This window comes from Persicirhabdus sediminis (assembly GCF_016595495.1).
GTDB classification, from domain to species: Bacteria; Verrucomicrobiota; Verrucomicrobiia; order Verrucomicrobiales; family Akkermansiaceae; genus Persicirhabdus; species Persicirhabdus sediminis.
In genome coordinates, this window is record NZ_JAENIM010000039.1 from 115,344 (window position 1) to 230,608 (window position 115,265).

86 protein-coding genes, 2 tRNA genes and 1 pseudogene (1 of these 89 only partly in view) are annotated in these 115,265 nt (G+C 49.1%); 40 read left to right on the forward strand and 49 right to left on the reverse strand.

Annotated elements, in window-relative coordinates:
- The 4 genes from JIN82_RS08060 to JIN82_RS08075 form a co-directional block, all read right to left on the reverse strand.
- Positions 1–1,520, reverse strand: the 5' portion of a protein-coding gene (locus JIN82_RS08060; RefSeq protein ID WP_200311117.1) for a Na/Pi cotransporter family protein. The gene continues 232 nt to the left of window position 1, outside the view; only the first 1,520 of its 1,752 coding nucleotides appear in the window; the start codon lies at positions 1,518–1,520; the stop codon falls past the left edge of the window.
- 735 nt (positions 1,521–2,255) lie between these two features.
- Positions 2,256–4,256, reverse strand: coding sequence for a cytochrome c biogenesis protein CcdA (locus JIN82_RS08065; RefSeq protein ID WP_200311118.1), 2,001 nt, complete (start codon positions 4,254–4,256; stop codon positions 2,256–2,258).
- A gap of 123 nt (positions 4,257–4,379) precedes the next feature.
- Positions 4,380–4,628 (reverse strand): glycine zipper domain-containing protein, encoded by a 249-nt coding sequence (locus JIN82_RS08070; protein ID WP_200311119.1) that lies wholly within the window; start codon positions 4,626–4,628, stop codon positions 4,380–4,382.
- 111 nt (positions 4,629–4,739) lie between these two features.
- On the reverse strand, positions 4,740–5,159 hold the full coding sequence (locus tag JIN82_RS08075) for a Minf_1886 family protein (RefSeq protein ID WP_200311120.1): 420 nt from the start codon (positions 5,157–5,159) through the stop codon (positions 4,740–4,742).
- Positions 5,160–5,302: 143 nt separating this feature from the next.
- Here JIN82_RS08075 and JIN82_RS17585 point away from each other — a divergent pair, with 143 nt between their 5' ends.
- Positions 5,303–6,196, forward strand: a complete 894-nt coding sequence (locus JIN82_RS17585) for a helix-turn-helix domain-containing protein (RefSeq protein ID WP_200311121.1) — start codon at positions 5,303–5,305, stop codon at positions 6,194–6,196.
- 3 nt (positions 6,197–6,199) lie between these two features.
- Here the strand turns inward: JIN82_RS17585 and JIN82_RS08085 are convergent, their stop codons facing one another.
- Both JIN82_RS08085 and JIN82_RS08090 read right to left on the reverse strand, forming a co-directional pair.
- Positions 6,200–7,888: a transglycosylase domain-containing protein gene (locus JIN82_RS08085; protein ID WP_200311122.1), complete on the reverse strand. Its 1,689-nt coding sequence runs from the start codon at positions 7,886–7,888 to the stop codon at positions 6,200–6,202.
- Between the two features lie 109 nt (positions 7,889–7,997).
- Complete coding sequence (locus JIN82_RS08090) at positions 7,998–10,295, reverse strand: transglycosylase domain-containing protein (RefSeq protein WP_200311123.1); 2,298 nt, start codon at positions 10,293–10,295, stop codon at positions 7,998–8,000.
- Between the two features lie 144 nt (positions 10,296–10,439).
- Between JIN82_RS08090 and JIN82_RS08095 the strand changes: the two genes are divergently transcribed.
- Positions 10,440–10,826: a hypothetical protein gene (locus JIN82_RS08095; RefSeq protein ID WP_200311124.1), complete on the forward strand. Its 387-nt coding sequence runs from the start codon at positions 10,440–10,442 to the stop codon at positions 10,824–10,826.
- A 68-nt stretch (positions 10,827–10,894) separates the two neighbouring features.
- Here the strand turns inward: JIN82_RS08095 and JIN82_RS08100 are convergent, their stop codons facing one another.
- The gene (locus tag JIN82_RS08100) at positions 10,895–11,674 is read right to left on the reverse strand and encodes a PEP-CTERM sorting domain-containing protein (protein ID WP_200311125.1); all 780 of its coding nucleotides are present in this window, start codon (positions 11,672–11,674) and stop codon (positions 10,895–10,897) included.
- Between the two features lie 442 nt (positions 11,675–12,116).
- Between JIN82_RS08100 and moaC the strand changes: the two genes are divergently transcribed.
- Positions 12,117–12,590 (forward strand): cyclic pyranopterin monophosphate synthase MoaC, encoded by a 474-nt coding sequence (moaC, locus tag JIN82_RS08105; RefSeq protein WP_200311126.1) that lies wholly within the window; start codon positions 12,117–12,119, stop codon positions 12,588–12,590.
- A gap of 6 nt (positions 12,591–12,596) precedes the next feature.
- On the forward strand, positions 12,597–13,583 hold the full coding sequence (locus tag JIN82_RS08110; RefSeq protein WP_200311127.1) for a COX15/CtaA family protein: 987 nt from the start codon (positions 12,597–12,599) through the stop codon (positions 13,581–13,583).
- Positions 13,584–13,736: 153 nt separating this feature from the next.
- On the opposite strand, the gene JIN82_RS08115 is transcribed toward JIN82_RS08110, so the two are convergent.
- Genes JIN82_RS08115 through JIN82_RS08130 form a run of 4 tightly spaced genes read right to left on the reverse strand, consistent with a single transcriptional unit; the run spans position 13,737 to position 20,241 of the window.
- Positions 13,737–14,948 (reverse strand): Rid family hydrolase, encoded by a 1,212-nt coding sequence (locus tag JIN82_RS08115; RefSeq protein WP_200311128.1) that lies wholly within the window; start codon positions 14,946–14,948, stop codon positions 13,737–13,739.
- Positions 14,949–14,964: 16 nt separating this feature from the next.
- On the reverse strand, positions 14,965–17,181 hold the full coding sequence (locus JIN82_RS08120; RefSeq protein WP_200311129.1) for a PPC domain-containing protein: 2,217 nt from the start codon (positions 17,179–17,181) through the stop codon (positions 14,965–14,967).
- A gap of 12 nt (positions 17,182–17,193) precedes the next feature.
- Complete coding sequence (locus JIN82_RS08125; RefSeq protein ID WP_200311130.1) at positions 17,194–18,510, reverse strand: DUF1501 domain-containing protein; 1,317 nt, start codon at positions 18,508–18,510, stop codon at positions 17,194–17,196.
- A 12-nt stretch (positions 18,511–18,522) separates the two neighbouring features.
- Positions 18,523–20,241, reverse strand: coding sequence for a DUF1553 domain-containing protein (locus tag JIN82_RS08130; RefSeq protein WP_200311131.1), 1,719 nt, complete (start codon positions 20,239–20,241; stop codon positions 18,523–18,525).
- Positions 20,242–20,440: 199 nt separating this feature from the next.
- Here JIN82_RS08130 and dapB point away from each other — a divergent pair, with 199 nt between their 5' ends.
- From dapB to JIN82_RS08160, 6 genes are all read left to right on the forward strand, one after another.
- Positions 20,441–21,181, forward strand: coding sequence for a 4-hydroxy-tetrahydrodipicolinate reductase (dapB, locus tag JIN82_RS08135; RefSeq protein ID WP_200311132.1), 741 nt, complete (start codon positions 20,441–20,443; stop codon positions 21,179–21,181).
- Between the two features lie 9 nt (positions 21,182–21,190).
- On the forward strand, positions 21,191–21,715 hold the full coding sequence (gene folK / locus JIN82_RS08140; RefSeq protein WP_200311133.1) for a 2-amino-4-hydroxy-6-hydroxymethyldihydropteridine diphosphokinase: 525 nt from the start codon (positions 21,191–21,193) through the stop codon (positions 21,713–21,715).
- A gap of 28 nt (positions 21,716–21,743) precedes the next feature.
- Positions 21,744–22,502, forward strand: coding sequence for a 3-methyl-2-oxobutanoate hydroxymethyltransferase (gene panB / locus JIN82_RS08145; RefSeq protein WP_200311134.1), 759 nt, complete (start codon positions 21,744–21,746; stop codon positions 22,500–22,502).
- A 67-nt stretch (positions 22,503–22,569) separates the two neighbouring features.
- Positions 22,570–23,829 (forward strand): Lcl C-terminal domain-containing protein, encoded by a 1,260-nt coding sequence (locus JIN82_RS08150; RefSeq protein WP_200311135.1) that lies wholly within the window; start codon positions 22,570–22,572, stop codon positions 23,827–23,829.
- Positions 23,830–23,877: 48 nt separating this feature from the next.
- Positions 23,878–24,270: a hypothetical protein gene (locus tag JIN82_RS08155; protein ID WP_200311136.1), complete on the forward strand. Its 393-nt coding sequence runs from the start codon at positions 23,878–23,880 to the stop codon at positions 24,268–24,270.
- A gap of 16 nt (positions 24,271–24,286) precedes the next feature.
- A complete protein-coding gene (locus tag JIN82_RS08160; RefSeq protein WP_200311137.1) occupies positions 24,287–24,649 on the forward strand; it encodes a cupin domain-containing protein in 363 nt (120 codons plus the stop codon).
- Positions 24,650–24,665: 16 nt separating this feature from the next.
- On the opposite strand, the gene JIN82_RS08165 is transcribed toward JIN82_RS08160, so the two are convergent.
- Entirely contained in the window at positions 24,666–25,043 is a 378-nt protein-coding gene (locus tag JIN82_RS08165; RefSeq protein ID WP_234041866.1) for a globin domain-containing protein, read from the reverse strand.
- 100 nt (positions 25,044–25,143) lie between these two features.
- Positions 25,144–27,561, reverse strand: a complete 2,418-nt coding sequence (locus JIN82_RS08170; protein WP_200311138.1) for a zinc metalloprotease — start codon at positions 27,559–27,561, stop codon at positions 25,144–25,146.
- A gap of 237 nt (positions 27,562–27,798) precedes the next feature.
- On the opposite strand from JIN82_RS08170, the gene JIN82_RS08175 reads away from it, so the two are divergent.
- The gene (locus tag JIN82_RS08175) at positions 27,799–29,139 is read left to right on the forward strand and encodes a dipeptidase (protein WP_200311139.1); all 1,341 of its coding nucleotides are present in this window, start codon (positions 27,799–27,801) and stop codon (positions 29,137–29,139) included.
- A 168-nt stretch (positions 29,140–29,307) separates the two neighbouring features.
- Positions 29,308–30,696, forward strand: coding sequence for a tetratricopeptide repeat protein (locus tag JIN82_RS08180; RefSeq protein ID WP_200311140.1), 1,389 nt, complete (start codon positions 29,308–29,310; stop codon positions 30,694–30,696).
- Between the two features lie 104 nt (positions 30,697–30,800).
- Here JIN82_RS08180 and JIN82_RS08185 read toward each other — a convergent pair whose 3' ends face one another.
- The 4 genes from JIN82_RS08185 to JIN82_RS08200 all read right to left on the reverse strand — a co-directional run bounded on the left by JIN82_RS08185 (position 30,801) and on the right by JIN82_RS08200 (position 36,565).
- Positions 30,801–33,317: a glycoside hydrolase family 95 protein gene (locus JIN82_RS08185; protein ID WP_200311141.1), complete on the reverse strand. Its 2,517-nt coding sequence runs from the start codon at positions 33,315–33,317 to the stop codon at positions 30,801–30,803.
- A gap of 59 nt (positions 33,318–33,376) precedes the next feature.
- Positions 33,377–35,002, reverse strand: coding sequence for a sulfatase family protein (locus tag JIN82_RS08190; RefSeq protein ID WP_200311142.1), 1,626 nt, complete (start codon positions 35,000–35,002; stop codon positions 33,377–33,379).
- 317 nt (positions 35,003–35,319) lie between these two features.
- Complete coding sequence (gene yihA / locus JIN82_RS08195; protein WP_200311143.1) at positions 35,320–35,916, reverse strand: ribosome biogenesis GTP-binding protein YihA/YsxC; 597 nt, start codon at positions 35,914–35,916, stop codon at positions 35,320–35,322.
- A 94-nt stretch (positions 35,917–36,010) separates the two neighbouring features.
- Positions 36,011–36,565: a YqgE/AlgH family protein gene (locus JIN82_RS08200; protein WP_200311144.1), complete on the reverse strand. Its 555-nt coding sequence runs from the start codon at positions 36,563–36,565 to the stop codon at positions 36,011–36,013.
- 113 nt (positions 36,566–36,678) lie between these two features.
- Here JIN82_RS08200 and JIN82_RS08205 point away from each other — a divergent pair, with 113 nt between their 5' ends.
- Positions 36,679–38,157, forward strand: coding sequence for an MATE family efflux transporter (locus JIN82_RS08205; protein WP_200311145.1), 1,479 nt, complete (start codon positions 36,679–36,681; stop codon positions 38,155–38,157).
- 16 nt (positions 38,158–38,173) lie between these two features.
- Here the strand turns inward: JIN82_RS08205 and JIN82_RS08210 are convergent, their stop codons facing one another.
- The 6 genes from JIN82_RS08210 to JIN82_RS08235 all read right to left on the reverse strand — a co-directional run bounded on the left by JIN82_RS08210 (position 38,174) and on the right by JIN82_RS08235 (position 43,754).
- Complete coding sequence (locus JIN82_RS08210) at positions 38,174–38,878, reverse strand: hypothetical protein (protein WP_200311146.1); 705 nt, start codon at positions 38,876–38,878, stop codon at positions 38,174–38,176.
- Between the two features lie 132 nt (positions 38,879–39,010).
- Positions 39,011–40,141 (reverse strand): MalY/PatB family protein, encoded by a 1,131-nt coding sequence (locus tag JIN82_RS08215; protein ID WP_200311147.1) that lies wholly within the window; start codon positions 40,139–40,141, stop codon positions 39,011–39,013.
- A gap of 25 nt (positions 40,142–40,166) precedes the next feature.
- Positions 40,167–41,450, reverse strand: coding sequence for an ATP-dependent Clp protease ATP-binding subunit ClpX (clpX, locus tag JIN82_RS08220; protein ID WP_200311148.1), 1,284 nt, complete (start codon positions 41,448–41,450; stop codon positions 40,167–40,169).
- 95 nt (positions 41,451–41,545) lie between these two features.
- Complete coding sequence (locus tag JIN82_RS08225) at positions 41,546–42,202, reverse strand: ATP-dependent Clp protease proteolytic subunit (protein ID WP_200311149.1); 657 nt, start codon at positions 42,200–42,202, stop codon at positions 41,546–41,548.
- On the reverse strand, positions 42,195–43,538 hold the full coding sequence (tig, locus tag JIN82_RS08230; protein WP_200311150.1) for a trigger factor: 1,344 nt from the start codon (positions 43,536–43,538) through the stop codon (positions 42,195–42,197). The genes JIN82_RS08225 and tig overlap by 8 nt, the downstream gene beginning before the upstream one ends.
- A 144-nt stretch (positions 43,539–43,682) precedes the next feature.
- A tRNA-Arg gene (locus tag JIN82_RS08235) sits at positions 43,683–43,754 on the reverse strand.
- Between the two features lie 477 nt (positions 43,755–44,231).
- Here JIN82_RS08235 and JIN82_RS08240 point away from each other — a divergent pair.
- The 5 genes from JIN82_RS08240 to JIN82_RS08260 all read left to right on the forward strand — a co-directional run bounded on the left by JIN82_RS08240 (position 44,232) and on the right by JIN82_RS08260 (position 50,290).
- Complete coding sequence (locus JIN82_RS08240) at positions 44,232–45,029, forward strand: MotA/TolQ/ExbB proton channel family protein (RefSeq protein ID WP_234041867.1); 798 nt, start codon at positions 44,232–44,234, stop codon at positions 45,027–45,029.
- 85 nt (positions 45,030–45,114) lie between these two features.
- On the forward strand, positions 45,115–45,570 hold the full coding sequence (locus tag JIN82_RS08245; protein WP_200311151.1) for an ExbD/TolR family protein: 456 nt from the start codon (positions 45,115–45,117) through the stop codon (positions 45,568–45,570).
- Between the two features lie 17 nt (positions 45,571–45,587).
- Positions 45,588–46,049, forward strand: coding sequence for an ExbD/TolR family protein (locus JIN82_RS08250; RefSeq protein ID WP_200311152.1), 462 nt, complete (start codon positions 45,588–45,590; stop codon positions 46,047–46,049).
- A 170-nt stretch (positions 46,050–46,219) separates the two neighbouring features.
- Positions 46,220–49,321, forward strand: a complete 3,102-nt coding sequence (locus JIN82_RS08255) for a tetratricopeptide repeat protein (RefSeq protein ID WP_234041868.1) — start codon at positions 46,220–46,222, stop codon at positions 49,319–49,321.
- A gap of 33 nt (positions 49,322–49,354) precedes the next feature.
- Positions 49,355–50,290 (forward strand): Mul1B family putative transporter subunit, encoded by a 936-nt coding sequence (locus JIN82_RS08260; RefSeq protein WP_200311154.1) that lies wholly within the window; start codon positions 49,355–49,357, stop codon positions 50,288–50,290.
- A gap of 58 nt (positions 50,291–50,348) precedes the next feature.
- Here the strand turns inward: JIN82_RS08260 and selA are convergent, their stop codons facing one another.
- Entirely contained in the window at positions 50,349–51,767 is a 1,419-nt protein-coding gene (gene selA, locus JIN82_RS08265; RefSeq protein WP_234041869.1) for an L-seryl-tRNA(Sec) selenium transferase, read from the reverse strand.
- A 96-nt stretch (positions 51,768–51,863) separates the two neighbouring features.
- Between selA and gcvT the strand changes: the two genes are divergently transcribed.
- The 14 genes from gcvT (at position 51,864) to JIN82_RS08335 (ending at position 73,771) form a co-directional block, all read left to right on the forward strand.
- On the forward strand, positions 51,864–52,937 hold the full coding sequence (gcvT, locus tag JIN82_RS08270) for a glycine cleavage system aminomethyltransferase GcvT (RefSeq protein ID WP_234041870.1): 1,074 nt from the start codon (positions 51,864–51,866) through the stop codon (positions 52,935–52,937).
- A 33-nt stretch (positions 52,938–52,970) separates the two neighbouring features.
- Positions 52,971–53,348, forward strand: a complete 378-nt coding sequence (gene gcvH, locus JIN82_RS08275; RefSeq protein ID WP_200311157.1) for a glycine cleavage system protein GcvH — start codon at positions 52,971–52,973, stop codon at positions 53,346–53,348.
- Between the two features lie 133 nt (positions 53,349–53,481).
- Complete coding sequence (gcvP, locus tag JIN82_RS08280; protein ID WP_200311158.1) at positions 53,482–56,316, forward strand: aminomethyl-transferring glycine dehydrogenase; 2,835 nt, start codon at positions 53,482–53,484, stop codon at positions 56,314–56,316.
- A 146-nt stretch (positions 56,317–56,462) separates the two neighbouring features.
- The gene (locus JIN82_RS08285; protein WP_200311159.1) at positions 56,463–57,119 is read left to right on the forward strand and encodes a hypothetical protein; all 657 of its coding nucleotides are present in this window, start codon (positions 56,463–56,465) and stop codon (positions 57,117–57,119) included.
- Positions 57,120–57,270: 151 nt separating this feature from the next.
- A complete protein-coding gene (locus JIN82_RS08290) occupies positions 57,271–57,906 on the forward strand; it encodes a hypothetical protein (RefSeq protein ID WP_200311160.1) in 636 nt (211 codons plus the stop codon).
- A gap of 177 nt (positions 57,907–58,083) precedes the next feature.
- Positions 58,084–58,716, forward strand: a complete 633-nt coding sequence (locus JIN82_RS08295) for a hypothetical protein (RefSeq protein ID WP_200311161.1) — start codon at positions 58,084–58,086, stop codon at positions 58,714–58,716.
- A 122-nt stretch (positions 58,717–58,838) separates the two neighbouring features.
- Positions 58,839–61,751, forward strand: a complete 2,913-nt coding sequence (locus tag JIN82_RS08300) for a redoxin domain-containing protein (RefSeq protein WP_234041871.1) — start codon at positions 58,839–58,841, stop codon at positions 61,749–61,751.
- A gap of 82 nt (positions 61,752–61,833) precedes the next feature.
- On the forward strand, positions 61,834–63,927 hold the full coding sequence (locus tag JIN82_RS08305; RefSeq protein ID WP_200311165.1) for a carboxypeptidase-like regulatory domain-containing protein: 2,094 nt from the start codon (positions 61,834–61,836) through the stop codon (positions 63,925–63,927).
- 390 nt (positions 63,928–64,317) lie between these two features.
- Entirely contained in the window at positions 64,318–66,564 is a 2,247-nt protein-coding gene (locus JIN82_RS08310; RefSeq protein ID WP_200311166.1) for a carboxy terminal-processing peptidase, read from the forward strand.
- Between the two features lie 17 nt (positions 66,565–66,581).
- Complete coding sequence (locus JIN82_RS08315; protein WP_200311167.1) at positions 66,582–67,271, forward strand: YggS family pyridoxal phosphate-dependent enzyme; 690 nt, start codon at positions 66,582–66,584, stop codon at positions 67,269–67,271.
- An 8-nt stretch (positions 67,272–67,279) separates the two neighbouring features.
- Positions 67,280–67,570, forward strand: coding sequence for a DUF971 domain-containing protein (locus JIN82_RS08320; protein WP_200311168.1), 291 nt, complete (start codon positions 67,280–67,282; stop codon positions 67,568–67,570).
- 63 nt (positions 67,571–67,633) lie between these two features.
- On the forward strand, positions 67,634–69,718 hold the full coding sequence (locus JIN82_RS08325; protein ID WP_200311169.1) for a TonB-dependent receptor: 2,085 nt from the start codon (positions 67,634–67,636) through the stop codon (positions 69,716–69,718).
- 116 nt (positions 69,719–69,834) lie between these two features.
- A complete protein-coding gene (locus JIN82_RS08330) occupies positions 69,835–71,184 on the forward strand; it encodes an NADase-type glycan-binding domain-containing protein (protein ID WP_200311170.1) in 1,350 nt (449 codons plus the stop codon).
- Positions 71,185–71,209: 25 nt separating this feature from the next.
- On the forward strand, positions 71,210–73,771 hold the full coding sequence (locus tag JIN82_RS08335) for a CapA family protein (protein ID WP_200311171.1): 2,562 nt from the start codon (positions 71,210–71,212) through the stop codon (positions 73,769–73,771).
- A gap of 777 nt (positions 73,772–74,548) precedes the next feature.
- Here JIN82_RS08335 and JIN82_RS08340 read toward each other — a convergent pair.
- The 3 genes from JIN82_RS08340 to JIN82_RS08350 form a co-directional block, all read right to left on the reverse strand.
- Positions 74,549–74,621, reverse strand: a tRNA-Lys gene (locus JIN82_RS08340).
- A 205-nt stretch (positions 74,622–74,826) separates the two neighbouring features.
- Positions 74,827–75,807, reverse strand: coding sequence for a tRNA modification radical SAM protein MnmL/YtqA (mnmL, locus tag JIN82_RS08345; protein WP_200311172.1), 981 nt, complete (start codon positions 75,805–75,807; stop codon positions 74,827–74,829).
- 76 nt (positions 75,808–75,883) lie between these two features.
- Positions 75,884–76,837, reverse strand: a complete 954-nt coding sequence (locus JIN82_RS08350; protein ID WP_200311173.1) for a LysR family transcriptional regulator — start codon at positions 76,835–76,837, stop codon at positions 75,884–75,886.
- 134 nt (positions 76,838–76,971) lie between these two features.
- Between JIN82_RS08350 and JIN82_RS08355 the strand changes: the two genes are divergently transcribed.
- Entirely contained in the window at positions 76,972–77,760 is a 789-nt protein-coding gene (locus tag JIN82_RS08355; protein WP_200311174.1) for an SDR family NAD(P)-dependent oxidoreductase, read from the forward strand.
- A 70-nt stretch (positions 77,761–77,830) separates the two neighbouring features.
- Here the strand turns inward: JIN82_RS08355 and JIN82_RS08360 are convergent, their stop codons facing one another.
- The 13 genes from JIN82_RS08360 to JIN82_RS08420 all read right to left on the reverse strand — a co-directional run bounded on the left by JIN82_RS08360 (position 77,831) and on the right by JIN82_RS08420 (position 92,529).
- Positions 77,831–78,049 (reverse strand): PLDc N-terminal domain-containing protein, encoded by a 219-nt coding sequence (locus JIN82_RS08360; protein WP_200311175.1) that lies wholly within the window; start codon positions 78,047–78,049, stop codon positions 77,831–77,833.
- 84 nt (positions 78,050–78,133) lie between these two features.
- Complete coding sequence (locus JIN82_RS08365; RefSeq protein WP_200311176.1) at positions 78,134–78,379, reverse strand: PLDc N-terminal domain-containing protein; 246 nt, start codon at positions 78,377–78,379, stop codon at positions 78,134–78,136.
- 45 nt (positions 78,380–78,424) lie between these two features.
- A complete protein-coding gene (locus JIN82_RS08370; protein ID WP_200311177.1) occupies positions 78,425–80,425 on the reverse strand; it encodes an alpha-amylase family glycosyl hydrolase in 2,001 nt (666 codons plus the stop codon).
- Between the two features lie 87 nt (positions 80,426–80,512).
- A complete protein-coding gene (argB, locus tag JIN82_RS08375; RefSeq protein WP_200311178.1) occupies positions 80,513–81,394 on the reverse strand; it encodes an acetylglutamate kinase in 882 nt (293 codons plus the stop codon).
- A 76-nt stretch (positions 81,395–81,470) separates the two neighbouring features.
- Positions 81,471–82,739 carry a hypothetical protein gene (locus tag JIN82_RS08380; RefSeq protein ID WP_200311179.1) on the reverse strand — a complete coding sequence of 423 codons (1,269 nt, stop codon included), beginning with the start codon at positions 82,737–82,739 and terminating at the stop codon, positions 81,471–81,473.
- 42 nt (positions 82,740–82,781) lie between these two features.
- A complete protein-coding gene (locus tag JIN82_RS08385; RefSeq protein ID WP_200311180.1) occupies positions 82,782–83,738 on the reverse strand; it encodes a phosphotransferase in 957 nt (318 codons plus the stop codon).
- A 206-nt stretch (positions 83,739–83,944) separates the two neighbouring features.
- The gene (locus JIN82_RS08390; RefSeq protein ID WP_200311181.1) at positions 83,945–84,808 is read right to left on the reverse strand and encodes a sugar phosphate nucleotidyltransferase; all 864 of its coding nucleotides are present in this window, start codon (positions 84,806–84,808) and stop codon (positions 83,945–83,947) included.
- Positions 84,805–85,869, reverse strand: coding sequence for an A/G-specific adenine glycosylase (locus JIN82_RS08395; RefSeq protein WP_200311182.1), 1,065 nt, complete (start codon positions 85,867–85,869; stop codon positions 84,805–84,807). Before JIN82_RS08395 ends, JIN82_RS08390 begins: the two co-directional genes overlap by 4 nt.
- A 20-nt stretch (positions 85,870–85,889) precedes the next feature.
- Positions 85,890–87,773: a 1-deoxy-D-xylulose-5-phosphate synthase gene (gene dxs / locus JIN82_RS08400; RefSeq protein WP_200311183.1), complete on the reverse strand. Its 1,884-nt coding sequence runs from the start codon at positions 87,771–87,773 to the stop codon at positions 85,890–85,892.
- The gene (xseB, locus tag JIN82_RS08405) at positions 87,754–88,041 is read right to left on the reverse strand and encodes an exodeoxyribonuclease VII small subunit (RefSeq protein ID WP_200311184.1); all 288 of its coding nucleotides are present in this window, start codon (positions 88,039–88,041) and stop codon (positions 87,754–87,756) included. The genes dxs and xseB overlap by 20 nt, the downstream gene beginning before the upstream one ends.
- Positions 88,042–88,064: 23 nt before the next feature.
- A complete protein-coding gene (locus JIN82_RS08410) occupies positions 88,065–89,879 on the reverse strand; it encodes a phospholipid carrier-dependent glycosyltransferase (protein WP_200311185.1) in 1,815 nt (604 codons plus the stop codon).
- Between the two features lie 20 nt (positions 89,880–89,899).
- Positions 89,900–91,318 carry a sigma-54-dependent transcriptional regulator gene (locus JIN82_RS08415; RefSeq protein WP_200311186.1) on the reverse strand — a complete coding sequence of 473 codons (1,419 nt, stop codon included), beginning with the start codon at positions 91,316–91,318 and terminating at the stop codon, positions 89,900–89,902.
- Complete coding sequence (locus JIN82_RS08420) at positions 91,318–92,529, reverse strand: two-component system sensor histidine kinase NtrB (RefSeq protein ID WP_200311187.1); 1,212 nt, start codon at positions 92,527–92,529, stop codon at positions 91,318–91,320. Before JIN82_RS08420 ends, JIN82_RS08415 begins: the two co-directional genes overlap by 1 nt.
- Positions 92,530–92,580: 51 nt before the next feature.
- Between JIN82_RS08420 and cutA the strand changes: the two genes are divergently transcribed.
- Positions 92,581–92,901 (forward strand): divalent-cation tolerance protein CutA, encoded by a 321-nt coding sequence (gene cutA, locus JIN82_RS08425; protein WP_200311188.1) that lies wholly within the window; start codon positions 92,581–92,583, stop codon positions 92,899–92,901.
- Positions 92,902–92,905: 4 nt separating this feature from the next.
- On the opposite strand, the gene JIN82_RS08430 is transcribed toward cutA, so the two are convergent.
- From JIN82_RS08430 to JIN82_RS08455, 6 genes are all read right to left on the reverse strand, one after another.
- A complete protein-coding gene (locus JIN82_RS08430; RefSeq protein ID WP_200311189.1) occupies positions 92,906–93,643 on the reverse strand; it encodes a phosphate ABC transporter ATP-binding protein in 738 nt (245 codons plus the stop codon).
- Positions 93,630–94,535, reverse strand: a complete 906-nt coding sequence (locus tag JIN82_RS08435; protein ID WP_200311190.1) for a PstA family ABC transporter permease — start codon at positions 94,533–94,535, stop codon at positions 93,630–93,632. Before JIN82_RS08435 ends, JIN82_RS08430 begins: the two co-directional genes overlap by 14 nt.
- A complete protein-coding gene (locus tag JIN82_RS08440) occupies positions 94,528–95,334 on the reverse strand; it encodes a PstC family ABC transporter permease (protein ID WP_200311191.1) in 807 nt (268 codons plus the stop codon). The genes JIN82_RS08435 and JIN82_RS08440 overlap by 8 nt, the downstream gene beginning before the upstream one ends.
- Positions 95,335–95,380: 46 nt before the next feature.
- Positions 95,381–96,238: a phosphate ABC transporter substrate-binding protein gene (locus JIN82_RS08445; protein WP_200311192.1), complete on the reverse strand. Its 858-nt coding sequence runs from the start codon at positions 96,236–96,238 to the stop codon at positions 95,381–95,383.
- Between the two features lie 164 nt (positions 96,239–96,402).
- On the reverse strand, positions 96,403–97,893 hold the full coding sequence (locus JIN82_RS08450; protein WP_200311193.1) for a S1C family serine protease: 1,491 nt from the start codon (positions 97,891–97,893) through the stop codon (positions 96,403–96,405).
- Positions 97,894–97,932: 39 nt separating this feature from the next.
- Positions 97,933–99,444: a S1C family serine protease gene (locus JIN82_RS08455; protein WP_200311194.1), complete on the reverse strand. Its 1,512-nt coding sequence runs from the start codon at positions 99,442–99,444 to the stop codon at positions 97,933–97,935.
- A gap of 533 nt (positions 99,445–99,977) precedes the next feature.
- Between JIN82_RS08455 and JIN82_RS08460 the strand changes: the two genes are divergently transcribed.
- The 4 genes from JIN82_RS08460 (at position 99,978) to JIN82_RS08475 (ending at position 109,490) form a co-directional block, all read left to right on the forward strand.
- Positions 99,978–105,848: a GH36-type glycosyl hydrolase domain-containing protein gene (locus tag JIN82_RS08460; RefSeq protein WP_200311195.1), complete on the forward strand. Its 5,871-nt coding sequence runs from the start codon at positions 99,978–99,980 to the stop codon at positions 105,846–105,848.
- Positions 105,849–106,024: 176 nt separating this feature from the next.
- The gene (locus JIN82_RS08465; RefSeq protein ID WP_200311196.1) at positions 106,025–106,486 is read left to right on the forward strand and encodes a hypothetical protein; all 462 of its coding nucleotides are present in this window, start codon (positions 106,025–106,027) and stop codon (positions 106,484–106,486) included.
- Positions 106,479–107,048 carry a hypothetical protein gene (locus tag JIN82_RS08470; RefSeq protein WP_200311197.1) on the forward strand — a complete coding sequence of 190 codons (570 nt, stop codon included), beginning with the start codon at positions 106,479–106,481 and terminating at the stop codon, positions 107,046–107,048. The genes JIN82_RS08465 and JIN82_RS08470 overlap by 8 nt, the downstream gene beginning before the upstream one ends.
- Positions 107,049–107,330: 282 nt before the next feature.
- Positions 107,331–109,490, forward strand: a complete 2,160-nt coding sequence (locus tag JIN82_RS08475; RefSeq protein WP_200311198.1) for a hypothetical protein — start codon at positions 107,331–107,333, stop codon at positions 109,488–109,490.
- Between the two features lie 115 nt (positions 109,491–109,605).
- On the opposite strand, the gene JIN82_RS08480 is transcribed toward JIN82_RS08475, so the two are convergent.
- The 3 genes and pseudogenes from JIN82_RS08480 to JIN82_RS17710 form a co-directional block, all read right to left on the reverse strand.
- A complete protein-coding gene (locus JIN82_RS08480) occupies positions 109,606–110,082 on the reverse strand; it encodes a hypothetical protein (RefSeq protein WP_200311199.1) in 477 nt (158 codons plus the stop codon).
- Positions 110,083–110,526: 444 nt separating this feature from the next.
- On the reverse strand, positions 110,527–111,141 hold the full coding sequence (locus JIN82_RS08485; RefSeq protein WP_234041872.1) for a hypothetical protein: 615 nt from the start codon (positions 111,139–111,141) through the stop codon (positions 110,527–110,529).
- Positions 111,142–113,042: 1,901 nt separating this feature from the next.
- Positions 113,043–113,681, reverse strand: a pseudogene (locus tag JIN82_RS17710) (DUF255 domain-containing protein); the annotation flags it as partial.
- A 320-nt stretch (positions 113,682–114,001) separates the two neighbouring features.
- On the opposite strand from JIN82_RS17710, the gene JIN82_RS08495 reads away from it, so the two are divergent.
- Positions 114,002–114,766, forward strand: coding sequence for a ParA family protein (locus tag JIN82_RS08495; protein ID WP_200311202.1), 765 nt, complete (start codon positions 114,002–114,004; stop codon positions 114,764–114,766).
- A gap of 28 nt (positions 114,767–114,794) precedes the next feature.
- A partial coding sequence (locus tag JIN82_RS08500) for a hypothetical protein (protein WP_200311203.1) occupies positions 114,795–115,265 on the forward strand: 471 nt, incomplete at its 3' end.

The window sequence follows — 115,265 nt, forward strand, 5'->3', positions numbered from 1 at the left end:
GTCTTGCTGTGCAGGATGATTTTCTCCACTGCATGCGCGAGGTCACGGATGGCGTGGATTTGGTCAGCCTTGAAGACGTGATCTTTGTTGTACATGCGCTCGGCAATCTTGATCAGGCGGTAGATGGAGTCTGAGCTTTCTTCCAGCTCAGCGGTGACACGCAGCATGTGAGTGATGCGCTCGGCATTCTGCATACCCACTTCGCGAGCTGAACAACGTACCAGGTATTCGGTGATGTCGTGCATCATGTGGTCGGCTTCATCTTCCATCTTCTTCAGCTTGGTGACGAGATCTGAGAGATCTTCATCAGGAGCTTCAAAGACGCGGATGTAACCTTTGTACATGTCGTAACAATGATCAGCCATGTTGTGGATAGCTTCTTCAGCTTCAGCGAGGTTGAGTTCGCCCATGTCAACGAGACGCTGGGAGATGTACTGAATGCGTGGTTTTTCGCCATTGCTGCCTTCGTCCTTAACCCACTTGGTCACAGTTTTAGCGATCACTGGTACAAACCATACCAGGAGGAAAATGTTGAGCATGTTGAAGACGGTGTGGAAAATCGCAGTAGCAAATGCGACTTCGCTCTTACCAAAGTCACCTTTAGCGCTCTTGAGGTTTTCAGGCAGCATGCTGGCGATTTCCCAGACCATGTTGGTCAGCGGAATGAAAAGCACCAGCGCCCATATCGAGCCAATAATATTGAATAGGAAGTGAGCTCGAGCAGCTCGTTTGGCGTGCACGTTGGCGCCAATGGAGGCGAGCCAAGCGGTGATGGTGGTACCGATGTTTTCGCCGAGTACCACAGCTGCGGACAGCTTGAAGGCATCCATGGCGTTATCGCCGAGCCAGCCGTTCATCGCACAGGTGATGGTGATGGCCATGGCGGCTGAGGATGACTGCACGGTCAGCGTGAGGATCACACCAACAATCATGAAGAGAACGTAGGATCCGTAGCCGTAACCATTGATCGCAGCAATTACACCTTGGATCATTCCAGCTACTGAGTCGTCGCCACCTTGCAGGCCACCTCTGAGGTCAGGAACGGCTCCTTTGAGCAGGTCGAGACCGAGGAAAAGAAGACCAAAACCAATCAGAGTTTCACCAAATGAACGCACCTTGTTTTTGCCAACAAAGAACATTGGCAGACCCACACCGATGATTGGCAGGGCGATCTTGGCGACACTGAATTTACCAATGTAGGCAATGATCCAGGCGGTGATGGTGGTACCGAGGTTGGCACCCATGATCAAGCTGATGGACTCAACTAAGGTGAGCAGGCCAGCATTAACAAAACTCACCACCAGAACGGTAGTGGCTGATGACGACTGCACCATGCAGGTCGTCAGGAAGCCAGTGAAAATACCGCTGGCGCGGTTTTTAGTCATGGTGGCTAGCGCGATGCGCATGCTGTCACCGGCGACTTTTTGCACCCCTTCCGACATGATTTTCATGCCGTAGAGGAAGATGCCTAAGGCACCGAGAATTTGTAAGATGGTTGCTATTGATGACCAGATATCCATGGTAGGTAGAGTTGGTGATTGGCTTAGCGGATATAAGCTTGGTGTTTATTTAATGGTTAGGAACAAATATTGTTTCTCAGGGTTAAAGTCGAGTGAAGTGTATGTTTATCAGGACTTGGTTCTTGTAATTAAATTATTGAGTGATTTTTGGATGTCTGGCTCAGCTGATCACATGAAGTTCAACCAAACGTTGGCTGCAATGTGACAAAAATGACACATTAGGCAAGCTGTAGATTGCAGTGGTGGGTGGTTTTTTTCTCAATTCATCGTTTGAATGATAATTGATGCTTATTAGGTGATGAACCTCAATTCTTTAGCCCTTGGTCGCGAATGCTTGTCAGTGGGGTGATTTTTATCCATTACTGGCATAAATTTAGCAGCGAATTGGTGTAGAAACAAAAAACGAGGCACCCGTGGGTGCCTCGTCTGGATTCAGCAGTGGATTTCGCCACTAGCTAGATAGGATGATGAATATTATTTGGCAGCCAGCTCGAGCGCCTTGAGCACATCGTCTGGGCTGATATTTTGTGGCAGCATGATCGCTGGCTTCGACGGATCCGCTGGGAAGATTAAGTTGGTTGGCAAACTACTTCGGCCCACTCTGGCGAGATCATTTTTGATCGCCTCGTTACCGTCGGTCCAGTCAGCGACGACTAGGGCGACATTAAGTTCTTCGAGTTTGGCAGTTACGGCATCTGATGAGAAGACACGCTTCTCGTTGGTTTTACAAATCAGTCACCAATCGGCGGTGTAATCCAGCCAGACAATCCTGCCTTTTGACCGGCTGAGCTCGACCACTCCGGGGTACCAGCTGTGTTCGCTAGCAGTGGTGGGCGCGCGGTAGCTGGTGGCATCTTTGGCCATCAATAAACCAGCGCTGGCGACGATGACGGGGAAACCAATGCCCCAGACGTATTTCTTGGATTTTTTGGTCACTGGAGTGCCATAGCGTCCAAATGCCCACGCGGCTAGTGACAGAATCACCAGCGCCATGATCAGCCAGAATGCGCCGTCAGTTCCTGTGATGTTGATGAAGCTGAGGTAGAAATAGGCGGCAGTGGCAAAGAGGGCAAATGCCATCAGCTGCTTGAAGGTTTCCATCCACGCGCCTGGGCGAGGTAGTTTCTGAATGAGCTTGGGCATGAATGCCAGCGCCACGTAAGGCAGGGAAATGCCGAGCGCAAAGATGGTGAATAAGAACATGCCGGTGAGCGGCGGTTCTTTTAAAGTAAATGCCAAAGCTGAGCCGAGGAAGGGTCCGCTACATGGGGTGGCAATCAGCGTGGTGAGTACGCCTGAATAAAATGAACCAGAGTAGCCTTTTTTCATCTGTAGCTGGCCGCCAGCGCTAGTCAGCGAGGTGCCAATTTCAAAAACTCCAGCCATGCTCAGACCAAACAGGAATAGCAAAATAATCATGCCCGCTAGGAATGGTGGCTGGGTGAGTTGCTCGCCCCAGTTGATGTCCTGACCGTAAAAATGGATCAGGCCAAAAATCGTGCCGGCCAGAATCCACATCGATGCCACCAGACCAGTCATGAAGACCAGCCCGTGCAGGCGGATCTTAGTGGCGTCTTCGCCAGCTTGTTGAACAAACCCCATCACCTTGAGGCCAAGCACAGGAAAGACGCAGGGCATTAGGTTGAGCAGAAATCCGCCAATGAACATGAAGATGACGGCGGTGAGAATGGTGAGTTCTTTTTCTTCTTCACCACTTAGCAAAACGTAGGGGACCTTGGCGTTGACGTCGTAAAGTTTAGCGGCAGCCGCACGGTCAGCCTCGCTAGCAATCTGGCCAGACCCGTGAGCTGAATTTCCAGCTGGCTGATCTGCTGAAGCCGTGGTGGCTGCGGTGTCATTAGTAGCTGGCTGATCTTCAGCGCCAGCGAGTGGTAAATTTACCAGCAATCCGTGTTCATCAAAGCCAGCTAGGATTTTCCCTTTGCTGGCGAGAATGCCTTCCAGTTGGCTGGCTGGACCAGCATCTACATTGCGCTCGATGGTCAAGGTGCCAGCGGCAGCGTCCCACACCTGTGCGGCGCTGGCTACGGTGAGTTTTTTGTCGTCGTAATAGTACAGAGATTCAAGAGCAGATAAATCAGCGCCAGCTAGCGTGATGATGAAATGGCTGTCACTCTGGCTAGCTGAAATCTGCAATGATTTCTGCCACTCAGCTGGCTGGATAGGTAGTTCATTTCTAGCCGTCTCAATGGTGGCTGCGTTGTCATCGTTGAGCACTGATTCGCCACCATGCTTCAGTGTGATGGAAAATTCACCACTCTGCGGCATGTCGCACGCCGAGTCGTTACATACTTGCCAGCCTAGCTTGAGGTCAATCTGGCTCTGCTCACCGACGAGCTCAGCTGGCGAGGTGATCTTAGTGAGGAAATAGTTTGTATTTTCGTAGGTATATGATGTTTCGCCAAACAAAACCGTGGTGTGTGGCACGGGCCATTCTACTGGCTCGTGGGTAAATCCAGCGGGCAACTGCCAATCAAATTCTAGCGGTAAGTTAGAGCCGCCAGGGTTCTTGTAATATGAATGCCAGCTGGCGGAATGGGAGATCTCAGTAGCGACGATGAAGCTGGAACCAGCGGAAATCTGATCGTGGTCACTGAGTAGCTTGACGGTGGTTTTTTGCGCCAGCTTATCGCCAAAGCCAAATTGGCCAAAGCTTGCTGTAGCGCTGAAAATCAGCCAGCTGAAGGTGATGGTTAGAAGTTTGAAAGCAGTCATGGTTTACAGGATGAGGATGGTATTAGCTACCCATACGAGCCTCAAGCTCAGGGTTTGTTCCCGAAAAAAAAACTCGGACAGAAAATTTCCCGTCCGAGTTGGTAAAATGATTAGCCCGATTGATTAATAACCGTAAGCATTTTGGTCGTCTTTGCGTTTGCCTACAGCAGCGCCACCAAGGCCACCTGCAGCGGCTCCAATAGCGGCTCCTGTACCAGCATTTCCTGATTGATTGCCGATAATGGCACCAATACCAGCACCTAGTAGTGCGCCAGTGGCGGCGTCAGCTTGCGCGTGGTTTTGTGGTTGGCACTGGGTGAATAAAGCACAACTAATGGCTGCCAGACTTGATAATTGCAGTGATTTTTTCATAGTATCTGTTGGTAACACTAACTTAGACTGCAGGTGCTAGCAAATTATTTTATCGATCATGAAAATTGTTCAACACGTGCAGATTCTCAATACCCAGCTAGCTGGAGAGCTCTAGAGTATCGCGTTGACTTCCACTGTTTTGCGGATGTTTTTTGGTAGAAATGGACCGCGAAACGCGTCGTCAAAATTGTAAAGTTCGATGAAATCAGCCTGATTGTCTGAATCTTGTTTGCCAAAGATCTTGGCCTCAATCAGCGCAAAAACCATCACCCCAATGTCACTGCATTTACTCACGCCCCATTCGCGCATCATCGTCGATGCCATCGGACCAAATTTCTCCAAAGCCAAATCGCGCCAGCCAAGCATCAACTCTTCCGCGCTGACGTGGCGTGCTGGTCCTTCAGATTGCTCTTGGGCTTTTTCGACCGTGTGATCCAGCGCATCCTTGAGAAACATGTAGGCACCCGGGTTAAATAACCTTTGTCTCATACATAGCTCGATGACGGCGTCTTCAAAGTGGCTCGGCTGCATGCCATGATCCTAGCCAATCATCGACAAATGAAAACCGAATTTTCTCCAGCCGCGCATATTTAGCTCAAATTTATTTCCGCACACAATCAGCACAGTGGAAAATTACACTTGCAATTGAGACTCGATATCATTAGTTGGCTTTTGTGAATGCCCTACACCGAGAACAGATAGCCAGCGATGGACCTGCTGCTGGCTGGAAATTAGTCTATTACTCTTCAGCGAGTATGCTGGACTGGAGTTCCTATTTAGAAAAAAACCAATTTCATCTGATCTGGAATACTTCTGGAGCAGGCATCATTTTTTCTGGAGACATTCGCATGAGTGTGACGGCGAGCACATTTTCTGTTTGTTTCACTGGTGAGCACATTCAGGCATCGCGGCTAGATGATAGAGATCGCCACGAGTGGACGGTTTTGAGCATTTCTAAATCATGGTTAGAACGTCACTTAGCAGATCATCTCAGCCAACTAGGGAAACAAATTCACGATTTGTTATATGACGAGCGCACTCAGCAGAAAGGCTGGTATGAAATGCGCTCGATGACATTGATAGAGAAAGATTTAGTCAGAGACCTGTTGGATCCGCCAGCTAGTAAAGTGGTTCACGACCTGTGGTACCAAGCCAAGGTGAAAGAAATTGTTTATACCCAGCTGCTTAATGACAATATGGTAAGCGAACGCGGCGCTGGGGTGGTTCATCCTAAATTAAAACAAATCAAAGTGGAACAAGCGCAGAGCTGGCTGCGGGAAAATATCACCGAGCCATTAGATCTAAACCGGCTGGCGCAGCACCTCACTTGGTCACCCTATCACTTGAGCCGAAGCTTTAAACAGCTAACAGGTAGAACGCTCAGCGAGCAGCTGCGTATCATGCGTGCTGACTACGCCGCAGAGCTACTAGAGACCGGCAGCTACAATGTTACAGAGGCAGCCATGGCGGCTGGCTACAGCAGCCTGAGCCATTTCACAAAAATCTTTGTGCGCGAAAAGGGGATTAAACCGTCTGTCTATATGCGCAAACGCGTGAGGCGGGCGTAGACATTATTCAACAATCACGGCTTTTGGTGGGCCGCTGAGGATTTTTTCTATCAATTGAGCTGTGGCTTTTTGCACGCTTGTGGCATCGCCAATTTTTTTGCTGCGGTCGTAGCCTAACCAAAGAGCTGCTGAGTAGTCGCGGCAGCTAGAAATCGCCCAGCTGTCGTGCCCTGAATTGGTCACGCCAGCTAGCGTGTGTGATTTATTTACCAATGGCAGCGAGTTTAGCGCATCTGCAGCTGCACCTTCGTGAATGGCTTGAGTGAGTGAACTAGTGCCAGTGTAAACAACCTGACCGTGCGCATTTCTAATTTCTTTGATTAGATAGGGCTTGGCGCGTTTGCCTGAGTTCTGCAGTGTTGCCGTAGCAATGGCTAACTGGTCGGTGTTGGCTGCCAGACTGCCGCGGAATAGGTCTTCAGTTTCCGGCATGTCATTTTTAAAACCGAGGCGACGGAAAATTCTAACTGCTTCGCTTGGGCCAATTTGTCTACCGGTCTGCAATGGTTTCCCTTTGATAGGTAGTTTGTTGCGCTCGCGTGCGGCGGCATGAAGGAAGGGTTCAAATAGCGGGCCAATATCGCGGCTAGTATTATAAGCGCGGTTATACTGGCTCACTTTATAATCGCGGCTGCCAATCATGCTGAGCACACTGCCGTCTTTGGGCTGCAGCACCATCAGTGAGCCCTGTAAGGCTGAGATCTCACCGCTCTCAATACCAGAAATTGGCTGGGCAAAATATTTCTCAGCGCGCAGTTGCATTTCCCCATCAAGCGTGGTGACGATGGTGAGTGCGCCATCACGAATGTCGTTGCGTTCAAGGATTGTTTCCAGCTGGCGCTGAACGGCGCGCGCAATGAATGTCTGGCTAGCTCTGTTACCTTCTGGGTCAGCTAGACCGATAGGTAGACTTGTGATAGTTGAGATATCCGCAGATTTGATGTAACCCTCGGCAACCATGCGCGCGAGCACATCATCACGTTGGTTCATCGCGCCCTCTAGATTGCGAAATGGCGAGTAGATATGCGGGCCTCTAATGATGCCAGCTAGGATAGCACATTGATTGGTGTTCAGTTGGCTAACGGATTTGCCAAAGTAAGTTTCTGATGCTTCTTCGATGCCGTGACAGCCAGCGCCAAAATAGATGCGGTTAAGGTAATGAGTGAGGATTTCATCTTTGCTATAGCGAGATTCAATGCGCAAGGTGATAGCGATTTCTAGCAGTTTCCTGTGGATCGATTTGGCGCGGATATCAAAGGTATTGCGCGCTAACTGCATGCTTAGCGTCGAGGCTCCCTGGGTGAATGATCTATCTTTGATGTTACGCAGTGTGGCTCTAGCTAGGCCTTTTACATCTACGCCCCTGTGCTGGTAAAACCTTGAGTCCTCACGTGCGACTAAGGCGTTGACCATGTCCTTGGGAATCGCCTCGCGCTCAATTAGTTGACGACGTGTGCCTGCTAGACTGCCAATTTCCTTGTTGTATCTGTCTAGCAGAACGGTGCGGGCTGGAATTTCAGCCACCTCGTCGAGGTCGTATTTCAGAGAAATGAAAAAGTAATACAGGACAATAGCCAGCCCGATGAGGGCAAAAATACAGCTCCAGCGGACCAGCCAGAGTACTGGACCGCGAAGTCTGGAGCGCTGCCAGCGGGGAAATCTTGCGGGTGTATTTTCGGGTTTTCGAGACATTTCTATCAGTGCTCAGCGAGCTGAGCTAGAGATGTAGCCAGTTTGGCGAAATTTGCCAATGAATTTATACGTCGAAAGCTACTGCTACGTACGCTCATTCAGCCATTTTTTAGCGCACGGGAATGGCTCTTGGCGCCCGCTTGTTTTCGTTAACTGGCTGCGCTTTTGAGGGATGGAATGGGCAGAACTCGTGCTGACCAGGAAGCGTATCGGCTGGTGCCTCTGTGGTATACGCGCTGCCTAACTTCTCGCATTCCTTGGTCGCTCGCTTGGCCGACCAGCGACATAGGCGAGCTTGTTTCATCGCCATTGGCGGGTTGAACGAGCCAGCTGCATAACCAACCTCATCGGCTTCTTTGATGATATCGATCCAAATTGGCAGAGCCAGTGTAGAGCCGTATCCGCGGTCAATCGTTCTCTGCGGCTGGTCCATGCCGACCCAAACTGAGCAGGTCACGGCTGTAGTGTAGCCGGCAAACCACGCGTCCTGATAGTTGTCTGTGGTGCCGGTTTTGCCAGCTGCTGGTGAGCTGAACTTTGATTTGATCGCCGCGCCAGTTCCGCGCTGGGCAACTTTTTGTAAGACCTTGTTAGTTTCCCAAGCTGCACCACGTGATGCCGCTGAGTACACCAGTTTGCTATTGCGGTAGAGTACCTGGTCGCCATTGCGGATTTCTTGGATCAAATACGGACGGTAGCGCTCGCCATTGTTAGGGAAGATGGTATAGGCGCTAGCCACTTGCCATGGTGTGGCTTCCCATGACCCAAGGTAGGCCGCTGGTGTATTGGGCAGTTTCTGGGTGAATCCAACATCGTTAGCTGTGGTATGCACGCGATCCATTCTCGCAAAATCACCGACCCTAACAGATGACGTGTTGCGCGAGCGAATCAATGCCTCCTCAGCAGTGACATACTTGTAATATTTGCCATCGCTATTGCGTGGGTTCCAACTGCGCTGCGCCCCTTTAATTTCGCCGGGGCGAAGTGGGGTGTCGCGAATCCACGTTTGCGCCTGCATGCCGTTATTAAATGCCGTTAGGTAGACAAAGGGTTTAAAAATTGAGCCTATTTGGCGTTTCGCGTATTTAGCGCGGTTGAACATAGATTCATCGGCATCGCGGCCTCCAACAACTGCGAGCACAGCACCACTGCGGTTTTCAATGACAACCGCTGCGCCTTGAATATATTTTGGTGGTTTGGTTTTTTCTGGCTGAGCTGTTTTTAGATAGTGTTGGTACTGGCTGCGAGTTTGGTGGTTGTAGCCAGGTTTGCGCTCTACCGTGCGTAGGTGTTTTTCCATCGCCCTCTCAGCTGCTTTTTGAATGTTATGGTCGATGGTGGTGATGATTGTTAGTCCGCCAATGTCGATGCGCTCGTCTTCCAAAATAAGGTCGAGGTCGCGGCGAATCGCATCCATGGCATAGGAACCTTGAGCCAAACGACGGTCTTCTGGACGAATCTGTAATTTCTCAGTTTTGGCCTGATCGGCTTCTGCTTGGGTGATGAATTGATTGTCGACCATGCGCGCCAGTGTGGTATCGCGCTCGCTGGTGGCTCGTTCGATGCTGCGGAATGGTGAGAATGAGTTAGGTCCGCGAATGATGCCAGCTAACATAGCGGCTTCACTCAGTGTTAGATCTTTGGCGGATTTCTCAAAATAGGTACGCGATGCCGCTTCGACTCCTCGCATATTGTGGCCCCAGAAGATGCGGTTCACATAATGTTTGAGGATTTCTTTTTTGCTGAAATGCGATTCGATGCGAAATGCTAGAGCGATTTCAAGCATCTTGCGGTCCAGTGATTTGAGTGCGCTCCCTTGGCCGGGTTTGGCCTGAATATCAAAGCTGTTACGCGCCAGCTGCATGGTCAGCGTAGACGCTCCCTGAGTCATTGATTTGTCTTTGATATCGCGCACGAGTGCTCGAGCTAGGCCAACTGGGTCGACGCCAAAATGGTAGTAGAATCGTGAATCTTCTCGGGCTAACAATGCACTAGTGAAGTAATCTGATACTTCATCTAGCTCGACAAGCAAGCGGTTATCACCGTGCATACGGCCAATTTCTGTGCGCCTATCACTAGCGTAGATGATAGATCTAGCTGGCATTTCTTCAACTTGCTTGAGATCGAAATGGCTGGCGCGCAAAAAGTAGAAAGTGCCAACAATGATGCCGATAGAGCTGAAGATAAAACCAAATGAAAGTACAAGTCGCAGCGGCCATTTGATAAAGAAATTCAGCCTATCAGTGAGCCTGTTGATGAGTAAAAATGGAGCCGTTAGGACCTGTGGCAGCCAGCTAGATGACTTTCTAGATTTTTTACTATTCTTCCGCTTATTTGCCGATGAGCTGGCTTTTTTTCTAGCCGATTTTTTTTTGGCAGATTTTTTGGCTGTCTTACGTGGTGGCATAATCGTCGGGAAGGTGTGCTAGGCTTGGCGCTTTGGACGAGACGAGTGTGCCGTGAATTCAAGCAATCCGCAATGAATTCCTTAGGGATTAAATTGTCGTATCATATTTTACTATTCGCGGTAGTGTCTGGTGTTTGCTAATGTATGAATATGAATACTCAGCCGCACAATGATCATAGCCGAGCTGCCCATCGGCTGGCTGGTGTGGCCGCGCTGGCTTCACTCGTCTTGGTCAGTTGTGGCGCATCACCACAATCTGCGTCTGGCCAGCAAGCTGTGCTAGATGAACCTGCCTTTATTGATAGTCATGGATTGCCCGTGGCATCTATCAATGAGAAGAGACGAGAGAATTATACTGAACAAGAAATGCAACGAGCGCGGCATGGTCGGTCTATCTACGAGCAGCCGCTCAACGAGCATAAATGGCTACCTCCCAATGGCAGCTCGATGAACCGTGTGGACGAAATTTTCACCGAAGATCAAGGAGGTTTTCGCGGCAGTGCTGGCATGACGATGGGATACTCGCGCTGAGTTGGCCGACAAAAAAACGAGTGAATCCATTAGCTGGAATCACTCGTTAGCAGTTGATAGTAATTAAATTATTTCACCTTGCGGCGTAGAACTAGGGCAAGTCCGCCAAGGGCAAACAATGCGCTTGTGCTAGGTTCAGGGGCAGCAACAGTTGCTGCGTCCACGCTGAAGTTACTCAAGCGGATGTGATCACCTGTGCTATCTGTAGTGCCTAAGAGGCCAAAACCAGTCACTTGTCCGGACAGAGTGCCGCCGACTGCAGTGGGCGCTACATCTAGCTTGCCGTCAGGGTCATCTCCTAGGTTAACATCAAGGGCGTACCAGTTAGATCCGTCGGTCCAGTCACTAAGTGTTAAAGTGTGGTCGGTGTAATCGCTTTCGTTACTTGAAAAAGTAGTGGCGTCAGAGACATACCATTGACCCGCCATCTGAATGGCATAACGAAATCCAGCACTGTTGGCTGAGTCAAACTTCGTATTGACCGTGATGTTATTCATATCAGACAGAGCGGTATTTACTGGGTTGCTAACTGAAAATAAAACCACCCCGTTAGCATTGTAATCTGTAGCTGTATTTGCCGCTGCCTTGGGGGCAAAAAAGACATAGCCTATGCCTTTAGCTGTAGCTACCGAGACAGGTGTAGGGGAGTTGCCGTTTGTGCCATTCGCAAAGGCGCCACTAGATTCATCAGTTACGATATTTGAGCTAGAGATTTGGGATGTGGCTGACCAGCCAAAGGTTGAGATAGGGGTAAGAGCGTGACCTTCGAAGCCTTGTGTGTAAATCACCGCTGCTTTTGATGCCGTGATCGATGTGATAAACACCATTGATAGAAGTATTGGTTTCATATAGTTTTTCTGTTACCGTGTTTGTTGTCGTTAGTTTTTTTACTCACTTTCGGATTTTGTAGGTGAAACATATTTACCCTAAGGTTACTAGGTCAAACGTTTTTTCTAAATCTGACGATTAGGTTAACATGGTGTTTGGTTGAGCAAATATAGTGTTTTTGGTGACGAGTTTAAGATTTCATTTTTGAAACGATTGGGTGTTCTTGGCGATTGTATATGAGTGAGTTGTTCTATGCGTTTGCTGTTATTGTTGGTAATAGACGGAGATCTTAAAATCCATTAGGATTGGGAGGATTCTCTAAGATTGATTTTTTTCTAGCTGGGTGATTAAAAATTGAGGTATCAAGGTCATTAAACTTAATGGGCTTGAGTCTATCAGAATATTCAGCTCGTTCCTTATAAGCCGCCTTGACTCTTTTGAGTGCTCGTTGAAGATGTCGGCATGAGCGAGTTCACCCACATTGACGCACAGAATCAGCCGGGCATGGTTGATGTTTCAGAGAAAAAAATCACCAAACGAACGGCGGTGGCTGAGAGCCGAATTCGCGTTGGCGAGAAGATTGGTGAGCTACTGGTTGATGGTGATTTGGTTTCTAAAAAAGGACCGGTTTTTCATACTGCTATCATTGCTGGCACAATGGCTGCCAAGAAGACGCCTGAGCTGATTCCATTCTGCCATGGTTTGGCGTTGGATGATTGTAAGTTTCACATCGAGATGGTGGACTCAGCTGAGATTGTGATTCGCTGCACGGCGGTGACTCTAGCTAGAACGGGTGTGGAGATGGAGGCTTTGACTGGAGCATCCGTAGCGGCGCTAACTATTTACGATATGTGCAAGGCGGTTGATAAGGGCATGGAAATTTTGACCACTCGGCTGATAGCGAAAACTGGTGGTAAGTCGGACTTCCAACGATAGCATAAGATGAAAATCTATCAGAAGATTGCGATTGGCGCCTTAGTTTCGCTTATTGTATTGATATTTGTTGGAGCTGTAGTGCGAGCTTCGGGTGCTGGCATGGGGTGTCCTGACTGGCCGACCTGTTGGGGATGTCTCATTCCTCCAACTGATGTTAAGGATGTTGATTTCGACCAGCTAGATATTGAAAAGTTCCAGAAGAAGGCAGAGCGCCATGGTCGTGATCCAGCTGAGATCACGGTGGAAACATTGCGTGCGGAATTCAATCCGGTACATACATGGACCGAGTACATCAACCGGCTAACATCTTTGCCCTTGGGGATTCTAACTTTGGCGACCTTTATCGGCTCATTTGCCTATAGGCGATCTAAACCATCGGTATTTCTAGCTGCTTTGTTATCTTTGATTTTGTTATTGGTAAATGCCTGGATGGGGGCGCGCATTGTCTATACTGGCCTGCAGCCAGGTGTGATCACTCTGCACATGGCGCTCGCGATCATGATGGTTTGCAGCCTTGTTTATGTAGTTTGGAAATCAGCCGACCAGCCGCGCGCATTGGGGGTAAAGTCGTCAGCTAACAAGGGGGTATATTGGACAGCGGTCGCTCTTTTTGTATTGATTTTGATCGAAGGGATCATGGGCTCGCAAGTACGTGAACTCACCGACGAGCTAAAGAAATCACATGCAGAAGCCGCGCGATCTGAATGGGTGAACCAGCTGGAAGACTCCTTGGTTTATTTGTTCCACCGTAGTTTCTCGTGGCTGATTTTGATTTTAGCTTGGGTGTATTTTTACACGACTGGCCGCTTGAAATCTGGTTTGCGTTGGATGGAATTTTCCGTATTGGCAATTGTGTTGGCGCAGATGTTTCTTGGCTTGGTTTTATCACAGGTGGGCATTTTGCCAGTCGTTCAGGTCCTGCACATCGGTTTATCGTCGATTCTCGTCGCAGTATTATTTGGCTGGTTATTAATTGGCCGCGCGGAGAAATGATGTCCCATACATACCATTCCGGCTAGTCAGCTGTGAGAATGGTATTCGCTAGCTGGCGGTAGTGATTTAGCTGCTGCTGCGCGGGCACAAAAAACCACCCAACTGTCATGGAATTCAGTTGGGTGGCCTTTTATTGTATAGGAAAAGCTAGCCTTAGTATGCTGGCAGTGACGCGTCGAACTTGCGGTGTGCAATGGCGAGGCCTTCAATTTCGATCAGCCAGCCCGGTCTGCATACTGGAGCGGTGACGATCTCGAATGGAATTTTTGGGAATCGACGGCTGATGGCTTCGCTGATCACGCCTGAGTCGTTAGCATCACGAAGATAGACGATGAATACCTGCATGTCGTTGATCGTCGCGTTAGATTCAGCTAGCAGCGCTTCGATGTTGATGATGGTACGGTCTAGCTGCTTGAGCACGTTGCCAGGGTGAACCACTTCACCTTCATCATCGATACTAGCAGTACCTGATAGGAAGATTTGTGAACGATCCTGATAGTGAACAGCAGTGGCGCGCTCAAAGGCTACACCGTAGATGTGTGTTGGGCTGAGGTAGTCGAGCGCATAGAGCTGCTGGATTTGTTCAGCTTTCACACCGCCGATGGCGTATGAGTCTAGAGTCGCCTTGGTAGCTGCATTATCGTAGTTCCCTTCGATGCCGGTGCTGGCGATGTAGTGGGTATCAGCGGTGAGGTTTTGTTTGTCAAATACCTCGTTGCGCGCCGTGACGAGTCCTGCATAGTTGCTGTCGACATTTTGCACAAAAAACCATGTGCGGATGACGTTGTCAAAAAGTGTGATCTCGTTGCGATCGAGAATTTTCTGGTAGCGGTTGAAAATGCCGTGAGTCTGGTCGTATGAGCTCTCGACGGAATCATCTGTAAGTCCGATGGACCAGAGGTGTTTGAGTTCACCGCGGTCGAGGGTCAGCGTGCGGCCAGATTTTGATTTTTTCAGCGGTGCGCTCGGATCGAAAATATGATGGGCCCACATGCCTACTTTAGCTGGTGTAGCTGGATCCTGGCCAACCCATGAGATGGCACAGGGTTCGTCTGAATCGTCTGGATTGGAAAATGGGCGCAGGCGCAGGAGATCTGATTGGTTGATCAGGTCGCTGCACATGAATCGACGCCAAATGGCGGTATCCATGTCCAAGCCGATGGATTTCACCGCTTTGGCATAGGCTTCTTCAATCCATGACAGCTGAGTAGAAAAATCAGCATATTCATTAGGGTGGATGATGATTTGAAATTCTTCGACACCGCTAGCGCCGCAGAATCTCGAGATGCGCACATCCACAGGCAGCTCATTATTTTCATCTGAGGGTAAATCGAGTTTGTCAATTTGTTGGATAACGGTAGTCATATTTGCAGTGTGAAGCTTATCGGTTTTCGGTCACCTCAATGGGGATGCTTGGCAGCATTCCATGGGAAACCAATTTTTGCTTATTATCTTTACGTTTCTGAGCATGAAAAATTTCAATGATCAGGTTGTTCTTTGTTCCCACGGTCGCGGGATCCTTTGCGCTTATGGTCAGTTCGATTGATTTGTCTTTAAGTTCCTTAGTATCAAAGGTAATGCCATCAGGTGCTTTGTGCAATGTAAGTGCCACCGACTGGGCTTTTTTCGTTGGTTCTAGCACGATCGTTTTATAACTGTTTATAGGAATCTGGACGATTTCGCCGGGCTTGAGTCCCGTTTTTCGATTAACTCCCCAGTTGCTGATATAGGCAATCAGTTGATCGCTAGGTAATAAATGGTGGCGAATGAATGCCTGCTCCATCGCTCGAGTTGGCTGGCACGGGCGCCTGATTTGTTTGCCGTCGACGATCGCTTTGCCGGTGAGATTGATGGCGGCGATGCGGTTTTTGAGAAATTTGGTATCGCTGATGGTGAAAGTTACTTCATCAGCTCCAGCTGGAATCTGGGCACCTGATAATTGGAATGTGTCTTCATCAGCTGGCAGCACGATGTCGATTGGTCCCTCAAAGCCGTCTTTGCGGATTGCTTTTACGGTGATCGCGGCAGACCCATTACTGCGCATGCTCACGCTCGCCTTTGTAGTGTAGAGTTCAAAATCGGCCATTGGTTCGCTGATGCGAAGTCGGTAAGCAAAAGCATCTCCGTAGCGGTTTTGGGTATCTTTGATGGTGATTTTGTAGCTGCCGTCAGCTGGCAGCTCGGCGCATAAATACGAATCGGCATGGTGGGTCTGCAGGCCAATATTCAGCCGGTCCATATCGTCGTTTGCGGCGATTAACTGACCATTTTCATCAGTCAGGGTGATAAATGAATCGAGTGGTGAGCCAAGTTTGCGGGCGACTACTTCGGCGACGATTGATTGGCCCGCTTTACCGCGAAATTGAAAACTGCTGGTCTGCTGATTTTGATCAATTTTTCCATTGATGATAACTGGCAAGTTCACGGGCTGACCAGCTGCTTCGTCAGCCGCCGCTGTTTTGAAAATCTCATCGAGCTCGTTGAGCATGTAAAAATGCCCAGCTGGGTGGTTCTTACCCAAGCTAATCGGAGTATTGATAGCGCCGTTACCATCTATCAATGATTGTGTTTCAGCTAGGTTGAGGCCAGCTAGTTTTACTGGAGTGGATTCTCCAACTTTGCCGCCTAGCGGAAATTGATTAGTGATGAATGGGGAATCGCTCACCGTCAGGCGATAGACAAAATCATCGCGTCCGCGGAAGATGGCATCCTGCAGCTGGATGGTATAGTTGCCGTCGGCGGGCACAGTGAAAAACATCACCGGGTCGGGGAATTGTTCGAAACGATCAGCAAAGGCAAGCTCGCTGCCATTTTCATCTAGCATGCGGATAGTTGCCTGAAACCAGCCGGGAACGGCATCGGCGATGAATGGTTTGATGACTTGCGCGTCAACTCTGATAGTGAGCTGCTGGCCAGCTGTGGCGGAAAATTGAAATTGGTCTCTATCACCAGCTTTGATTTGGCCGTTGATGGTGAATGGCACTGGCTCATTGATGATTTGCGGTGAATTGTTATTTGGTTCCTTTTCTAGAATTTCAGCATAGCTGCCAATGTAGATAGGGAAGGGTTCGGATAGACCAAAAGGTGTACTAACACGTATCTCGCGCCGGCCAGGTTTGGCGTCTGCTGCTATACGTAACTTCACCAGCGCGATCTCTTCCATCTCGCGGCTTTTCTGCATGGACTCGCGTTTTAGGTCAGTATTTCGCTGCTGCAAGTGGGCTAGCGACATCTCAGCGAGCTCGCGGAAGGCTGGGTGATCTGGCAATTTGGGTAAGTCAGATTTGGCCTCAGGAATGGGCTTTCCTTGTTCTTTCGCGTTAGCAATGCGAGTGAAATGTTTCAGGTAGTCGGCATAGGTTCTAGAGTAGTTAGAAAACGTGCTGCTCAATTCGGCTTCAACTCCATCGCCCGTGACATAGACTTCTTTTGCGCCGCGCAGCAGTCGGCCACCCAGACTGATTTCAGTCTCGCTATTTACCGCCGCGCCAGCTGGATAAGCGTAAGCGATGTTAGGATCTCCTTGAGCCCACGCTTGATGAATGCAGCTGAGTGAAAAAATCCAGCTGATGATGATAGAGTTATAGTTGAGTTTCATGGCTGCTAGGTGTCACATGAGTTCTTTAAGTAATCCTTCTCCTTGGGAATCAATGGTCAGCTGGACTTTTTCACCGCGACCATTATCGAGGTGGCTGTGTGGGTTGATGCCTAAGTTGTGATAGATGCTGCCGATAAAATCTTCCGGATACACTGGGCGCTCGGCGACTTCCATGCCGGTGGCGTTAGAGGCACCAACGACATGGCCACCGGTAAATCCACCGCCGCCAATCATGGATGAGAAGACCGCTCCATGGTGGCCACGTCCGCCATTCCATGGTTCTTCCCATTTTACTTTTGGCGTGCGACCAAATTCCCCTGAACACCAAACGATGGTTGAGTCTAGCAATCCGCGCTGGGCGAGATCTTCAAATAGCATTGCTAGGCCTTGGTCCATCTGCGGCATTTTTTGGTTCATCGAGTTGAAGTGCATCTTGTGGGTATCCCATCCTCTGGCGTTGATAGACACGTAGCGCACGCCATTTTCTACCAATCGGCGTGCCATCAGGCAGCTTTGGCCAAAGGTATTGCGGCCGTACGCATCGCGCATAGCATCTGGTTCGTCAGCTAGATTAAATACTTCGCGGGCATCACCCAAGATCATTGAATAAGCATCTTCTTCTGCCTCATCTAATTTTTTAAATGCTTGGCTGTTGGGGTGGGCATTAGCCAACGTGTCTAATGAATGAAGCAGGTCGCGGCGGCTCTGCTGTCTGGCATCAGTGATGCCTTGGGCGATGATACCTTGGACGGCAAATGGATCTTTGCTAGGGTCGCCACCAGTAGAAAATGGTTTGTAGCGAGGACCAAGAAATCCTTCCTCCGAGAAGCGACCGTGTGGCTGGGTGAGCACGATGTATGGAGGCAGCAGTCCTTTGTAGCCGGCGTCGTATCCTTTGAATTTTGATACCACAGAACCAATACACGGATAGACTTGGCCATCGCCGGGTTTGCGGCCCGTTTGCATCAGATAAGATGCGGTTTCGTGGCCGTTGATGCCATGAGTCATGCTGCGGATGATAGAAAACTTGTCCGCCTGTTTGGCCATCAATGGCAGTTTTGAGTTCAACTGCATGCCGTCCGCTACGGTATTGATCACTTCATTAAATGGACCTGTATAATCGGCACCAGCCTGTGGTTTAGGGTCGAAGGTGTCTAGATGCGACGGGCCGCCCCACATCCAGATTTCTATCACAGCCTTTGCTTTTGCTGTTGGGTGTGTCGTCTGGTTGGCACCGAGGACGGATTGTGCAAAGGGGAGTCCCATTGCCGTGGCAGCGGTCGTTTTGATAAACTGTCGTCTAGTAAATGGGGTGTTCGTACTTCTCATAGGTGCAATTTGTTAGTGGTTGTAGAGAAACTCCTTACTGTTGATGAGTGCCCACGCGATGTCTTGAATGGCGATGGCGTTAGCATTTGCAGGAGGTGCGGTCCTTCTATTGTTTTGGCGTTTTTTTTCAGCTGCCGCTGCTTGGTTTTTATTTTTGTTAGCGCGCTGCTGATTATTGGTTTTTGCAGGTAGATGTTTGGCGCGGTAGGCCATGGCAATTTGCATTTCATCCTCACTCGGGTAACGCGCTAGCAGGTTTAGATAGAGTTCGGAAATGGCCTGTTCTGGCTTGGCGGTTGCGCGTTGAGATAGTTTTCTAATCAATGGACTGGTACGCACCCTGACATGCATTTGTTGTGAGTTCAGCAGGTAGAGTCGCTGGAATTCGTTAGGTGTATGTTCACGCTCAGATAGATAGCCAGTATCGCGAGATGGACGGCCAAACATATCAAGAAACTGGCTGGTAATACTACCGTCAGCTAGCGTGATGGTGCGGTTGTCTTTGGGGATAAAGGTAAATGGTTCGGGGATGGGGCTCCAGTAGTTCTCTACGGTATTGCCAAATTCGTTGAGCGCATCAATGAGTACTTCGGCATCTAATCTGCGTAGCGCATAATGGGCAAACAGCGCGGTAGATTTGGCATCGTCAGTGCGAGCAATGCTAGATTGCTGATAGGTTCTAGAATTTAGAATTTCTCGGTAGAGTGCTTTGAGATCGTAGTCGGCATTTACCAGCTGGTTTTGCAGGTATTCTAGCAAAGCTGGGTTAGATGCTGGATTGCTTGGATGGATGTCGTCAGCTGGATGAATGATGCCCTGGCCCATGAGCCAGTACCAAATGCGGTTGCAGATACTCTGTGTGAACCATTGGTTGTCACTGTTAACTAGCCAGTTAGTAAAGGCGATGCGTGGGTCTTCACCCGCGGCTAGGCTGATTTTGCTGCCGTCGGGGAAAATGTAATCTTGTTGGGGTGTTGGTGCTGGTTGGTGAAATACAATCTCTTCTTTCCATTCCTGAGTTTGCTTGAACTTCAGCTGGCTGAAAAAGCTAGCTAGTTGGTTCACATTTTCCTCACTCCAGCGGTCGGTGCGCGACCCCATAAATGTGAGCGCTACGATCTCGGCAATGTCGGCGGGTGAGTGGCCCTGGCCAGAGCGGTAAAAGTTCACTTCTGCTTGGCGAAAATTGCTGCCGTTAGCTAGTAACAAAGCACGGGCAAATTCGTCATAGCGCAGGTTGTTTTGGATTTGTTGGCGAATCCACCTTTGATAGCTTTGCACTCCTTTGGGCCATAGGTTGATAGGAAATTCTGATTTTACCCGCAGCACGTCGCACCATTTGAGCGTCCAGTAGTCGGTGAAGTTTTCGCTGTCTAGCAGCTCGTCTATCAATCTAGCGCGTTTATCGCTAGCTGGATCTTGGAGGAATGCTTTGACCTGCTGGCCGCTGGGCATTGTTCCCGTGATGTCGATGTAGATGCGGCGGATAAATACGGCATCGTTGCACGGTTGGGCGCTGACGATGTTGTGTTTGTTGAGTTCAGCGAAGACGAGTTGATCAATTTGACTAGGAGGTGTTTTCCACTCACTATCATGGTAGATTTGGTCAACGCTCGGCGCGGGTGATGGGGCTGGCGCGTTGCTGGATATTTGTTCCTCCGCCAACAATTGGCCAAGAGATACCATTAGAGTTAGGGCCAAAGTGGCCACTTTTTGTGTACCTGCTTTCATAGGACATCAATGGGTGATTGCTGAATTAGTAATACCTATGAGTGTGATGGAAAATTACATAAATTCGATTTAATTAACTTTATTTCCGCAATTTTCTCTAGATTAGTTTGAATTTCAGTTGGTAAATGACCACAGCTGATGGGGTGTATTTTTATAATCTGCACTCGCATATCCATGCTAGCTGTGATTAAACCACGGCATGACAAAACTTCTCATAACTGGAAGCGGTGGTCGCATGGGCCAGGCATTGATCGAGGCGGGCAATTTGGACGCAGAGACTGAGGTTACAGCGACTCACGATAAAGGTGAAGATCTAGCAGCTGCCTTTTCTGATGTGAATGCGGCGATTGATTTCACCATGCACAGTTTCACCAAGCAGGTGCTTGAGCAGGCGCTGGCGACCAATACGCCACTGGTGATTGGAACCACTGGCCACAGTGACGAAGAAAAAGCGGCGATTGTAGAAGCTTCTAAAACACTGCCAATCGTATTTGCAGCTAACTACTCTATCGGTGTAAATACACTTTTCTGGCTGACTAGCAAAGCGGCACAGATTCTTGGCAATGATCGATTTGACATCGAGGTGACAGAAATGCACCACCGTCACAAGATTGATGCGCCATCTGGCACCGCTCGTCGTTTGCTAGAAATTCTCAACGAAGAAACTGGTACTAGCTACGAAGATGACGTGGCTCACGGTCGTGTGGGTAATATCGGTGCACGCCCTAAGCGTGAAATCGGCATGCACACTCTACGCGGTGGCGATGTGGTTGGTGATCATACCGTGATGTTTGCCGCTGACGGCGAGCGCGTGGAGCTCACCCATAAGGCGTCTAGCCGCATGACATTTGCCTCTGGCGCAGTGCGCGCGGCTGTGTGGTTGCAAGACCAGCCAGCTGGTCTCTACGACATGCAAGACGTACTTGGCCTCAAAGGCTAAATTTTCCTGATGAAACGGTCAGCTGAGAGCCATCGTGTAGGCATCGCATTGGGGTCGAATTTGGGCTCGCGCATTGGAAACCTGCGTGAGGCCCGCAAACGGCTTTGGGCCTTGTCTGACAATGCTGCTAGCTGCCTGCAGGCGCCGGTGTACCAATCAGCGCCGGTTGGCTGCCCTGATGACTCGCCAGATTTTTTTAATACGGTGGTGGAAATCAGCTTTGCTGGCAGTCCAGAGGAGCTGCTTCGGTTGACTCAGGCTATCGAGTTCCAGCTAGGCAGGCAGCAAAGTGAAGTGCGCAATGCACCGCGTGTGATCGACGTCGACATTTTGTATTTTGGCGATGAGATTGTGCGTTCCGACGAGCTTGAGCTGCCGCATCCACGGATGACGGACCGCTTGTTTGTGCTGCAGCCACTTGCGGAAATTTGCCCCCAGCTGATATTACCTAGAGATCAAGTGACCATTCTCGAGCACCTAGAACACCTCGATAGCGGCGAAGAGCCACTCGGGCTGGTGCAGACGAATTGGTAAACAAGCCCCCAAATTCCATCCATAGAAAATGACAGGACAAGAAAAAGCCGAGGCGATTCGCCAGTTGAAAGGCGAGCGCGACATATCAGCTCTTACCGCCTATGATTATCCTACCGCTCGCCTGCTAGATGAAGTTGGTGTCGATGTATTATTAGTTGGCGATTCTTTAGGCATGGTCGTGCTCGGCTATCCAGATACCACGCACGTGACGATGGATCACATGGTGCATCATGTCGCTGCCGTTGCTCGTGGTAGTAAAAATGCTCTGGTCATTGGTGATTTGCCAATTAACAGCTACAATACCCCTGAGCAGGCATTGGAAAATGCCCGTCGCCTGGTAGAAGCTGGCGCTGATTGCGTGAAGCTGGAAGGTGGCGTGCGCCAGGTGGATAAAGTTCGAGCCATCGTTTCCGCTGGCATTCCTGTAATCGGTCACCACGGCATGTTGCCGCAGCGTGTCCTCGAAGAGGGGGGATACCACAAAAAAGGCAAAAGTATCGAAGAGGCCAAAGCCATCACCGAAGGCGTGACGGCTCTGCAAGCAGCCGGCTGTTCTGCGGTGGTTTTGGAAAGTGTGGTACCAGCATTGGCCAAACGCATCTCCGAGGAGCTGGAAATTCCCACTATTGGCATTGGATGTGGCAAAGGAAACTGTGATGGCGAAGTGGCTGTGATCACTGATATCACAGGCGCCTATCCGTGGTTTGTTCCGCCATTTGCCTACGTGCGCGCTGATTTTGCTGGCGAGATGAAACGTGTCGCCAAAGAATATATCAACGCGATCTAGGGTCGTCAGCTAGTGGTTGCGAACTTATTTCGCAACCTATTTAATTTGGGGTGGTTACATATTTGTTATGTTTACTTCACCCTTGAGTTTTGCCGAAAAATCCATTCGCAAATTTTCTAGCTGGCCGAGCCAAAAACGTCCGCTACGCTACTTTTCCACCTCTCTTGTCGTTTGTGGTCTGAGCCAGCTGGCTTGCCCAAATGAGCTGTCAGCTGATGAGCTCAGCTACCCGATCGTCGATACTGGTGTTGAGATTTTCACTAATGACAAAGAGGTCATTGATGAGCCTACAGAAGGTCAGGCATTTTATGGTCAAGATGCCCATTTTGCCTCGTTCTATCCAAGCTACGAAGATAACGAAGACGGCACCGTCGAAGACCTCGTCACGGGGCTGATTTGGCAAAAAAATATGGGTGAGAAAATGACCTATAAAGAAGCTCTTGAGGCTGCTGAGGAATGTCAGCTCGGCGGCTACGACGACTGGCGTATTCCGTCTATCAAAGAGCTCTATTCATTGATAGATTTTCGCGGTGAAATGCGCCGTGAAGGTGATGGCGAGTTATTTATTGATACTGGATTTTTTGACCAACAGCTAGGTGATGAAGATGCTGGCGAGCGACCAATCGATGCTCAAACATGGTCGTCTACATTCTATGTAGGCAAAACGATGCGTGCTAGCCGATCTATATTTGGCGTCAATTTTATTGATGGGCGCATCAAAGCCTATCCGCTGAAAAAGCCGCGTAGCCACGATGAAAATAAAATGTACTTCCGCTTAGTTAGGGGAAATGAAGACTACGGGGTAAACAAGTTTGTTGATAACGAAGATGGCACCGTCACCGATGAAGCGACTGGCTTGATGTGGCAGATTGAGGACAGTGGAGAAGGCATGGATTGGCAGATGGCATTAGATTACGCTAACAATCTCGAGCTGGCTGGCCACAGCGACTGGAGACTTCCTAACGCCAAAGAGCTGCAGAGTATCGTCGACTATAACCGTTCTCCGCAAACGACAAGATCAGCTGCGATTGATCCGCTCTTCTTTGTTAGTGAAATCAAAGGCCCAGATAGACGCAAAAATTTCCCATATTTCTGGTCTAGCACAACTCATCAAGATGGTCGCAACCCGTACGACTCAGCAGTGTACTTTGCCTTTGGTGATGCGCTGGGGAAAATGCACGATCGTGTAATGGACGTTCATGGCGCTGGTGCTCAGCGCAGTGATCCAAAGTCTGGTGACGAATCTGATTATCCTAAATTCCACGGCCCGCAGGGAGATCTGCGCGCGGTCTTCAACTACGTGCGCTGTGTGCGCGATGTGGAATAGTAACAATAGCTTGCTGTCAGGTGGTTAGGGTGATAGAGATGGATACTTATGAAACTCAATTGGTCTCTCATTCTCCCATCTGCGATGGCTTTGACGCTCAGCCAATGTGCCGACACAACGACATCTGCAGCTGAGTTAGCCACAACGCCAGCTGCAAATGTTCAGCTGTCTAATGATCCACTTAACGTGGTATTAGGCGCGGGTGATGTCACGGTGATGGATGGCATCAAGGTGGTGTCGATATTGAAAACCTCTAAGCCTAACGTGGAACAAACAAAATTCCAACAAGGTCAAAAGCAGATTGTAGTCAAGTCGCGTGGCAGTCACGGGCCAGCCGCCATTCAGTTATTTGATACTAAATCTGGTCGCGAGCTCGGCAATGTGATGGCCTACGACGTGAAAGATGGCCAGCCGAGCTGGGCACTGGGCATGGGCGAGTAATTTTACCACTACCGTCATGTCTGATAGTCAGCCATCAAAACCAGCTGATGATTTTATTCCGGTCGCGTCTGGCTCATTGCTAGATCCATTGCCTAGTCAGCTGGGCGAGGAAGTATTCGAGATTCTAGCGCAGAGTGATGCGGTGAAGATTGAGCGCATTGTCTCGCGCGGGCATAGCTCGCCAGCTGAAGGATGGTACGACCAATCACAAAATGAATGGGTGATGGTAGTGAGCGGCGCCGGGGTGGTTGAATACGACAACGGTGAAGAATTCTACCTAGCAGCTGGCGAATTTCTACATATCCCAGCTCACCAAAAACACAAAGTGAGCTGGACTGACGCAAAACAGCCAACCGTCTGGTTGGCTGTGTTTTATTGATTCCAGCTGGCTGGAATTACATCGGGCAGTTTTTCATGAAGTTGGCCACCTGGGTGAAAAACTCTCTCAGCGCGAGCTTGTGGAACTCGCGTAGTTCGACTTCTTCCATGGCTTCGTCCATTATCTTTACCCAATGGTTAGCTTCTAGCTGGCCAATCTTGAATGGAGCATGACGCATGCGTAGACGTGGAGCGCCACGTTGCTCAAGGTAATCTTTAGGGCCCCCAAAGCGCATGATTAGAAATCCTAGCAGACGCTCTTCAGATCCTTCCCAGTCATCATCTGGGTACATTTTACCAATGATTTGGTCTGTTTTGATGCGGCTATAAAATGCGCTAACAAGCTCACGCAATTTCTCCTCACCGAGGTCTTCATACATATTGTCTACGTCCATACAAAGGTGTATATACCGACTCAGCTGGAGATCTCAATGCAGAAAAATACCACCCCGCCAGCTGGCGAGATGGTATCACAAACACAGGGATGAAGAGGTATTATTGAATCATGCTAGTTACTAGTCTGTAAAAGCGTACTGGTGAGTTGTTGTCTTCCTCAATGCAGTAGCTGGCGACGCCATTTTCGTTGGTGATTTCGTGCACCGTAGCGCTGCCTGTCCAGTTGCCGTTGCCGTCTTTTTGTGAAAGGGTAACCCAATCGTTAGGATCCATGCTTGAGCTAGCTTCTACGCTGTAGCGAACGTCATCTGGTGCACTGCTAGGCAGTGAGAGCAGCATGCCAGCGGTGTCTCCTTGGTTGATTGCTGAGCAGAATCCATTATGGCCTAACTCGGTATTATCTGAGCCGAGGGCATATTCGAGCAGGTTGTTGAGGCCGTCTGCGTCAGCGTCGCCGTTAGGGTCTTGCTGAGCGAGCAGCTGGGCTTCGTTGTAGTCGATGGTCACATTGATTTCACTGTAGCTGCTAGCGTCTTCGTTGCTGCCAGTTAGGCGGATAGTGTAGTTACCAGATGTTGGGAAAACCATTTCTGTGCTGGTTTGCGCAGGATCATCGATTTCTACGTTTACACCAGCTGGAGCGGCTACTACTGACCAGCTAGCGCTGAGTGAGCCAGTACCATTGACTTCACCTTCAAACTGCAACACGTTCTGGTCGGCAGTGACAGCTGGCTCGGTACTTGGTGAGATGATAGCTACCTGAGGAGCTGGCAATGTTGGCGGGCCAGCGATGGTGGCTGAGATGTTATAATTACCCAGGCTTGAGTAGCTGGTGAATCCAGTGCTGGCGGTCCCTTGTGAGCCAGCGATAACGTGTAGGTAGTAATCGCCCTGGTCGAGTTCCATGTTGATGCTGGCATTGAAGCTTGTGGTTGGGTTAGCGCTAGCGATGAGTGACCCAGCTGCATTGTAGAGCTCAATTTTCACATCGAGCATGCTTTTGTAGTCAGCTTGGTTCACGGTGATGTTAGTAGAGCCAGCTGCAGTGCTGAATGAGAAAACATCACGGTCGCTAGATTTGTGAATGAGTCCAGTCTGGCTGAGGTTAGTAGCTGAGTTAATGATCAACTCGCTAGCGTTAGAGTTAGTATTGCCGAAGTCATCGCTGCGGTAACCAAATCCATTGTTGGAGCCACTGATGATAGCGAGGTCATCTTGAGTATTGGTAGAGCCAGTGTATTCACCTTTGCTCCACTGAACGAGTGGATCGTAATAACCGATGCCCATGATTGGAGCCCAGTCGCCATGACCTTGATAGTAGGTGGTGGTTCCTTTACCATCGTGTGATAGGCCGAGTGTGTGACCAGATTCGTGAGTCACGGTTTCAACGATGTAGGCAGCATTATTGTACAAATGGTTAGTGAAGACAAATGTTGGGGTGTCAGATGCTGAGTAGTACGAGCTGCTGAATGAATTTACATAGGCGGTACCAGCTGCGCCACTGAGTGTGCCACCCGATCCGTAGAATGTGTTCGCTGGGGTAAGAACGACGCGGATACGGCGAGTCGCTGGAGCTGCTAGGAAAGCAGCTTCTTCGGTGGTGACGTTGACATTAAATGGAGCGTAACGAGCGGAAACACCCTTCCAGATAGAAGTGATCTGGCTGCTGCTGAGTTTGCTAGTAGCAGCGTCTACAACGATGTCATTGCCGCTGTTATACGAGCTGTTCCAGATGGTGCCTGAAACTCGCTGACCGTCGAAATCCAGATAGATACACGCGCTGGCTGTTGGCTGGCTGTTGAGCACTGGCACAATGCCCTGGGCATCTTCTGGTGATTCTGAGTCGGCTGGAGCTGTAGCATCGCTAGCTTGTTCAGCTGGCTGGGTCATGCCCAAAGTGACTATTTCTGGGTCCTCAGAGGTCTGAGCACAAAAGAGTGAAGTTGCTGCCACTGGTGTCAGCTGGTAATTTTGCTGATCGAGTTGTTCCAGCTGATAGGCGAGAGCTGAGTTTTGATTCACCAAGGTACCGGCGATCTGTTGCTCACGCTGGTTGATGTGCATGGTCAGAATGCCCTGAATGGCATTGCTCTCAGCTGTGAGGTCGATGGCGACTGTTGACCATTCTTCACCGTGTTCAGCGAGCATGGTAGTGGTGCCAGTGAGTTTCTGGCCGGTAGCTAGCTGGATGCTAGCGCTATCGCCACGTTGCAGCTGGAATAATGATTTCAGCTCATTCGCTGAGATTTCCGCTGATGCTGCGGCTTGAACGATGGGTGAGGTGTGTTGGGCACATGGGCAATCAGAAGCATGAGCAGGGCGCTTGCTAGCGGCTGCGGTGTCTGAGTTCTGAGTGCGCTGCTTTTCAGCCAATGATGCATGTGGCTGACCGACTGGTGACATCTTGCTAATCTCAGCCTTCTTGGGGGTGGAATATTCGTTTGGTTTTTCTGATGCGAAAAACCAAGCGGATGCTCCAACGAGGCCAAAACTCGCAAGGAGTTTTGCAGTATTCATTTATGTTGTGTTTGTGTTTTTGGAGGTCGTTTATTGTAAGGGGGTTACAGGGTGATGTGGGTATAATGCAATCTGTATCACAAATCGCAAATGGCGGAATTTGATCGGGTGTTTAAATTTGGCGGTGCGGCAAAACACCTGTTTTCAGTTAATTGAAATTTTTTTGTGAGCATGTCGATTCACAGATTTGCAGCTTTTAAGCTTGTGAGTTTAAGCAATCTTAAGGACTTTTTTAATATGACAGAACCACTGGAAAAGTTTTTTGAATTTTTGCGCTTCGCAAGCATCTCAACCGACCCTGAATACGCTAAAGACGTAAGAAACTGCGCGGACTGGCTGGTTTCTCATTTACAAGGCATTGGGTTGAAAACTGAGCTGCACGAGACGGCTGGGCACCCGCTAGTGGTGGCGAGAAACGAGCACGTTGAGGGCAAAAAGACGGTGCTGATTTACGGTCACTATGACGTCCAGCCAGTCGACCCGGTTGAGCTGTGGGATTCACCACCATTTGAGCCAGAAATCCGTGACGGCAAGATCTGGGCGCGTGGCTCGACTGATAACAAAGGGCAAATGTTTGCACACATCTGTGGTGTGGAAGAAATGCTCAAGCGCGACGGCGAGCTGCCAGTGAATTTGATCTTTCTCTTCGAGGGGGAAGAGGAAGTGGGTAGCCAGAATTTGAAGCCATTTTTAGAGCAGCATAAAGACGAGCTGGCCTGCGATATCATTGCCGTTTCAGATACTGGAATGGTGGCGCAAGGGGTGCCAACGATGGGCTACGGATTGCGTGGCATTGCTGCTTGTGAGGTGATTTTGAAAGGGCCAAGCGGCGACCTGCACTCAGGTGTGTATGGCGGCGCAGTGGCCAATCCAGCTACGGCGGTGGCCCAGCTGGTGGCTACTTTGCACGAAGAATATGGCAAAGTGGCGGTGGAAGGGTTTTACGATCACGTGCGCCCGCTGGAAGAGTGGGAGCGCGAAATGTGGGCGAAGGTGCCCAATACTAGCGACGATGACATTCGCCAACAAACTGGCGCGGCTGAAGTATACGGCGAAGCTGGCTACAGCTCTGCTGAGCGGCTGTGGGCGAGACCTACGGCTGAGGTCAATGGCATTGGCGGCGGCTATCAAGGTGAGGGGACAAAAACTGTGCTGCCTGCTGAAGCTTTTGCAAAACTTACATTCCGCCTCGTTCCCGACCAAGATCCAGCTGACATCATGCAGAAGGTGAAAAGCCATCTCGAGCGCCACCTGCCAGCTGGCGTGGAGATGGAGTTGGAGATCGGTCACGACGGTAAAGCCTATTATTGCGATCCTCATTCACCATACGGACAGGCGGCCCAGCGCGCGCTCAAGCAGGCCTTTGGCGCCGATCCCGTGCTCATCCGCGAGGGCGGCAGCATTCCTATCATTCAGGATATGAAAGAAATCCTCGGTGTGGATACATTGATGCTCGGGCTGGCGCTGCCAGATTGCCAAATCCACGCTCCCAACGAGAATTTCTACGTTGAGAACTTCGAGGCTGGCATACGTCTGAATCAAGAACTGCTTAGACAAATTGGCAGTAGCGAAAATTAGGCGTACAATTACGTAATGATGGGAATTTTCTTACAGGACTTTAGAAAAAATCTGCCAACTAGCTTGCCATGAGCAATCATTTAGGCATGATGCGCAATCATAATAATACGATCATAGCATGATGCTTGATCCATACATACACACCTCCTTCACATATACGACATCTCCATGACTGAACAGATTGTAGAAATCGACGAAAATGCATTGGACGCAGCCACAAAAGATTTGTGGTTAAGAGTGCTTAGCGCAGTAGAGATCAATAACCACGAGTTTGCGATCCACCTCTGCCAAGCCGTTCTTAAAGCCGCTCCAGGCTTCCTGATGGCTCGCAAAATGGCGCGCCGTACAGCAGTAGCTGCCGGTGCCGGCGCTAAGAAAAAGAAAGGTCTCTTCGGTGGCGGCGGCGTTTCCAGCATGAAAATTAATGGCTGGATTAAAAAGAACCCGCTAGAAGCTCTGGAGCTCATCGAAAAGGAGCTGGAGTCAGATCCGTATGACTCAAACCTCAACGACGGACTGTTTGAGTGTGCTTGCGTTCTCGCGATGCCTGAAACAGCTGCTTTTGCTCTGGAAACTATCCGCACAGGTGCACCAGAAAATACCAAACTCCTTCATAAACTCGCTGAATTCTACCTGTCGCGTGACGAACCAGCCAGTGCTGCAGATGTTTATACGACAATTTGCAAACAAGACCCAACTGACTCCTATGCGCTGAAGGGATCCAAGGATGCTACCGCACGCGCTTCCATGAAAAAGGATAACTGGGAGAGCAAAGATTCTCTGGCTAGCGTCAAAGAGTCTGCTCCAGGTGAAGATTCAGCTGAACTCGAGCAGGGCATGACGCGCGAGCAGATGGATGCCAAAATGGCACAACTGCTGGGTATCTACGCTCAAGATCAAAATAACCTCAAGGTGGTTAAGCAAATTGGCGACCTCTACGAGATGATGGAAGATTGGGCAAATTGTCACGCCTACTTCAGCTGGGCATACGAGCTGAGCAATAGTGACGTGGCTCTGAAAGATAAAGCCGATCACGCTAAGGATAAGTTAGTGGCCGCTCAGCTTGATCAACTCAAGCAAGCACTCGCCGCTGATCCTGACAATGCTGAGCTACAAGCTCAGTACGAGGCCGCTCAAGCTGAGAGCATTGAGGTGACACTTCGCGAAGCGCAAGCTCGTGTTGACAGCAACCCAACCGATCCACACCTGCGCTACGAGCTCGGATTAGCATTCTACAATGCTGGCGATTTCTCTGCAGCTATTCCTCACCTGCAGCAGGCGACGCGTAACCCACACATTCGTACGAAAGTGCTTCTGCTTCTGGCGAAGACATTCCGCGAAAAAGGCATGCGCGACCTCGCGATCAAGCAGCTTGAAGATGCGCTTGCTGATCTCGTGGCAATGGACAGCACCAAAAAACAAGTACTCTACGAAAAAGGCCTCATCCATGCTGATATGGAGGACGATATAAATGCGCTCGGCTGCTTCAAAGAAATTTACGAAGTGGACTACGGCTACCGTGACGTTGCTCAGCGTGTTGAGCAATCATACAGCTAATCGATCTCAGATAGGTTAAAGAAAATCACCCACAGCTCGGCTGTGGGTGATTTTTTTTATCAGCTAGCTGGCTGAACCAGCTAGCTGATGATGGAGCTGGGTGATTATTTCAGCTGGCTAAGTGCGTCGACGGCTTTACCTAACTCAGGAGTTAGTGTGGCAGTTTTCTCACCGCAGCGCAGGCTGAGTGATTGACCGCTTTGGCTGCGCACAATGAGTTTTGTCAGCTGGCCATCCTGCCAGGCAAAGTCTAACTCGTGATTTCCTTTCACCCGCATGCCGCTCACTTCACCCTGTTTTTCCCAGCCAGCTGGCATGGTAGGTAGAAGAACAACTTCGCCCTCGTGGTCATGGATCAAACATTCCGCGATGCCACGCGCGGCACCAAAGTTGCCATCGATCTGAAATGGCGGGTGGAGGTCAAACATGTTATTGGCGATGCGTTTTGGAGTCATCAGGTTGTTCATGAGTTCGGTGAAATTTTCACCATCACCCATGCGCGCCCAAACGCATAATTTCCAGCCCATCGACCAGCCAGTGGCGCCATTGCCGCGGCGCTCCATTGATCTGCGCACGGCTTCTACCAGCTCAGGTCTATCATTAGTGATTTCTTGGCCCGGGAAGTAGCCGTATAAGTGGCTGATGTGGCGGTGGGTTTTCTGGCCGTCCGCAAAGTCTTTATACCATTCTTGTAGCTGGCCTTCGCTGCCAATTTGCAGCGGCTGCAGCTTGGGAAGTTGCTGACGCACGGTGGTGACGACTTCACTATCAGGTTTTGCTAGAATCTCTGTAGCGCTGAGCAAATTGGTGAAAGTTTCGCGGATGATAGACATGTCCATCGTGCAGCCAGGGCTGAGTGTGCCACGCTTTTTGCCATCGCCGTAGATGAATTGTTGTTCTGGGCTCACCCCAAAAGGAGTCAGCAGGTAGCCATCGTCACCCTCAGTTAGCCACTGGGTGAAAAACTCAGCAGCGCCTTCGAGTGCTGGATAATAATTTGCGAGAAATTCTTTATCCCCAGAGAACTGATAGTGTTCCCAAGCATGTTGGAGGTACCAGCCCGCGCCCATTGGCCAGAAGGATGCTTTGGAATCACCATCGACCGGTGCACAGCTGCGCCAAATGCTGGTATTGTGATGCATGCACCAGCCACTGTAACCAAACATTTCTTTGGCTACTTTTTCGCCATTGGCTTGGGCTTCTAAAATCGCCCGTAAAAATGGCTCGTGGCATTCAGCTAGGTTAGCTCGCTCCATGTTCCAGTAGTTCATCTCAGCGTTGATGTTATTTGTGTAACCACCATTCCATGCAGGAATCACTCGGCGGCTCCAGATGCCTTGCAGGTTGAGCGGCTGGCTGCCTTCCCGCGATCCTGCAATGGCTAGATAGCGGCTAAATTGATAGAAGAGGCTAATTAGACCGAGATCGTTATCCTTCTTGTAGTTGGCAATACGTTGGTCAGTTGGAATGCTAGATGACTTTTCCTTTGGCTCGCCGATAGAGATAGACAGGCGGTTATACAGTGCTTGGTAGTCAGCGATGTGACGTTTTTTCAGCTCAGCGTAGTTGTATTGGCTAGCGCTAGCTAACAAGTTGGCTGTGCTAGCATTGCTATCGCGCCCTTCACGGCTTGGGCTCTTGTGGATACCATTGAAGCTGGTATCGCTGGTGAGAATTAGTGTGAGGCTGTTAGCGCCTTTAATTGTTAGCTGGTTGCCGTCAATGCCAGTAGTTCCACCTTCGGGTTGCAGTTTGATGCGTGAGCTATAAAACATCCCGCGACCGTCAACTTTGTCGGCGTAGAGGACATTTTCATTTTTGCCGTACCTCAGCTTGTAGCCGTCGTCGGATTTTTCAAAAAATGCTGGGTACTTAAACTCGTTGCCAATCGGCCCGCGAGCGCCAGATGTGCTAAGCTTGCGGCGATACGCCTCACCTGGACCTTGGCCGTGCATGAGTAGCTCTGTAGCGTCAGCTTGCCAGCTGCTCGTTGGTTCGTGCAGCGTCTGCAGGCCAAAGCTGCCCGAGATCATCGCTGGCTTGCTGGCGGTGAAACGAACGACGATTGCTTGATCTGGTGCGCTGGCGAAGTACTCACGCTGGTAGTCGACGCCATCGAGCTGGTAGCTGATTGTCACCACGCCAGTCTGCATATCTAGCTGTTTGCGGTAGTGGCTAACTTTGCTCAGATCTGCGCTGCCGTGGTCTAGCTGCATGTTAAGAGTGCCAATGCTAACATAGGGGGCATTGCTGCGGCCATTGAGCTTGCTGATGAGTTTATCGTTAGCGCCATAATCACCCTTTGCGATGTTAGCCTCAACCTCGCGGCGAGTTTCACGAATATCAGGGATGTAACACGCTGTTTCTGGCTCTAGAGCGTAAAAGGTATCGTGGTTGATCCACACGGCGTCATTGGCGACGTTGCCGTAAACCATGCCGCCGAGGCTGCCATTACCAATAGGGAAGGCGCGCAGCCAGCTGCTGTCGCCAGCTTTGTTGTTATTGATTGGGCTGGGCAGTGGGCCAGCTTCTTTGTCATGCCAAATGATGTGTTCGTTAGCATGGGTGAAGGTGCTCGCACTGACTGAGAGTAGCAGCGTGTAAAATAAGCAAGACTTCATGGTGATGTATGTGATTGTTTGGTTAGCATTGGCTGGAGTAGTAGCATAGCTGGCAATAATTATTTGGCAGGTTCGTCAGCTTTCGTTTTCTTGCCACGAGGTTTTACAAATGGTCTGCTAGCGCGCTCGTTAGAGATGGCAATAGCTTTCTGTTTGGCTGCATCATCATAGTCCCAATATTCGTTGATGATCTTATTGATAGGCAGCTTTGGATCATCATCCTTAGTAAAGGCGCGGCGCTCCTTGAGTTGTTCTTTTAGGTCAGCAACCACAGCGGCATACTCTGGGTTATCGTAGACGTTATTCATCTCGAAGGGATCTTTGCTGAGGTCGTAGAGTTCCCAAGCTGGCGGGGTGTCTGGGGTGTCGACGCCGCGGGCACCATAGAACATGATGAGTTTATGTTTTTTTGTACGAATCGCAAAATGAGCTGGATTGTAATGATGCATCATGTGGAACCAGTAATGGTAGTAGGCGCTCTTTTTCCAGTCAGCTGGCTCTTCACCAGTTTCTAAGATGTGCTTGAAGCTTTTGCCGTGCATGTATTCAGGCGTCTTGATGCCAGCAAAATCTAGCATAGTTGGCCCGTAATCGACATTTTCAACGATGGCGTCACTGCGAGTTCCAGCTTTGATAGACTTTGGATAACGGATGATAAATGGCATGCGCATGGATTCTTCGTAGGCCCATCTTTTGTCGGTATAGTCGTGCTCGCCGAGAAAGAAGCCTTGGTCCGCTGTGTAGATGATCACGGTATTATCGTAGATGTTTTCCTTTTTAAGGTAGTCTACCATGCGCTGGAAATTGTCATCGATGCCTTTCACACAACGCAAATACAGATGCATGTATTCTTGATAGGCGTTAGATGTGCGCTGGGCTTCAGGAAGTGAGGTATCACCGCCCCATTTTCTAGTGAGTGTGCCACCTGCGTGACGGCTACTAACGGATGTGCCGATTAGCGGACGCAGCTCACCATTGTGGCCAACGGTAGCTAGTGAGCCGTGATTTCCGTGATCATAGAGGCTGGCTGGCTCGGGGATTTTTACATCTTTGAGATAGTCTTTGTAACGGTCAGCTGGCTTGAAGGCTGCATGGGGGGCCTTGAAGTGGTATTTCAAAAAGAATGGTTTGGTTTTATCGCGCTGCTCTAACCACGCAATGGCTGAGTCGGTGATGCAGTCAGACGAATGACCTATCATCTGCACTTCTTCTTCCTCTTTGCCGCTCTCGTAAAAAACCGGATCGTTGTAGGATCCTTGACCTGGCAGGACTTTATAATAATCGAAGTTCTCAGGGCGAGTTTTGAGGTGCCACTTGCCGATGACTGCTGTTTGGTAACCAGCATTCTTGAATTCTTTTGATAGATAATGCCGACCACTTTTGAGCGGATGGTTCAGGCCCGTCACTCCGTTAGTGTATGAATATTGGCCAGTCATGATGCTCGCTCGGCTTGGGGTACAAATCGCATTATTGCAAAACGCATTTTCCATCACCATGCCCTGTTTGGCAAAGCTATCAATGTTAGGTGTCGGGTTGAGATCTTTCAGACGGCTTTCGTACACGCCAATGGCTCGGCTGGCGTGGTCATCTGACATAACAAAAAGGATGTTTGGCCTGTCATCAGCTGATGCAGCTACGGTGAGTGCGGTCGCCGCGAGCAGCTGTGTGATTAGTGTGCGTTTCATTATAGGTATAAGGATTTTCCTGCAGTCTTATGGTTACGTGTGTAACAGACTTTTATTTCAAATAATTTTTGTATCCAAAAAGAACTAGCGCATATGAAATTGATTCCAAGGCGAAAAGTTATTCATTAGAGAGTCATTATTGGTGGTCTATCTGCCAGCTATGAGAGCAAATGATTGGTGGCCAATGAGCTGTGAGCTGATCAGCGGTAGCTGGAAATATTATCCAGCTTCTAGCAAAAACAAAAAAAAGCCACCCAGCTGATGATGATTATCATCTGCTGGGTGGTATCGGAAAATGGGGTGATCTCAGCTGGCTGCTAACGAGCACGCGCCGCTTGATCAATAAAGTGCAGCAGTGGTCCACGCCCGCTAGCTGTTTTGGCAGATGCCTGATAGATGCGCGGCAGTCCGTCACACCATTCTGACATAGCCTCGGTGAATGCGGCGATATTTTTCTCGACGCCGCCTTTTTTGGCGCGATCAGTTTTGGTAAAGACGAGCACAAATGGGATGGAGCATTCCATCAACCATTGGCAAAATTCGAGGTCGAGTTTCTGCGGTGGAATTTTTGAGTCGATGAGCACAAATACGCAGCGCAGTTGCTCACGGCTGGTGAGGTATTCAGAAACAAACTCGTGGAATTCTTCCTGTTTGGATTTTGAAATCTTGGCAAATCCGTAGCCGGGAAGATCAACCAGTGTCCATGAATCGTTGATGAGAAATAGGTTGATCATCTGCGTGCGACCAGGTTTTGACGATACAATCGCCAGATCTTTCTGGTTGGTGAGCATGTTGATGAGTGATGATTTGCCCACGTTAGAGCGGCCGATGAAGGCAAACTCTGGGATGTCACTGTCCGGCACAGATTCGTAGTCGGGGCAGCTCGTGATAAACTCGGCAGATTTGATGTTCATTATGGTAAAATTTTTCTTTCGATAGCAGCTAAGAATTGTCGATGCAACTGTTGATACTTGGCTGAGTGTTCAGTTCAGCTGGATTGTTGCTTACTCAGTTGAGAAAGACGTCGCGAGGTGTCTCCGCGAGGATTCTGTGAAACGGGGAAATGCTACTTAATGTCTTCTTCCACAATGAGGGCTCGAATGAGGAATTTGCAAGTTCCGCGCTCGGTGGGGTGACAATCCATGTCGAGTGCTTGAGCTCATTTTCTAGCTGACCTTGTGTCCAGCTAGAGTGGCCAGCGTACGCGCAGACGACACAATTAGGATCTTGCAGGTAGCTGATGGCTTCTTCTGGGCTCAGCCTGGTCTCGATGGAGAACTTTTTATTCCAGCTGAGCGCAGCAAAAATGAGTTTGTCGCGATCAACCGGGCCGCCAATGTGCACGGGCAGGTGCCAAAGCGGGCGCAGTTCTTCATCGTCAACGAGCTCGCCCACACTGATGGTGCTGGGGTGGTTGAGGATCAACCCAGTAGCGCCACGTTTTTTTGAATGCGCAGAGATAACGATAACGCTTTTGTAAAAGGTCTCGTCATGCACTGACGGGTCAGCAATAAGTAGCTGACCTTGAAGGCGGTTAGGTTTATGAAATGCGGGGTCACGCATAAGTGAAAACCTATGCCTGATAAGGGTTATGTGCAAGTGTAGAAAGCCTGCTGCTTGACATGTGAGAATGCGAGTTGAATGATTCATTACCCGCTAGAGCGGGTGCTTTGGCCATGAGGAATAATATCAACCCAACAAGAGAAGTTGCTCCACCGCCGTCTGGCGGTAAATTAGGCGGGCGCCTTGCTGGGCTTTCCTTGGCAGAGCAGGTGGCTGTGTTGGCATTTTGGCCATTTCTGCAAAACCTGCTGAGTGTTGCGGTCGGGTTTGCTGACTTGATGATTGCGGGCCGCATGACAGATGAAAGTGCCACCCAGCACATTCTCGATATGATGGGGCTGGCCATGTACATCATCTGGCTATTGATGATTGTGCAGGGCGCTGTAGCCACTGGTGCCATGGCTGTGGTAGCTAGGGCAACCGGCGCTAATGATATAAAAACGGCAAATCACGCATTGGGGCAGTCACTTTTGTTAGGTGTTGGCTCCGGAGCCGTTTCTGGATTTGTTATTTGGTTAGCTATCCCGTCGTTGACTGCATGGTTTGGTCTCAGCCCAGAGGCAGCTGAGTATGCGGATGTGTATTTCAATGTGTTAGTCTGGACCGCGCCGCTGAGTGGAGTTTTGTTTGTAGCAAACTCGTGCCTGCGTGGCTTTGGAGATACAATGAGGCCGTTTCTCGCCATGGTGGTGGTGAATGGCGCCAATATCATCGTCAGCTACATCTTGGTATTTGGGCCTGATCCTATCGGTGGCATGGGCGTTAAAGGTCTAGCAATCGGTACTTTAGTTGGCTGGTTCTTTGGGGTGTTAGCCATTTTGTATTTCATGAAAGGTGGCTGTAAATGTAGTTCCTTAGATAAAACCTGCGACCCTGACCATGGCAAAGAACCGGTCATGGATAGGCTGGTATTACATTGCCGCAATCTCAAACCTGACGTCGCGATGATGAGGCGCATCCTGCGGGTGGGACTGCCAAGCGTGGTTGAAATTTTAGTCATGTGGGGTGTTCATGCTTTCGGATTGAAGATGATAGCGACGGCCACTGGTGATGGGATGTTAGGCGCTCACGGCATGGTGGTACGCTTGGAGTCCTTGTCATTCATGCCTGGCTTTGCCTTGGGGTCTGCAGCTGGCACGCTAGCTGGCCAGTACCTGGGAGCAGGCGACGAGGAATCTGCTAAGCGATCGGTGAGGGTATGCTGGCTAACAGCAGTTGTTTTGATGGGCGCAGCTGGATTTTTAATGGCTGCATTTGCCAAGGAATTTCTCTACCTGCTGAGCCCGAATGGCGGTGATCAGATAGAAATTGCTGTGCCTGTAGTGCAGTTAGTTGGCTGCTTCCAGTGTATCAACGCCACCGCTCTAGTGATCAAAATGTCTATGCGCGGCGCAGGTGCCACACGCCTAGTGACGATTGTCTCATTTGGCTCTATGCTCTCTATCAGAGTAGGGCTGCTGTATTTTGTTGTTAACTACATGAGCCCAAGTTTGATGTCTATCTGGATCGTACTAACCATAGACGTGGTGGTGCAGGCGCTCATATTCACCTTCATGCACTACAAACCATGGTGGATGCGTGTGGAGGTTTAGGTAAGTGATCTAGCTGCTAGAATGTGACGGCAAACCAAACACCTCCAAAAAAGGAGTCGCCGTCGGTATCGTCACTATCAAGCAAGGCTGAGCCACCAACGAACGGTGTGATAGAAACAGCTGGGTTGATATAATAAACGATTTCGGCGCGACCAAAGGCGTCATTCCAGCCATTGCGATCGTAATAATCTGACACCGCACTCACGCCACCACTGACGCGGAAGTACGAGGAGCTAGAAAGTTCATAAGACCACGCTAACTGAGCGTTTCCGTACCAACCTTCTGCGCCGTCGTTATAGTGGACTTCACCACGTAGCTCGACGTCGTTAGAAAATACCCACTGGGCGAATAATCCAGCGTCTAAGCCATTTTGAAAAAATGAATTACTGTAGTCGTGATACGATAGGTTAGCGCCAAAACTCAGTACCTCGGTGCACTCGTAGCTGAGGTCGAGAAAGCCAGCGCCTTCGGCAAAGTCGTTGCTACCTGTGCCAGTGCCGTAGGAGGCGGCAAATGAAAGTGTGGTGCGATCGTTGAGGCTCACACGTGTATCTAGCTGGGCTTCAAGCATGCTATCCGTCAGAATGAATCCGCGATTGACGTACTGGCTGCGATAGCCGGTTAGGGCTTCAATGCCGATAGGGATTTCGGAATCGATTTCAGCAGATGCAGGCAGCAATAATGCAGTGGACAGAGCTGTGAGAGATAGAAACGCTTTCATGGACAGATGTATATATGAATAAATTTCAGCTGTGGTCAAACCTACATTCCAGCTACTCATAGATAGACGGGAAATAAAAAACCACCTAGCCGTAGCTAGGTGGTTCTTGTGATTCTAGAAATAAGGATGTAGCTAGAGCGACTTGTACATTTTCTCTAACCCTTCAACGACGCGTGCGTGTGGACATCCGTAGTTGAAGCGAACAAATCCAGGAGCACCAAAAAAGGCACCCTCTGATAGATAGAGTCCTGCCATGTTTTCAAAATGGCTAGCTGGTTTGTTAAATGGTAGTTGGCGGCAGTCCATCCACGCTAGGTAAGTAGCTTCGATGTTAGGCACGATGATTTCAGGCATGTTTTTCTTAACATAGCTGACAAGCGTATCCTTGTTGTGACGCAGTACCTTGAGTAGCTCCTGACGCCATGGTTCACCGTGACGGTATGCGGCTTCAGCTGCGTAGTAGGCTAAGCAGTTGATTTCAGGAAGTGTGTGACCACGTGCAGCCATGAATTTGCGGCGCAAGTTAGAGTCTTTGATGACTGCGTAGGCGTAGCCGAGGCCAGCAATATTATAGGTTTTGCTAGGGGCTAACAGCGTGATGATGCGGCTCTGCAGCTCGTCTGGTAGAGCGGCTGCAGTGACGTGCGGAGTCTCATTATCATCGAGGATGAGATCACAGTGGATTTCATCAGAGATGAGGATGAGGTCGTGTCGCTGGCAGAATTCGACGAGTTGGTCGATTTCTTGTTTGTTGAATACGCGGCCAAGTGGGTTCTGCGGGTTGCTGAGCAAAAACAGCTTGGTGCTAGGTTCGACAGCTTTTTCCATCGCGTCCCAATCGAATGTCCAGACGCCATCGATTTCGACGTGTGGCACATTGATGCATTTCATCTGCGCATCATTGTGGATGCCGAGAAATGGCGGGTAGATAGGTGAGCAGGTCATCAACGAATCGCTAGCTGAACCAAATGCTCTAGCTGCTAGTGATAGAGCTGGAACGAGGCCGCCGAGGTGGACGATTTCGTTAGTGTCGATAGAAACTTCGTGCCTTTGTTGCATGTACTGCACGATGGCTTCGTTGAGGCCAGCGTGGGGGACTGCATATCCAAAAACTCCGTGAGAAACGCGCTCGTGCAGGGCATTAACAACTTCAGCTGGTGAGGTGAAGTCCATGTCAGCAACCCAGTATGGGTCGAGCTGGGGGAACTTATCCCACTTTAGTGAGCCAGTACCACGGCGTTCAATCTGGGTAGAAAAATCCATAATTAGATTAATTCGTTAGTATTGGTTACGCTGCGTCAGCCTTTTTTTTGCGAATGATAGGTGGTTTTTTACCTTCGACCACGGCGCGGTTGATGGTAACTGATTCCACATTATTTTCGCTAGGCACGGTGAACATCACATCGAGCATCATTTTTTCAAAAATAGAACGCAGTGCGCGAGCACCAGTACCACGTTCGATTGCTTTTTGAGCAATTGCGCTGAGGCCATCTTTGGTTACTTTGAGCTTGGCGCCGTTCATGGCGAGTAGCTTGGAGTATTGTTTGATGAGAGCATTCTTTGGTTCGGTAAGAATCTCGATGAGTTCTTTTTCTTTCAGCTCACGCAGTGATGTGATGACTGGAAGACGACCGATAAATTCTGGAATTAGGCCGAAGTGAAGTAGGTCTTCTGGTTCAACTTGTTCTAGCAGACGCTCTTTATCAATTTTGTCTTCGATATTTTCCTCGCCTTCGTGGAAGCCAAGAACGTGCTTACCTAATCGGCGGCTGATCATGTCTTCGATGCCAACAAATGCGCCACCGCAGATGAAGAGGATCTTCTCGGTATTAACCTGGATGTATTCTTGCTGTGGGTGTTTGCGACCGCCTTGTGGTGGTACGTTACACACGGTGCCTTCGAGGATTTTCAGCAGTGCCTGCTGAACGCCTTCACCTGACACATCACGGGTGATGGAAACATTGGATGTTGTGCGGCCAATTTTGTCGATTTCATCGACGTAGATGATGCCGCGCTCAGCTTTGGCTACATCAAAGTTGGCGGATTGCAGTAGGCGCAGGATGATATTTTCCACATCATCACCGACGTAACCAGCTTCTGTAAGCGTGGTGGCGTCAACGATGCAGAATGGGACATCGAGGCTTTTTGCTAGAGATTTGGCGAGCAATGTTTTGCCTGAACCAGTTGAGCCGAGCATGAGGATGTTAGCCTTTTCAATGTCGACTTCGTCAAATTGTTTGCCGAGCTTGGAGTTGTTCTGCTGCTGGCGCATGTAGTGGTTGAATACCGCTACTGAGAGCACGCGCTTGGCTGCCTCTTGGCCGATGACGTGGTCATCAAGTCGTGTGCAGATCTCAGCTGGTGTGCTTGTGGTGCTTTCAGCTGGCTTAGCTGATGCGGCGTCACTTTCATCAGGGATGCTAGTTTGGGTGAGCTCTTTCTGCATGATTGAGTAGCAGACGTCGATGCACTCGTTGCAGATGTATACAGCTGGACCAGCGATGAGTTTTTTAACTTCTGAGTGACTCTTGCCGCAGAAGGAGCACATCGTGAGATTGTTATTGCGTGCCATGGTTTTTGATAGGTGTGTTTGTCTAAAAAGACGTCGGGGCATTGCTGCCACCGACGTCTGTGAAAATTACTGGTTAGTTGTGATGTAGTTGAGTGCTACTTGTCGCTTTCCTCGTTAGGAAGCTCCTTGCGGCTCTCAAGTACTTTGTCAACGAGTCCGTATGCAGCAGCGGCTTCGCCTGACATATAGTTGTCACGATCGGCGTCTCTTTCAACTTCTTCTACTGTCTTACCAGTATGTTTTGAAAGGATGCCGTTGAGACGACTCTTGAGGTTGTACATAAACTCAACGGTACGCTCCACATCTGAAGCGGTACCTTGTGCCCCACCGGATACCTGATGGATCATCACATGTGAGTTTGGTAGGCAGAATCGCTTACCAGCTGTGCCTGCTGTGAGCAGTACAGCCCCCATGGATGCTGCGATGCCGATGCAGTAAGTATTCACATCACATGTGAGGAACTGCATGGTGTCGTAGATGGCTAAGCCAGCTGTGACTGAGCCGCCTGGGGAATTGATATAAATGTGGATGTCCTTCTTAGGATCTTGCATTTGCAAAAAGAGCAACTGCGCGATCACTGAGTTAGCAACGCCGTCATCAATACCTGTACCGATGAAGATAATACGGTCTTTTAGAAGACGCGAATAGATATCAAAGGCACGCTCACCGCGACCGTCTTGTTCGATGACGGTCGGGATGAAGTAACTATTAGATGGGCTGCTAGAGCCGGTGGGTGAGTTCGAATTATGCATCAGCTTCTGTGGTTACAACTTCAACGTCCTCTAGCTTTGCATTTTCAATGAGGAAGTCAATAGTCTTACCAACTAAGATGGAGTTGCGCAGGCTGTCAATGCGGCCTGACTGCTGCAGCTCTTTGATGTATGTTTTTACATTCTTTTTCTCCTGAGTAGCCATCTGGATGATGCGCTGAGTGAGCTCTTGGTCATCTACTTTGATGCCTTCTGCGCCAGCGATTTCTTGCAGGATGAAGTTGGTCTTCAGGTTGTTGCCAGCTTGGCTAGCAGCAGCTGTTTGAATTTCCTCTTCTTGAGCTGCGATTTGCTCTTCAGTAAGGCCGCTGCTTGCACCGCGTGCGCGCATGTCGTTAGCTGTGCTTTGCACTTCGAGGTCGAGCAGGTCTTGTGGTAGTTCAAGCTCGATGTTTTTGATGAGGTGCTCAACGACAGCGTTTACCTTAGCGTTTGAGATCTGCTCAGTTTTCTGAGAGGTGATGTGTCCCTTGATGAGGTCTTTGACGTCTTCGAGAGTTTTTTCTTCACCGAGGCCGAGTGTGTTTGCTGCGAACTCGTCGTCGATAACTGGAAGCTTTTGCTCCTTGGCTTCTTTGACTGTTACGTTGAAGGTAACTTCAACGCCGCGCAGGTCTTCCATTGGGAATTCTTCACCGATGGTGCACTTTACTTCTTTGGCGTCGTTCTTTTTCAGACCAACCAGCTGGCTGGCGAATCCTGGAAGGAACGCGTCGTCTTTGAGCATTACCCAGTAGTCATCGCGGCCTGCGAGGATGCCGGGGTCGTTGCCTGTTACTTCTTCGATTGACTTGCCGTCAATGCTTGAAGTGAAGTCGATCACAGCGATGTCGCCTTCAGCGAGGTCGCGGTCAACGTCATCGTATGACGCGTAGCGCTCAGCGAGGGCGTCGATTTCTTTCTGGATCTCTTCTTCTGTTGCTTCTGGATCCGCATTTGGGATCTCGATGCCTTTGTATTCGCAAAGTTCGATTTCTGGAGCAAGGATGATGTCCATGCTGAAGCTCAGTGCTCCGTCGTCGGAGAAGCTGAGTGATTCAGGTTTTTTGAAATTAAGTACTTTAAGTGACTCGTTTTGCTTGAGTGCTTCTGAGCAGGCTTCGTTCACGAGGCGTTGCTCGAGTTCTTCAGAGATGCCGTCTGCGAAGCGCTTCTCAACAACAGCGAGAGGCGTTTTGCCAGGGCGGAAACCTGGGATCTTTGCCTGCTTCGCAAAACCTTTAACGATGGCTTTGCGCTCGTTGTTGACTTTGTCTGCAGGAATTTCTGCACGCATGGTTGCGGTGCACTTAGCTTGCTTCTCAACGGTAATATTCATGATTTTCTGAAAAGGAAATGGCTTGGGCGCGGGAAACTAGGTATAACTAAGCACTTCGTCAAGGAGATCATTTGATCTGACGTAGGTCTTTGATTTGGCCTTGCTTAGCCCATTACATCTGTGGCGTTTCATTTGGTGGAAAAGTAGGCTCGCCAGGAGTCGAACCTGGATCTGCGGCTTCGGAAACCGCCATTCTATCCATTGAAATACGAGCCCTTTTCACCGGATGACGCGGGCGGATAGTTAAAGTTTCTCTGTTGAGACGTCAAGAAGTGAGTGGATAAATGATCATTTTTTATTCTATCTGATCAGCGGGTCGTATTTTTCATTCGTGCTTACGCGTCGTATAATAGTTTGCGCATACTGTTGGGCTTGTAGATTCATGGGTGGGGGGCGGTTGTGTGAATGGTTACTAAGTTAGGTTGTTTTACTTGGTTTATATTGTGTTATGAATACTGAATTGATTAAGTATTGTTTTTGTTAAGCTCTCTAGCTGAAGTGTTAACTTGTGACCGTTTGTGGTAGAAAATTGCGTAAATTTAATGTCAGTTTTGAGATCAGGTTCAGCAGTTATGATAGGTGTAGCGTTTTAGTGGTTTTTTTCTGAATTTCCTCCTTTACTAGATAGGCCCGCTTGTGGGTAATGCTTTGCGACATAGCTTGGAAATCAAGCTGTACTCTTTTAACCTACCTATGAAAGATATGATGAACTCACTGACTCGCTATACATCCAAAACTATTCTCGCCACTGCAGGTGTAATGGTCACTGCCACAGGCTCACTCTTTGCGCAAGATGCAGCCCCCCAGTCAAAAAACTATCTTCAACAGTATGTTACTGATGGTGGTTGGACAATGATCCTTATCGGTGCACTGGTGTTAGCATTAGTTGCTCTCAGTGTGTTTAACTTCATGAACTTGAGCAAAAACAAGTTCTGTCCAGATGATCTTAAAGCTGCGCTCATGGATCACATGGCTAACTGCCGCATCCGTTCAGCTATTGAACTCGCAGCTTCACACCCAAGCTACCTCGGCCGCATGATGGCATACGCGCTTCCTAACGTTGACGCTCGCCGCATCGAAGATCTTGGCCGTGATTACGTTGAAGATGCGATTGCTGATTTCTCAATCAACGAGAACCGCAAGAACATGACTCTGATCAACTACATCTCACTGGTTGCACAGGTTGCTCCAATGATGGGTCTCTTCGGTACCGTTCTTGGTATGGTGTCAGCGTTCGCCACACTCGCGTCTGGTGACGGATCAACTGACCCAGGTGCACTTGCGGGTGATATCTCCGTTGCGCTTTTGACTACTCTGTGGGGTCTGATTACTGCGATTCCATCAGTAACTATGTACTTCGTATTCAAGAACAAACTCAACAACCTTGTTGCTGAGTGTCACCACACAGCTGAAGAGCTTCTCAATGCTTCTATCCAGACTGTTAACGGTGAAGCACATCTTGCTAAGATTCCAGAAGGTATCGCAGTTTAATTAAGTAGGGAGTGATAATGAGCCTGTTGAATGATGATTCATCAGGCTTTCTATCCACTCGTAAAGCTAACGAATTGCTAAATCTATGGCATCTAAAAAATTAAAACGAGCTGCAGCGAATGCTGAAGAAGAGCTGAAGGTGGACATGTCACCGATGATTGACATGGTTTTCCTCCTGTTGATTTTCTTCATTGTTGCTTCAACAGTGGTGATTGTTAAGCAGGATCAAAATGTTGATCCACCAGTTGCTAAGAACTCAATCAAACAGGAAGACGGGCGTGGCCGTATTGTGATCAACGTCTATGAAGATGGTACTTTGAGAACTGAAAACGGTTTAGACCTCGCTTCCGAGAGTGATATTACCGAGTTTGTTAAAGAGCAAAAAGCTCTGCACGAAGCTAACGGAACAGTTGCTTTCATCCACCTTCGTGGTGATAAGCGTACCGCTTTCAAACACGTGCGCCGCGTGATGCGCGCTTCTGCTCAGGCTGGAGTCAAGGACGTCAACTTCTCAGTAATGGGATTCGAAATTAACAAATAATCAATCAGATATAGAATATGGCTAGAAAGAAAAATGCTGAAGTACCTGAAGATGATGAACCAGGTTTGGATATTTCGTCTCTGATTGACGTTACCTTCCTCTTGTTGATTTATTTCTTGGTAACTACTACCATTCAGCCACGTGAACAGGATTTGAAGATGGCTCTGCCAGCTGCAGCTCCTAGTGATTCACAGCCAGTATTGGCGCCAATGTTGATCTCAGTTGATCGCGCAGGTATGGTATCTGTTGGTGCAGGCAGTGGTCGTGAACCTCTTGACGCTGATGTTGAGAATCATGATCTCCCTAGACTTTCAGAGCGTCTGTCTACATACGTAACCATGGCAAAAGCCGGTGGCCAAGAGCCAGTCGTGCAGATCTTTGTTGATGGTGAGGCTATTGAGCAGCGCGTTATCGACGTACTGAATGCGCTTGCTGGTGCATCAGTCAAATCAGTGACTTTCACTGATGTAATTGACTAAATTATTTTCACGATCTATCCCAGATGACTAAGATATTCTGGGGTAGATCGTTTTATTTTTAAGAGGTTGCCTGAGTAGGGGCCTCATAACTACTGCATGTGTTGAGTAGTTAGCTTCGGCCAGGTGGCCAGCAAATTTTTAAAAACACGGATTAACCCACTTATTATACGATGCGAAAAGAACTGTCTAAGCATTTATTATCAGGAATTATTTGTTCGACGACTCTGTTGATGAGTCCTGTCGCTCTCGGTCAAGGAATTGACGCGGAAATGACAAATTCATACACGGCCATGCAGAATCAAGAGTGGGAGAAAGCCCTCTCATTACTGCAGTCCATTCATGACAACGTTGGCGAGCGTGCCTTCAAACTTTATGGCCCGCGATTTGGTACCGTTTATTTCCGCAAAGCTTATTGTGAGCTGAAGGTTGCTCAACAAGCCGCGCGTGCTGGAGATGCTGATCGTGCTGCTGAGTATTACGAAAAAGCCGCCGAATCAGCCAAGACTTGTTATACCGTTTACAAAAACGACAAAGTACAAGCTAAGGACAAAAATGATGGCGTTAACATGTTTGAGAAGCGCACCATCCACATGCATGGTGAAGCTCAGCAAGGTTTAGGAAACTACCAAGAAGCGCTGAATTTATACGACCAGTACCTGCGTGAGCGTGATAAAGATAGAGATAAGCTTTATCCAACACCGGGTGTATTTGCCCTTAACCGCGCGTACTGTTGTTTCTCATTAGAGGAGCCACAGCTAGAAAAAGGCATTGAGTTCTTTGAATCCGCACTGGTTAACAAAGAAGCATGGCGTTCAGCTAATCCATTCATCATGCGCACATTCCAAGTTTTCACTGCTGCTGTAGTGAAAAGCAAGAATGAGCAGGCAATGGTAGACTTCCTAACTAAGAACCGTAAGTACATCCTCCTCGATCCATACGAAATGTATGAATTTGTTCCTGTATTCTTGCAGTCTGGAGCAGGTCTGTTGGAAGCCAACATGTACCGCGGCGCTTACGAGTGTTATTCCTTTATTCCTGAATCAAAGGTTGTGGTAGAAGATCTTAATGCTCGTTTGGCCAGCCTTGCTGGTACTCCTGGCATCAGAGATGGTCGCAAGACAATCACAGCTGACGAGATAAATAAAACTCTCAGTCGCGTTGAAGAAAAGATCGCCTCTGGTGACCCAGTGGATACCGCTGTACTAAATGCCCTCTTGTTCTTGCACGATAAAGCCAAGAATACACGTGGTGTATACGCGATCCTCCAACAGCTTGAGAGTTTCTATAGTAATAGCGCAAAGCGTGAAGATAACTTGTTCAACCTCACTCGTGTTAGCGCCGTGCTCGGCCAGCATATGGAGACTGAGAAGTTTGGTTCACGTTTCCTAGCAGCTTACCCAGATAGCGATCATTGTGAGACCGTGCGTGGTCTGATGGTGACCAGTCTTTTCTACGGTGGTGAATACGATAAGAGCTTGGAAGTTTCCCAGCGTCTTCTCGACAGCGGCAATGTTCCGGAAGGATCTGAGCAGCACGATACCGTATTGCACGTGTTAGGTGGTAGTCACTACTACCTTGGCCACTTCGACGAAGCTCAACCGCTCCTAGATGAGCATGTTGCTAAGTACCCTGAAAGCCAGTTTGCTCAGAGTGCTATGTACTTCCAAGCATCTAACCTAACTAGACTGCAAGAGTGGGCAACAGCGGCTAAGAAATTGGATGCATTCCTTGAGAAATATCCAAAGCCAGCTGAGAACATCTACACACCATTTGCTCTGTTTGATAGAGCGAACTGCCACTACACAGAAGAGGAATACGCTCCTGCTCTCGTATGCCTCAACCGCATCGAGAAAGAATTCAATGGTGCACCAGTGATTGAGATGGTCTTCAACTTGAAGGCTAACATTCTTGAGTTTGGTAAAGAGTACAGCGAAGCCGAGAAGTACTACAAAATGGCTCTCGAGCGTGCTGAAGCCCGTGATAACCGTATGGTTGCTGGTGAAGCTCTGAACTTCCTTATTGGCCTGTTGGGCATGGAGAAAATCGACAAAGAGGACAATCCACGCATCAAAGAGGCAATTCCTTATTACGATAAGTTCATGACTAAATACAGCGATTCACCATTCAAGCCTCAGGCTGTGGTATTTGCTTATCCTGCTATGAAGCTTGTTGGACGCGCAGACGAGTCACTCGAACATCTGCAAAATGTGATCACTGAGTTAGCTAACCGTGAAGGCGCTCCATTCCTCGAGGAAAGTATCAATGCTTACACAGATAACTTCCAAGATAACGGTGGTGACCCAGAGAAACTTAAGGACCTCTACTATGACTTCCCAGGTGTTCGCCCGGATAACGTACGTGCACGAGCTCTGCTTCGTGTTGCTGTTATTGGTGTTTACGATGAACTCATTAAGAGTGTGTCTGGTGAAAATGGTAATAAAGCTCTGGAGGATAAATACCGTTCACAGGTTCGAGCCTTGTTCCGTAACCTGCGTCAGGAATTTGACCCAGCTAAGCTTGATAACCTCGTTCTGTTAACTCTCGGTGACTACCTTCGTGAGAAAACTCAAGACCGTCGTGAGTCCGTTGTTTATTACGAGCAGATTCTCAAAGGGAAAAATAACTTCGGCCAAGACCGTGCGATGTTCGGTATTGCTGATGTTCTATCAGACTCTGATCAAAAAGGCGACCTCACAAAGGCCCTGGAAATGCTCAAAAAAGTTAAAGAGCGCACCAGAGATGACCGTGAGCAGCAAGAGAAAGCGATTTATCGCATGATCACAGTTAACAGCAAGCTTGGTAACTGGAGTGATGTTAATGCGCTGGCTCGTGAGTACCTCGACGACCGTCACACCAAGAACGCAGCTCTTGTTGGATTCAACTTCGCTGAATCTTACGATAAGCTAGGTAAGCGTGAAGATGCTATTTTCAACTACGGTTCTGTTATTGGTGGAAACACCGGTTACATCCTTATTTCAGCACCATCAATGAAGCGCCTCATGGAGCTTACTTGGCAGCGAAACAAAGCTGTTGGTGATGAACTCAAGGGAGCTAATGGCTCAGTTAAGCTGACAAAATCTGACCGTCAGTCTGCATACGACGCTGGTGAAGGCTACATTAGTTCCACTCGCCGCATCATTGAGGAAAATGACAAGATCACCGACAAGGAGATTGCTCTTTGGAGAAAAGTCGAAGACCTCGTTAAGCAGTACGAAAACAGTGGTGAGATCAAAACCAAAAAAGAGCAGGACGAAGAAAAGAACAGACGCTAACCAATAGTGGTAACCAATAATTAGAGAAAAGATATGAAGATTTTAAAATCAACCATCGCGATTCATCTATTGGCTGCTTCCTTTTTGGGAGCTGCTGAACCCGCAGCTGAGCCTGCTGCTGCTGTGATCTTGAAGACCGATAAGACACGCGAAAATGTCTATGTCTACAACGTAGATGATAAAGGTGTTAAGTATAAGAATAACAAGGCGGCTATCGATACAAAAAATATGCGCAAGAGTGAAATCAAGCGTGTCTATTTCATCGAGCCATCTGAGTTTAAACAAGGGATGTTAGCATTCCGCGGTCGCCGCTACAAAGAAGCCATGGAGTTTTTTGATAAAGTGGTCGCTGAGAACGCAAGAACTTATACATTGACTGGTAATTACAGTACTCTAGCCAATTTCTACAAGTTGGAGTGTCTACGTAAGACTGAGCAGTACGAGCAAATGGAAAAGGAGCAGAAGGCCGCTATCTTTGATGCGCTGGAGCGTCCAAGCATGAAGACTCAGCTTGATCTCAACGTGCTTTGGCAGGCTACTCGCCATGAAGACTGGACTCGTCTAATGACATTGGTAAAACAATGGGATGGGCGTGACGGTCTTGATGCAAATCATCTTGCTCAGCTAGCATTCCTGCGCGGACTTGCTCATGAGAATCTAGGTAATACTGAAGGTGCGCTGAACGGTTATAACTACGCAATGACTGCCGATTACGGTTCATCATACGAGCTAGTTGTCGCCTCATTCAACCGTGCGCTTAGTGTTTATTGGAATGATCCAGACGTGCAAGTTGCCGTGAAAAACTGGGGCACTGCAGATGAAAACAAGGACACTCGCGGATACCTGCGTTTGCTAGAAGGTAACCGACTAGCTCACTTGTTTGAAATGACCATCGCTGCTAGTGGCGAAGGCCTCAGCGAAGAGAACAAGAACTTCTTCAAATATAAAGATCCTAACGCACAAGATTAATGTGTGATTAGATCATAAATTTAAAGCCCGCTTGAGCAATCAAGCGGGCTTTTTTTTATTAAACCAAAATCGATCTGAGATGGTCGGCGATGAGTTTGTCCTGCGCTGGGAAAATAGTACCTAAGTGGATGTGATAGGTGTCATCTTCAATGAAACCAACCAGTGCTGGTTTTTGTTTGCGCATCGCGTCAGCGATCTGGCTGGCGGTGGATTTGGCTGACTTAACGGCAATTCCAGCTGATGGGATTTTTGATTTTGGCATCGTTCCGCCGCCCGTGGTTGAATCAAGCTCTACAATATCTAGCTGGTTAGCAATTTCAGCTGGAAGGCAATCGATGATTGCTTGCGCGCGTATCTTCAAGTCAGCTGGTTTCTGTGAGATGAAATTGAGTACCGGAATGTCGCTGAGCTCTGGGTTTGCCTTGCTGTCTAGGTAGCTGTCGATAGATTCCTGCAGGACCGTTAGGATGAGCTTGTCGCAGCGAACTGCGCGGTAAAATGGATCGGATTTGATTCTAGCAACCATATCAGCATTGCCTGCAATAATTCCCGCTTGTGGACCACCTAGCAATTTGTCGCCGGAAAAGCACACGAGGTCGATTCCTTTGCGTAAGCATTCTTGGGCGCGAGGTTCGTGTTCGATAGGTGCAAGTTTTTCGGTGTCGAGCATGGCACCTGAACCGAGGTCTTCAACTAGGGGGATGCCTTTGGATTTTGCTAGGGCTGAAAGCTCTTCGGTATCGACTTCAGCAGTAAACCCATCGATGTAGAAATTTGATCGATGTACTTTGAGAATGATCGCGGTTTTTTCGGTGATCGCCTTGGCGTAATCTTTCAGGTGGGTTTTGTTGGTGGCTCCAACCTCTATCAGTTTTGCGCCAGAGGTTTCTAATATTTCTGGAATGCGGAACCCACCGCCAATCTCTACCAGTTCGCCGCGTGAAACTATGACTTCATTTTTATCAGCTGTCGTTAGTGTTCTCAGGATTAAAACTAGCGCGGCTGCGCAGTTGTTCACGGTGGTGGCTGACTCGGCTTCTAGCAAGCACGCTAGGGCGGTTTCTAGGTAGCTAGCACGTTTGCCTCGCTGGCCGTCGAGAAGGTTGAATTCTAGGTTGGAATAGCCCGTGGCAATTTGGTTGAGCGCGCCAGCGGCTCGGCTGCCTAATGGTGACCGTCCAAGGTTAGTATGAATCATCACACCCGTGGCATTGATTACTGGCTGCAGCCGTGACTGCGCGAAGATATCCAGCTGGCTACTTACATCAGCGGTGATTTCTTCTCGGGTGAATCTTTCGCCAGCGAGGATTTTTGCACGATAGTTAGCCAGCTGGGATTGCACAAAGTTAGTGATCAGCGCTTTGGGTAAGGGCTGTGACTTACTAAGTTGGTGGCTGAGTTTTTCAACCGCTGGAAGGTGACGTAGATCGCTAGCTGACATGATGATAGATTGTGCGGTAGATTCGGGGTAGGGCAACTTTGAATATGCAATTTTTGCGGAAAAATAGATTTGCGTATTGGCTTTGTTGACAGCTAGAGATCGGCCACACATAGTGCGCGTGTGAGCGATACAATGAAAGAAACACCCATCGCAGCTTTACATGAAGAGCTGGGAGGCAAGATGGTTCCCTTTGCGGGATGGAGAATGCCAGTGCAGTATTCTAGCATTATCAACGAGCATACTGCCGTGCGCGAACGTGTTGGCATTTTTGATATCTCTCACATGGGGCAGTTTTTCCTCAGCGGTCCAGGAGCGGCCAAGTGGCTCAACACTGTGCTGGCTAACGATGTTAATAAGTTGGGGTTGGGGGACGCTCAGTATACTTTTTTACTCAATCCATCTGGTGGCGTGATTGATGACCTAATCATCTATCGTCAGGGGGAAGATGAGATCTTTCTCGTGGTGAATGCTTCTATGATAGATGAAGACTTCGCCGCTCTATCAGCGCTGCTGCCAGCTGAGCTCACGCTGACTAATGAAAGTGCAGATTGGGCTGGTATGGCCATTCAAGGGCCCGAGTCCACTGCTATTCATGAGAAACTATTTCCGCAAGTTGAGCTGCCGACACGCAACCGCATTGTCATCTGGGAGCAAGATGGTGAGAAATTGATTATTTGCCGCACTGGTTATACCGGTGAAGATGGTTACGAATTTTTCTGTCCAGCTGGCTCTGGTTCAAAATGGTTTAAGGCCATTGTTGATGCCGGCGCTGAACCGTGTGGTCTGGGGGCGCGTGATAGCCTGCGCTTGGAAGTTTGTTATCCACTGAACGGCTCTGATCTAGCTGCTGATAAAACACCACTACAAGCTGGTCTCGGGTTTTTCTGTGCGCTGGATAAAGGTGATTTTGTTGGTCGCGACGCACTTGTCGCGCAGAAAGAAAATGGCCTTGGCGAGCGTCTTGTTGCCATCCAGTACACTGGCCGCGGAGCGCCACCACGTGCGCATTATCCAGTCTGTCTAGCTGGCGGCGAGCCTATCAGCGAGCTCTCTAGCGGAGTTCTATCACCATCTTTGAAGATCGGCATCGGCATGGCCTACCTGCCTGTCGAGCACGCCAAGATTGGCACGCAGCTTGAAATTGACGTACGAGGTCGTAGATTCCCAGCTGAGGTTGTGAAGAAACCATTTTATAAAAAAGGCTAAGCCTATCATTATTGACTAACTAACTTTTATACCATGAACGTTCCAGAAAATCTAAAATACTCAAATGACCACGAGTGGGTACTTGTGGAAGGTGATGTTGCCACTGTTGGCATTACTGATCACGCGCAGGAAGAGCTCACTGATGTGGTTTATGTCGAGCTTCCAGAAATTGGTCGCGAATGCGATGCTGCCGACCCAGTCGCTGTGGTCGAGTCAGTCAAAGCGGCGAGTGATATTTACACGCCCCTAGCTGGCGAAATCGTCGAAGGCAATGAAGCTCTTGAAGCTGACCCAGCGCTGGTCAATACCGACCCTTACGGTCAAGGTTGGATCTTTAAAATCAAGATGAAAGATCCTTCTCAGCTAGAAGACCTGATGGACGCCCAAGCCTACAGTGGTCTGCTCGGTTAAGCTCATTTGTTAGCTTGTATTAGCCCTCATTAGGCGCATCGATTGCAAGTCGATGCGCCTTTTATTTTCCTTGCTTGCTAGGGAAAACTGGGGGATTGCAATATCTCATTTCTCAGCCACATTACTTCCTTCTATGTCAGTTCACGCTAATTTTCTCAGCCGTCACGTAGGGTCCGTCGGCGATACTCGTCAATCCATGATTCAGTCGCTCGGATACGAGCGCATTGTTGATCTAATCGATGACGCAGTGCCATCCAACATCATGGGCATGGATGATCTCCAACTGCCTGATCCATTGACACAGGCGAAAGCGCTCGAGCAGTTGCGCGGCGTACTTTCGCAAAACAAAGTTCTCCATTCATACATTGGCCAAGGCTACAGCGGAACATTGGTGCCGCCAGTCATTCAGCGTAATATTTTTGAAAATCCAGGTTGGTACACTGCATACACGCCGTACCAGCCAGAGGTCTCACAGGGTCGTCTTGAGGCATTGTTAAATTTCCAGACCATGATCAGCGATCTCAGTGGGCTGGACATTGCTAACGCATCACTGCTAGATGAGGCGACTGCTTGTGCTGAGGCTATGGCATTGGCAAAAACTACCAAACCACGTGGGTCTGTTATTTTTGTTGATAGCAACTGTCATCCACAAAACATTGAAGTGGTTGAGACCCGCGCCGAGCCGCTCGGCATTGAGGTGCTGATAGGTGACTGGAAATCATTTGACCCAGCTAACTGTGAGGGACTTTTTGCCGCGCTGCTGCAGTACCCAAATACACAAGGGGCAGTTGAAGATTATGCCGATTTTTGTGATCGTGTTCACGCGCAAAAGGCGCAAGTGATCGTAGCTGCAGATATTCTCGCTCTCACCGTACTGCGTGCTCCGGGTGAGTTTGGCGCTGACATCTGCGTCGGTAACTCACAACGATTTGGTGTGCCGCTCGGTTTTGGTGGCCCTCACGCTGGTTTTATGGCTTGTTCTGATAAACTCAAGCGTAAGATGCCAGGGAGAATTGTTGGAGTCTCTATCGATGCCCATGGCAAACCAGCCTATCGCCTAGCCATGCAGACTCGTGAGCAACACATCCGCCGCGATAAAGCGACCTCTAATATCTGTACAGCACAGGTACTTCTCGCCGTGATGGCGTCGATGTATGCCGTGTGGCATGGGCCTGAAGGACTCAAGCGCATTGCTAACAATGTTAATTTTGCAGCGCGAATTATTTCTACTAGTTTGCAGAAAAATGGTTTCAAAGTCGTTCATGCTGAGTTCTTTGACTCAGTCATGGTTGAGGTTCCAGGGAAAGCAGCTGAGATTCTATCAGCTGGTGTGGAGCAAGGTGTGAACCTTCGCCAGCTAGATGAAAATCATATCATCATAGCTGCTGATGAAACCATGAGCTGTGAGCAGGGCATGCAGGTCTTGCGTGCATTTGGCATCGAAGATGCCGAGATTCCAGAGTTTGCTGATGTCACCTGGTCAGATGTTCACGCGCGTCAGTCCGACGTGCTGCAACAAGAAGTCTTCAACCGTTACCATTCTGAAACTGAGATGATGCGTTATATCGCTCGTCTTGAGAAACGCGACCTCGCGCTGAATGAAACCATGATCCCGCTAGGTTCATGCACCATGAAACTCAATGCTGCTGCCGAAATGATGCCGCTGGCGTGGCCTGAGGTGGCTAACCTGCATCCATTTGTGCCAGCTGATCAATCTATCGGATACCGGCAGATGCTTGACCAGTTAGCTGACTGGCTGGCTGAAGTGACTGGTTTTGCGGCTGTCTCGCTACAGCCAAATGCTGGTTCACAAGGTGAGTACGCTGGTTTGTTAGCGATTCGTAATTACCATCTATCCAATGACGATACTGATCGTGATGTTTGCCTGATCCCAACATCAGCTCACGGAACGAACCCAGCGAGCGCCGTAATGTGCGGTTTCAAGGTGGTTCCTGTTGCCTGTGATGATCAGGGCAATATCGATGTGGCCGATCTTACAGAAAAGTGTGAAAAGCATTCAGCTAAGTTAGGTGCGCTGATGGTAACTTATCCATCTACCCATGGTGTGTATGAATCTACCATCGTTGATATCTGTAAGCTGATTCACGACCACGGCGGTCAGGTCTATATGGATGGCGCTAACATGAATGCTCAGGTTGGCCTAACCAGCCCTGGCTTCATCGGCGCTGACGTCTGTCACCTCAACCTTCACAAAACCTTTGCTATCCCACACGGTGGTGGTGGCCCAGGTGTAGGTCCAATTGGCGTAGCTAAGCAGTTAGTTCCATTCTTGCCAGGTCACGCTGAGCTGGAAAACCAAGAGCTGGCGGTTTGTTCTGCACCATACGGCAGTGCGAGTGTGAATGTGATCTCATGGATGTACATCGCGATGTTAGGTGCTGAGGGACTTACTGAAGCTACTAAAATGGCGATCCTTAATGCCAACTACGTTGCCGCTAGACTGAAGGAATTCTATCCAATTCTCTACACCGGTAACAAAGGTCTGGTCGCTCACGAATGTATCATCGACCTGCGTCCGCTCACCGCTGAGAGTGGCATCACTGTGGAAGATGTAGCCAAGCGTCTAATGGATTACGGATACCACGCGCCTACTATGAGCTGGCCGGTAGCTGGAACCTTGATGATCGAGCCAACGGAATCTGAAAGCAAAGCTGAGTTAGATCGTTTCTGTGATGCTCTGATCTCTATCCATGCTGAAATCCAAGAGGTCGTTTCTGGTGCAGCTGACGAGACGAACAACGTTCTCAAAGGTGCGCCACACACTGCCGAGCAGGTGATCTCTGATAGCTGGGATCGCCCATACGGACGTGAAAAAGCTGCCTATCCATCAGAAATCCAGCGCCAGCACAAGTTCTGGCCAGCAGTCGGACGCATCGATAACGTCTACGGTGACCGCAACCTAGTCTGTTCATGTGTCGGCATGGAAGCATTTGCCGAATCTGAGTAATCTATCAAGTTGCTAGAATTTCCAGCTGGGCCAGCGTCATCGCTGGCCCAGCTTTTTTATGCTGAATAGACGATAGAAGTGTCTAATCATTGATTTGTTAGGTTGGGTCTTGTTATCCATTGTTGGGTGCGTTATTGAATTGACCAATGAAATCATCAAACTTGTTTGTGAAGCGGCTGAAATCTGTGGTTCTATCAGTCACTGTAGCTAGCCCCATGTTGGCCCTGGCTGAGGCGCCAAAGCTGAAAACTTGGCAGGGGAATCCAGCTTCTCTGGCTAGCGTAGGCGGCATATTAAACATTCAAGAGCTCGGCGGTAAATTCACCACGGATAAGCCGTACTCGAGTGTAACTCTACGAGCAGCATTTTTCAAAAATGGTGAGTTAGATAAGCAGAGCTCAATCGCCTGTGGAGTTAGGAGCAAGCAGAACCGTTTTGATTTTGGTGAAGTGGCTGTGAAAATTGCGGATTTAGACATCCTGCAGTTGCGCGGTGCTCCCGAAAATTCAATGAGATTCCATTACGCGGTGCAGATGGGAGACGAGGGCGTAGCGAGCGGGCTGAAAGATTTTCCCAAATCGGTATTCGATTGTTCTAAGGGGCTCAGTACCAGCCAGCAGCTTGATGGGAACCAACAATTTGAGAACATCATTTTTCACCTGACGGTATCAGATTCCGATACTTTAATTGAGTCTAGCAGTTTAGACGATCACTTGAAGTCTAATCCACAGTCTGAGCTTGTGATTTTCTATCTGACTTTCAAAGAATATTTTGTGATGCCTAGAGGCATTTGCCGAATCTGAGTAACCTATCAAGTTGCTAGAATTTTTAGCTGGGTCAGCGTCATTGCTGGCCCAGCTTTTTTTATGCCAGCTAGGTAAATGATTGTTTTGATTATCTGTCTGGCAGATTGCCTCTTGTTGTTCGGTTTTGGGCGCGTTATTTAATTATCTGATGAAATCATCAAACTTGTTTGTGAAGCGGCTGAAATCTGTAGTTCTATCAGCCATTGTGGCTAGCCCGATGTTGGTCTTAGCGGAAGCTCCTAAGCTAAAGACGTGGAAGAAGAATGATGTCGCCTTAGGTAGCTTGGCGACGGCATTGAAGATTCGTGATTACTCGGGGACTTTCACCTCTGATTCAGAATTCAGTAGCGTTAGGCTAAATGTAGCCTTTTTCAAGAATGGGGTGCTAGAAAAAAAACGCATGATCGGCTCAGCTGTATCGGCTAGTAGCAAAAAGTCTACCGAAGGCGAAATCGCAGTTCAGATCGTCGATTTGGACTATCTCAATATTAAAGATGCGCCATCGGACTCGATGAGGTTTCATATCAATTTGAGCTCTCTCGGTATGGGGAGTTCTGGGCAAGAAGATATTCCGAAGTCGGTATTCGACTGTACGAAATCTCTTAGCACCTCCAGTAGGCCTGACGACTCGTATTATAAAGGCGTCGACGGCATCGGTAATATTTTGTTTTACCTCATGAGCTCCAAAACAGGTGCATCAAAAGGGGCTAATAATTTGGAGGAATTACTTAAATCAAATCCGCATTCTGACATCGCGGTTGTTTATCTGACTTTTGAAGAATAACACTGTGCTAGATCTAGTTAGATAGAGGTGTCTATCAAAGTGCTAGAATTTTCAGCTGGGTCAGCGTCATTGCTGGCCCAGCTTTTTTTATGCCAGCTAGGTAAATGATTGTTTTGATTATCTGTCTGGCAGATTACCTCTTGTTGTCCTGTTTTGGGCGCGTTATTTAATTATCTAATGAAATCATCAAACTTGTTTGTGAAGCGGCTAAAATCTGTGGTTCTATCAGTTATTGTAGCTAGCCCGGTGTTGGCCTTAGCGGAAGCTCCTAAGCTAAAGACATGGAAGAAGAATGATGTCGCCTTTGGTAGCTTGGCGACGGCATTGAAGATTCGTGATTACTCGGGGACTTTCACTTCTGATTCAGAATTCAGTAGCGTTAGTCTGAATGTGGCCTTTTTCAAGAATGGAGTGCTAGCAAAAAACCGCACGATCGGCTCAGCTGTTTCGGATAGAAGCCAAAAGTCTAGCGAAGGCGAAATCGCAGTTCAGATCGTCGATTTGGACTATCTCAATATTAAAGAATCGCCATCGGACACGATGAGGTTTCATATCAGCTTGAGCTCTCTCGGTATGTGGGCTTCAGGGCAAAGAGATATTCCGAAGTCGGTATTCGACTGTACGGAATCTCTTTGCTCATCCGGCAGGCCTGACGGCTCGTATAAAGGCGTCGACGGCATCGGTAATATTTTGTTTTACCTCATGAGCTCCAAAACAGACTCATCAAAAGGGGCTAATAATTTGGAGGAATTACTTAAATTAAATCCGCATTCTGACATCGCGGTTGTTTATCTGACTTTTGAAGAGTAATACTGTGCTAGACCTAGTTAGATAGAGGTGTCTATCAAAGTGCTAGAATCTTCAGCTGGGACGGTGTCATCGCTGCCCAGCTTTTTTGTGTTTAGATTTGTTTGTTAGATGGGGGGTGAGGTTTGAATTTACGCACTGAAATATATTTAATCACTTGTGTGTTTAAGTCTATCAAGGATTGTGTTATTAGTGTTTCAAACGAATTGATAGTCATGCGATTTTATAGAAATATTCTCCAGTTATTTACCGCAATCATCAGTCTGCATCTGTTATTTAGCTCACTGTGTCTAGCTGAAGTGAGTCAGCCTGATAGTTATGTGATAGTAGAGGTGATTCTCCCTAATGGCGATCCTGCCGTTGGGCTAAATTTTCATAGTCAGATTTGGTTACCTGATTCTGACAGGTCCTTATTTGTTGAGGGGGTAACAGATGAAGAGGGTTGTTTCAGTATCCCTGAAGAAGGCGATTGGTATTTGAATGACTTTTATGGTGTTTTCACTTGGATTCATACAAAGGAGCTGGGGTATAATTTTTATACCTATCTTGCTGATCATCAGCCTGCAGTAAAGAAGGTGATTTTCCAGCTAAGAAAGAACGAATCCAAGTTGATGTTTCAATTATCAAAACCTGATGGATCGCCAGCTGAAGATGTCGAAATTATGCTGAATAAAGCCATAGATTTCGAGTGCTCGATAGGTGCGCGCCTGTTCAAGTTTTCTCAGGGATCAGGTGTTTGGAACGCAAAATCAGATGAGCAGGGGCTGGTCGTATTCGAAGGTTTACCTACAGCTAGATACGAGGTAAATCATAGTTCTAAAGATTATGCTGCCATCCCTTCGATAGTAGATCGCAATTATGGTTATCAAACTGGTGATGTGCATTCATTGGATTTGATCCAATCTTCCGAGATATCTGGTCGATTGATAGGCCTTGAAGGTAAGGGGATTGTCGGTCAGAAAGTCTACGCATTAGGTCTTAAAATTCCGGGGCTAGACGCCGAAGCTGCTACTACTTTAACTGATAAAAATGGTTATTACTCATTGCACAATTTGAGAGCTCAAGATTACGAAGTTGGTGTTATACTAGATCGGACACAGGCTTTATCATCAGCTGCTCCATTGTCTGTAGTGAAAGATTTGAAGCTGGGTGAAAAGAGAGCTGAACATGATATCCAGCTTGTTCGCGGCGTTACTGTTTCATGTAAGCTCATTGATAGAGAAAATAATTCAGAGCTTGATCTGAATTGTTATTCTATAGGAGTTTCTGCCAGCAAAACCAAATCATATTTGGATAGTTACAAGCTATACAAGAACGGTGATTTGTATACGGCTCAATTGCCCGCAGGTGACTACTCGTTTCGAATTATAGGGAGGCTTAAGGGGTATAATAGGGCGACTCTAACTAATATGGATGCTGTTTTGCGTGAGGGAGTTGCTGAAGAGCTGGTTTTTGAGATATCTCCAGTTGAGGTCGATGAATCTAGGATGGTTAGAGGTGCGGTGCTTGATGAGGAAGGGCAGTCTGTAGAAGGTGTTGGAGTTTATCAATTTGTCCATGGCAGGTCAATTGAGTCAGCTAAAGCAACGACAGGTGCAAAGGGGGAATTTGCCATGGATTTGGTTTCAGGTGATAAGGGTAAACTTGCCGTTTTCGCGAGCGATGGTAAATCACTGTCGGCTCTGCTAGATCTATCTGAAGGCGGAGCGTCAGTGATTAAATTCGAGCCAAAGCAGCTGATTCCGGTGAATGGGCGTATTGTAGATTCATTAGGCCTTCCTATTCAGAATTTGGGGCTGCGATATGCTCCCTATTCTTATGATCTAAATTTAAGAGAATTAGATACAATCTTTACGACTGTTACGGATGCAGATGGGCGTTTTGAATTTCCTCAGGTGTGGTCCGGGGTTCCGTTTATTATTGCGCCTGTAGCGAAGAGTTCTGTCTTTGTTAGGGGGGCGGTTGAGTTTGTAGTCAATGTTGGGGAGCCGAGTGATATTGGCTCTATCTCTTACTTGCGGAGAAATAAATCTATCGGAGGTAGAGTAGTGAATGCCGATGGTGAGCCAGTTGGGGCTGCTATTCTAGCTGGTTCTGAAAATCAACCATACGTGGATGCACTCACAGATGAAGATGGAAGCTTCTTATTAGAGGGACTGGTTTCAGGCGAGGCTGAGCTTAAAGTATATGAATATAAATACGGGTCAATGCGGCGGGTTCTCACTGAAACGCATCAGGCTGGGGCTCAAAACATAAATCTAGTTTATGATCTAGCTGAGCCTACGTTGAGTTTGTCAGGAAAGATCGTATCAGCTGACGGGGCGCCACTAGTTGGGGCAATTGTTGAGCCAGTTTGGGGACAGCCTGATGGGATAAGAGCGGTCACCGATGCGCAGGGCGATTTTGAGTTGCAGGGTTTGTTTCCTGATTGGTTCAGTATTCAGGTGCGGCCAGCAATCACGGGTAGTTGCCAACAAAAGTTTCGTGTTAAAGCTGGGAATCAAGGTGAGACGATCAGGATGGCCAGTGATGAGAGAGCTAAAAAAGTCGAAAATATGTGGGCAGAGTTCGACAGGCCGATCAATCTAGTTGGGCAAGAGTTAGTCGGTAGTGAAGCTCCAGCGATTGAAATCAGTCATTGGTATAGTGACGCTAAGCTAGAAGCAAAGGTTGAGGGGAAGGTTAGAGTCATAAATTTCTGGGGCATTGGTTGTAGGCCTTGTATAAAAAATATTCCTAACTTAGAAAATTTTTGGCAGGACAATCAAGGTCGTGGGCTGGAGCTGTTGATGATTGAAGTGGGCTCGCCTCATGCCGAAGTTAAGGAGTTTTTCTCAAGAAAATTGTACATGCCGGCGATGCCAATGGCTGGGATGGAAGATGGTGACATAGCGATCCTGAATTACATAGCCTATGGAAGGCCAACCTATGTGGTGGTTGATGAGAATAACATTATACAACATTGGAGTATAGGGGATTGGGCTAAAGCTGAGGAAAAAGCGTTGCAGTTATTGGAGAATTTAGAGCGGGGGAATTAGTTTACATAGTGATTGCATCGGCGGGTGGTTTGTCTATCTGTTGGGAATGTTGCGATTGCTAGAAATTTTCTGTTTATGGATTTTGATGATTTTGCAGCCGTGTTTGGCGGCTGGAAATGTAGCTGAGCGAGAGCTTGGCTACCGCTTGGTCGGTCTGGATGGAGAAGCTCTAGCAGGAGCCGATTGGTATCTGGATGTTGCTCATGCAGGAACAGGCAAGCTCAGCAGCCAGCGCGGAGTGAGCAATGCGGCAGGTGATGTGATCTTTAAGTTCTCGGAAGCCGAGCTAGTTGGCGGTGTGGATATGACGCTAACAACGTCGCACGCCAAGTATGGCACACAGTTTTTCAATCTCTATGAGGATGGTTCGAATGAAGAGTTTGACCGTGAGTTGCGGCATCGGATTCATAATGATCGGCTAGAAGTTAGGTTTTTGAAGCCTGATGGTCAGCCAGCTAGTAGCTTGCGCATTAATGTATCAAAGTTGAATTCTTTTGGCGATTCGCCAGCCCCTGACTACCAGATTCAAAGAGATGATAGAAAAGTCGGGCTGCTGAGTGAGGTGACTAACGAAAATGGTGTGGTTGTATTTAAAAACATCCCACGTGGCCGCTACTACCTGAGCCACAACTCTGACGAATATGCAGTTCTGGCTGGACGACGCATTCCAAGCCTACGCCTACTGACAGGCAGCGATCACACTGTGCGCTTGATAGAACCGGCTAGCATTGTGGGTAAATTGCTAGACCGTGATGGAAATGGACGCGCAGGGGTGATGGTGCGTAGCTTGCACCGCAATAATAGCTATTTTGTAGCGTCAGGCTCAGCTATCACTGATGGGCAGGGGATTTATGAGCTGAAGAAGTTGCGACCATTTAGCCACTATTTGTGGGTAGATGAGGGAAGTTCTTCACCTGCGGAGTGGAATTATAGTCCGGTGCAGATTGATTTGTTGGAAGCTGGTGAAACTCGCCTGCTCGCTGATATTGCTCCAGCTAGTTTGGTGAATTTTAGCGGCAGAGTGGTCAATTCTGTTAGCGGTGAAGTTATCGTTGATGTTCCTGTGCGCGTGCTGATAGAGAATAAGAAAGTGGGTGTTCGTGGAAACTTGCTGGTGATGTCGCTAGATGCCAATGGTGAATTTTCCGCCTTATTGCCAGCTGGTGAATACAAAGTTAGCCTGCGTGGCCAGGTGACACGCGAGGAAAGAATCTCGCGGGTTGCATCGTTTCAGGGGGGCAATCTAGCTGGCTATGATCCAGCCGTCACTAATGGGCAGCATTTTTTGTTGGAGTTAGGTAAGCCGCAGCAGGTTGAGCTGAAGCTCAGGGAGCTCGATGATGATGACTATTTGCTAGGTGAGGTGATTGATGAACATGGTCAGCCGGTGGCAGGTGCTGAAGTTCATTATCACGATGGTGGTTATCAGGTTCTCCCTGCTGACATTGCGCTTTCCGAGTTAGATGGGAGTTTTCGCCTGAAGTATCGCAAGTCGTTCAATGCTGGTGAAATTAAGCTATTTGCTTATGACGGGAAATATTGCTCTGATCTAATCATTGCTCAAGCAGGTAAGCCGGCTAGCTTAGTATTGAAACAAAGCGAGCCAGCTAGGCTTAGTGGCCGATTGGTAGATCCAGCTGGATCGCCATTGGTCAATGTTAGGATAACTTGTGATTATGGTCAGCTGGCGGGGATGATGAATAGCTCGCCACGATTCTATCAAGATGCTCAGGCTGGCATGACTGATAGTGACGGTCGATTTGAACTCATCAAGTGCTGGCCAGCGGAGAGGATGAGGATTCATCTAAAGTGCGACGGTTACGATAGTGATAGTATTGTATCGCCTGAGTTAGATGCTGGCGCAGATCACGATCTCGGTACGTGTATGTTAGTTCCTAGTGTAGGAGTCATTAGTGGGAGAGTATTAGATGTAAATGGTGACCCGCTGGCTCATGCGCTAGTTAGAGCGATGACCTACACTGAAGGAAGGGTGGTTGATGAATACCACGCGCTTAGCAATGGAGATGGTTCATTTTTGCTAGAAAATATGTCAGGCGTGAAAGTCCAACTTAAGGTGAAAGATCCTTATCAACCGCGCCGCGCGGTAAGCACAGCGAGTGCATTAATGGGGGCTGAAAATGTGGTTTTGCGTTGTGATGGCAAAATTAAAAAGTAGGCGACCATTTTTCATGATCGCATGGTGACTATTGCTAGCGATCTATTACCATCGGTCTGGCGAGGAGATAAATTTGCCTGCATGTCCAGCTGGAGGTTTATCGTTGATAATATCCAGCTAGTGGCTGGGTCAGCGGGTCTATTTTCCAGCTAGTTGATATTTCTAATGGCTTCAAAACTGGCGTTTTGTCTTGGCGCGGTGCGGTGATGTCACCTCAGTCTAGCTAGATGACACACTGGAAAGCATGATTTTCCATAGCTTTCTGGGTATTTTAAGTGACAGTTGAGTGATTCTGCCTAGTGTAAATAACTCACCAGTGCGGCTGATCATTGAATAATTGGAAATTCTTGATTTGCGAAGCACTCGGTGTGCGTATACCAAGTAATATCTATGAAGCATCTTTTCGCAAAACTGATCACTGGAGCTGTTCTTAGCTTTGCTAGTGTTTCTTGTGCAACGGCCGACAATGAAATCGCCAATACGGATTTTAATGCGGTTGGGCGCAGCATGGCTATCATGCTGCAAAATACCCACTACGAGCATGAGAATTTGCCGTTTAACCAGAAACTGGGGGAGCGCTTCTTTGATTCGTATCTGCAGTCGCTCGATCCCGGCAAGCTGTACTTTTTGAAATCCGACGTCGACAAATTGCGCGAGCAGTACGGAAATCAGATGCACTTGTTATTGGTAGCTAGTGATAGCATGGATCCAGCTAGCGAGATTTATAATGTGTTCAAACTTCGCGCTCAGCAGCGCATTACCGAAGCTCAGGAGTTTCTCAAGGCTGACGAGTTTGATTTCACCAAAGACGATTTTGTTACCCGTTCGCGCAAAGAAGCCGAGTGGCCAGCTGATGAAGCGGAGGCTAAGATGCTGTGGAAGAAGCGCCTAACGGACGCAATGCTCAGCGAAACACTGCGCCGCGAAACCATAGCTAGACTGGCTGAAGAGCAGGGCAAAGATGATCCGCTCAAGGATAAGGAATCGCCAGCTGAAATGATTTCTCTGCGCTACCAGCGCGTGCTTCACGGCATCGATGAGGCCACTTCTGAAGATGTGGCTAACTATTTCCTCAGTGCGGTAGCCAAGAGCTACGACCCGCATACGGATTATTTCTCAGCATCAGAAATGGAGCGCTTCATGTCTGGCATGCAGCATTCGCTCGTTGGCATCGGCGCACTACTGCAAGCTGAAGACGACGGCGCGACAAAAATCTCCGGCATCGTAGTCGGTGGCCCAGCTGATAAACAAGGTGAGCTGCAGCTTAACGACCGCATTGTTGGAGTGGATTCTCTAAACGATGGCGAGATGACGGACATCATGTTTATGAAGCTCGATCGCGTGGTGGACCTCATCCGCGGCAAAGAAAAAACTCAGGTTAAACTCAAGGTGGAGCCAGCTAACGGCGCCCCTGGTGAGATCAAATATATCATCATCGACCGCGCTAAGGTGGAAATGAAAGAAGAGTTAGCCAATGCGGAACTCATCCAGATGAAAGACGCTGGTGGTGTGACTCGCCGCATCGGTTGGATTTCTCTACCATCATTTTACGCTGATATGCAGGACTGGAGCACTCGTTGTTCCGTGGATGTAGAGAAGCTTGTTAAGCGCCTAGCTGAGGAGAAAGTGGAAGGCATCCTGCTAGACCTACGTGGTAACGGTGGCGGCTCGCTTGAAGAAGTTCGCCGCATGACAGGATTCTTCATCGGCAAAGGACCAGTGGTTCAAGTGAAAGATCACCGCCGTCGCATCGAAGTGAAAGACGCTCAGCAGCGTGCTATCTTCGACGGACCAATGGTTGTTCTGATCGACAAAACTTCAGCTTCCGCTAGTGAAATTCTAGCTGGCGCACTGCAAGACTACAACCGCGCTGTGATTGTTGGAGATTCCTCTACCTACGGAAAAGGTACTGTGCAGCAGCCAATCGAGATCGCTCGAATGATGCCTATCATGGCGCGTGCAGATCGCGCTGGTGTGCTCAAACCAACCATCCAGAAATTCTATCGTGTATCTGGTGGTTCCACTCAGCTCAAAGGTGTTGAGGCTGACATCGTATTGCCTTCATTGCTAGATGCCTTTGAAATTGGCGAACAGTACATGGACTATGCCATGCCATACGATAAAATCCGCCGCGCAGCTGGATTTACCCCAGAAAATCGCTCTAACCTATTCCTGCCTGTGCTCAAAGCGGGCAGCACTGAGCGAATCAATAACTCAGTAGATTTCCAATATGTGGTGGAAGATGCAAACCGCCTGAAAGAGAAACGTGAACTCAACCGCGACTCACTGAATAAAGAGATCCGCGAAGCTGAGATTGCTGAAGCGGATGCGCGTAAAAAATCACGCAACCTCGAGCAGAAGCAACGTTTTGCTGAAGTAGCCGCGGCTGATTCTGAGAAATTCAAATTCTATCGACTCAAGTTAGACGACCTTGAAGATGAGGAGCTCGAGCTGATCAACTTTGACGTGGAAAATGAAGACTTCATGCGTAAGGCTAAAGATGACGTTGCTGACCTGGATGATACTCCAGATTGGCCAAGCCGTCTTGATCCCGTCAAGCGCGAGGGCATCAACATTCTAGCGGATCTTATCGAGCAAGTGGATAAGGCAAAAACTGCTGGTGTTTATAACCGTTAATTTCTAGCTAGCCCAATATGAGCATCGCCGAGAATATTCATACGGTGAAAGAGAAGATGGCTGCCGCTGCTCAGCGTGCTGGCCGATCACTCGATGACTGCCAATTGCTGGTGGTTTCCAAAACCTGGCCAGCTGATATAGTGGCCGAAGCTGGTGCCGAGCACCCGCTGCTAGGTGAAAGCAAACTGCAGGAAGCTGAGGTGAAGATTGCCGAGCTCGATGATTCTATCAGCTGGCATTACATTGGCCACGTGCAGCGCAATAAAGTGCGCAAAATCTTGCCATTGTTTGATGTCATTCACGCCGTCGACTCGTTGAAGTTAGCTCGCTATACCAGCAATGTAGCTGGTGAGTTAGGCATCAAAGCCAAGGTGTTTATTCAGATTAACCAAGGAGCCGAAGAGAGCAAACATGGCTTCAGTGAAGGCGATCTGCGCACTCAGCTCGCGGAGCTCATGCAGCTGGAAAATCTAGATATTCAGGGGCTGATGAGCATTCCGCCAGCTAGCGAGAATGCAGAAGGTGCACGTGCTTGGTTCCGCCAGTTGCGCGAGCTTCGTGATGAACTCAACCAGCTAGATGGGGTGGCCTTGCCACTGCTCAGCATGGGCATGAGCCACGACTACGAAATTGCGATCGAGGAAGGTTCTAACATTGTCCGAGTTGGCTCTGCTATCTTTGGATCTAGACATTACCCAACTGCATAATAACAATCATGATTGAGCTGAAAAATTTTGCCGCTATAGGCAATGAGATCGCCCTTGCGTGGGAAGATGGTAGTGAGAACTACGTCACCTTAGACGAGCTGCGTAAAGCATGTCCGTGCGCTAAGTGTAAAGGTGAGCCAGATGCGATGGGGCGAATCCTTAGACCGCAGGTTTTTTACACGCCGAAGAGTTTCAACTTGGTCCGCTATCAAGTGGTTGGTGGATACGCAATTCAGTTATTCTGGGCTGACGGTCATAGCTCGGGAATTTATACTTATGATCTGCTCAGGCAGCTTTGATAATAACTTTGCAGATATTGTTATTAGTTGACTGAAATTAATCGGTCGTTAGAAGGGTCGATCATGAAACAGCTAGTTTGTATCATATCGATCCTATTAACGGCCATTTCTCTGCATGCAGATGAGGAGTTGGCCGAAACGGTCATCACCGCCAATCGTGGCGTCTCTGAATTAATGAGCACACCTTTCAGTGTTGACTATCTGAGCGATGCTGATTTGCGCCACAACATGCATTTTACCTTGTCTCAGTCGTTGGCTGAGCTTCCTGGTGTGATGAACCAGAAAACTAACGCTGGCTCTGGCTCTCCATATATCCGTGGTTTTACTGGATTTCGTAACCTGATGTTAGTTGATGGTATTCGATTCAATAACTCTGTATTTCGTGATGGCCCTAACCAGTACTGGGGTATGATCGATCAATACAGCCTATCAGGCGTTGAGTTGGTTCGTGGTTCGGGGTCGGTTCTTTACGGATCAGACTCAGTTGGTGGTACTGTGAATGCACTAACATCTAGCACTGGGGTGGATCAAGCTATCGAAGGCCAGCAATATTGGCACGGTAATGTGCACTACAACTACGACTCTGCGAGCCGCAGTAATACGGGCCGGCTGGAAACGATGTTTGGTGTTGGCAACGAGTGGGGGCTCAGACTTGGATTTACTGCTCGTGATATTGGTGATCTGCGCGCAGCTGATGTTGGGCGCATGCCATATACGGGTTACGGTGTGCAGGCATTTGACGCCAAGTTCGACTACGTGATTTCTAATCACACCCGACTAACTCTAGCGCACCAACAGCTAGAGCAAGATGGTGTTTGGCGTACTCATAAGACGATCTACGGCATCGACTGGGAGGGTACTGATCATGGCGACGAATTGCGCCGTGTGAACGATCAGGATCGCAGCCTATCTTATTTCCGCCTTGAGGGTACTGACGTTAATCAGGTATTCGACCACTGGCAGTTTACATTATCCTATCAGACATTGAACGAGGAACGCGACCGTGTGCGCTCAGATGGTCGCCGCGATCTGCAAGGATTTGGGGTAGATACTTACGGTGCTAATTTGTTGTTCCGTTCTAACTGGGTTGGTGGGACGCTCAGCTACGGACTCGATTACTATCAAGACCGGGTGGATTCCTACCGTCGCGACTATAACGCGGATGGCAGTTTTAAAGGTGATGCTGATCAGGGGCCAGTGGGGGATGATGGCAAATATGAAACTTATGGTGCCTATGCTAACAATGTTTGGGATATCAATGATCAGTGGAAGTTGACGCTCGGTGGGCGCTATTCATACATCGTGGCTGATATCGGTACGGTGTCTACCAGTGATGGCATTATTTCTATCAATGAATCTTACGATGCCTTGGTATTTAATGCGCGCCTGCTCTATCAGCAAGACGACCATTGGTCGCACTGGGCTGGTATTGCGCAAAGTTTTCGCGCACCTAACTTGTCAGATCTCTCAAGGTTAGACTCAGCCCGCTCTGATGAAATTGAAACACCATCACCTGGGCTCAAACCTGAAGATTATATTTCTTATGAGCTGGGAACGCGTTACGCCAGCGAGTGTGCCAGCGCACAATTTTCTGTTTTCTATACGGATATTTCCAACATGATTGTGCGCACGCCAACTGGCAATGTCATCGATGGCGATTACGAAGTGACCAAGAGAAATGGCGGCGACGGCTACGTCTGGGGATTTGAGCTCAGCGGCGACTGGCAGTTCTATCCACAGTGGACGGCATTTGGCCAGCTAGCGTGGATTGACGGTGAGGTGGAAACTTATCCAAGTTCTGATAACCAGCTGGTTAGTGAGCCAATGGATAGGTTGATGCCAGCCACTGCTCGTTTGGGTGTGCGCTGGACTGAGTTAGATGGTCGTTACTGGGTTGAGGGGTTTGTGGATGCCGCTGCGAAAGCGGACAAGCTGTCATCACGTGATGAAAGTGATACCAACCGCATTCCGCCCGGCGGCACTCCTGGCTATGTGGTACCAACCATTCGCGGTGGCTGGCAGGCGACTGATAGTGTGCTGCTAACGGCAACGCTGGAGAACCTCAGCGACGTCGATTATCGCATCCATGGATCTGGCCTCAACGAAGCTGGATTCAATGCAAAACTCGGCATCACCTACGCTTGGTAGACGAGAAAATATTTATTTGAAATAGCGGGTGGTGAGCTTTTCACTACCCGCTTTTTTTTGTGTTCAAGTGTTGCAATTTCGCTTGATGCTAGTCTAGCTACTTATATGTTTCTGTTATGAAGTTATTAGCTTTGCTAGCGATGATCGTTCCTTTTGCTGCTGTAGTTGATGTGCAGGCAAATGGTGGCGGCTATCATGTTGGATTAGATTTTTCAGGACAGGTGACGCCATTTACTCCAGTTGGTGTAGAGCAGGTTCAGATTCTTGATGAAACTCTCAGTATCGTTCTCAAGGCAGATTACGCAGAGGTGAATGTGCGTTATGTGATGGAGAATGTTAGCGAGAAATCGGCTAAGGTGAAATTTGGTTTTCCGGCCGAAGATGTGAAATCATCATATAATTGGATATATAGTTTTGAATCAGGTCAACAGACTAAGTTAGAACCTGTGACTGAAGTCAAATACTGCCGCAATTACCAAGTAAAGCTTAACGGCAAAGAACTAAGATCAACTTACATTCATGAGCCGTTCAATGATGCAAAGAAGGTGGCTGAGCATCCATCTATGGAGCCATTTTTGGGCATTAAGGGCTGGTTGGTTTCTGAGATGAAGGTCGCTAAAGGAGCTCAAGTGGTTTTAGAAATTAGTTACCTGTCTGAGTATGATAGTGATTATAGCTATGTAAGTGAAGATGCTCGTAAAGAAGCGCTAAGTTTCAAGTATCGTTTGTCTACCGGAGCTGTGTGGCATGGTCCGATTAAACAGGGCCGTGTGAAGCTTAGTCTGGACGGGGTTTCTCCTCAGGAGTTCAAGATTGTTAGTCCTGTGAATTGTTTTGTTCGTCACGGTGAGACGTGGGTGTGGGAGTTTGAGTCGCTTGAACCTACATTGGCTAATGATATCGAAATTCACGTCAGTGAGCCTTATAATGCCTATTGTGTTAATCTAGATGCCAATGGCTACTATAGGCAATATCGTGAAAAATTTTATAAATGGACTACGACTTATAAAGTGCAGGCAAGTTCTCAGTTAGCTGACGCTAATGGTTATTCTTATTCAGCAGATAACTTACACACGAATCAAGGGGAGAAGTCTTTTGCGTGGTCAGAGGGGGTAGATGGACATGGTATTGGGGAAGTGCTCGATTTTACTTTGAATAAAGAGATCGAGTTAGATTCTGTTCTGGTAGAAAATGGGTACACGCGTAGTGAGGAATTATTCTTGTCTAACTCTAGGGTAAAAGATGTCACCTTTGTTGTTAATGGCAAAGAGGAGTTCAAACGAACTTTGCTAGATCGACGACGTGAGCAGCGTATTGACTTGAGCGAATGCAAAACGAAGATGAAGACCATACAGCTGCGAATTGATAGTGTTTATCCAGGTAGCAAGTATGAGGATACCTGTTTATCTGATGTTTCTTTTTTAGGAAAACTTAAAGCGGCTCCAGAGCAATATGGGGCGCGTTAGAACGCAATGTGGGCGAACTCTGTGTATGGCGCTAACGTGCTTGTTGGCGTTAGTTGTCAATGCGCTGGCCGCTGAGTTGCCTATCTACCTGAGTGATTCGCACGCTGGTAGTTTTGCTTTTTTTGCTTCTGAGTTAGACTTTGATGAAGAATATACGCTGATTCTCATTGATGCGCATTCAGATGCGTCAGGAGTTTTTGCCAGTGACCGTCTGAGAACTGGCTTGCGCTCAGTGCTCTCGCTCCGCCAGCGTGCTAGTCGCGCGCGTGAATGGGTGGAGAACGGTGAAATTCAGCCATTCAGCTGGATTGAGCCATTGATGCCTGAGCCTATCCAGCGGGTGATTTGGGTGGCTGGCGAAGATCTATCAGGTGATGAGTTGGCTACAAAGCAGGCTGAGCTGGCTAAACATCTCAACTGGCAAACCCAGCTGGAACCGCGAGCCTGTGGTATGCTAGATGATCGCTTTAAAGTGGTCGACTGGCAGGGATTTGAGAAGCTTTCGCTAGCGGGCAAGTTAGTATTGAGTATCGATCTGGATTATTACGCTCAGCCGGGGTTCTCAGCGGATTGGATAGAGCGCGACTGGCGTCGCCTGAGCTCGCTGCCGGATGTTAAGGCGGCGAGTATTTCCATTTCGCGTCCGTGGCTGGCTGATGACCAGCAGGCATATCAATTTGTCGAGGCTATCTTGGATGAGGTCTTCTTGATGCAAAATGTCGATATCCAGCTAGATGCGTTTCTGCTCACCCAGCTGGATCGCTCGATGAAGGCAAAAGAATATCTATCAAAAGGATTGGAGGTGCCACGTTTGCAATGGTCTGAGTCGCCAGATTCGCTGCGACAGCTGATTTTGCAAAACCTAGATCGAATTGAGATTCCTGCTTCAGCTGATAGGTGGAAGACGATGATTTCTAGCTGGCAAGCAGAGATGACTGAACTGAAGTTAGGTTTGGCAAATTTTCAGCCAGATTTGGATGGCGTTTGGCGCTTACATCAGAGAAAACTTTCAGACCTGTGGCTAACTGGCCAAACGGGTGAGTATGAAAAGGTACGCTGGTGGCGGCTTCAACCAGCTGAGCCAGTGTATAATCTGCTACGTGATACCCGCTTAGGTAAAGGGTTCACTGGAGATGCGGGTTCGTTTGTTAGCTTGCGGCGCCAACTCGTGGCTGAGACGGATGACCTAGCTCTAGCTGCTACTAGCTGGGCGGATTTATTGCCAGCGCCGGGTGTGGCTGGAGTATTGAAGTTACAGGCTGAAGTGGTCGCTGCAAATGGGGCTAGCTGGTCAACGCCAATCGAGATTCGTGTGCGTGACCGTGATGGTATAGCGGGGTCATTGATCGAGCAGTTAGGATCTCCTTATGTATTTGGCATTGGCAAATTGATGCAAGGCCAGTCGACGGGAGCGGAAACTTTAGTGGGCAATGATTGTGCTAACTTTTTGGTCTATGCGATGCGTCGTCACGGGTACAAAATTCCGTGGTCAAATCCAGCTCAGATTAAGCGGTATTTGTTTTTACGTCAGGAAGGGGTTAGTGTGGCTGATAGATTTCAGCTGGATCAGACGCACGGACATAGTGGCTGGGTGATTCATCTAGGTTCACACGTGGCTTATTTGTGGCAGGACGTTGGTGAGTTAGGTTTTCTGGATGCGGATGATTTGGTGATTCATCACCTCAGTGGCTATCCTGAAATCATTAGTCTGGAGGAGTTGCTTAAGGGCAGGAGTCGCTTTGATATTTATGAACTTCCAGATCTAGCTGAAGATCAGGTTTTGGCATTTGGTGGTGATGTGAATCTTCAGCATTATGAGTTAGGTGATGAGTTGTTAGTTGGTGAGTTATCTCAGCAAGTGGAGGCGGCTGATTTTTTCATGGTAAATCTGGAGTGCTCACTGGGGGGAGATGAGCAGCAAGTTAGGGGTGGTAGGTTTCAATTTGTCATCGACGATGGCGACAAGCTTAGGGCGTTGGTGGATGCTGGTGTGGATGTGGTGAGTCTGGCCAATAATCATGCCATGGACGGTGGCGTAGGTGGACTCAAGTTGACTTTAGACGAGTTGCGCTCGCTTGGTGTTATAGCTGTAGGCGCAGGGGAGAATGTGGCTTTAGCTGCGACTCCTGTGGTTGAGTCTTTTGGCTCGGTGAAGGTGGCTGTTGTCGCGGTCAATGCGATTGGTGGCGAGCGTGGGGCAGCTGGAGAGGCCTCAGCAGGTGTGCTAAGCTGGCCAAAGCATAAAGACCAGCTTGCGCAATCTCTGGCGCGTGCGAATGAGCTGGCTGATTTTGTGGTGGTGATGCCGCACTGGGGCGCTGAATATACCAGTGTGATCACGCCGCTGCAGCGTGATCTAGCGCGCTGGCTGGTTGATCATGGTGCGGATGCGGTGGTTGGGAGTCATAGCCACATGGCTCAGCGGGCTGAATATTTCCGCGGTGTGCCCATTGTGTACTCATTGGGCAATTTGTATTTTCCTAATCAATCGCGGATTGGGTTTAATGATTATCAGGTTCTTTCTTTGGCTTTGGATCGCAAGCATGGGTTTTTCATCAAATGCTGGCGGGCGAATGGAGAATGGTGATTAGAGAGTGGTGAGTTTGTTGGAGGTAGCTAGCGGGTGAATGTGGAGCTCGCTGGTGAATGTGGAGCTCGCTGGTGAATGTGGAGCTCGCTGGTGAATGTGGAGCTCGCTGGTGAATGTGGAGCTGGCTGGTGAATGTGGAGCTGGCTGGTGAATGTGGTGCTGGCTGGTGAATGTGGTGCTGGCTGGTGAATGTGGAGCTAGCTGGTGAATGTGGGGTTAGCTGGTGAATGCGGAGCTGGCGGGTGAATGTGGAGCTGGCTGGTGAATGTGGAGCTGGCTGGTGAATGTGGAGCTAGCTGGTGAATGTGGAGCTAGCTGGTGAATGCGGAGCTGGCTGGTGAATGTGGAGCTGGCTGGTGAATGTGGAGCTGGCTGGTGAATGTGGAGCTGGCTGGTGAATGTGGAGCTAGCTGGTGAATGTGGCGCTAGCTGGTGAATGTGGAGCTGGCTGGTGAATGTGGAGCTAGCTGGTGAATGTGGGGCTGGCTGGTGAATGTGGAGCTAGCTGGTGAATGCGGGGCTGGCTGGTGAATGTGGAGCTGGCTGGTGAATGTGGAGCTAGCTGTGAATGTGGAGCTAGCTGGTGAATGTGGGGTTAGCTGGTGAATGTGGGGTTAGCTGGTGAATGTGGGGTTAGCTGGTGCAACCAAAGCGGAGAAGGATCTCCGCAGTCCGAAAGCCTTCGGCAGAGCTGCTGTGCGCTGGGGTGATTTATGGGTAAAAAAAATCCACACGTTCAAGAGAATCGTGTGGATTAATTAAGCAAACTAAAAGTACGCAGACTGGGACTCGAACCCAGGACCAATTGGTTAAAAGCCAACTGCTCTACCAACTGAGCTATCTGCGCCTTTAGTTGGATTTGCTTGGTGCCTCGCGGCGGCGGAAAAGTACTCAGAAATCGCGTGATGGCAAGATTGTTTTTGCTAAAAACTGAAGTTTTTTTCTGCGGGGTGTTCGAATGTGCTTAGCCTGAGTGGTTTCGCGCTACCGCTGTGAGGGGCGATTTCTCTACCTGAGCGAGCCAGCTGGCGGGTGGATTACCATTTTTGCAATTATGCCTGATATAATCGTCCTTGGTAGGTATCTCGCTTTTCCATTTCGGCTTCAATTTCCAGCATAATTTCGTGGATACGAGCGTTTCCCCAGTCCGGGGCGATGCGGATAGTCGGTGGTGACTCTGAGCTGAGCCGCTGGACTTCGAGGTCTGGGCGCAGTCGCTCGAGCACTTGGATGATGAAATTGATGTATTCATCTTTTTCAAAGAGCTCAAAGGCATCTGGATCGGCTTCGTATTGGTGTGCCATGATGGATCCTTTGACAATCTGCAGCTGGTGGAATTTTACTGAGTCGATAGGGAGCTGGTTGATTTTGTCGACTTGCTGCAGCATTTCCCAGCGGGATTCGCCAGGCAGGCCAAACATGAAATGCGCGCCGACGTGGAATCCTCTGCCAGCTGATTTTTCAATCGCCGCCACGGAGTCCTCAAAACTATGACCGCGGTGAACCAGCTGGAGCGTCGAGTTGTGGCAGCTTTCCACACCGTATTCTACCACGAGAAGTTTTTCTTTCGCCAGCTCTTCGAAATAATCTAGCAGCTCGTCATTAACACAATCTGGACGTGTACCGATGACAAGGCCGTCGATGTCTGGGTGGGCGAGAGCTTCAGCGTAGGTGGACTTGAGTTTTTCCAGCTCGCCGTAGGTATTGGTATACGCTTGGAAATAGGCTACGTATTTGGCAACGCGCGGGTAGCGGCGTTTGAGAAATTCCAGCCCGTGGTCGATCTGGTCGGTGATCTGCGGGTATTTCTTGGTATACGATGGGGTGAAACTTTCGTTATTGCAGAATGTGCAGCCGCCGTAGCCAAGCGAGCCGTCGCGGTTTGGGCAGGTGAAATCTGCCATGATAGATACCTTCTGCACGCGGCCACCAAACTGCGCCTTCATGGCATCAGCATGGGAGTAGAATCGGCGTGCATTTCCCCATGGAAATTCGCGAGTGGCTGTATCATCGGTAGAGGGCTGACTTGACATAATGTAGCCTATAGCGCTTCCGCCGCCAATTGTCGCAGGGCAACAATGATATGCGCAAAATTTCGCAGCTGACGCTCTAGCTGGGCGGTCTAGCAGGCATGCGCTGGCTGATCACCCCCATGATATGCTTGATGGTTTCTAGCTTGGGGGATTTTTTGTGGTAGGCAAAATACAGCACATTCTGCAATGGCTGGCGGCCTGCCCAGATGATTTGGGCGGATGCCAGCTGGCTGGAAGTGTTGCCATCATTGTGGTCAGCGGCTGAGCTAGCTGGCTGAGCTTGTAGTTGCGGTACAAGGAAATCTGGCACGATGGCGAGGCCGGGTGATCCAGCTAGGATGCGAAAAATCGAGTGAAAATTGGGCACGATGTAGTTTGGTCGGAAGCTAGTTTTTTGGTTGAAATTGGCCTTCCAGAACCGCTGCATGTGGTCGTTATCGCTGGCTATGCCGTACCACGTTTGTTGGTCCAGCCAGTTTTCTAGCTGGTCGAGGTCGTCGGTTTGGAAGCCCGTCAGATCTGTACCTCTGCCGGCGTAGATGACGATGGTTTCCTGTGAAAATGGCAGGTAGCTGATGCCGCGGAGCTCAGGTTTATGTGGGCTGACCACCAGATCACTGACTTGATTTTCCAGCTTCTCCAGTAGCCGACGGTATTCGGCAAATTCCAAAATCAAATTGAATGGCAGCTTGGGCACCTCTGGCTCTAGCGCCAGCTGGAAGGTTTCAAAACACATGCCCAAAGTCACCGTGATGCGCTCGGCTTGTGGGCTTTTTTGGCTTTTCACCTCAACCTCCTCGAGGCAGCTGAGCGGGTCGGCGATGCTGTTGTAGAGCTGTTTGCCGCGCTCCGTGGGGATGAGCAGTCGCGGTCTGCGCTCGAAGAGTTTGTAGCCGACGTGGTTCTCCAGCGAGCTCAGGTGCAGGCTCACTCCCGGCTGGGAAATCATCAGCGCCTCAGCCGCAGCAGTCATGCTGCCGCGTTCGTAGACTTCTTTGTAGGTGCGCAACCACTCGAGGTTAATCATCATAATTATAATAGATTCACATTAGTCGCATTATTGGAGTTATTCAAATCTCATCTTATAATGAATTCAAATCCAAGCAGAGAGGTTCATGCTGAATGTCTTTGCTGGTATTTTTCCTGAAAACAAAAACAACGATTATGAACTTAGAACTGAATAACAAAACTGCCCTCGTCACCGCATCATCAGCTGGAATCGGACTCGAAATTGCCCGCTCACTAGCTGGCGAAGGTGCCACCGTGATCATCAATGGACGTAGCGAGAAAAATGTCGACGCAGCCATTGAGGCTATTTTGAAAACTCACCCAGATGCCAAACTTGAGCCGCTGGTGGCGGATAATTCGACCGCAGCTGGTAGCCAGTTGACGGTAGAAAAATTCCCTCAAGTTGATATCCTGATCAACAACCTGGGCATCTACGAGGCGGTTGGGTTTTTTGATGAAACTGACGAAGCATGGCAGCGATTATTTGAAACGAATATCATGAGTGGTGTGCGTCTAGCTAGACATTACCTGCAGGGCATGCTTGATAGAAATCACGGACGGGTTGTTTTCCTCTCCAGTGAGTCGGGCATCAGCCCAGCTCCAGAAATGGCGCATTACAGCGCGACCAAAACCATGCAGTTAGGAATCTCGCGCTCACTAGCTGAGCTAACCAAAGGAACCAAGGTGACGGTGAATAGCGTGTTGCCTGGACCCACCCTAACCGCGAGTGTAAAAGACTTTGTCAAAGACGTCTATCCGGACCTGCCAGCTGAGCAAGCCGAACGCAAATTCATGGAAGAAAACCGCCCGAGCTCGTTGATTCAGCGATTTATCAATCCAGCTGAAATTGGTGATATTGTTACCTTTGTTAGCAGTGAGCGCGCCGCGGTGATCAACGGCAGCAATATCCGCGCAGAAGGCGGGCTCATCCGCACCGCTTTCTAATCAAAAGAAATAATGAGCCAGCTGGTAGACAAGTACCGGCTCAGCTAAGACCATAGACCCAGCTAGCTGCTCAGCTAGTTGGGTTTTCCCTTGGCAGGAAGAGGTAGATCAGGCTGCCGAGCAGGCTGAGGCAAACAATGAGCACGATGCCGATGATGCGGTTGTTATCGGAAAGGCGTTTGTTGGTGATGCAATGAACGAGTGACCAAATCCACAATGCTGTTGGAATGATGAAAAGCAGCCCGATGAAGGCTAGGATGATGATTTCTTGGCCACCGAGTGCGCTCATGAGAAAAAGGATGTAATTGTAAGAGGTGTTCCAGCTAGCTAGATTCTAGCTAGCTGGACGATTGATTTCTAACCAGCTGAAGGATTAGGCTTCGCGTGGTAGGAAAAGATAGATCAAGCTGCCTAAAAGACCAAGCAACACGATCAGTACGATACCAATAATACGATTGTTATCTGACAGTTGTTTATTTTTGATGCAGTGAATGAGCGACCATAGCCAGAGGCCAAAAAACGATATGCCAACGAGCAGCATGATGATGCCAAAGATTCCGAAGGCTGCGTCCGAGGACGCTGATTGGGCGAGGGTGAGGAGTGATGCAAATTCAAACATAGTTATCTAGTTGGTTTGTTGTTATACTTTAGTAAGATTGATTTGTTAGGTGGTTTTGGCTAGCACCATACAGGTTCTGCTAGGTAGGTAGATTTTGATTTTTGGTCGACCTTCGGATTCAACCGCTGAGAACACGGTGCGCGGCTCGACACGCTTGTGGCCGCCGTGTGGGTAGGTGTCGCTATTGAGCACGATGCGGTAGTCGTCCATCTCTGGCACTGGCAGCTCGTAGCCTTCATACGATTTGTCTACGTGGAAGTTGAAGATAAAGACGATGCCACAGCGGCGAGCGCAGAGGATTTTGTCGTCGTTGTGAACGTAGAGTAGTTCTGGGTATGGTTCGTTGAGGAACGGATAGACTTTAGCTAGATCTATCATGCTGCGGTCGAAGTTAGCGAGATGCTGGTAGCGCAGCGCTGGGTTGTCTACTAATGACCACTGTCGGCGGCAGTATTGATACGACCACTGGTTGCCTTCGCGTGGGAAGTCGACCCACTCAGGGTGGCCAAATTCGTTGCCCATAAAGTTGAGCCATGCGTCACCACCAAAGGCGAGGGTGAATAGGCGAATCATTTTGTGTAGCGCTGTTCCACGTTCGATAGTTAGGTCTCTATCATTAGTGGTCATGTGCCAGTACATTTCCTTGTCCATTAGCTGGAAGGCTAAGGTTTTATCGCCGACGAGTGCCTGATCGTGACTCTCACAGTAGGCGATAGTAGCTTCGCCGTGACGGCGGTTGAGCATGGTTTCCCACAAGCGCTCGAGGTCCCAATTTTCATCACTAACTTCTTTGAGAAGTTTGATCCAGTAGTCGGGAATGCCCATGGCGAGGCGGTGAGTGAAACCGATGCCTCCCTCACTAACTGGTCGGCAAAGTCCCGGCATGCCGCTCATGTCTTCGGCAATGAGTAGTACTTGCGGGTTGATTGCTTTGGCTAGCGTGGTAGCCAGCTGGAGGTAAAGCACGGCGTCGTTGTCTACGCCGTCCTGGAAATATTTATCGTAGTGGTCAAATGAGATGTTGCCGTGGTGGTCGTAGAGCATTGAGGTGATGCCGTCGAAACGGAATCCATCAAAGCGGAATTCTTCCAGCCAATAGCGAACGTTAGAGAGGAGGAACTGTCTGACTTCTTCTTTGCCGTAGTCAAAACATTTTGAATCCCACTGTGGGTGTTCGCCTTTACCGCCGTCGTGGAAGTATTGATAGTCGGTACCGTCGAAGCGGTTGAGTCCTTCGGCGATGTTTTTGACTGCATGTGAATGGACGATGTCTAGCAATACGGCGATGCCCATGCCGTGGGCGGTATCGATGAGGAATTTGAGATCGTCAGGTGTGCCAAAGCGGCTGCACGGGGCAAAAAATGATGAGACGTGATAACCAAATGAACCGTAGTACGGGTGCTCTTGCACTGCCATCAGCTGGATGACGTTGTAACCAGCTTTAGAGATGCGCGGGAGGATCTCGGTGGCAAACTCGCGATAGGTATGAATGCGTTCGTCCTCGCCAGCCATGCCGACGTGGGCTTCGTATATCAGCGGGCTTTTGATGTGGCTGGCGTCAAAGTCGTTGCGCCAGTAGTAATGTTCCGATGGGTTCCAAATTTCAGCTGAGTAGTCGTTGCTCAGCGTATCTTGCACGACCTTGCGGATGCATGCAGGGATGCGGTCGCGCTGGGTGTCGTCAGCGCCAACAACATGAAGTTTGGCCTTCTGCAGATGTTGTAGTGCATTACCTGGTAGAGTTAGCGACCAGATGCCTGAATTGCTAGGTTCTAGCGGATGGCTAGATTTATCCCATAAGTTGAAGTCACCGATTAGGCTAACGCTCTTTGCATTAGGTGCCCACTCGCGGATGTTCCATTGGTCCGCTTGTGGGTCGTAGTTGATGCCTAGGAAGTCGTGAGCCGATGCGTATGATTTTATCGAGCCAGTCTTGGTTAGGATGCGATCCATCTCGGCATCGTGGCGGTCGATTCGAGTTTGAATTGATTCTGCGTTAGGTGTGAGCCATGCGTCATTTTTAACCAAAACTGGGATATTACTCATGCATGGGTTTATGCATGATAAACGGTAGTTTGGCAAGAATTGCTAACCGTGAATGACACTAAAATTGGGGGTGTTTTTGTATGTCGTTTATTCTGAAATGATTTCAGTGCCGATACCCGATTTAGTAAATATTTCTAGTAACAGAGAGTGAGGAGTGCGACCGTCAATAAAGTGCACTTTTCCAACACCAGCTGATAGGGCATCTAGGGCTGAGCTGATCTTAGGAATCATGCCTCCAGAGATGGTGCCGTCGGCCATTAGTTCAGCTGCTTTTTTACGGTTGATAGACGGGATTAATGTCTCTGGTTTGCTAGGGTCTTGCATCAAACCTGGCACGTCTGATAGGTAGATGAGTTTTGTGGCGCGCAGCTCTTTAGCTAGGGCTGCGGCTGCTAGATCGGCGTTGACATTGAGTGGTTTACCGGTTCCCAGCTCGGATGCTAGAGGGGAAATAACTGGCACGATATCGGATTTGAGCGCGTCGTGCATGCGTTCTAGCTGGCAGCCTACGGCTTGGCCAACGCGACCGATGTCGACCATTTCGCCGTCGTCGTTTTTCCCTTTGATGCGCTCGCCGATGAAGACGTCGGTACCTGGCACGCCAGCGGCTTTGCCACCAAACTGGCGGATCATGTTAACGAGGCCTGGGTTGATGGTGCCTGAGAGAGTTTTTTCAACGATGTTGATGGCTTCTGGGCTGGTGACGCGGAACCCGCCGATGAATTGGGCATCGAGGCCGGATTCTTTCATGGCAGCGGAGATGGCTTTGCCGCCACCGTGGACAACGACTGGGTTGACGCCGGCGACTTCGAGGAAGACGATGTCGCGCATGACTTTTTGTACCAGCTCAGGGTTGTCCATGGCTGAACCGCCCATTTTGATGAGGAATGTGTGACCGCGAAATGATTGCAAGTAAGGAAGAGCTTCGATCAGAACAGAAGCTTTATTGGTTACGGAGTCCAGTGACATAATCACTGGGTAGTAGCGAAATTTGCCACTAATGAAAAGGGTGAATATCTGCCAGCTAGCTCGAGCTGCTAGGAATCTAGCTGGCGGGCTCGACGGTTTTCTTTGCCGATGGATTTTTAGTCAGTGCAATGGAGAGGAAGGAAACCAAAAATGTAGCTAGGATAGGGGTGACAGGAAGCCAGAATTTGAGCATCTGCATGAGCTCGAGAATCAGCAGGTAGCTGAAACTGATGATAAGCAGAACGGATAGAATGTGGGTGAAGCGCGATCTTCCTGAGAGCCAGCTGAGGAGCAGGGCTAGGTCGATGATGATGACGGCTTCTGCCCAGCTGGGAAGGCGAGTGTATTCTATCGGCTGTTTGGCTACAGGAAAGAGTTGGATCGTTGCTAGGGTGTCAGCAAGTCGTTGCTGGCTGATTTGATTGGCGAGCTGGCTTTTTTTGCCGTTAGCTATCAATAGGGGTGGGTGAGTTAGGCTCACAGTTTCGATGAATAAGGCGTCGGCGCTGGTGGTCGGCTGGGCGAGTGGATGATTGAGCGCTAGTGGTGTACGCCCCCACTGGTCGATGTTTATGATGGGGGCGTCGGCGCCAAGGGTGAGAGTTTGACCCAGATGGATGTTTAGGTCCTCAGGGGATTTGTCATAGGCCACCATGATGAGCACGAGCTCAAAGGAGGGGATGATGTGACCATCCCACATGGCGATTAGCTGGATGTGGTCGTCACTGAGTTCTTCACTCTCCAGCTGGCTGAAGCCTAGCAGTAGGTGCTTGCTAGGTTCTAGCTGGTTAGGTAGCGCAAGAGCATTGACTTGCGGTAGCAGTTTGCTGTCACCGCGGAGTTGTTTGGTGCTAATCTCGCTAGACAGAAAAATGTCAGGGATTGGTGTGCCGTTAGGTGAACGGCGAAGTGGTACACCGGCAAGCACACGATCGAATTTTTTGATCTGTTGGTTAAGCGCTGTTAGCTGAAGAGCTGGTTCGTCGTCCCAGCCCATGGTGGTGCCGGCGACGAGGGTGGTGGCGCCTTGCTCGTGGAGTTTGGCAAAAATAGTAGCGTAATCTAACGCGCTCGGTGGGGTATTTTCAAAAATGCGATCTGGGTCGTCAGTGACGGCGACGATGTCGAAGTTTTGTTTTTTGTCTGGCTGGTTACTCTGAGCCAGAGCGATGATGCTGTTATGGTCTGAATCCAGCTGAGTGAGAGCTGAGCGGCCAAGTTCTTCTTTGACCCAGCTAGAGGCTAGTGTCAGGTCCATCTGATGGAGAATGCGTAGGTCGCCCCAGTAACGAGTGGTGGCGATGCCTACGCAGAGGCAAAAGATGAATGTGAGCAGCCGGCGCATAGGTGATATAAAATACAAGTCTGCGCGCCAGCCAAGCACGGATTAGATTTTTTCTAACACGGGCATTAGAGCTGGCTCGAGATCGGTACCTTTGACGAGCTCTTTGAGAGTGGCAGCGGCAGTAGGAAGATGCTGCAGGTACCAATCGTTACGCTCTTTGATGGCGATGTTTGCGTAGGCACCCATGGCCTGCATGAGGCGCTGGATGGCACATTTTTCCAAAATTGGCATGATGGGTTCTTCTTCGGATACGTCTTCCCATAGCTCGATGAGCTTTTGGATTTCTTCCTTAGAATGGGCCATGTATGGATCGTAGATCAATGAGGCGAGGTCATATTCCTGACGTCCGCGGCGCATGCCTTGGAAATCGATGAGGAATGCTTTGCCGTCTTTGGCGATGATGTTTTGTGACTGGAAATCGCGGTGGACTAGGTTGCGTGCTGAGGCGCCGAGGTCGTTGGCCATTTGCTCCAGAGCTGGGTGTTCACGCAGTTCTTCGATCAATGCAGGGTTAAGTCCGAGGTGGTCTTCGGCGACGTGGTCGTAGAAGTAGTCTTGTTCCCAAGCGTAGAGGCTGGCGTCAAACTCCGGCTGGAGTTCGATGTCCTTTGGCACACGGGTGTAGAAAAGTTTGTCCAACTGCTGCATGGCGGACCGGTAGATCGGCTCGCGCACTTCCCACGGTTCGTCTTTTAGGGAGAGCAGGTCAGCATCGCCAAGGTCTTCGACGAGGGCGACGCGGCGGGTTGGGTTGTCGTAAATGACTTCAGGCACGTTGAATCCTGATTTGCGCAACATTTCTGCGATGGGCAGGTAGTTGGCATTGTCGGCACGGTCTAGGGTGTAGTGCACACCGATGTAGGTAGGGAATCCCTCTGGTTTGAGGCGAACAATAGTTCTGCCTGATGCGCCTTTGGTGATTGGTTCAATCACGCAAGTGTGCGTCGGTGAGAGGTCGAGGTGATGGCGAACTGCTGTGAGTAGAGTATCGGTAGGCATGATACGTGGAAGTCAATTTGTTCTCAAAAGAACAGGATTGTGCGAATAATCAACCTAAAACCGTGAAAAAGACTCAAGATGTCTGACTAAATGGAGGTGACTAGTGAATTCTGATCCGCCGCTTGTGCTGCTCAGGTCTATACCTGGGCTAGTTTCTGGCGGTTGTGGTTGATTGTGTAGGGGGAAACAAACGTTGGGTGATTTGCTTACTGCGTGATGATGGAGGAGGTGATCGTGGCACCTTTTTCCAGCTGGCAATCTGGCCAAATGATGGAATCTGTGATTTTGCAGTCTGCTGGTACTGAACTGCCAATGATGGAATTGCAGATTTCTGCTGTTGGGTGAATGTCCGCTTCTGGGTGGATGCGGGATTCGCCATCAGCTGGCTGGCTGGTGGTGTGAATTTCGCGGTAGGCGTCGACGGTGCCGATATCAAACCAATCACCGTCGTCGAGACAGCAGGCGCCGAGCTGTGATTTTTTCGCTAGCTCAAGGAAGGCGGGGATGACGGAAATTTTTTCACCAGCTGGAATGAGATCTAGGATCTTGGCCTCGGTGATGTAGATGCCGGTGAATTGGTGGCTGGATTTTTCCTCGCTGAGCTGGTTGCGCAAATCGGTGACGAGCGGGCCTTCCACGGTGATGTTTTGGATCGGACCATTGGATCTCAGCGCTAGCGTGGTGGTTAGGCCAGCGGCGAGATGGTGGTCGATGAGCTGCTGCAGAGGCAGCGTGCTGAGGATGTCGCCATTGTAAACAAGCACTGGCTCGCCGGCAAAAAATGTCTCGATGTTTTTCAGGCCACCGCCAGTTTCGAGCAATTTTTCTTCGTGAAAAAAGTGCACCGGGCAGCCGCGAAATTGTTGATCTGGGAATGCTTTTTCCCACGCGTCTGGCAGGTGGTGGGTATTGATGGCAAACTCACGGATGCCAGCTGCGTAGCATTGCTCGAGGGTGCGCATGATCATGGGCCGGTTGAATAGTGGGACCAGCGGCTTGGGTAAAAAATGCGTCAGTGGCTGGAGACGCGTGCCGAGGCCAGCGCCAAGGATAAAGGCTTTTTTGATCATAACATGAGCGAGTCAGAAAGCAGCTTGTCCAGTGCTTTGCGGTACGGGCTGGAAATTGGTAGCGCTTCGAGTTCGTCGACGGTGAACCAGCTTTCCTTAGTGCCTTTGGCTGCTTCGGGCAGTGATTCTGGGGCGCATTGGTAGACGTATAAGGTGACGCGGTGGTGGGTGATGCCGTATTTTGCCCGGTAGCACGAATGCAGGTGGGCGACAGCTTCGGCATCGCGCTCGGGTAATTTCCAGAACCCTTCGCGGCGCGCGCCACTGGCTTGTTGCTGCATCAAGACGCGGCCAAATTGATCGCGACATAAGAGGGTGAATTCATCCACCAGCACGGTTTTTTTTGCGGCTTTTTTGCTTGGTAGTAGGTCAGGGGTACGAGTGAGGCAAAACTCCCACACCGGACAGCCGTCGCAGTTTGGGTTTTTCGCCGAGCAATACGTCTGGCCGAGCTCCATGATGGCGGAGTTCCATTGACGTGCTTTTTTGCTGTGAACTAGCTGGCCAGCCCATGCCCAGATTTGTTTTTGTCCAGCTGAGCTGTCGACTTCACCGTGGAAGTCGAACAAGCGCGATAATACGCGCGCGATGTTGCCATCAACGATGGGTTCTGGCTGGTTGAATGCAAATGAAGCTACCGCGCCAGCCGTGTATGGGCCGACGCCGGGGAGGTCGAGGATTTGCCCGTGATCGGTGGGAAATTGGTTATCGTGGCTGGTGACAATCTGGCGCGCGGTATTTTGCAAATTGCGCACGCGCCGGTAATAGCCGAGCCCTTCCCAGGCCTTGAGGATTTCCTCTTCATCCGCATCGGCAATGGAGATGGGGTCGGGGAATCTGGCTAGAAAATTTGCGTAGTAGCCGCGGTCTAGCACGGTGGCTATCTGCGTCTGCTGCAGCATGATTTCTGACACCAAGATAGACCATGGATCAGTGGTCTCGCGCCATGGATACGTTTTCCCTTCGCTGGCAAACCACTTGAGTAAAGCGGTGTGCAGCTCGGGTAAATTATCGATCGGATGGCGCAATGCCAGCGGTTTGATCTTGGATGAATCAGCCATGATCTAGCGGGCTTGTGGGCCTAGAGGTTTTGCTGGATCTGCTTGAGAGCCGCTTCGACGGAAACGCCGTAGCGCTGGCGAAGTTGATCCACTTTGCCGTGGTCGACAAATTCATCTGGCCAGCCGATGCGCACCACTGGGGTGTGGATTTGCTGGTCGCTGAGTAGCTCGAGCACGCTGGTGCCAAAGCCATTGGCGATGACGTGATCTTCAAAGGTGCAAACCACTTTGGCGTTGCGCGCGTGTTCGATGATCATTTCGGCGTCGAGCGGTTTGATGAAGCGTGGGTTGATCAAGGTGACTGAGTGACCCTGAGCTTCCAGCTGGCGGCATGTTTCTTCTGCCATTTCGAACAGATTCCCTAAGCCAATCAGCGTGATGTCGCTGCCTTTTTGCACCAGCTCAGCTTTGCCGATTTCCAGCAGCTGTGGTTTCGCTTTTGGTTGTGCTCCTGTGCCAGCGCCACGTGGGTAGCGGATGGCTGATGGTAGGTCGTCGATGTGTTTCATCGTCCACAGCATGTCGACAAATTCATCTTCATCTTTAGCCTGCATGAAGACGAGGTCTGGAACGTGGCTGAGGTAGCCGATGTCAAATAATCCGTGGTGAGTTGGGCCGTCGTCGCCACTTAGGCCTGCGCGGTCCATGCACAAACGCACAGGCAATTTCTGCAAGGCCATGTCATGAATGATCATGTCGTAGGCGCGCTGCATGAATGTGGAGTAGATGGCGAGGAATGGGCGCAGCTCTTGGGTGGCGTGGCCACAGGCAAACAGGGCTGCGTGTTCTTCCGCGATGCCAACGTCAAAGTAGCGCTCGTTGACTTCATCTTTGAAGATCTCCAACTTGGTGCCGCCTGGCATGGCTGCGGTGATGGCGGTGATGGATTTGTCTTCTTTGGCAAAATCTGTCAGCGCACGACCAAAGATTTCCGAGTAAGTCGGGGTGGCTGGAGCAGCAGTCGAGCCATCTTCGATTTTGTAGGCACCCAGTCCGTGGAATTTTCCTGGATTATCCAGAGCTGGTTTGTAGCCACGACCTTTTTCAGTGATGATGTGTAAAATCACCGGCTCGTTTTGGGTCTTCAGGTACTCGAATGTCCGCACCAGTAGCGGTAAATCGTGACCGTCGATTGGGCCATAATAACGAACACCAAATTTCTCAAAGATCACATTTGGGATCAGTAGGTTTTTGGTATTGCGCTCGACTTTGTGAGCAAATTTACGTGCTGATTTTCCACCTACACGCTCGACAAAATCCGCCGCTGAGTGGCGAATTGAGGCAAATGTCGGGTGGGTCTGGATGTTGTTAAAGTATTTGGCTAGGGCGCCGACGTTTTTATCGATAGACCATTCGTTGTCATTGAGCACAATGATGAATTTCTTAGTGGTCTCTGCGATGTTATTGAGGGCTTCTAGCGTAGGGCCGCAAGTGAATGCCGCATCACCAGCAACCGCAACCACGTGGTTGTCGTCACCTTTGAGGTCGCGCGCTGATGCCATGCCCAGAGCCGCTGAAACAGCCGTGCCAGCGTGGCCAGCTCCGTAGCAGTCGTGCTCAGATTCGGTGCGCAGCAGGAAACCATTTAGCCCGTCCGGTGTGCGGATGGTGTGGATTTCTTTAGCGCGACCAGTAAGCATTTTGTGTACGTATCCTTGGTGGGAAACGTCAAAAAGAAACTTATCGGCAGGCGTATCAAAAACCTTATGCAGCGCGATGCTCAGTTCGGTCACCCCGAGGTTCGGGCCAAGGTGGCCACCGGTGACAGAGAGGCAGTTGATGAGCGTATGGCGAACTTCTTCAGCCAGCTGTTCGAGTTGCTCATCGTCCATTCCTTTTAGATCCGCCGGACTGTTGATAGTGGCGAGTAGGTCTGGAAGAGAATTAGAGGAGTCTGAGGTCATCGTTGTCTTGTTCGGCTGGTTCTCTGGTCGCAGGTGTATTTTGGGTGTCTGCGGCGACAGAGTGATCGGGATTGAGAGTGATAAGTTCGAGGCGCTTGCGGGCATCAGAGATGACTCCTTCGCAATGTGCAATCAATTTTGCACCTCTTTCGTAGTTTGTGACCAATTCATCCAATGATTGTTCACCACTTTCCATGGTGTCGACGAGCTTTTCGAGTTCGTCGAGAGCTTTCTCAAAGGGGATCTTGGTTGATTTTTTTGCTGGCATAGGCTCGCGGCTAGGTGTGCTTGTTATTTGCTAAGCACGGGAAGTTCTTTAGAATAATACATCATCAATCCTCTTCCGAGAATTGGCACTGGGTACTTGTAGCGCGCAGTTAATGTTTTGAAATCTGGGTTCGTGTCAAGGAATGACTTCGCATTACCGCCTCGTACGCCGTTTCCGTAGTTTGACCAGTAGTTGTAAACGAGTGGGAAAAGTTCACCATAGTCGCTGTTGGTAGGGTATCCATTGTTCATGATTGCAGCTGCATTGAACGAACGAGGGGTGATGAAAATTCCAGCTAGATTGAGTTGTTGTTTTTCCGCACGAGATTCAATTTGCTCAATTTGATCTTGGTTTTTTGGCAGTAAGATCGCGGTTCTATCGGCATACCAAGCGACACATTCTGGCTGATCGGAAATAATTAGGTCACTCTTTTTGCTTACTTTGGTGAGCGTTGTATTGAGGGCTAATGGGTGAGTCATTGGCCATGATGGCGCGCCGCCAGCTTTTTCGCGACGCATGCCATTACGAAATTCTTGCGGGAAAGCCAATAGGAGCGGGCCTGCGCTGATGGCAATCAAAACAAAATAATGGGCAAATTTCATCTGCGGAATGGCAACGCGACTCCACAGGATGGAAACCATAGCTACTCCGTAGGCAGACATGAGCGGCATGAAGAGAATGTGAATTTGGTTGCTGTTCATGCTGCTATTTGGGCGACCGAGGCCGAAGATAGCCATGCCGATGCAGGCAAATACCCACATAAGCAAGATGCCCCAGCGGAAATTGCGCAGGCTTTCACGCTTGAATGGGTGCAGCAGGGCTAAGAAAAAGATAGGTGCCGCAAGCACTGAGCCGAGGTTTGAGTATAGGCTTGTGATCTGCGTCAGAATGGTACGTGTGGTCTGCAGCATGAGACCTTGAACGGCTAGCTCATTATCCGTTGGGTTTAGTGAGCGTATGGTATCCATTTCGCTCATGCCGCCTCCAATGCCATTGTAGATATTGTAGAAAGCTGAGCCTACAGGGGTGCCTGTAGGTTGTATATATAACAGATACAGAGTAGGTATCGTGAAAATCGTAACGATGGCAAATACAGTTGAGGCTACCAAACCGCGCGGCTGGAAGAATATTGCTGCAAATACTAGGTAGCCAATGACGATCCAGATGGTGATCCAGTGAGTGAGTACAAGTAGAGCGAGGAATATGCCAGATAGAAACGCGGGAGCCATCACCGGTTTTTTCATCTCTGCATTTTCCATCGCCTTCCACGCGAAGAACATGGCGCAGGAAAATAACATCAGCATCAGCATCTGCGGCAGTCCTGACTGCGAGAATTCCCACATCATCTCACAGAAGAGCATCAGCAAAGCCACGACGGCGGCAATCGAAGTATCAAAAATGCGCGCAATCAGTAAGTAGTTAATACCGATAGCTATGAGGAAGAAAATAATACAAGTAGCTGCGATGATTCTATCAGGCTGATAGACTTGGCTGTTACTATCCATCATCCAGTTGTTGAATTGATCGCCACCAGTGATTTTTAGTATGGCCGCATACATGAGTGGGTTCAGTGGCGCATGATAGGTATCATTGAAGCGGTCAAGTCGCGCATCTTGGCCATTATTCTCCATCAAATAAATAGACGCGGGGCGAATGACCTGTGAGGTGTATCCATTGCCTCGGGCTATCTCACGCCCGAGCTGTGCTTGATCAATGCCTAGCGGGTCTGATAAACCACGAAACGTCACCAACAAAGTGGAAAGAGCCAAAATGGCTAACAATACAAAGAAGAGTATGCGGCGCGTTATTTTTGCGGTATCAGTTTGCATGGAGTTCATGATGGCTTTCTGGGTGATTTCTAGCTGAGCTTAAATTCTTTGATCTTACGCTGCAGTGTGCGTCGGCTGATGCCCAGAAGTTTTGCGGCTTCTGTGCGATTATTACTAGCTGCTTTGAGCGCACCTTTAATGGTTCGGATTTCTAAATTATGCAAGTTGAATTCCTTAACAGGCTCGGTGTTAGCGTGAGTCGATTTAGTGAAATTTGGTTCAGCTGAAGCAGGTTCATAGCTTGCTGCTGAATCGGCAATTCTGAGTGGAAGGTGGTCGATACCTATTTCTATATCATTGTCTCTAGCCATGATGACGCCATGTTCGATACTCGTTCTGAGCTCTCGCACATTGCCTGGCCAGCCGTATTGGTTCAGTAGTTGGACAGCCTCACCACTCAAAGGTTTGAAATTTTTGCCATTTTCTTCAGCGAATTCTTTGAGGAAGACATTGGCTAACAGTAAAATGTCATCCTCTCTATCTCGCAGTGGTGGTAAATCTAACTGAACTACATTGAGGCGAAAAAATAAATCTTCGCGAAAATCGCCATCTTCTACCATTTTTGCCAAATGGCGGTTAGTTGCGGTGATCACTCTGACATCTACCTGAATTGGCGAGTTGGATCCAACGCGCTCAATCTTGCGCTCACTCAGTGCGCGCAGCAGTTTTACTTGTGTGGTGGCGTCAATTTCACCTATTTCATCGAGGAAGAGCGTGCCGCCGTCGGCTTGCTCAAAGCGGCCAATTCTTCGTTGGGCCGCTCCGGTGAAGGCTCCTTTTTCGTGACCAAATAACTCGCTTTCTAGCAGCTGCGGGGATAGGGCGGCGCAGTTGACAGTTACTAATTTATCTTTGGGCCTATCGCTGAGTTGGTGGATTGCTTGAGCAACTAGCTCTTTACCCGTACCGCTTTCGCCTTCAATCAATACAGTGGCTTTGCTCGGCGCAATTTGTTTGATTAACTCTCCCACGCGGTGCATGGCTGGCGAGTTGCCAACTAACAATGGTAGTTTATTCTGCTGGCTGGTGACTTGTTTTTTGAGTTTTACATTCTCCTTTTCCAGCTGGACGTTAGATTGTTTCAGCTGGTGGGTATTAACGGCACGTTTGACTAACATCTCAACTTCGTCGATGTTAAGTGGTTTAGTGACAAAGTGCCATGCACCACGACGCATCGCTTCTACGGCTGTATCTACCGAGCCATAAGCGGTCATCATGATAGAAACGGGTGGAGATTTAACCTTTTTTGCTTCTTCTAGCAGATCCATCCCGCTGTCAGAGCCCATGCGCAGGTCGGTGAGCATAACGTCAACCTGTTGGCTCTTGAGGATGCGCACGGCTTCAGCTGGAGATCCAGCTACGTAGCAGTCAAATTCATCTTCCAGCGCTATACGTAGCCCGTCTCGCGTGGCTTTTTCGTCGTCGACGATGAGCAGGGTAGATTGCATTATGATGGCGAGTTAGGTTGAATTGGTTCCACTTCAATGATGGAGTCGCTAGACGATTCTAACATTCTCATGCCGGGTTCGTTTAGCGGGAAATATAATTTAACTTTCGACCCCACACCTTCTTGTGATTCGATTTCGATTTCACCGCCATGTTCGCGTAAAATTCTGCGCACAATAAGCAGGCCGAGTCCTGTGCCGCTTTCTTTTGTGCTGTGATAGGGTTCGAATATCGACCCCATCACCTCAGGTGGGATGCCGCTGCCTTCATCCTGAATCGAAAGGGTGACGTCGTAGTCGTTGAGTTGGCTGGAAATTGTAATGATACCACCGTCAGCTGGTAGAGCCTGCGCTGCATTGCGGATCAAATTATAGATAGCCTGTTGGATTTGCTCGCTGTCGAGCTCTAGCAGCGGGAGACTATCAGCCATCTCCAGCGCTACTTGCACATTGCGTTGTTTTAGCTCCGGTTCTATTACGCTGAGTGTGCTGCGTAATATCTCATGGAGCTGTTTGGGTTCGCGTTTCGGTGCAGTTGGTCGGATTGCTTGGAGGAATTCCTTGAGAATATTATCGAGTCTAGCAATTTCAGCTTGAGCGGTAACGAGATGCTCGTTGAGGCCAGCGGCTACCTCGTCTGGCAGCTTGCGGATCTTGCGCGACATCAACTGGAGGTGGATACCGAGTGAGTTCAGCGGGTTGCCAATTTCATGCGCTACGCCAGCAGCTAACAATGTGAGAGCATTCAGCTTCTCGCTCTCCATCATGGCTTCAGCTTCTTTGCTAGAGTTGGTAATGTCTCTGACTAATAATAAGAAACCGAGCGACTGGCTGCGCGATTCATCTTCGGTTTCGTGCAGAATGGGTGCAAGATAGAAATTGAGCAGCCGATGTTCAGGGTAGAAAATCTCCATGTCGCGGCTAACCACTTTTTTGGGGTCGGCTAATTTGCTCCAGCTAAGACCGCGAATGGTTGCGTCTATCTGTTGGCCGACACACTGAGTTGTATTCAGGCCAAATAAGCGTCCCGCCGAGTGGTTGATGTAGGTGATATTGCCGTCCAGATCAGTGATGAATAATCCTTCCTGCAGGGATTCAAAGACACTTTCAAAAAAGCCATTTTCACGCACCAAGCGAGTGACCAAGCTTTGTACCTCGCCTGGCTCGACACGATCTAGCCGCGCAATGAGTTTGTCTAAAAATCCCGATTTCATGTTTGTAAAATCAAGTTTGTCAAAGTCAGAGCTCTGCGTCAAGCTGTCGCTATGAATGCTTTGTTTATTGTTGTTTCTACATTTCCCAGTCGTGAGGTGGCGCGTCAGCTTGGCGCAGAAGTGGTCGAGGCTGGTCTAGCTGCCTGCGTCAATATTCTTGGCGATATAGAGTCTATCTACCCGTGGGATGGTGAGATTTGTCGTGAAAATGAAGTTTATGTGATGATGAAAACTTCAGCTGCAACTTATCCTAAGTTAGAAAGCTGGCTGGAAGAAAACCATCCATACGACAATCCTGCGATATTGGCGTTGCCGATAGAAAAAGCTGCCGCAGCCTACGCAAAGTGGGTGATAGAAAATACCAGCCAATAATTTGTCAGGTTGGCTGGCTGGCCGAGATGATGCCGTCTTCTGCTTTAATGATGAAATCCGCCAGCTTGCTGGTTTGCGCCAGCGAGTGGCTAACGGTGACAATAGTGAAACGATCTGCTAGCTGGAGGATTGTGTCCTCTATCTGCTCAGTCATTTGTGGGTCAAGTGAAGCGGTCGGTTCGTCTAGCAAGAGTATTTCTGGTTGTAGGGCTAGGGTGCGCGCTAAGCAGAGTCGTTGTTGTTGCCCTCCAGATAATTTGTCTGCAGCTAGGTGCATTCTGTCTTTCACTTCATGCCAGAGACCGGCCAGCTGTAATGCCTGTTGGGTGATCTCCTGTTCCTCAGGTTTGCTCAGTTTGTATGCAGCACGTAGTGGCAAGAGCATGTTTTTTTCTATGCTCACAGGCAGTGGGTTAGGGGATTGGAAAACCATGCCGACCTTGCGTCTTAGGTGAGGGAGCTGTGTGGGTTTTAGTTTGTCAATGGATGTCTCTTTGCCGTCAATTTGCAGGCAAATACTGCCACGAGTGCGCGCGTTAGATAGACAATCGTTGAGTCTGTTGAGAGCTCGCAAGAAAGTGCTTTTGCCTGAGCCAGATGGGCCAGTGAGCACGTGGATTTTATTTTGATAGATCTCTAGCTGGTCACACTTGATCACGACTTTATTGTCGAGGGCTACCTCCAGCTCAGAGACATTTCCAATGATTTTGTTAGCTGGCATTGATTTATTAGAATGTATCATGCTGGTTTGAGATGATTTTTCCGGCGATAGTGAAAATAGTCGTCGTAAATATCAATAAGGTTAGGGCTGCGCCAAAGACCATGTTGAGCTCCTGCTGCGATTGGTATTGCGAGCTGTAATAGTAGATAGTAAATGGCAGGGCTTCGTAGCGCTCAAGTAATCCAGCTGGCATGCCTGCATTGGCTACAGCCCCAGTTAGCATGATCACTGCGGTGTCTTCAGCTGCTCTGCCTGTGGCTAACATGATGCCGCTGATGATGGCTGTTTTGCATCGCGGTAGGTAAATTCGATAGATGGCTTGCCATTGGTTGAAGCCTAATGAGTTGGCGGTTAGTCTCAGCTGGCTGGGGATGGCTAGCAGGGCGGTACGCGTGGTACTGGCTAGATAGGGCAAAATCAGCATAGCGATGCATAGCCCAGAAAGTAGCAAGCTAGTATTAGCTGTGGGTAATGTTAGTGAGCGCAAAGTGATGATGAGGGTGAAACCAAATAGCCCCATGAGAATTGACGGAATGCCTGCTAGGATATCAATGGCGGGGCCTACGCAACGGCTCAACCATGACTTTGGGAATTCCGCTAGGTAGATGCCAGCTGCGACTCCCGGCGGGATTGCTAAGGCGAGCGAAGTGGCAACTAAGCTCAGTGTGCCCGCGCAGGCTGGCCAGATGCCATCCCAGATCGGTTGGCGCCCTAAAATTGCTGCGAGTGGTGCAGTGTCGCCAAAAAATAAGCTGGTTGATAGAGTTGGTGAGCCTCGGTAAATAATGTAGGCGAGGCAGAGTCCTACTAGGCTGGTGAAAAAGCAGGCACAGGCTAGGGCGTAAACCTGCAACCAGTGCGTTCTGCAGCTGCGTCTGGGGCTGTAGCTTGGTTTGGGCTCTTGTTTAGTCATGTGCGGCGTGGGTTTGTTCTAGTCGTCTAACGATAATGGTGACCGTCAAGCTGCTGAGTAAAAGAATGAAGCCAGCTGCAAATAAGGAATTATACTCAGGGCTACCTTTTTCCGTGGCGATGACGAGGCCAATGTGGGCAGTTAGTGTGCGTGCAGAATCTAGTAGTGAGCCGGTTGACTGGGCCGCATTTCCAGCCAGCATGAGAGGAATCATGGTATCGCCAATGGCGCGGCTAAATCCAAGAATGGCGGCGCTGGCGAGAGCTTTGCTAGATACCGGGAGGATGACTTTGCAGATTACCTGTTCATCGCTCATGCCGAGCGAGTTGGCTGTTAGCTGGTGTCGTTGGAAGCTTGGGGCTAGTTGGGTATTCAGCAGCACAATCATAGTTGGCATGATGAGTATGATCATGACAATGATCGCGCTAAGCAAACACAGTCCGGAACTAGCGGTGAATGATTGTCGAACAAGAGGTACTAGTATGAAGAGTGCGCAGACGGCGTAGACCACTGTAGGGATGCCGGCTGCTAGGCGGGTGACGACAATGACAGGTTTAGCTAATTTTGAAAATTTCGGGATGAGACAAAAACAGCTAACACCGAGAGCGATGGGGAAGGCTGCTAGGGTGGATATGACTGCCAAAATCAGCGAGCCTTTGAGCATCGCAGTGATGCCAAATTGCTGGTTTTCAGGGCGCCAGTTTGAGCTCATCAGCTCGGCTCCGCTAGACATGAAGACTGGAGCCGCGAAGCTGAAGATGAAAGCAAACAGGGCGACAATCAAGCCGAGTACAGCCAAGGTAATGGCGAACAGTACTCGTCTTGATAGCGTGTCAATGCTTGTGCTACTCAGGAGCATTGATGGCGATATAGCCTGATTTCTCAATGAAAGCAGCGCCACTTGGGCTGAAGATAAATTGAATGAAATCAGCTGTGATTCCGCTTGGTTCCCCTTGGGTGTTCATGAATAACTTGCGGGTAATCGGGTATTCACCTGATAGACAAGCCTCGTTGCTAGGTGTGACGCCATCCAGTTGAGGTGCAGAAACGGAGTCGTCGATGAAGCCGATGCTGCTGTAGCCGATGGCTGCAGGATCATTGGCAATACTAGTTTTCATAGCGCCGTTAGATGGTACGACGTTGGCTGATTTGGCGATGGGAGTCTGTTTGAGCAGCTTTTTGAAAAACACTGCACGGGTGCCGCTAGCTTCATCGCGGGTATAAAGGCTGATAGGGTTTTCGACGCCACCTAGTTGCTCCCAGTTGGTGATTTTGCCTGAGTAAATATCAATGACTTGCTGTTGAGTTAGGCTGGCGACTGGATTGGTTGGATTGAGGATGATCGCTACGCCGTCGACTGCAAATGCGTGAGAGATGAGTCCGCGGCTAGCTTCGCTTTCTTTAAGTGGGCGGCCAGTATTGCCAATCTGTACGAGCCCTTCGGCCACTTGTTGGGCGCCTACTCCTGAGCCGCCACCTGCGATGGTAATTTTGATTTGCGGGTTAAACTGCATGATCTCCTTGGCGGCTGCTTTCATCACGGGAATGTGAGCTGTGCCGCCGGCGATATCTAATTTGCCTGACTGATCAGCAAAGACTTTGAGTTCCGCCGAAGCGTTTTCGTTTTGTTTGCTTGAGCTGTCAGAACATGAGCTCAGGGCTGATAGGCAGATGACTGATCCGAGAAGAAGAGTGGATTTCATTCAGCTAACTAGCGGAAAGTGTCTTGTTAGCGCTACCCTTATAAGACTATTTGTTGGGTGGATATTGAGCCTTTGCTAGTAACTAGCTGATTTCTAGTAACAAAAAAAAAGAATGGTGCCAGCTGGTGGCACCATTCTTAATCATTCGATTGATAGAAGGTTGTTTAGAAGCGTGAGAGCTTAGGGATGCCGCGCTGAATTAGTTGGGCGTCAACTTCATCAGAATAGCTAGCGTCTAGATAGATAGTTTCAGGTCTACCGCCGAGGAATTCTATCGTGTGGATGCCGTCACTATCAGGTTTTTGAAATGCTTCAGCCAGTGATTTGAGGTCAGCAATTTTTACCCCATTGACCTTGTTGACGATGAGGTTGCGCAGGCTTTCGTAGCCAGTTGTCGCCGGTGTTGGGATTGTAGCTGATAGAATGACGATGCGATTGCGGTTTTCTTCGTAATCTTCCGGTGAATCTAGAGCGTCTAGCAAGTCGATAGGTGCTTTGTTTTGCCAATCTTTACCAAAGCCAGACAGGTAGCCTTGGGTGAGTTCTTGGAAAATGAATCCACCTTTGACGAGGTAGTTAGGCGCTTCGCCAAATGTTTCTCGTGGAATGAGCCTTTCGCTAGCCATTTTCAATTTGGCATCAACTTGCATCGGCTTGCCGTCGCGCATGATGTCGATCTTGATGGTGTCGCCAATTTTGTTTGATCCGCGGATCAGGTGGCTCCAGTACAGCTGGCCGTAGGTATCATCTTGATAGTATCCGCGGCGGCCAATTTGGTGGCCATTGATAGCGGTGATGACATCGTTCTTTTGCAGGCCTGCATTTTCAGCTGCGCTCCCTTTGAGGATGCGTGAGATGTAGAGGCCGCCGGCGTCGTCAGGAAGTTTGAGCCATTTGCGGAAGCTCGGGTCTACAGTTAGGTTGGCGGCGATACCGAGTGATGGGAAGCCGAGGTACTCGCCATCAGCTGCATCTTCGAGGAATGATTTGACGATCTCGGGCGCAATGACGTCGACGATTTGGTCTTTTGAGTTGTAGCTAGTGAGAATGCCTAGCAGTTTTCCTTCGCGTACCACGGGTAGTGAGAAGCTGCTAGATGCGCTTTGCATGGACGCCTTGGCTTCGTAGGTTAGAAAATACCCGCCCGGGGCGAAGCTTGAGACGATGTCGACTGATTGCACGTTTCCTTTGGTGATGAGAGGCATGCCATTGTCTTCAACTTGCCAGATTTCTAGCTGGTCGCCAATTTTAGCAGGTCCGTTAGTTTGTAGTGGCACGAGGTCGGCGGTGAATGATTCAGCTTCACTTCCCTCAGCTTCTAGCAGGGCTAAGTTAGCTTGATAGTCGACTGCGACTACCTTGGCTGGTACGGTGCGGGTGCCGTCGATGCTTTCCAGCTCGATGTTGACGGCGTCAGCAGCTAGCTCTGCAGTGGTTAGGATTTGTTTGCCATCGAGCACGGCGCCGAGTGCGCGAGTGGTAGACGGGGCATTTTTATCCCACGGCTGCCAGTTGTTATAGGTTTGGCTGGTGGAGTTGATGCGGATGACGGATTTCTCAGGGCTTTGTGCGCTGAGGCTCAGCGTGCTGGCGACCATAGAGATGGTGAGCGCGCTGCACAGTGTTGACTTGGTGATGATAGAGAAAATTTTCATAATAAAATACGAACGCAAAAGTTATGTAGCTCAGCTGGATTAGTGTTTGAGGTTGTGTGATTTGCTCACGCCGTAGCGGGTGAGTGTGCGCTGGCTGGCTTCAGCTGCCTCATCTCCGGGGATGATGATGGGGCGCGGGTTGCCTTCACATTTGATGATGAAAAACTCGGGCATTTCAGCTGGGTGTAGTAGCTGGTGCGCGTGCTCGATGTCTCTAACTTTCTCGCCATTGATGCTTTCTACCGCGAGGCCTGCATGGCTGCCGAGGTGGGCATTGATAGGGTCGTTGAGGATTCTTGTTAGCACGACGATGTCCTTGCGCTCTTTGAAGATCGCTTCGTCGATGTAGCGCGCGTAGAGGCGGCGTAGGCGAGCGTTGCTAAATTTGCTAGCAGCATAGAGGTTCAGGTTGAGCGGCTGGAAAACGAGGCCTGAGAAGGTGGTGAAGAGCGGCTGTTGGTCGTAGGTCGCTGCATACATTCTCGCTGGTGGGAATGGTTTGAGCACGATGGTTTTTTCCATCGCTTGACCATTGCGCAGGATGCTTAGTTTGACTTCATCACCGTCGAATTTTCGTTCGGCAATTTCGTTGAGGTTTACTTTTTCACCGCTGATGAGGATGTTGCCAGCGCTGTCAACTTGGTTGCCGTCGATGGCAACGAGGATGTCGCCAACTTCGAGGATTCCCTCACATGAGCCATCTGGGGTGACGGCGGCAACAAGTACGCCTGGGTCATCCGCTTTGAGGTTAAATTTGCGGCGCATGGCTGGGTTGTGCAATGGGAAGTCAACGAGGCCGAGCTCGACGTAATGGTCGTAGCTGCCAGTTTTGATGTCGGTTAGGAATCGTTCGATGACTGGAGTGGGGATGATGTAGCCAGTATTGTCAGCTGAGCGCAGGCCTTGAAAGGCGACGCCAACAACTTTGCCATCTTGTAGTACGGGGCCACCTGAGTTGCCTGGGTTGATGGCGGCGTCAATTTGGACGACGAGGTGTGAGTCTACCTGGCTGTGGCTGTACGGGCGGAAGTCGATACGGGAAACCACGCCACGGGTGATAGAAATGCGGTCACCGCCGACTGGGTAGCCGATGACACGCACTTGGTCTTCGAGCTTGGGCATGTCGCCAATTTCTAGATGTTGGAGGTGAGCGAATGGTTTGAAATCTTCGAGCTCTAGCAGCGCGAGGTCACAATCGTGAGCGATGTATTTGATCTTAGCTGGATGTTTTCTAGCTGACCCGTGCATGGTGACGAGTAGTCGTCTGGCGTTAGAGACGACGTGGGCGTTAGTGAGGATTTGATTTTCGCCGATGATGAATCCTGTGCCGATGCCGCCAGAGAATCTTCCTGCGCTCCACGGTGTGGTGTAGTCGGGCACTTGGGTGGCGGCTTCGATTCTAACGACTGAGCTGTAGATGTTCTTTGGGTCGCTTTTGACGAGCGGCGTGATAGGTGCGTTAGGTTCGGCTGGTGGGGCGATAAGCTGAGCGACAAGCGGCGATGCGCTGAGTGTGAGAGCTGCAGCAATTTTGATGAAAATTTCTGACATAGACAGGATGAAGTTAGTTAGTTTGAGGTGTGATTAAAGGTTAAAAGTTGTTTTTGTTACCTGCGCTGTGATGCTTGTTAGTGATCGGTTTAGTTGCCTTGGAATAAGCTGTGGTGCAGATATTGTGGGGGAATTGCTTACGAATTCGGCTGGCTGGTGAATTTGTCAACTGAGAGAATGAGATGGCGGTGTTTTTGTAAACGAATACAAAGTGACGGATTTATCACGAGGTGGGGTAGCGGTTTTACTGTGGAAACAGGTGAAGATGGGTCTTGGTAGTTGTTTATGAATGAGTTGAGTTCAATCACTTGACTGTGCGTAGATTGATTAAAATTGACGGTATCATGTTTGTGCATGTAGGGGCTGCAAAAGTGTGCATATTTCCAGATCTCCATGTATTCGCGAGCGGAATTTATCGGTCAGATTGAGATGATTTGTACCATCTCGGCTTGACCGTGAACTGTTTAGCTGATCAAAGGAAGCCATCACTCATTGCCTATGAGCAAAATCGTGAGTGATAAACCAAAGAGCAAATGAAAGTACTGAAATATGTATGGATGTTGGCGTTGCTGACTGTGGGCTGTTTACAGGCCGACACAGTCGCTTCGATTCACTTTGTAGAAGCTGCCCAGCGCGGCTCCTTCAATAGTGATGACAGAGCACAGGCGACGGTTGAATCTGTATTCAACGATGACTTACAGCGCGAAGTGCTGAAGGTTGGATACACCATTGCTGGCGATGCATTCGCTGGTGTATGGAGTAAGGACTACCCTGAAGGGTTAACTCAAGATAGCAAAGACCGCTTCAATGCGCGTGTGGATTCAGCTGACACTGAGCCAGCTAGTGTTCGCGCTAGTTTCGAGCTGAAGGGTACAAGCGGTATACAACTCGTAGACGCTAAGATCGGCGAAGACGTAGCTGCGGCTATCGACTGGGCATTGATCGGCGAGCTCGAAGAAGTCGTCCTCTTGATCCATCGTGTAGGTGAGTCTGAAGAGACTGCCGGCACATTGCAGGTGGATGTGTTCTTCGATTCCCTGTCTCCTATGGAGAAAATGATGCAAAGCCGTCTGTTCCAGATGGGTACTGTATTGGCTGCCTCACTGTTGGCGCTGGTACTGGCATTCATTCCTTCACTTAAGCTGAAGGGCATCGCACGCGACATCACTATGGGTGTGGCGACGACTCTTTTGGTTGCTGTGATTTTTGCAATCTACCGCGAAGCTTGTCAGCCAATGTACTTGGCGCTTGCAGGTGCTGCGATTGCGACTCTTTACAAACTGGCTCTGGCTGGTAAGTCACTGACACTCGGCGAGGCATTCCGCGCTGCTGCTGTGACTGGTTTCTTTGCGGTTGCTTCTACAACCTCTCAGCTTTGGGTAGCTCCAGCATCACTCGGCGGATTCTTCGTTCTGAGTAAATTTGGCGCAGCATTGTTTGCAGCCATTTTCCACGTTGCTGGCATCTTCCGCATGTCTGTGTACAAGAAGCACATTGGCTGGATTGGTTCTATCGTTTGCGCGCTGGCTCCAGTTTCCTTCGGCCTCCTGCTTGCTGTTCAGACAGCTGATACTATCTGGTTGCAGATGATTTATGTGCTTATTTTTGCACAATTTGTCACCAACTCAGCTAACCTGGTAGCGCGTCAGAAATTCGTTCTCGACGGACGCATCCACGGTGTACTTGCACTTTTCTCAGCTGCTGTAGTAGTGGCGCCAATGATTGCTGACTGGGGATCAGCTGGAATGAGCGATGCGCTCAACCCAGTGATTGCGGTTGTAGCAACTATGGTTTCACAAGCTCCACTTTGGGGTTTGGTATTTGTTCTCACAGGAATGGCTGTCGACGCAATGCGCGGCGGTGCTCCTACCTTCGGCTCAGTATGGGCAACTGCTAAGAGCGGCGCGATTAAAGGTGCTGTCTTCAGTGGTGTGCTTATGGGTCTTCTGCAGATCGCTGCTCTCGTGGGCAAGACTGGTCTGGTCGGTAGCTCAATCAGCTTGGTTGTTCTTGGCCTCTTGGTTTTCCCACTGGCTAAAACTATCATCGAGACCTTCGACGGTTCTCAATCATTCTTCGGTCGTGCGCTGAATTCCTATAAAGACCCTGTGCTTTACGTACGTGGTCTGGTTGTTGGTCTGGCATTTGCCATCGGCCTCAACATGGAACTTCCTACGCTTTGCACCAGCACACGCATTCTGTTTGGCGCAGGCTTTGGTTTTGCCGCCTTCGGTGGTGTGAGCATGGTTCGCGACATCCTCTACGGCTTCAAGTCATGGAGATACTACCTCGTAGAAGGCCTTCTTGGTGCCTTCATCGGTGCAGGCCTTGGCTTCTACTTTGATGCCTCACAGATGCCAATCATCGCTACTAAATTCCAGTTCTACACCAGCTTTGGCATGAACTTGGATGATGTTGTGAATGCTTGTAATACTGTAACAACAGCTCGTCCTGACGAGTTCAACGCAATCATCAGTAACTGGGGTCAGGTTAAGCTGTTCTCTGGTGAAACTATTGGCGGCTCACGCATCCTCTTCAACGAAGCGCTCATGGGTGTTATCGGTTGGGGTATTGCTGCTCCATTGTTTGCGATCAACAAAGCTTTCCTTGCAGCGATCCTCAATAAGGACGCAGCTAGCATTAAGCGCATCTTCACTAAAGATGGTTTCGTAGAAATCACTGAAGGTACTGTACACGTTCTCCGTTGGGGTCTGTGGATGGCACCAATCATCTTCACATTCCTCCGCCCAATGGCTGAGCCAACTTGGTACAACCAAGATGGTCTGATCCGTACGGTATTCGCTACCGTGCATAGCTTCGGTGACGGATTTGGCGCGTGGAGCATCGGTGTATTCACTATGATCATCGGTTACTCATGGTTCCGTATCATCATCTTCCTCGACCACATGCTGCTGCGCGTAGCTACTCTGGTTAACTTGTCATTCCTCGGCATGGACAAGCTGGATGAAAAATGTGCGACATTCGTAGGCAAAGACGCCACTGCACGATTCATTCCTGAAGGTGTGAAGCGCTTCACTACTTGGGCACCATTGCTCATTCCATTCTACCTGCCAACTAAGCCAGCTGAAGTCTGGGAGCAAATCCTAGCTGACGGCACTGCAATGCAGGCTAACGCTCAAACATTCACTATCGACATGCTTGCTTACGCTATCGTCTTTGTAGTGGCTACCGCGATCTTCGCATTCTTCCGTAGCCGTTCTGACCGCAATGCGGCAACAGCTGAGAAGACATTCCGCCTCGCCAACAACGAGTACAGCGTTGAGCTGAAATCTACTGGTGAGATCAACTCCACACTTACATCTAAGGGATACGGACTGACCCGCCCAGCATTTGAAAATGTTGAGCCAGCTGGTCGTGTGCTCTACGTAGTGGATGCAGATAAGAAAGAAGGGTGGCCAGTTCTGGGTAACTTCCCAGAAGAGCTGTTCAAGCAATCTGACTACAGCCAAGACGGCGACGTGATCACCGCAGTGAACGAGCAGAACGATGTTCGCACTACTGTGAAAGTGACTCTTCCAAACCGTGAAGACGCAGCTGAAATTTGGGACGTGAATGTGGAAGACCTCTCTGGTCAAAACCGCAATCTCAAGTTGGTACCATACTGTGAGTGGATGATCCACAACGCAGGTACTGACCGTAACCACTCCCAGTACAACCGTCTCTACCCAGAGATGTCCTACCACACTGACCTCAACGCGATCCTCGCGCTGCACCGCTACACCAAATACCACGGTATCTTGGCATCAAGCGTTCAGCCAGAAGGTATGCTCTCAGGTCGTGTCGACTTCATCGGTCGTGCCGGTAGCATCTGGAAGCCACGTGTATTTGAGACACTCGGATTCCGCGAAGCTCTCAACATGGAAGCTTACCCAAGCTTTGACCCAATCGGCGCCCTGTTGATTGATGCGAAGAAGCCAGTCAAGCTCCTCATTGGTTGCTCTAAGACTAAGAAAACCGCCGCTGAATGGATCAACAAACACATCCAGCCAGAGATTGATAAGTCAATTTCTAGCAAGCAGCAGCCGCTCCGCCACCCACTCATCGGTCACGGTGAAGTTCTACCAGGTACGCCTGAGAACTACACTGAGTACGAAGACGATGGCAATACACTGCGCGTGCTGACTCCGTTCACACCGCGTCCATTTGACCACGAAATGTCCAACTCACTCGGACACGTTCTCGCCGTCACCAACCGTGGATTGCATTCAACCACCAATGGTAACGCACAGCAGAACCGTCTGACTACTGACTGGGCTGACGTGACTGGTTCACAAATGCCAGCTGAAGCCTTCTACATCTTCGATGAAGGTAACAACGAGTGGTATGCTCCGACATACGATCCACTCAAGGACAACGATGCTAAGCAAGACGTACGCTTTGGCCTCGACGGTACCGCTGTATTCAACATGCAGAAAGGTGACATCGAGACTGAGCTGAGCGTTCACGTTCCACTTGACGAGCCAACTGGCGTTTACGTGCTGAAGATCAAGAACACTGGTTCTACAGCTAAGAAACTCCGCGTAGCTCCTTACTTCCAGATCGCGCTGGCACACAGCCCAGAGATGGCAGGTAAACTAAAGATCGACCGCGACGCCGCTACTGGCGCGATGTTCTTCGAGAACCCACGCAACAGCTTCCGCGAGGGATCATGCTTCGTGGCAATGAGTGCTCCAGTAGAGAGCTTCACCAACAAGCGTGGTGAGTTCTTCGGACAAGGACGTTCATTCGCTCACCCAGCAATGGTTGACGCAGGTGCAGCACAAGTTGGTACTAAGGACGACTTCGCCGTCGCAGCCATGACTACCAGCATCGAGCTGGCAGCTGGTGAAGAGCAGACAATCTCAGTGGTTCTTGGCCAAGGGGATGATCGCAAGCAAGCTAACGAAGTAGTAGCTAAGTTCCGTACTGTGGAAGCAGCTGAGAAATCCATCGCCGCAACTCGCGAATGGTGGCTCGCACTGCAAGACACACTTGAGCTCGAAACTTCTGACGAAGAATTCGATGCTTACGTGAAATGGATGAAGTACCAAGCACTCGCTGAGCGTATCTGGGCACGTAAAGGATTCTACCAGGCATCAGGTGCCTTCGGTTTCCGTGACCAGCTGCAGGATACTGTCAACATGATCTGGGTTGATCCTAAACTGGCTCGCGCACAGCTCAAGCTGCACGCATCCCAGCAGTTCCCAGAAGGTGACGTCGTTCACTGGTTCTTCCGTCAGCAAGATGGCCGCTCTGGCTTCCTTTGCCGCTCACACGCCTACGATAACCTTCTCTGGTTAGGTTGGGGTATCGCTGAGTACACCCGCATGACAGGTGATAAATCACTGCTCGACGAGCGCGTGACTTACCTGAAAGCTGAAACACCACTACAAGGCCTGCCAGAAGGTAAGCACGGAATGGGCTTCTACCCACTGCGTTCGCCTAAGTCTGACAACATCTTCGAGCACGTACTCAAAGCATTTGACTGCGTATTCGAGAAGCGCCTTGGGCCAAACGGCCTGCCATTGATTGGTGCTGGTGACTGGAACGACGGTCTCGACGAGATCGGTTCAGAAGGTCGCGGTGAGTCAGTATGGCTCGCATTCTTCCTCACCTACATCCTTAAGAACTTCCTCCACATCATCGAGGAGCGTTCAGGTAAGGAGCGTCGTGAGAAGTATGAAAACCGCATGAAGGCTCTCGAAGCTAACGTTGAGAAAGTATGGCGTAACGACCGTTACCTCCGTGCGATCCACGATGACGGCACAGAGATCGGCCTCGAAGGCGCTGGCTACTGGGAAACAGATGCACTGGGTGCTGCTTGGGCAGTTTACGCAGACATCAACCGCGACCGCGCTCGTACCGCTGTAGACACCGCTCTTAAGGTGCTCGAGCGTGACAACGTGATCAGCCTCGGCTTCCCGCCACTTCGCGAAGACACCAAGCCGTACCTCGGTCGTTCATCACGCTACCCAGAAGGTGTGCGTGAGAACGGTATGTACTCACACGGTGTGCAGTGGCTTACACGCGCTTGCCGTCTGCTTTCCGAGCGTTTTGCTGAGGAAGGTAACGAAGAGCTCGCTAAGTACTACCGCGATGCATGTGCCCGTATTTGGTACAAGGTTTCTGCCATCACTCACGTGACTAAGGAAGAGATCGAACTCTACGGTGGCCAGCCGAACAAACAGTGTGCTGATTACCTCACCAAGTACGACCAAGGTCGCATGATCTGGAATGGTTACACTGGTGCCGCTGCTTGGATGCTGCGTCAGGCATGTGAATCCGTTCTCGGTGCCACTCTGATCAACAACGAAGTCGTCATGCCAAAAGACATGGACGCACCTCGTGATCAGCTGACAATCAAGTCGCTTAAGCGCGACGTCAGCAAGAGCCCGCTGAAGTAAGTTCACTTACACAGTAAAAATTATCTCAAGAGGGATGAGCATCAGCTCATCCCTCTTTTTTTGTAGCTGAAATTTTCAGTTTTCAGACCGACACGATGGAGAAAGTAAGCTTTGCAGAAAACCCAACGGGAGATCGTACTTGACCTAGTCTAGCATCTTATTGTTAGCTATCAGCGATGCAGACCTATCCTGTCACTATTGAAAATGTAAAACCACGCCACTTTGGGCGAATGCTTGGTTTAATTCTTGGGGTTTTGATTCTTAGCTGTGTGATATGGACGATCGCAGTTGGACTCAGTTTGTTAGGGTTGGATAGGTTTCTAGCTAGCTATTCATTATCCTCAGCAGCCATCACTGCTAGTTTGTTAGCTTACGCTGTGTTTTTGATACTGCCGCGCGCCTACCTGCAGCGCCACTCAGTGCTTCGCTACGTCTATTTTGCTAGCGCGATTGTTTTTGCATGGCGTTGTATTGACGCGGTTCTAGTTAACCTAGAGCTAGCATTGCTAACGAACAAGTTTGTTTGGATATGCATTGCGGTTAGTCTATGTATGCTCATCACTGTGTGGAATGTGTTAGCTGTTATGAAAAACATTGACGAACTTAGCTCATCAGAAGAAGACATTGGCAATGAGTGAGGTGCATGAAATTCCACACGAACCACTGGCTGGACCAAAGCCTACTAACGGGCTCCTACCTCCGATTGGGTTTCACCATCGTGATGGGAATTATTACCACGAATCATCCTATAGCCATCTTTGGTTCTTCGGCGTGATGGTCTGCATAGCGGTTGGTGTATTAATGGCGCCGATCGAATTTAAGGCGGATTCGGATATACTGAAATACGTCATTGCTGGTTTCTTTGTCTGGGGTGGCATTTGTACCCTGATTGCCTATTTTATTAGAAATAGATTTGGGCAAGTTATCGTCATTAACCCGTTTCGTAAGACGCTCGAGCTGCGTTCTCCTCGTACTAATTTCAAGATTGATCTCGGTCAGATTGTCGAGCTTCAGATGTGTTATGATGAGTCTCCGCGCGCTGGCTATCAACTCAATTTGGCCTGGCGCGATCAGCAAGATGAGATTCAGCGCCATTGCTTATACATGGACACCTCTAAGCGCTTAGTTAGTAGGCTAGCTAAAAAGTACGTGGAGAAATTGTCATTTGATTTCACCGACTACAGCAAGGCGGCCAAGTAGTTGGCATCATTAACAGTCATTGTGTGAAAATCCTAGGGGCGAATAGGTTCGTAGCTAGCTGGCGAGCTAGCTATTGATTATTTGTTTTTCAGTAATTTGTGGCGATATATGCGAATGAGCGAAATTGCCGAGATTTGTATCACGGGTGCGCAGATTGCAAGCTGGATTTGACGTAATCCTGCATCAATATATAAGAGATATCTAGCTGGCGTGGGCAAAAATGACCCTGGCTGACGCTGCTTGTATAGAAATAGATAAGGTAGAGTTTCTGCCACTATATTAATGATGAAAAATTGGATTACACTCGGAACAGCAGCGGCCGTCGCATTGACGTCTGCCAGCTGCGGGAAAAATGATAGTAATGAGCAACAGGGGGATGCAAAGACCTCAAAGAAACTCGACGTAGTAGAACTAGTGGAAGAGGTGAAAGTAGCTGAAGTGGTAGAGGTTGTGGAAGGTTTTTCATTCCCTGAAGTAGATGCTGAGCACGTGCATATGCATAAGCTCTTGGCTAATGCGATGAGCTACATCGACCCTAAGCACGGGCTGATAGATGAAGCTTCTGGGTATCCGCTAGAAGGTTGGAACCAAGATCCATCACGTGGTCTCTATCTGCGTTCATTTACCCAGCTAACATCTATGGGTGAGTGGGTTGAGGTGCTGGCAAATATTGCAGCTGGTTACGCCGATAACCCATACGTTTCTCGCGAGCGTGCGCTGGAAAAATTAGAGCATACTGTGAATACTTTGTTAGCTGACCAGCAAGATCCAGCGGTAAGTTCAAAAGGGCTGCTAGGAAACTTCCTCGGTCTGAAAGATGGCAAGCGTCTTGGTCCGCTAGGTGAAGATGTTAGCAAGAGCGAGCTGGTAGAAGTCTTTGGTCAGGAAAAAGCCGCTGCTATCTGGGGCGCTCTCGCTGAGCGTGGCTGGATCACACCTGTACAAGGTGGCAAAGAAGGCAAAATCAAACGTGGCGCCGAGTACGGTGCTCGTCACTTCACTGGGCCGCTGGAGCCATTTGCCGCGGATGCAGGCAAGATCATGGAAATCCTCGACGAGCGTGTCGTGAAAGTAATTTGGGGCGACAATGTGAACCTAACTTCTTCGGTGGCAAAAGCAGCTGGCGCATTGATGCACCCACAGCTCAAGGATAATGCCAAGGCCGCTGAGTTGGTAGCTAAGATGGAACAATTCATCAACGCACAAAAAGACGGGTATATTGATTTGTTTAACCCTGAAACTGATACCTTCACATTCGGTAAAGATGCATCTCGCGATCAATTTGTTGGCTGGGAAGACATGGATGGCAACTGGGTAGTTGGTCACCAAAACTACTTCATCAACGAGTTCCGCGGACCATTCATGTTCTGCTTCCTCAAGTATGGCTGGCCAATCAACTCTATCAAAAATGCGAGCTTCAAGATGATGCCATATCGTATGGCTGACGGACGTGAGCTCTACACACTAGCAACTTGGCACGGATCTAGCTTCCAGGCTCTCGGTCTGACACAGTTCATGAATGAGCTTAGCTATCCAGGCTGGGCGCAAAACATGAAAAATCAGGTTGCGATCGAAGTCGATTTTGCGACGAAGTTAGGAAACCCAGGTTTCCTATCAGAATCATATAGTGGTCGTGGCGTAGAGTACACTGGCGACGTTGGCGTTCCGGATATCGCGGTGTCTCAAGACGAGCGCATCACCGATGCTCCATCTCTCTATACACTTGGTGTTTCCTACATGGTGGCTCCGGAGAAAATTGAGAATTTCCTTAAAGCTAACTGGCAAGGTGTGAGTGCTTTGTTTACCGACCACGGACCATGGGAAGGCACACTAACTAGCACAGGTGAACCAATCAAATTCCAAACATCAGCTCATACGATGTCTTTGATTCTTGGTGGTATCAATACTGGTAATATCAACATGCAGCGCTATCTAGCAGCTCATGGGCTAGCTGATCAGCTGGTGGAGTTCAACAAGCCGGGCGACGCATTCAATTTCTTTTCTCCAGGCACTCAGCACATCGTCTGGACTGCATCTGGTGATGCGCTGGAAATCAAACACGAAGGCCAGAGCTTCAACCTACACGGCGAGAAAGTGCGCTTTGGTGGCGTCTCTATGGTGATGCCTAACGAGCAAGGTCACAACTTGTCTAATGGGACACTGAAAATCAGCTATCAGGCCGCTGAGCCAATGCCTAAATCATTGATGATTGTAAAGCGTGCGGCTAACCTACCGATCAAACCAATTGCCTTTGAAAACGAGATCTTCACTCGTTTTGATAAGACTGAAGGTGATGAGGTCAAGACGATTGAGGTGCCGCTGCCAGGAACGCCAAACCTTCATAATGTTAAAGAGCTTGTGCTGGTATTTGGTGAGGAAAATGTATTCCGTCCTATCGACCTAACCATCAAGCAAATGGAATTTATTCCAGCTGGTGAATAAGTTTGCCAGCTCTAGCTAGCTCTCAGCTAAGCGACAAAATATCAAAAAGCTCAGTGTGCCATTTTGCATACTGAGCTTTTTTGTTCTGTTGAGCTGACCTAATCAGAACTGCGTGTTATTTCCGGCTGAGTTGATAGTCGAAGGAAATGCCTTCAAAGCGAGTAGGGCATTCGCTAATAATAATATTCTTCATTGACCAGTTAGCTAGTTGATTAAGATCAGTCGGCAAAGTGGCTAGATCTTCTAGGTCGACAGCTTTTATAGTGTTATCGGAGAATGGTCCCGTTAGGGTAGTTTTTTTTGTGCCAGAGGTGATGTCAAACTCACGAATCTTGTGTAGTTCTTCGGTTGTGCCGTATTTAATCCATGAGTACGTGATGGTGCTAATACTAAGTTGGCTGAGCTTCTGGTTGGACTCACCAAGGTCTACATCTAACCTGTAACTAAGTCCACGGCCTTGAGGGATCCTATAATCATTCATTCCTCCTGGTACTGAGATGTGGCCCTCGTTTTTATCGTTGCCAACAATTACCTGCCCGCCTGTGGCACTACTAATAGTTAGCGTGAATTTGATACCTTCATCTGTGGTCACTGTAGCTTGTAAATTTTTTGCTAGCTGACCCAAATGATATTGATCATGAAAACTTTTAGATGAAAATTCTACCTTTCCAGCCCATGCTGGGGAGCTTAGTGCGACAGCGCTAAATGTGCACAGTACGTATTTTTTGGTCATAAATTCCAATTTTTTCTTTGTTATGCTTGTTAATCCCGAGGCTAAAAGGATTAGGGTGAGTTGTTACTCTAGCAATTAGAGGCCCATCATGCAGCAAGAATTGGATTAGTTTTGTTGGATAGATGTTTGTTTTAGGCGTAGATAAAAATTATAATCTAGGGTGCTATTTTATCTGCCTAATTATGGCACAATAATGATGATCGCTTGAGATAATTCTCGCAGCTATCGTTGCTTCACTATCCTCTGGGCTGACTAGCTAGCTCAGTTTGCCTACTCGCTTAATTTCAGGCTAATAACTAGTAGCTAGTTACGACTAAGTTTATAGTTGAAAGTAATACTTTCGAATCGTGTAGGGCAGTCACTGGTAAGAATGTTAGTCATCTTCCAGTTAGCTAGCTGTTTTGGATCAGTGGGTAGGTGAGCAAATGTTCCCAGGTTAGATGCTCTTATGGAGCGATCGTAAAATGGCCCAGTGACTACAGTTTGTTTCTTTTTGGCTATTATTCTAAACTCTCGAATCTGACTTAGCTCGTCAGGCGACCCCAAGTTGAGCCACGAATAGCTGAGTCCGCCAATTGAAAGCTTATCTAGCTTTCGTTTCGTAGACCCATGATCGATAGCTAAGCTAAATGTTAGCCCCTGACCTTTATCAATTCTATTTTCATTTCCCTGCGTAACGGCAATGAAGCCATTGTTAGAGCGGTTGCCGATGGATACTTTGCCGCCTTTTGCGTTACGGATAGTAAGAGTAAATTTAATCCCCTCGTCCGAAGTTACCGTGGTTTGTATGGCATTGGCACTATGACCATATTGGTAGCGGTTGAGGAAATCACTTTGCGTGAATACGACTTGCCCTGCATATAGCGGGGCTGCGCATGAGATAGCGCTTAATGAAATGAGCACGGTTTTGATGGTCATTGAGTCCACGTTTTTCTTTGTTTTGTTTATTAACCCACGGGCTAAATGGATTAGGGTGAGTTTGTGTTTTACTGCCTATTGGTCTGAGATGCAGCTAGAAATAGATGAATTTCTAATGCTAAATGTTTGTTCCTAGCGAGCTATATTCGTGCATTAGCTAATGGCGATTTGCTAACGAAATAGAGGGGCCAAGGGAGCCCTAAGCTAAGCTGGCTAATGTCGCTGTATTGAAATGGCTATAACTATTAGCTAGCTCAGGTTAGATCTGTGAATCACTCGTGTATGCTTATACTAAGTTAGGTTACTCGGGGTTATTCAGCTAGGAACTTTTTGAGTTCAGCGAGCGAACTGGCAACGCCAATGGTTTTGCCATTTTTTTGCACTACGGCAGTGTTGGGGATGTCTGCAGCTGCCGTGTTTTGTTTGTGAAAGTGTGTTGGGTGATCTGGATGGATCTTTGCGACTTTTACAGCTGATTGAATTGCGAACTTGTGCATGGCTTTCTGTTCGTCGTTAGCCAGGGCTCCAATGAAGTAGACACATGGTTTTTGCGATGCATAGTATGCGCTGAGGTAGTCGATATATATGGCTGTACTGTGGCCATTGCTGTTATTTATTTTTGGCATCACACTATCCAGCTCATTTTTATAACCGACATCGCCTGTTAGCTGGAGCAGGGTGCTGAGGTTGCTGTAGGATATAGCGTGGGTGCTAGGCCTCATGCGGGTATTTGGCATGGTATTAAATCCAAATTGTAGCGGTACTGGTGAGTCTTCTGAATTACTCTCAGTCATTGTGCTGATAGACTGATCGTAAAAGTTCTCACGCATCTGATTCTGGCAAGCTACAGCGTGTTTTAGATAGTTTGGCTCTAGCGTGAGTTGGTACATTTGCAGCGCTAGTTTTACCATGCGCGCATAGACGTTAGCATTTGCTGGAACTCCTACGTCCTCGCCATTAAAATAGGCCTGGCTGATAGAGTTTTCTTTAACAAAGAGCTGGCGAATTTGGTCATATAGTTCGCGCGCTTTTTTTTCTGCTAGTTCGTCATTAGTACGCTGTGCAAGGGTGGCGTAGGCTGTAGCCAGCTCAATGTTTGGGCCTGCAGCAACAAGTGCTGAGGTTTGCGCGTCAGGCTTGTGACTGGTTTTTTGTTTGGCTATCTTTTTAGTGGCGCTGGAGTAGAGCGCATAGAGTTTGTCTTGGGGGATAGAGAGTTTGTAAGCGATGTCCTCTAGGCTAGATCTGAGCCCGAGGCTATTTTGTTTGTAGAGTTGCCTGCGAGGGTCGTCAATCATTGGAAGGTTTCCTAAGTTGCGGATGTCGAAGGCGATGCTAATGATGCGGAATTCTTCTTCGCTGAGGATATTTTTCAGCTCATCAGCCGTCCATAAATCTGGTGAGTCAACGTAATCAATGACGCTGTGGTTGATCGCTAATTTGTATAAGTTAGTTGTTGGATCTAGCAATTGCTGGTCGCAGAAGTCTAAGATTTCTTTTGCTTGCTGGATGCTGCGCTTGTGGTCGAAGCGCTGACCGGCATTAATAAGTGCGGTAGCTGTTTGAGCCTGGGTGCTGAGATCTTTTGCAAACTCTGGTTTGTCCCATGTGGTCTCTAACCTGCGAGTGTAGACGCCGCCACTGATGGGATCGATCATCGGGCTGTAGATGAATTGATCGATAGTGTCGTGCGCAATGTCTTGCAGCTTGGGGAATTTCATCTCATCGAGCTGGCTAACAAGTTGTAGGTGTTCGCTAGGTGGATAGACGGGTAAGTTGTCAATTTGGCCAGTGTTGTGGTCGTAGTTAGCTAGAAGTTTACGAGCGAATCTGTTCATCTCGCTGGCTTTCAGTGCTTCCACGCTCTGGCTCTCGTTGATGTATGACTTGAGCTTTGCAATACTATCTCGACTATTGTGAAGCACGTATTCAGATGAGTCGTGCCACAAGGTGTCGATGGTGTGGCTGGTTTGCTGGATCATCTCATTGACTCGTGAGATTTGTGATTGTTGGATGCTGATCCAGGAAATGGGCAGTCCTTCGTGTGAGTACCAGATGATGATCGGGTTGCTGAGTTTTTGGTTGCTCAGCGTGTGAAGTTTCTCAGCTAGGATTAATTGAGCTGGATAGATGTCAGCATCTATCAATGTGCAGATGTGGTTATGGTTGATCTGCTTGCCGGTTCTGTTTGATCTAGCTAAATCATCTAGAATGAGTTTGGTATAGCTATTTGTTGACGATCCGATGAAGGCGAGCACGGTCTTTTTCTCCTGCTTCGCTAGAGTGAAAACTTGCGATGACCACGGCTGCCAGTTGATCGAAGATTTGCTTTGTTGCTCAATCAGTGTGGATTGCGGTCCTGACGATAGCTTGTTGGAGTTAGCGCCCTCTATGTAAATGGCTGCAGAGTTTTCTATTTCAGTGATCTCAGTATCTTTGCATGAGGTTGCGGCAAGTGAGCATATAGCCAGTAAGGTAGCTGGGATGCTCAGCTGCATATTGATTCTTCGGGGGTGAGTCAGAAAGAATGTTTTTGTCATAAGCGCCGTCACAAGGCTAGTAGTGATACGATGAATTGGCTATAAAAAAGCATCATTCAGCGCCAAGTAGGAATGATTATTTATAAGCACCTGTAGTGCACAGTGTTACGATTTAGCTGCATGTTTTTATGTGATGGCTCATGATAAATAACCATTTGTGTGACTTCTTGGAATGAGATCTAACGGTTAAATTGGCGCTAATTCAGTGTTTATGTACGGGTAAAAAAATAGTGAGATATGAGATTTCTGCGTATAAATGAATTTATGCTTTTGCTAGGCATCCCAGCTAACTAAGGTCTGCCGAGTCGAACTTAAAACCTGTGATCACTTTAGTAATATCTAGTCAAAAAGGAGGAGTTGGAAAGACAACACTTTCCATCAACCTTGCCCACGCCTTTGCACGCCAAGGACTAAAAGTCCTGTTGATAGATGCCGATCCCCAGGGGTCGGTGGGATTGTCATTGACTAGGCAATCGCGCTCCTTGAAGGGTTTTTATGATGTCCTTACAGACCAAGCTGATTTGTCGAAAGTTATTGTCGCAACGCGCATGGATACGCTGAGTATCATGGCCACTGGCTTGAATAGTGACTACGCTATTGGCGGCGAGATGCCGTCAAATATCACTAAAAAGGTGGCTGACTTTTATGATGATGTGGCTGAGTTGGGCTACGATTTATGCATCATTGATAGTGCTGCTGGTTTGTTTGGCATGAGTGTGGAGCTATTGAAAAACGCTGATGCGGTGATGATTCCTCAGCAAGCGGAACCATTGGGTGTTAGGTCTGTGCCGAAAATGCTGGAAGGGCTTCGTGCTATCCGCGAGGCAAACCCGCGGCTTCGAGTGTTAGGTGTCTTGATGACAATGGTTCAGTCTCATCTGAAGGAAAGTTTAGACTCAGTCTTGGCTATGAAGAAGTTATTGCCAGACTCACTCGTGTTTACTACAGTCGTTCCAAGAGACGATTTATTTATACAAGCCTGTGCGAAGGGATTGCCTGTTGGGGTGATGCCTGAGGGGGGTGAGTTGATGGAAGTATTTGAGAATTTGAGCAACGAAGTACGAGATAAGCTAGAGCATGTCTAAGCAATCAGATCAGAATAAACCCCCTAAGATGGACAGTGTCCAATCTTGGGTCGATGTGGATGAAGTGAAGCGCATCGCCGATGAACTTAGCTCGCCAGTGCGCGATAAACCGCGTCCGCTGACTTTGAAGTCTAGCAGGCTTGAGCCTAATAGACTGACAACAGAGAGCGAAAAGCCAGCGCTTAAAACTTCTAGCAGTTTAGCGTCAAAAGTCCTTTCTGAAGCCAAACATGTTGCCGAAGCAATGGGCATCCTCGGTCGTTCAGATGATTCGAAGAAGTCGCAGCACGCCGTGGATGAGGTGGAGCCTATTTCTGAAGAAACTCCCGCAGCTGAAGAAGCAGCTGTAGCTGAAGAAGCACCTGTAGCTGAAGAGGAACCTGTAGCTGAAGAGGAAGCTGTAGCTGAAGAAGAGCCAGTAGCTGAAGAAGAATCAGTAGCTGAAGAAGAGCCAGTAGCTGAAGAAGAACCAGTAGCTGACGAAGCGCCAGTAGCTGAA

What these genes read in the sequence shown, in the direction of transcription:
- gcvT (WP_234041870.1), top strand. Translation starts at nt 51,864, where the DNA reads ATGAAAGAAACACCCATCGCAGCTTTACATGAAGAGCTGGGAGGCAAG.
- mnmL (WP_200311172.1), bottom strand. Translation starts at nt 75,807, where the DNA reads ATGTCAAGTCAGCCCTCTACCGATGATACAGCCACTCGCGAATTTCCA.
- JIN82_RS08065 (WP_200311118.1), bottom strand. Translation starts at nt 4,256, where the DNA reads ATGACTGCTTTCAAACTTCTAACCATCACCTTCAGCTGGCTGATTTTC.
- JIN82_RS08115 (WP_200311128.1), bottom strand. Translation starts at nt 14,948, where the DNA reads ATGACTACCGTTATCCAACAAATTGACAAACTCGATTTACCCTCAGAT.
- JIN82_RS08430 (WP_200311189.1), bottom strand. Translation starts at nt 93,643, where the DNA reads ATGATACATTCTAATAAATCAATGCCAGCTAACAAAATCATTGGAAAT.
- JIN82_RS08255 (WP_234041868.1), top strand. Translation starts at nt 46,220, where the DNA reads ATGCGAAAAGAACTGTCTAAGCATTTATTATCAGGAATTATTTGTTCG.
- JIN82_RS08360 (WP_200311175.1), bottom strand. Translation starts at nt 78,049, where the DNA reads ATGAGCGCACTCGGTGGCCAAGAAATCATCATCCTAGCCTTCATCGGG.
- JIN82_RS08395 (WP_200311182.1), bottom strand. Translation starts at nt 85,869, where the DNA reads ATGGCTGATTCATCCAAGATCAAACCGCTGGCATTGCGCCATCCGATC.
- xseB (WP_200311184.1), bottom strand. Translation starts at nt 88,041, where the DNA reads ATGCCAGCAAAAAAATCAACCAAGATCCCCTTTGAGAAAGCTCTCGAC.
- JIN82_RS08260 (WP_200311154.1), top strand. Translation starts at nt 49,355, where the DNA reads ATGAAGATTTTAAAATCAACCATCGCGATTCATCTATTGGCTGCTTCC.
- JIN82_RS08475 (WP_200311198.1), top strand. Translation starts at nt 107,331, where the DNA reads ATGATGAAAAATTGGATTACACTCGGAACAGCAGCGGCCGTCGCATTG.
- panB (WP_200311134.1), top strand. Translation starts at nt 21,744, where the DNA reads ATGACAGGACAAGAAAAAGCCGAGGCGATTCGCCAGTTGAAAGGCGAG.
- JIN82_RS08085 (WP_200311122.1), bottom strand. Translation starts at nt 7,888, where the DNA reads ATGTCTCGAAAACCCGAAAATACACCCGCAAGATTTCCCCGCTGGCAG.
- JIN82_RS08390 (WP_200311181.1), bottom strand. Translation starts at nt 84,808, where the DNA reads ATGATCAAAAAAGCCTTTATCCTTGGCGCTGGCCTCGGCACGCGTCTC.
- JIN82_RS08350 (WP_200311173.1), bottom strand. Translation starts at nt 76,837, where the DNA reads ATGATGATTAACCTCGAGTGGTTGCGCACCTACAAAGAAGTCTACGAA.
- JIN82_RS08315 (WP_200311167.1), top strand. Translation starts at nt 66,582, where the DNA reads ATGAGCATCGCCGAGAATATTCATACGGTGAAAGAGAAGATGGCTGCC.
- JIN82_RS08470 (WP_200311197.1), top strand. Translation starts at nt 106,479, where the DNA reads ATGAGTGAGGTGCATGAAATTCCACACGAACCACTGGCTGGACCAAAG.
- dapB (WP_200311132.1), top strand. Translation starts at nt 20,441, where the DNA reads ATGACAAAACTTCTCATAACTGGAAGCGGTGGTCGCATGGGCCAGGCA.
- JIN82_RS08445 (WP_200311192.1), bottom strand. Translation starts at nt 96,238, where the DNA reads ATGAAATCCACTCTTCTTCTCGGATCAGTCATCTGCCTATCAGCCCTG.
- JIN82_RS08365 (WP_200311176.1), bottom strand. Translation starts at nt 78,379, where the DNA reads ATGTTTGAATTTGCATCACTCCTCACCCTCGCCCAATCAGCGTCCTCG.
- gcvH (WP_200311157.1), top strand. Translation starts at nt 52,971, where the DNA reads ATGAACGTTCCAGAAAATCTAAAATACTCAAATGACCACGAGTGGGTA.
- JIN82_RS08100 (WP_200311125.1), bottom strand. Translation starts at nt 11,674, where the DNA reads ATGAAACCAATACTTCTATCAATGGTGTTTATCACATCGATCACGGCA.
- JIN82_RS08465 (WP_200311196.1), top strand. Translation starts at nt 106,025, where the DNA reads ATGCAGACCTATCCTGTCACTATTGAAAATGTAAAACCACGCCACTTT.
- JIN82_RS08210 (WP_200311146.1), bottom strand. Translation starts at nt 38,878, where the DNA reads ATGAAAGCGTTTCTATCTCTCACAGCTCTGTCCACTGCATTATTGCTG.
- cutA (WP_200311188.1), top strand. Translation starts at nt 92,581, where the DNA reads ATGAATGCTTTGTTTATTGTTGTTTCTACATTTCCCAGTCGTGAGGTG.
- JIN82_RS08075 (WP_200311120.1), bottom strand. Translation starts at nt 5,159, where the DNA reads ATGCAGCCGAGCCACTTTGAAGACGCCGTCATCGAGCTATGTATGAGA.
- JIN82_RS08205 (WP_200311145.1), top strand. Translation starts at nt 36,679, where the DNA reads ATGAGGAATAATATCAACCCAACAAGAGAAGTTGCTCCACCGCCGTCT.
- JIN82_RS08160 (WP_200311137.1), top strand. Translation starts at nt 24,287, where the DNA reads ATGTCTGATAGTCAGCCATCAAAACCAGCTGATGATTTTATTCCGGTC.
- JIN82_RS08180 (WP_200311140.1), top strand. Translation starts at nt 29,308, where the DNA reads ATGACTGAACAGATTGTAGAAATCGACGAAAATGCATTGGACGCAGCC.
- JIN82_RS08130 (WP_200311131.1), bottom strand. Translation starts at nt 20,241, where the DNA reads ATGAAAGCAGGTACACAAAAAGTGGCCACTTTGGCCCTAACTCTAATG.
- JIN82_RS08450 (WP_200311193.1), bottom strand. Translation starts at nt 97,893, where the DNA reads ATGAAAATTTTCTCTATCATCACCAAGTCAACACTGTGCAGCGCGCTC.
- dxs (WP_200311183.1), bottom strand. Translation starts at nt 87,773, where the DNA reads ATGACCTCAGACTCCTCTAATTCTCTTCCAGACCTACTCGCCACTATC.
- JIN82_RS08370 (WP_200311177.1), bottom strand. Translation starts at nt 80,425, where the DNA reads ATGAGTAATATCCCAGTTTTGGTTAAAAATGACGCATGGCTCACACCT.
- JIN82_RS08110 (WP_200311127.1), top strand. Translation starts at nt 12,597, where the DNA reads ATGAAAATCTATCAGAAGATTGCGATTGGCGCCTTAGTTTCGCTTATT.
- JIN82_RS08170 (WP_200311138.1), bottom strand. Translation starts at nt 27,561, where the DNA reads ATGAATACTGCAAAACTCCTTGCGAGTTTTGGCCTCGTTGGAGCATCC.
- JIN82_RS08385 (WP_200311180.1), bottom strand. Translation starts at nt 83,738, where the DNA reads ATGCCTACCGATACTCTACTCACAGCAGTTCGCCATCACCTCGACCTC.
- JIN82_RS08420 (WP_200311187.1), bottom strand. Translation starts at nt 92,529, where the DNA reads ATGAAATCGGGATTTTTAGACAAACTCATTGCGCGGCTAGATCGTGTC.
- JIN82_RS08215 (WP_200311147.1), bottom strand. Translation starts at nt 40,141, where the DNA reads ATGGATTTTTCTACCCAGATTGAACGCCGTGGTACTGGCTCACTAAAG.
- JIN82_RS08240 (WP_234041867.1), top strand. Translation starts at nt 44,232, where the DNA reads ATGAAAGATATGATGAACTCACTGACTCGCTATACATCCAAAACTATT.
- JIN82_RS08165 (WP_234041866.1), bottom strand. Translation starts at nt 25,043, where the DNA reads ATGGACGTAGACAATATGTATGAAGACCTCGGTGAGGAGAAATTGCGT.
- JIN82_RS08200 (WP_200311144.1), bottom strand. Translation starts at nt 36,565, where the DNA reads ATGCGTGACCCCGCATTTCATAAACCTAACCGCCTTCAAGGTCAGCTA.
- JIN82_RS08285 (WP_200311159.1), top strand. Translation starts at nt 56,463, where the DNA reads ATGAAATCATCAAACTTGTTTGTGAAGCGGCTGAAATCTGTGGTTCTA.
- JIN82_RS08355 (WP_200311174.1), top strand. Translation starts at nt 76,972, where the DNA reads ATGAACTTAGAACTGAATAACAAAACTGCCCTCGTCACCGCATCATCA.
- JIN82_RS08455 (WP_200311194.1), bottom strand. Translation starts at nt 99,444, where the DNA reads ATGTCAGAAATTTTCATCAAAATTGCTGCAGCTCTCACACTCAGCGCA.
- JIN82_RS08095 (WP_200311124.1), top strand. Translation starts at nt 10,440, where the DNA reads ATGAATATGAATACTCAGCCGCACAATGATCATAGCCGAGCTGCCCAT.
- tig (WP_200311150.1), bottom strand. Translation starts at nt 43,538, where the DNA reads ATGAATATTACCGTTGAGAAGCAAGCTAAGTGCACCGCAACCATGCGT.
- argB (WP_200311178.1), bottom strand. Translation starts at nt 81,394, where the DNA reads ATGTCACTGGACTCCGTAACCAATAAAGCTTCTGTTCTGATCGAAGCT.
- JIN82_RS08295 (WP_200311161.1), top strand. Translation starts at nt 58,084, where the DNA reads ATGAAATCATCAAACTTGTTTGTGAAGCGGCTAAAATCTGTGGTTCTA.
- JIN82_RS08335 (WP_200311171.1), top strand. Translation starts at nt 71,210, where the DNA reads ATGGCGCTAACGTGCTTGTTGGCGTTAGTTGTCAATGCGCTGGCCGCT.
- JIN82_RS08435 (WP_200311190.1), bottom strand. Translation starts at nt 94,535, where the DNA reads ATGACTAAACAAGAGCCCAAACCAAGCTACAGCCCCAGACGCAGCTGC.
- JIN82_RS08150 (WP_200311135.1), top strand. Translation starts at nt 22,570, where the DNA reads ATGTTTACTTCACCCTTGAGTTTTGCCGAAAAATCCATTCGCAAATTT.
- JIN82_RS08175 (WP_200311139.1), top strand. Translation starts at nt 27,799, where the DNA reads ATGACAGAACCACTGGAAAAGTTTTTTGAATTTTTGCGCTTCGCAAGC.
- JIN82_RS08485 (WP_234041872.1), bottom strand. Translation starts at nt 111,141, where the DNA reads ATGACCATCAAAACCGTGCTCATTTCATTAAGCGCTATCTCATGCGCA.
- JIN82_RS08245 (WP_200311151.1), top strand. Translation starts at nt 45,115, where the DNA reads ATGGCATCTAAAAAATTAAAACGAGCTGCAGCGAATGCTGAAGAAGAG.
- JIN82_RS08225 (WP_200311149.1), bottom strand. Translation starts at nt 42,202, where the DNA reads ATGCATAATTCGAACTCACCCACCGGCTCTAGCAGCCCATCTAATAGT.
- JIN82_RS08410 (WP_200311185.1), bottom strand. Translation starts at nt 89,879, where the DNA reads ATGAACTCCATGCAAACTGATACCGCAAAAATAACGCGCCGCATACTC.
- JIN82_RS08155 (WP_200311136.1), top strand. Translation starts at nt 23,878, where the DNA reads ATGAAACTCAATTGGTCTCTCATTCTCCCATCTGCGATGGCTTTGACG.
- JIN82_RS08125 (WP_200311130.1), bottom strand. Translation starts at nt 18,510, where the DNA reads ATGAGAAGTACGAACACCCCATTTACTAGACGACAGTTTATCAAAACG.
- gcvP (WP_200311158.1), top strand. Translation starts at nt 53,482, where the DNA reads ATGTCAGTTCACGCTAATTTTCTCAGCCGTCACGTAGGGTCCGTCGGC.
- JIN82_RS08330 (WP_200311170.1), top strand. Translation starts at nt 69,835, where the DNA reads ATGAAGTTATTAGCTTTGCTAGCGATGATCGTTCCTTTTGCTGCTGTA.
- JIN82_RS08290 (WP_200311160.1), top strand. Translation starts at nt 57,271, where the DNA reads ATGAAATCATCAAACTTGTTTGTGAAGCGGCTGAAATCTGTAGTTCTA.
- JIN82_RS08415 (WP_200311186.1), bottom strand. Translation starts at nt 91,318, where the DNA reads ATGCAATCTACCCTGCTCATCGTCGACGACGAAAAAGCCACGCGAGAC.
- JIN82_RS08120 (WP_200311129.1), bottom strand. Translation starts at nt 17,181, where the DNA reads ATGAAACTCAACTATAACTCTATCATCATCAGCTGGATTTTTTCACTC.
- JIN82_RS08250 (WP_200311152.1), top strand. Translation starts at nt 45,588, where the DNA reads ATGGCTAGAAAGAAAAATGCTGAAGTACCTGAAGATGATGAACCAGGT.
- JIN82_RS08460 (WP_200311195.1), top strand. Translation starts at nt 99,978, where the DNA reads ATGAAAGTACTGAAATATGTATGGATGTTGGCGTTGCTGACTGTGGGC.
- JIN82_RS08070 (WP_200311119.1), bottom strand. Translation starts at nt 4,628, where the DNA reads ATGAAAAAATCACTGCAATTATCAAGTCTGGCAGCCATTAGTTGTGCT.
- JIN82_RS08090 (WP_200311123.1), bottom strand. Translation starts at nt 10,295, where the DNA reads ATGCCACCACGTAAGACAGCCAAAAAATCTGCCAAAAAAAAATCGGCT.
- JIN82_RS08380 (WP_200311179.1), bottom strand. Translation starts at nt 82,739, where the DNA reads ATGCGCCGGCTGCTCACATTCATCTTTTGCCTCTGCGTAGGCATCGCC.
- moaC (WP_200311126.1), top strand. Translation starts at nt 12,117, where the DNA reads ATGAGCGAGTTCACCCACATTGACGCACAGAATCAGCCGGGCATGGTT.
- JIN82_RS08190 (WP_200311142.1), bottom strand. Translation starts at nt 35,002, where the DNA reads ATGAAACGCACACTAATCACACAGCTGCTCGCGGCGACCGCACTCACC.
- folK (WP_200311133.1), top strand. Translation starts at nt 21,191, where the DNA reads ATGAAACGGTCAGCTGAGAGCCATCGTGTAGGCATCGCATTGGGGTCG.
- JIN82_RS08185 (WP_200311141.1), bottom strand. Translation starts at nt 33,317, where the DNA reads ATGAAGTCTTGCTTATTTTACACGCTGCTACTCTCAGTCAGTGCGAGC.
- JIN82_RS08320 (WP_200311168.1), top strand. Translation starts at nt 67,280, where the DNA reads ATGATTGAGCTGAAAAATTTTGCCGCTATAGGCAATGAGATCGCCCTT.
- clpX (WP_200311148.1), bottom strand. Translation starts at nt 41,450, where the DNA reads ATGGCACGCAATAACAATCTCACGATGTGCTCCTTCTGCGGCAAGAGT.
- JIN82_RS08325 (WP_200311169.1), top strand. Translation starts at nt 67,634, where the DNA reads ATGAAACAGCTAGTTTGTATCATATCGATCCTATTAACGGCCATTTCT.
- JIN82_RS08310 (WP_200311166.1), top strand. Translation starts at nt 64,318, where the DNA reads ATGAAGCATCTTTTCGCAAAACTGATCACTGGAGCTGTTCTTAGCTTT.
- yihA (WP_200311143.1), bottom strand. Translation starts at nt 35,916, where the DNA reads ATGAACATCAAATCTGCCGAGTTTATCACGAGCTGCCCCGACTACGAA.